Raw genomic sequence first — 115,343 nt, 5'->3', positions numbered from 1 at the left:
TTCGTCAGGGGCGGCTCCATCGTGCCGATGTGGCCGAAGGGCACGACGTCCTGGCGGACCCGGGACCGGAGCGAGCTGGACTACGACCTGTACCCGCAGGGCACGAGCACGTACACCCTGTACGAGGACGACGGCGTGACCCGGAAGTTCACCGAGGGCGCCTCGGCCACGCAACACGTACGCGTGCAGGCACCCGCCGACGGAGGGGCGAGCACCCTCATCAAGGTCGGTGCGAGCATCGGAAGTTACGAGGGGAAGCCGGCCACCCGGGCGTACCGGTTCACCGTGCACGGCAAGGACGCACCGTCGCAGGTGGTCATGAACGACGGCCGTCTCCAGCGACTGAACTCCGCGACGGCGCTCGCCTCGGCCGAGTCCGGCTGGTACACGGACCCGGCGACCGGGATCACGGAGATCAAGACGCGGTCCGTCTCCACGGACCACGGATTCACGGTCGAACTGCGTAAGTAGCAAGGAGCAATCACAAGACAGTGTCAGGGGCCGTCTCCGGACGGCCCCTGACACATGTCACGAGCCAGGGACTCCTGACGTGTCCTGGAGCCGGGGCCCACGTACGGCAGGCCCGCTGTCCGCCGCGAGGCAACCCGCAATCATTGCCGCTCGCTGTTGTCCGACGCGGCTGCAGTACCGCCTGCCGCGGCTCACCCCGTGTCCGCGACAAGGCGGTGAGACCTTGCCGCCCTCTCCCGTCGCGGTCGCCAGTGATCAACACGATCGCTACGATCCCGCGTTGCCCAGCCAGAATCAGACGGCCGTGGCGCGGTGCCAGAACGGCGGCAGGCGACTGCCGACGGTCGCCGAACTGGTGTTCATTTGAGGCCGGAGTGGGACAGGCCTTCGACGAAGTGGCGCTGGGCCAGGACGAAGACGATCAGCATCGGCACGACGGTCATGGTGGCAGCGGCGAGTTGAGTGTTCCACATCTGGCCGCCGTAGGCGTCGGTGAAGCGGGTCAGGGCCTGCGGCAACGTGAACAGCTCTGGTGACGTGAGGTACACCGTGGGTTCCAGGTAGAGGTTCCAAGAGGCGAGGAACGTCAGGATCGCCACCGCCGACAGGGCCGGTTTGGCCAGCGGCAGACAGATCCGCCACCAGATCGCAGGCCGGCCGAGGCCGTCGAGGCGGGCAGCCTCCTCCAGCTCGACCGGGAGAGCGATGAAGAACTGCCGCATGATGAACGTGGCCAGCACACACGGTGCGGCCAGTGCGGTCACCAGGATCAGCGGCCAGTGCGTGTTGATCAGGCCGGCCGATTTGAACAGCTGGAACAGCGGCACGATCGTCACTTCGCTCGGCACCAGCATCCCGGTCAGCACCACCAGGAACAGCGCATTCGCCCCGGGAAACCGGATCCGGGCGAAGGCGTAGCCGGCCAGACTGGACACCGACAGGGTGATCAGTGTGACCAGTGCGGCGATGTAGACACTGTTCAGATACTGCCGGGCAAAGGGCTGAAAGCTGAATGCCTCGGCGTATGCGGACAGTGTCGGCGAGTCGGTCCACAGCGACGGCGGGGCGTCGAAGATTTCCGCCAGTGGTTTGACCGACGCGGCGACCATCCAGATCGTCGGCACCACGAACGGGATCGCCAGCACGCCCAGAGCGATCACCAGCAGTACCGACCGGACCCTGTCAGTCCTCATAGAACACCCACTTACGACGCAGCTGCCATTGCAGCAAGGTGAGCAGCATGACGAAGGACAGCAGCATCAGGGCCAGCGTCGAGCCGTAGCCGATGTCGTTGAACTCGAAGGCCTGCTGGAACACGTAGTACACGAGGACCGTGGTGGACAGCTCCGGCCCGCCACCGGTCAGGACGGCGATCTGGGCGAAGGACTGCAACGCCCCGACCACTGTGACGATGACGGTCAGCAGCACCGTCGGTGAGATCATCGGCAACGTGATCCGGGCGAAGACCGTGCGGCTGTTCGCACCGTCGATCCGGGCGGCCTCGTACAACTCCCGCGGCACGCCCTGCAAGGCGGCCAGGAACAGCACCATGTTGACCCCGACGCTGCGCACCACCTGTGTGAGGATCACCGACACCATCGCGGTGTCGCCTTCCTGCAGCCAGTTCGGCCCGTCGATCCCGACCGTGCCCAGCAGGCCGTTGATGCCGCCGTTGTCCTGCAGCAGGAAGCCCCAGACCAGGGTCCAGGCGACCACGGAGACCACCACCGGGGAGAAGAACAGCATCCGGAACACCGTGACACCGCGGAACTTGCGGTTCAGCAGTACGGCGATCAGGAGCCCGAGCGTGATGTTGACGACCACCACCCCGCCGGAGAAGAGCACCGTTGCCAGCAGCACCTTGGGCAGCTGCGGATCGTCGGCCAGGGCCGCGTAGTTCTCGCCGCCGACGAAGGTCTGCTTGCCGGTGAAGACGTTCCAGTCGTTCAGGCTGTACCAGATCGCCATGCCGACCGGCAGCAGGACGAACACCGCCACCCCGACGAGCTGCGGCAGGATGAACAGGTAGCCGGTCAGCACGTCCCGCCGGCGGGTCGTCCAGAAGGTCGGCCCGGATGCGCGTGCGGCCTTGGCGGCGGCCGGCGCAGCCGCCTGCCCGGCGGCCTGCGGGATGGCCCGCTCAGCGGCCCGTGTCCTGGTCACTTGGCCAGAATCGGATCGATCGCGGCGCAGACCGAGCGCAGGACGTCCGGGATGTCGGCATCCGGGCGCCACATCGCATCAAGCGCTGTCTTGCCCTTCTGCGCCATCTCCGCCGGGCTGGTGTGGTTGGGCAGCGTGACGGCGTCCGGCAGCTGGTCGACCACCGCGTCCTGCAGCTGGGCGGCGTTAAGGACCTTGTTGTTCGCGGCGAGCTTGTCCCCGGTCAGCAACGACTTCCGCGGCGGCGGGAAGTACTGGGCCAGCTTGGCGGCGTTCTCCGGATTGGTCAGGTACGCGAGGAAGTCCGCCGCCTGGTCCGGATGCTTGCTGGAGGCCAGTACGCCCACCCCGGCCTGGCCGAGGACGGAGTACTTCCCGCGGGGGCCCGCGGGCAGCGGGTAGAGCCCGAAGTCGAACGTGCCGGTCAGCAGCGAGGCGCGGGAGACCTGCGCGATGGTGAAGGCGGCATCGCCGGCGAAGAAGTCGGCGGTGGTGCCCGGGCCGGGCATCGCCTGGGTCTTGAACGCCGCGTCGTGCAGGAAGGTGAAGGCCTGCTGCATCTCGGGGCTGGCGAAGGTGCAGGTCTTGCCGTCCGGACTCCACGCTGACGCGCCCCAGCCGGTCCACAGTGTGGCCAGCATGTTCCACGCCTTGTAGTCGAAGTCGCGGACGACGAAGCCGGCCTTGCCGGTCTCGGCGTGGACGGCCGCTCCGGCGGCTGCGACTTGATCCCAGGTCAGTGTGGCCGGATTGATCTTCTGTCCGGCTTTGGCGAGCAGGTCGGTGTTCACGTAGAGGGCGTACGGCGAGTTGGAGAACGGGTAGGCGTACAGCGTGCCGTCGCGGCTGAACTCCGCTGTCACGCTGTCGAGCAGGTCGTCGTACTTCCAGCCCGGGGTGGCCTTGAGCTCGTCGGTCAGACCGACGAGTGCGTCGGAGGCGATGAGATCCCGCGACAGGTCGCCCATCCAGGCGAGATCCGGGGCGTTGCCGCCGGCGATCTGCGTGGTGAGCGTCGTGTTGTAGTCGGCGAATGGCAGGCTCTCGAAGGTGATCTTCGCAACGTCGGGATGGTCGGCCCGGTAGGCGTCGCCGATGCTGTCGAGTAGCTTCAGCTGAGCTTCGTCCGAGGTCCAGACCGTCATCCGCAGCTCTGCTGCCTTGTCCGGGGTGTCGGCCGCCGGCCCGGCGCAGGCCGCGCTGAGTGCAAGGGCCGTCGTCAAGGCGACAGCGCTCAGCGCCTTTCTGGTTCTGATCATGGGTGGGTTCCCTTCGACGTGCTGGTTGGCCGGTCCGGCTCAGTAGCCAGCGACTTCGGGCAGTGCAGTTCGACGTGATCTGTCCGGCTCAGTAGCCGACGACCTCGGGCCAGTGGAGTTCGACGCCGGCCTCGACCAGGCGACGTTGAAGCTGATCGACGAGTGCGGGTTCGGCGGCGACCTGCTGCGGGCTCAGTCCGCGGTCGAGGCAGAACGCGGTGAGCTCGCCCGCGGACTCACCGACGTTCCATTCGACCGGGTGGAGTCGGTAGGCGCCGTTGGTGATGTGGGTGGTGCCGATGTTCTTGGCGGCGGGGATCAGGTTCTGGGTCCGGACCGGGACCAGGGCGCCCAGCGGGATCTCGAACGGCGCCGACTCGACGTCGATGTAGTTGTCGCCGCCGGTCGAGGGGTGCAGGTCGATCCGGTACATCCCCACCCCGACGGATGCGTCGAACCGGGCCGGCCCGCCGGACCCGCGGGATTTGATCGAGATGTCCTGTTCGCGGACGGTGGTCAGCGCCTTGATCCGGCGGGATTCCCGGATGTACGGAGCCTGCGCGAAGCCGTCGCTGGTTCCCACCAGATCCCCGCGCAGCCGCAGTCCCGGCCACCCGCGGCCACCGTCGGGCCGGGGCGCCTCGGTCTGCAGCCAGTAGACGTAGGCCCGGGACTGCGCCTTCGCCGCGGCCAAGTGCTGCAATCGTTCGACGGTGTCGATGATCGAGCCGCCGACGTAGTCCAGCTGGGGCCAGTTGGCCAGCACGATGTCGCTGTCGTACAGGCTGTCGGTGAAGGTCTGCCGGGCGGCAATCCGCCGGAACTGCCACAGGTCCTGATCGCCGGCGTCGAACCGCGGATCACCGGAGACGTCCTGCTCCGGATTTACGATCATGGTGCGCTGCTCCGGCACCAGGGTGCGCGGATTGGGCGCGGTGAACGACAGCATCGGCGCGCCCCAGTAGGGCAGCTCGAATGAGCGCCAGTCGTCGTAGTCGTCGGGCCGGGAGATCGTGTGATCCCCGGCGGCATGGTCGAAGACGAAACACCACGCGATCGACTGCACGTTGGCCGGGTCGGCGACGTCGGGAGCGCTCGGCTCACCGGTGTCGGACCGCGCCTCGGTACCGACGACGTACTCGGTGCCGGTCAGCGGCAGCAGGTCACCGGTCTCGGTGCCGTCCAACACGAACTCCGCCGTGATCACGCTCTGCGCCCCGGTCTGCGGATCCGCGACCGTAACCGTGCGGACCACCCCGTCCACGACCTCGGCCCCGACCGGAACCGCGGGCTGCAGGACGGTCAGCCGGCCGCTCGACCGATACGGCGCGAGGAGAGCGTCGATCACCGCGAGCGCCACCCGCGGCTCGTGGCACAGCCGGCTCACCCGGCCGCGCCCTGGGTTGAGCTCACGGTCCCCGCGGGCCGCCGCCGACAGCGGATAGTGGTCCCGGTAGTAGCGACGGATGTTCTCCCGCAGCCTCCGGTAGCGGGCGGTTACGCCGAACTGCTCCACCCAGATGTGCTCATCCGGTGGCACCGCCTGCGACGTCAGCTGGCCACCCAGCCACGGATACTCCTCGGTCATCACCACCCGGTGTCCGCGCTGCAGCAGCGCGAGAGCGGCTGCCACCGATCCGAGACCGCCGCCTATGACCGCAACCTCTGTGGCGATCTTGTTCACGACAGCCCTGCCGACCGGGCGACAATGGTGTCGCCCGCTTCGACCTCGGCCACCAGGAGCCGCTGGGTGTCCAGATCGGCCCACTCCTGCGGGTCGGTGTTGACCAGCTGCTGCAGCAGCTCGAGCGCTTCGGCAGCGACCTGTTTGCGTGGCACGCGAAAGCCCGTCAGCGCCCGTCCGTCGGTGCGATGACCGCGGACCTCACCGAACGCGGCGACCGAGATCTCGCCAGGCACGTCCACCCCGGCACCGACGAGCGAGAGGATGACATCCTCGGTGAGGAAGGCGTCCTCGGCGATGATCAGCGTGGCCTCCGTGGCCCGGGCCAGTCGGGGCAGCTCGGCGACGCGCTCCTCACCCACCAGCATGAACGCCATGCGGCCCGCCGCCGAGGCGGCCTCGACCGCGCCGCGCCGGTCCCGCGCAGTGGCGGTGTCGCGGCCGCGGTGCACATACAAGGCCTGGCGGTGTCCGCTGTTCGCAGCCAGGTCGATCACGGCGTCCGCCGGAGTGACGTAGTCGATGCCGACGTACGGCACGGCCGCGGCCGTCTCGTCCCTGCGGCCGACCGCGACGAACGGGAACTGCTCGGCGACCAGCCGTTCCAGCTCGGACCCGACCATCTGCTGGCCGAGCAGGATGCAGCCGTCGGTGAGCCGCAGGCGGGTCTTGCGATGGAACAGACTGCGGGTGCCGTTCTCAACCGGCGAGGACGTGAAGAACAGCAGGTCCCAGCCGATCGCCTCGGCCGCACGTTCGATCCCGTTCAGCAGCGGGCCGTAGAAATCCAGGCTCTCCGGCGACAGGGCTTCCTCGTAGGTGAAGACGCCGATGATCTGGTTGTCCAGACCGGCCAGCCGGCGGGCCGCCGGATCGGCGACGTAGGTGGCCTGCTCAAGCGCCCGCTTGACCCGCGCCCGCGTCTCTTCCGGGATACGCACGTTCGTGCCGTCACGGTCGTTCAGCACCACCGAGACGGTGGTCTGGCTGACCCCCGCGATCTCGGCGATTTCGCGCTGGGTGACCCGGCGCGGCTTCGTTGGCATCGATCCTCCGGTGATAATGCGTAACTTCATCAGACGTCGGCGACATTAAACCGCTGGAAACAAGAGCGCAATACCCCTTGACCAACGGGCTGCCCGGTTGAGACCGTCCGTGTCACGACGATGAAGATAGGCATTATCACAACGGTGCGCGGCCAGACAGGAGCAGACGATGACAACCCCACATGCCGAAGGCGCCCACCTCAGCCGTCGCGGTCTTCTCGGCGCGGCGCTCGCGGCCGGCGTCGTACTGGTCGCCGAGCCCACCCCCGTGACGGCCCACGCCGCGAACGGCGATGTCACCCTGGCCGCCGGCGGGATCAGCCTGCTGGCCGGCATCGGCGGCCGGCTCGCCATACGCGACGCGGCCGGTGTCACCCGTACCGCCGGGTCGAAGTTCCAGATCAAGGACCAGCTCACCGGCATCCACCTGTCGACCGGCGGCACCCCCGCACTGGCCACCCTGCAGGACGGAACACCGGCGATCCGGATGGACTACGCCTTCGACGCGGCCCCCGGGCCGGCCACCGTCACCGGCTGGTTCAGCGTCACCACCGAGCACGCCCGGCTGGAGTGGCGGATCACCGGCGCGGACACCCTGGTGCCGGACGGCTTCCTGTTCAGCCGGGCGATCCAGGCGCCGACCGAGCCCGACGACTACATCGCGATCACCGAATGGGTCCGCGACGCCGGCGGCGGCATCCCCTACGAGGAAACCGTCGGCGTCGCACACACCTCGACCTGGGGCAGCCGGCACGGACTGTTCCTGCTGGACCGCTCACGCCAGGCCTGGACGAACGCGACCTGGGTCCACGCACCAGGAACGGCCGACCCGGCCGGCGGGTGGACCAGCCGGGCGGACTTCTTCTTCTCCGACACCAGGCCGTCGGCCACAGCCACCATCGGCCGCGGCCACGAACTCGGCCTCGAGCTGACCACCGACCGCGACTTCAACCTCTACCAGGTCCCCGGCGAGCCGATGCAGCTCACCGCCCTGGTCGCCAACGGCGGCACCGCACGCCCGGCCGAACTGCAGCTGTCCGTGCGCGACTTCGACGGCGCGCAACTGGCCGCCACCACCATGACCGGCAGCATCGCCGCGGCGGGCACCTGGCAGCACACCTTCACCGTGCCCGCGCCGGCCGCCGGCATCGCGCTCGCCGAGGTCGTCGTACGGTCCGCAGACGACGAGGCCTTCGCCCGGACCAACCTCGCGACCCTGCCACCGTTCACCTACCAGGCCCGCGCGGACAGCATGTTCGGGATCGCCAACTACCCGTGGCTGCAGCGGCCGAGCGCCGACGCCGTACTCGACCTCTGGCAGCGGGTCGGCATCGCACTGGTCCGCATCGCCTACGACGGCGGCCCGGGCTTGCCGCCCTCAGCGTTCGACGCACGTGGCATCCGCCACAACATCGAACTGCAACCGTCACTCGACGCGACCGACACCGAGGCTGCAGCCTGGGCAGCCGACAAACTGACCGTGGCGCAAGGGGCCGGAGCCGGCTACTTCGAGGTCGGCAACGAACTGAACCGGCCGTTCAACACCGGAGCAGCCGCCCAGACCTACCTGGACAAGGCGCTGCGCCCGGTCTTCGACCGACGGGCTGCGACCGGCGCCGCCGTCAAGCTGATGAACAACGGACTCGCCGGGATGGACAAACCCTGGGTGGAGACCTTCATCGCCGCCGGCGGCTGGGACCTGATCGACGCGTTCGCCTATCACCCCGGCCGCGGCAACTTCACCCCGGACTACATACCTCCGGGCGACGACTGGAGCACCGGCCCCGAAGGCACGTACTGGAACTTCTACGGCGGACTGAAGCAACTGAAGACGCTGATGGCGCAGCACGGCGAGAAGGAGGTCTGGCTGACCGAGGCCTACGCGCCGACCAAGCCGAACAGCTGGTGGCACGACACCTACCGGCACGCCGCCGAGAACGTCCTGCTCAGCCTGGCACTGGCGAAAGCCGAAGGCATCACCTGCGTGTGCTGGTACCAGTTCCACGACAGCGTGCTGGGCATGCCGCAGGTCGCCGATCCGGACAACGTCGAATACCACTACGGGCTGATGAACCGCGATCTCAGCCCGAAGCCGTCGCTCCTGGCGTACGCGACCGCGGCCCGCGTACTCGATCAGGCCACCTTCCAGGGCTGGCTGACCTTCCCCGACCCACAGACCTTCGGCCTGTGGTTCGACACACCCGACGGCCCGGCGGTCGTCCTGTGGAACCGGGCCGACGGCTACTTGCTGAACACCTCCGGCCAGCGCACCGACTGGCACTTCCCCGCCCCCGAGGTCTGGGTCGACCCCTGGCCGACCAAGACCCTCCTCACGGTCACGGCCGGCAACGCCGTACGCCAGCTGGACGCCATCGGCCGCAGCCGGCAACTGTCATCGGCCCCGGGCCAGGTGACACTCACGCTCGACGGCTCACCACGCATCTTCTACGGCCTGACACCACTGGCCAAGCCCGGCGCCAATACGCTGGCGGGCTGCCGGCGGCGGAGGCCCGGCGAACAACCCAGCGACCGGCCGTTGCAGCCGCCCGGACCATCCGAGAGACATTCCGCAAGGTGATCATCCCGCTCGCCGCACCGGGCATCTTCACCACCGCGATCATCACCTTCGCCGCGGCCTGGAACGGGTTTCTCATCGCTCTGTCGATGCCGAACCAGCCCGGCATGCGGACAGCGCCGGCCGCCATCTCCACGTTCGCCGGCGCCGCCCAGTTCGAGCCCCCTCCGGCAGCCAGATGACGGCAGGGGTCCTGGTCACCATCCCCCTACTGTTCATGGTGCTGCTCTTCCAGCGCCGCGTCGTCGCCGTACTGACCGCCGGCGCGGCGAAGCAGCCGCCCAACTCCCCCGCGTCCAAGGAGCAATCAGCCGCATGTCCGTTCCCGGTACCCCACCGTGGTGGCGCAGCGCCGTCATCTACCAGGTCTACATCCGCAGTTTCGCCGACCGCAACGGCGACGGCGTCGGCGACATCGTCGGCATCCGCTCCCGCCTGCCGTATCTCAAGTCGCTCGGCGTGGACGCCATCTGGATCAACCCCTGGTACAAGTCGCCGATGGCCGACCACGGTTACGACGTAGCCGACTACCGCGCGATCGATGAACTGTTCGGCACCGTGGCCGAGGCCGAGCAGCTCATCGCGGAGGCACACCGGCACGGGATCCGCGTCATCCCCGACATCGTCCCGAACCACACCTCCGACCAGCACGCCTGGTTCCAGGCAGCCCTGGCCTCGGGCCCCGGCAGCCCGGAGCGGGAGCGATACATCTTCCGGCCCGGCCGCGGCCACGACGGCACCCAGCCGCCCAACAACTGGGTCTCCGAATTCGGCGGCCCGGCCTGGACCCGGCTGCCCGACGGCGACTGGTACCTACACCTGTTCGCCCCCGAGCAGCCCGACCTCAACTGGAACCACCCCGACGTCCACGCCGAGTTCGAAGCCGTCCTGCGGTTCTGGTTCAGCCGGGGCGTGGACGGCTTCCGCATCGACGTCGCCCACGGCCTCGTCAAAGACCCCGAACTGCCCGATCTGCAACCCCGCCCCGACCCGGACCGCCAGCAGCCCCGGCAGCACACCGGCCACCCGCACTGGGACCGCGACGACGTCCACGACATCTTCCGCACCTGGCGCAAGGTCGCCGACGAGTTCGAGGGTGACCGGTGCTTCGTCGCCGAAGCCTGGGCGGACACCCCGGAGCGCCTCGCCGCCTACGTCCGCAAGGACGCCCTGCACACCGCCTTCAACTTCGACTTCCTCATGGCCGGCTGGGACCCGAAGGACCTGCGCACGGTCATCGACGACTCCCTCGCCATGCTCGGCGCCGTCGGCGCACCCGCCACCTGGGTGCTCTCCAACCACGACGTCATGCGCCACCCCAGCCGCTACGGCCGAAACGCCGCCAAACGCTGGGTCGCGGGCGAGCGCTACGAACCCGACGGCCCCCTCGACCTGGACCTGGGCACACGCCGCGCCCGCGCCGCCGCCCTCCTCACCCTCGCCCTCCCCGGCGGCGCCTACATCTACCAGGGCGAGGAACTCGGCCTCCCCGAAGTCGAAGACCTGCCCAAGGACGTCCTGCAGGACCCCATCTGGGAACGCTCCGGACACACCGACACCGGCCGCGACGGCTGCCGGGTGCCCATCCCCTGGTCCGGGCAGCACCCGCCGTTCGGCTTCAGCCCCGACAACGCCACCGCCCTACCCTGGCTGCCCCAGCCCGCCAATTGGAACGAGCTCACTGTCGAGGCACAGACCGGCGACCAGACCTCCGTTCTGGAGCTGTACCGCACCGCCCTGCGCCTGCGCCGCGAACACCCCGCCCTCGGCGACGGCACCATGACCTGGCTGGACGCGCCACCCGGCGTCCTTGCCTTCCGCCGCGACCCCGGCTTCGTCTGCGTGGTCAACCTCTCCGCCGCCCCGTACCCACTCCCCGACCACTCCTCCGTCCTCCTCGGCAGCGCCTCTGTCGAGGACGGTGTGCTGGCAACGGATCACGCGGTCTGGCTCGAAGTCTAGGATGTACACAATTGGCCACATGACAATCACTGCGGGCGCGCCGCCCACATACAACACTCCCGCCAACCTCGCCCTGGGATTCCTGACGGGTGGTGTGATCGGTGCGTCGCTGACCGCCTTCATCAGCGGGTGCGTCGTCGAGAAGGCGTCGTTGATTGTTCTGGGGCTCGTTCTGCCTGCGGCCTACGGTCTGCTCTTCTTCCCCTGCACCCTGCCGCGCCGCGCCCGGGAGGCGGCCGTCGTGCCGCGCACGGCGCTCGCGGTGATCGAGAGTCTGGAGGCCGTCGGGGGTGAGACCAGCGACGTGCCGGTGCGGTTCGATCTGTCGGTCGCGCCGGATGACGCGCCCGCGTTCCGTGTCGAGATACGGCAGGACGTCAACCTTGTCGAGCTGCCCGACTACCGGCCGCGCGGGGTCGTGGTGGTGGAGTATCCGCCGGACCGGCCGTGGAAGACGCGGATCGTGAAGCGGCCGACGCCGCAGTGGGAGGAGCGGGCGGCCGTGGCCCAGGTGGACTCGGTGCCCGGTCCGGCCATGAAGAGCGAGACCCCGGGGGGCTGTTTCAACGCCCTCCTCACTCTCCTCGGCCTGCTGCTCGGCGCGGCCGCCGTGCTCCTGCTGTTCCGTGCCGACTTGTTCGACTCCCACGAGGGCGACAGCGGCGCCCCCAAGCCGTCCGTCTCCTCCTCGTCGTCCACGACCACCGTGACGTCGGCAACCGGCACGGTCACCCTGGGGCCTGGCCAGTCGATGCTCGACGAGGGCGAACTGCGCAAGGCCGTCGAGTCGTTGACGCAGGGCGGGGACAAGCGCCAGGCGCTCACCGTCGTCGTGCAGGGCCGCTTGCTGACGGTCGTCTTCTCCCCCATCGGCGTGAAGACCGCCGGGTTCGACCCGCGTTCCCTGCCCTACGAGCGCGTCTCCGCGCTGGTCGAGGAGGCCAGGACAACCCTCGGCGTCGACTCTCCGCGGAGCTGGCAGCTGACCGCCGACGGCGTCACCGGCTCGCTCACGCTCAGGGTCGTGGTGACCGGGGACGGGGGCACGGGAACGCTGGAAGCGGACGGGCAGGGCAAAGTGCTGCGGCGCAGCGGCAGTTGACCGGATCGGCAGGAGGAGGGCGCATGGGGTGGGACGAGTTTCTGGTGCTGTGGTGTGCGGTGTGGGGTGTGGTGGCGCTGGTCGGGTACGGCATGTCGCTGACCGGTGTGACCAAGGCGCAGCGGACGGTCCGGCTCACAGGGCGGATCCAGCGGGTGCGGGAGCCCCGGCACGGCGGGTCCCGGAAGGGCGGGATATCGGTGGTCGTCTCCTACCGCGACCCGACCTCCGGGCAGGAGGTCACCGTGACGAACGACGGCGAGCGGGGCGAGACGATCATCACCTGTGCGTGGGAGGGCCGGGAGATCGGGGTCAGCCACCCGCGAGGCAGACCGCACGCCTACTGGTTCTCCAACACACCGGAGGAGCCCGGTCGTGGGCTGGGCTGGCCGAGTTTCGCGGTCTTCCTGGTCTACGTCGGGCTGGTGGTCCTCGCAGCGGTCGGCTGGGGGTGGCCGTGGGCGCTGATCGGCTTCGGCGGGCCGTGGGCGGTCTCCGGCGCCGTTCTTCTGCCCGGGGCAGTACGCGCCAAGAACCGCCGCATCGAGCAGCTGGCCGCGATGGACACCGTGCGGGGACGAGTCGTCGCGGTCCTGAAGGACGTCAGCGTCGACGACGACGGGTACACCTCGACCACCATCACCCCGGTCGTGTCGTTCACCACCCGTGAGGGCACGGCCGTCACGGCCTACTGCACGTCCAACCTGCCGGACCCCGCCGGCGCGTACGGCCGTGACGTCACGGTTCACTACACGCCGGCCGGCCCGGCCGAGTTCACGCTGGACCGTGCGGCCGAACACCGCTCGGAGGAGCGGGAAGTGACGTTCCACGTCCTGGCGATCGTCGTGCTCGTGGCGACGGCCGTGGCGGGAGCGGTGATGCTCTGAGGCCCAGGAGAGGTTCTCTGGTGAGGCCCAAGAGGGGTTCTGGGCCAGGTGGTTACCTTCTTCCCCTCGATCCGCTCACGTTCGACTACGAGAACCTTCATCTGCGTATGGACCGAGGAGTGTTCGAGCCGTTGACCCTGGACAGCTCCGCGCGCGCGTTCCGCGTCCCGCTGCGCTGGCTCGGGGCGTCGTTGTACTACAAGAAGCCGGACCCGGCCCGGCACGCTGTACTTCGGCGTCGTCCGCGACCCGCAGGCCGCCCTCTACAACACCGACCGGCTCGTCTTCCGGTACTCGACCTCGCCCGCGTTCCAGGTGCCGCCCGGCGACGAGCCGTTGTTCCGCGCCTACTTCACCGAGGTGGCCCGGCTCGCCGACCGGTCGGTGGCCTGACGTGGAGCCGGTGGTCTTCGAGCACGGCACCGTGCACCTGCGGGTCGACCACGGAGTCTTCGAGGTGTTCCGGCGGGGCGGCATCATCGGCTCGTACCGGGCCCCCTCCTGGCGATGTGTCTGTTTCCCGAGGTCGGCTACCGGCTGGTCTGGGACAAGTTGACCGCCGGCCTGTCGGGGATGCCGATCGTCTGCCCGAGCACGAAAGCGCCACGTGATCTGCGCCGCAGACTCGGCAGCGCGCCGGTGCGGGCGTTGTTCGAGATGCTGGCCGGGCCGCTGGCCCAGCCGACCACGCCAGGGGGTACGGTTCGGCCCGTATCGGACGGTGTCGTTCGACGGCTGCAGCTCGATCAAGGTGCCTGACAGCGAGCGCAACCGGGGCTGGCTGGGGCGGTGCCCGCACGGCGGCTATCCCCAAGGGTACGGACTGCGGCCGTCGTCAACGACGAGGACAACTTCGGCCTCGTCTTCGACAATGTCTTTGCGGACAAAATGGCCGACCACATCGACACCATCACGGGCATGGGCCGTCAGTACTTCGGCCCCGACAAGGGTTTCAAGTCCAGCCTGGACCGCAGCGCCCGCAAGGCCGCCTGGCGGATGATCCGCCGCGAAGAGGGCCTGGACGAGTAGTCCTCGGACTGATGGGAGGGCCCCTGCCGCACGCCGAACCGGCGTGCGGCAGGGGCCCTCCTCAGTTGGCGACGAGACTTACGAACCCGGCCCACGCTTCAGGTCCAACGGTCAGCACGGGGCCGTTGACCTGCTTCGAGTCCCGGATGTTCACGTGGGTGGCGGCAGATGCGAACTCCACGCACTGGCCGCCTTCAGCCCCGCTGTAGCTGCTCGCACGCCAGGCGACTTCCAAACACTCCCCGCCGTTGCCAGTGCTGTAACTGCTCTTGAACCACGCCAAATCGAGTACCGCCGGCCTGGTGCGGTGAACGGTCATGTCTCTCCCAGAAGCTTCTCAATGAACTCCGAAGTCTCACGCGGCGTGAGCGCCTGCGATCGGATAATGCCATAGCGGGCCTCAAGCTCACGGACCGTCGTCTGGCCCGGTTAGAGACGGCTGTCACCCTGGACTTCGGCGTACGCGATGCGCTGCCCCTGAGCATTGTCAATCAGCGTGAACGGCCCTCCGAGTGCTGCGTGGTCCTCCCTGTCCAAAGGCATCACCTGCACCTCGACGTTACGCTTCTGTCAGATGCGTTGCATCTGCTCCAACTGGTCGTACAGCGCTGACCGTCCACCGATCGGCCTGCGGAGTACGGCCTCGTCGACGATGAAGCTCAACAACGGGGCGGGGCGTCGGTCGTAGATCTCCTGCCTGGCCAGTCGAGCAGAGACCCCTTGTTCAATGACCTCGTCGTCGAGTAGCGGCCGTTCCTGCTGAAAACCCGCTCGTGCATAGGCTGCCGTCTGTAACAACCCCGGAACTGCGTACAGGCCGTACACACAGATGGCAGCGGCCTTGGCTTCCAACCGCGCGGCATCCCGGAAGAACGCCGGATACTGCGCCCGCGCGACCTCTTCCTTCAACGCCTTGAGCACGCCACCGGCATCCAGCACCTCATCCGCCCGGTCGATGAACCTCGGTGGCGGGATACGCCGCCCCTGCTCGAAGGACGCGACCGACTGCCCCGCGTAGCCCACGCGCTTCCCGAACTCGGACCGCTCCAGCCCGGCCCGCATCCTCAGCAGCTTCAACTGCCGCCCGAACGCAGTCACCACACCCGAGCCCGACTCGTCCTCCGGCCGCTTCCCCGACTCCGCCGCAACCGCCTCGTCCTGCGTCATCGCCACCGCCTGTCCCACGTACGTACACGCCGCACGGCCGCCGCGTACAAACACCCCGCGACGGCGCGTCACCCCTGGTCACGCTACGCCACCAAGCCGCAACGTGGAGGCATGAACAGCGATCTGTCACCCCTCCCTGTACGTCCCGCTCGCCCCACCCAACCCCGCTTCCCCTGGCACCACTTCACCATGCGCTTCAGTTCCACTCCACGCGGCGCCCGTCTCGCCCGCCGCCTGGCCGGGGAACGCCTCGACGCCTGGGGCATCCCTTACGGAAGCGACGCCCACGACGTGCTGACGCTGATCGTCGCGGAGCTCAGCGCGAACGCCGTACGTCACGGGCGCGTACCCGGCCGCGACTTCCGCCTCCGGCTATCCGCCGAGGGCGCGACCCTGCGCGTGGAGGTCACCGACTCACGCGGCGAGAGCACCCCCGCCCTCACAAAACCGTCGGACGACCTGGATGCGGGACGCGGCCTCCTCCTGGTGGCCGCACTCACCGACCGCTGGGGCTGGTATCCGTGCGTCGACGAGCCCGGCAAAACGGTGTGGGCCGTTCTGGACGTAGGACTGGCGTAAACGCTCATCCGCTCACGTAGCCGGCCCGGCATCGTCCACAGCCCCGCCTGCGGCTGGTCGCCGTCAACCGGGATGTGGGCACCGTCCGCAACCGGAAGTGCCAGCGCATCAAGAAACCGATCAAAAACACCTTCGAGGTCAGGAAACGGGACCAGCCCCGCACTCCGAGTAACGTCCACTACACACTCAAAGTCACTCGATACCCCACCCGACCTGCGGAAACGCGGTAAGTCACCGGCATTGCAGGTCAGCGGCACTTTCGCTTTCCCGCTCAAGACCCGGACATCGCCGCAAGTGAAACGCAGGGGCTACCGGGGGCGCTCTTCACCTGGGGGATGAGGTTTTCGGCAAGCTCAGGGTGCCCCGGGCTTCACGTCCTCCAGCTGCGGGAGCACCTCATTCGCGATGAGTTCCAGGTGATCGAGGTCAGTTAAGTCGGTCAGTCGCAGATGGATCCGACTCGCGCCGATCTCAGCGAACTCGCCGAGCCGCTCGACGAGCTGGGCCGGGGATCCGACCACCGGATCCTCCGGCGGCAGCGCGCTCTTGACGTGCAGCGGGGCGGCCCGTCGCTGCGCCTCCGCGTCGGTACGGCCGATCGCGACCACGACACCGGCCGAGAGCACCAGCGGTGGCCGACCGGCGTCGGCCCGGCCGGTCCGGTCGCATGCCTCAGCCACCCGCTGGTACGCCTGCGCCGTCTCTGCCACCGACTTGAAGGGCATGTTGAACTCGTCGGCGTACCGGGCGGCCAGCGCCGGGGTGCGCTTGGGGCCGCGGCCCCCGACGATGATCGGCGGCCCCGGCACCTGCACCGGTTTCGGCAGGGCGGGCGCGTCGACCAGCCGGTAGTGGTCGCCGCGGTAGCTGAAACTCTCGCCGACCGGTGTCCGCCACAGGCCGGTGATCACGGCCAGCTGCTCCTCCAGTTGGTCGAAGCGCTCGCCGACGGCCGGGAACGGGATGCCGTACGAGGCGTGTTCCCGTTCGTACCAGCCGGCGCCGATGCCCAGCTCTACCCGCCCGCCGCTCATCCGGTCGACCTGCGCCACCATCACGGCCAGCGGGCCGGGCAGCCGGAAGGTGGCCGACGTGACCAGGGTGCCCAGCCGGATCCGGGAGGTCTCCCGGGCGAGCGCGCTCAGCGTCAGCCACGCGTCGGTAGGGCCGGGCAGCCCGGGATCGGCGCCCATCGCCTGGTAGTGGTCGGCCCGGAAGAAGCCCTCGAACCCGCCGGCCTCGACAAGTCGTACGAAGCGCAGCTGATCGTCGTAGTCGGCGCCGCGGTGCGGCTCGGTGAAGACGCAGATCCGCACGGTCATCGCCCTTCCGTTCCGGTCGGCGCCGACATGTCCCGTTCCATCAGCAGCTCGTGCAGGTCGGCGCTGCACCGGGCCACTTCGCCGAGATGCGCGGTACGGCCCAGCGTCCTCGGCCGGGGGATGTCGACGTCGACCACCTTGCGGATCCGGCCCGGGCGCGGGCTGAGCACCACCACACGGTCAGCGAGCAGCACGGCCTCGTCTATCGAGTGGGTGACAAAGACGACGGTGGCGGAGTTCTCCATGTGGACCCGCTGCAGCTCCACCGCGAGTTCCGCGCGGGTGAGTGCGTCGAGCGCGGAAAACGGCTCGTCCATGAGCAGTACGCGGGGCTCGCCGATCAGTGACCGGCACAGCGAGACACGCTGCTGCATACCGCCGGAGAGCTCGTGCGGCCGGTGCTTCTCGAAGCCGCCCAGGCCGGCCGTTTCCAGTAACCGGTGCGCCCGGGCGAGGTGCTCGGCCTTGCTCAAGCCGAAAATCTCCACGGGCAGCAGGACGTTGTCGAGAACGGACCGCCAGGGCAGCAGGGCCGGCCGCTGGAACAGCATGGCGACGTCCCGCCGGGCTCCGGTGACTCGATCGCCGCCGATGGTGATCTCACCCTCGGTGGCCGGCAGAAGTCCGGCCATCAGCCGGAGCAGTGTGGACTTGCCGCATCCGGACCGGCCCACCACCGCCACGAACTCGCCCTCGGCAATGTGGAGATCGACGCCCTGGAGCGCCACCGTCGTACCGGACCGGCTGGTGAAGGTCCGGGACGCACCGGTGAGTCTGATCATCCGGCGGTCTCCCCCATCCACTGGCGATGAACAATGCGGCCGGTTCATAACTCCCGGTCAGATTAGCCGGACCCGGCGGCTCAGCGGTACCTGTCGTCCCGTCAGAAAATTCTTCGCACCAGGTGTCACACGGGCGGGGTTCTCGTACGCTGTTACCCGCGCGAAGTGTCATGTACTCCGGCGGTTCCGTTACGCCGTTCTGTCTCGACGACCTCCTCCGCCGACGCAGGTCCGCGGTCGGAAAGGACAATACGGTGCACATGAACAGACTCGCCCGTACGGTCGCCGCGGTGGCCCTGGCCACGGCGCTGGGGCTGGCGTCGGGATGCGGCGGATCGGACTCCGACACGGCTGGCGATGCAGACGGCACGGGGTTGGAGAAGGTGACCTACCTGACCTCGTTCGGCAACTTCGGCCGGGACGCGTACGCCTGGGTCGCGAAGGACAAGGGGTTCTTCAAGGAGGCCGGCTTCGACGTGGAGATCAAGCCGGGCCAGGGCACCGGCGGCGTGATTCCGGCCGTCGTGAGCGGCCAGGCGCAGTTCGGCCCGATCGACCTGACGGGTGGTCTGCTGCAGATGGGCAGCGGCCAGGCGAAGGACTTCGTCGCGGTGGCCGCCATCCAGCAGCGCACCATGGCCGCGATCGCCACCACCGAGGGCAAGGGCATCGCCGTCTCGAAGGACCTCGAGGGCAAGCGCCTCGCCGACACACCCGGCTCCGTCGTACGCAACCTCTTCCCGACGTACGCCCGACTGGCCGGGATGGACGCCGACAAGGTGACCTGGGTCAACGGCGACGCGCAGACCCTGATGGGCACGCTCGCCAGCGGCTCGGTGGACGGCATCGGCCAGTTCGTGGTGGGCAAGCCGACCATCGAGGCGGTGACCAAGAAGAAGGCCGTCCTGCTGCCGTACAGCGACGTGATGCCCGATCTCTACGGAAACGTACTGATCACCTCGACGAAGATCGCCGAGCAGAAGCCGGAGATGGTGAAGCGGTTCACCACCGCGCTGCTCAAGGGCCTGGAGTACAGCCTGGCCAACTCGAAGGAGGCCGCCGAGATCCTGAAGCACAACGTGGACGCCACGAACCCGGCTGCTGCGGCAGCCGAGTTGGACCTGATGGCCGCGTACGTCACGCCTGGCGGTTCCGGCACCGCGATCGGGACGCTGAACTCCGGACGGGTCGCGAGAAGCATCGCGATCCTGCAGGACGCGGGTGCGCTGCCGCGGGGCATGACCCCTGAGCAGATCATCGACTTCGACCTCGTACCGAAAACCTGATCACACTGGTTGGCCGAACGTGTGTTCCCTGCCGGCGGACGGCGGGGAACACCGGCACCACCGCCTCGACTCCGCGCTGAGCGGCCCGAGCAAAAGGAGGGCCGGAGCGGCCCGAGGAGGATGGGATGACCGAACTCTCGCCGCCGCAGCAGACCTCAGCAGCGGGCCCGGAGACGGTGCCGGTGCGGCGATCCGGCCTGCACCGCGGGGCGGCGGCCCGCGCCGTGCTGCTGCCCTCGGCCGGACTGCTGGTCGCCCTCGGGGTGTGGTGGCTGCTCACGTCGGTGCTGGAGGTGGTCCACCCGGTGGTGCTGCCCCCGCCCGGTGCCGTGCTCTCGGCGTTCACAGCGGCCCCGGCCCGGTTCCTGGAGCACACCGGCGACACCACGGTGGAGACGCTTGCAGGCTTCGTGCTCTCCACCGCCTGCGGAGTGCTGATCGGACTGTCACTGGCCGGCTCGCCATTGCTGGAGCGGATGTTCACGCCGCTGCTGGTCGCCGTCAACGCAGTTCCGAAGATCGCACTCGGGCCGCTGCTCGTGGGGGCGCTCGGCTGGGGACAGAAGCCGATCCTGACCATGGTCTTTCTGCTCTGCTTCTTCCCGATCGTGCTCTCCACCGCGACCGGCCTCACGTCGACCCCGGCGGACCTGGCCGAGCTGGCGCGCTCGCTGAACGCCTCGCGCTGGCAGGCGTTCCGGAAGGTACGGCTGCCGGCCGCGCTGCCGCAGATCTTCGTCGGGCTGAAGGTGGCCATGCCGCTCGCCGCGATCGGCGCGGTCATCGGCGAGTTCCAGGCCGGTGAGAGCGGGCTGGGCTATCTGATCGTGCAGGCCGGCGGGGTCGGCGACACCGCCACTGCCTGGGCGGCGATCATCCTGATCGGGCTCATGAGCATACTGCTCTACTTCGCATTGGTGCTGACGGAGCGGTTCGCGCTGCCCTGGGTCCGGGAAACCACCTCACGCGGCTGACTCGGGCATGCCCGACGGATCGACCCGCTATGTCGGCGGTGCCACCGGCAATGCCTACACCAAGACCGTCACCGCTTACGACACCCTCGGTCGCACCACCAGCACCGACCTGACGCTGCCCAGCGACGATTCGCTCGTCACCTCGGGCGCCGTCATCGCGTTCCAAGGCGCGGGCAAGCCGCATGACATGGAAGTGACTTTTAGGACGGTGATCTATAGAAATGGTTACGATGGCCTCGGGGGCTGACTGACCATCGCCTTGGCGGGTCTTATTGAATGGGTTTCACCTATTTGGTAATGGTGGAATCCCGGGGCTCTGGACGTCGCGCATCTCGGAGGCGTTCGCAGCTGATGCGGCTTGCGGTTGCGGTTGCGGGGGTAAGTAGACGTGCTTGCTCGCCAAGTTGGGTAGCATTCGGTGGTTGCCAGGTCCGGACATTAAAAGAATTCAGAAGGTTTCAATATGTTCGGTGGGATCGTAATTGCAACGTTCCTCTTGATTTTCGTGGTTGCAGTCGCACTGATCGCGGTAGGGATCCATGCGCTTCTCCTCGGGCGAGTGCCCGGAAGATGACTGAAGCCTGGTGTGCGACGTCCTCGCGTGTGGGGGTAAGGGTGATTCTCCTGGTGGTCACCTGATACTCGCATTCCCCATCCGTTTTCGTAGGAGGAATTTGCCTGATAGCCATCGGATACGCGCCGAAAACGAAGTATTGATTTCGTGTGCCTGATCCAAGGAGCTCGTAGCGCAATCGTGTTTGACCTCGATTCTTCAGCAGGGGCTCGTTGCTGAAGAATCGAGGTCAACAGACATCATGATCGATTGAACTACGGCTTCTCACCGCTGCACCGTGTGGCGCTGCGGTGCAGAAAAATACAGCTGCCGGCCCGCCAGATCTCGATGGAGCGTCAACTGGTTGCGGCCGTGGCGGCTTGCTTCAGTGACCTGATGTCAGTTTTGAATTTCTCGGATGACACTGACTTACTCCGAGCATCTCCAGTCAGCAGAGTCCGGACGTTTGAAGACCGTGCCGTAGCGGTCTCGGTCACTGGGTCCACATCAAAAAGTCCCTGCTCTCCGCCGACCGGCATCCAGATGTCGTCGTTGATGGTCGTGATGCCAGGGTGATCTGCTGCAGATAGCTCGTTGCCGTACACGACGACGTAGCTGCCCGGTACGAGTGGTGACGCGCCTTCCAGGTCGACCTTTTCCGTGTCGACGTTGCCGATGATGAGTTCGCCCAGTGGCACCGGCTCGATGCCGCGGGCCGCGGGCCCCTGGTAGATGATGGTTTCGATGGTGGCCTTGTAGAAGACCATTGGCAGACAGTCGGAGTAGGTGGATTCCCCGCCGGCGATTCCACTCGGTGTGGGACTGGCAGCACTGGGGGTCGGGGACGCGTCCTCCGGGTCGGAGTCTTCCGGGCCGGGGGTGGGCTCCCCTCCATGCCCCGATGAGTCGCCGCCGTCGTCGCATTCGCGTGACACGACATCGCCGACCTTGACCTCATAGGCAGCGGTCGAAGCCGACGTCAAGTCCTCCACGCTGGAGTAGACCTCATAGTCCGCTTCCCCGTTGAGCTTCTCTTCGGAGTTGCCGGATGAGCAGGCTGTCATGCTCAATGACGCTAGGGTGAGGAGGGAGGCAAGGATCAAGGACTTCTTCATCTATCCACCTGGTTGCGAGTTTGGTAGGGGCTAATCTTTTCAGGGTGTGTATTTAGCCCTGGCGCCCTTGATGTCGTCATACCAGGGACCGTCACCGCTGCACGAGAACTTCGCCGTTCCCTGCCGCATGAGAGATGGCCCGGGGGAAGAGCAGCCGTATGAATTATGGCCAAGCCCGTAAGCATGACCTATTTCGTGCTCGGCGACCATCTTCTTCTGGCGAGTCGTCAGGCCGCTCATAGTTCGCGAGTTGAAGGCCACGTAGACCTCGTTATACAACCAGTCACCGAAAATGCATCCTTGCCACGAGGTTCGCGCCCATGAATCCCAGGCGTAGGAGCCGTCCCGCACTTCCACCATCGGGTCCCCGTTGGTTTGCTGCTTACTGAAGTAGCCCGGCGAGTTCGGTGATGTGGTGTCCCATCTTTCCTGTGCGTTGCCAAACGCGCTCTGGTACGTCGATGTGATGCTGTAGTAGCGATACGAGATGGCACCCCCCTCGCCGATTCCGTAAAACTGGCCACAATTGTGCGTGTAGGCATGTGCCGGAGTGGCAGTGAACAAGCCTCCCGCTGCTACGACCACACAAGCCGTCAGCACTCGCAGTAGCCTGCCCGCAAAACCCCTTCTTGAACTCTTCGGCCAGGTGAAACGTCTCAGTCTCACAGTGTCCCCCTTGGGTGCGCGTTGAAGCCGTGATCAATTGAACGGGGAGTGTATTTGGTCAGTGGCATATGCGCAAGATCGCTCGTGAAAGTGGAACTGGAATCGATCGTTCCGACTCGGGTAAAATTCGGAATGCCAAATTCCGATGTGAGGGAGATGAGTGAGTTTCTGCCGGTTATTGATCAGAAACTCATTAAACCCCTCTCGGTAACGTCTCGTGACGGTTCGTGATCTTCGTCAGGTGGTGCGGCCGTGTTCGAACTGGAGCAGGACGAGGACCGCGCGGGCGATCCGGGTGGTGGCGGCGGGGTCGAGGCTGACCCGGCGCAGGGCCTTGAACGTGACCTTGAGCAGGGCGTTGGCGCGTTCGGCGACGCCGTAGATGCCCCGGATGACTTTGTTGAACGCCTGCTGGTGCTTGGTGACTTCGCCGCCCTGGGGCTTCTTGACCGGGTGGCGGAAGCCGTCGCCGACGTTCTCGTAGCCGAGGTCGGTCAGGGTGGGGATGCCCAGGGTGGCGGCGAGCTGGTTGAGGGCGTCGACCAGGCCGTGGGCGCGGGCGCAGGTGGTGTCGTGCTCGCGACCCGGGCGGACCGGCGAGACCCACAGCGGCCAGCCGTCTGCAGCGGCGATGACCTGCACGTTCCCGCCATGGTGCTTATGTTTCCCGGACCACCACAGGTCGGCTTTGTTGGGGCCGGCCGCGGCCACCCGCCGGTTCCCGACTGGGGAGATGCAGCACCCGCTCGAGGAGGTCCACGCTTCCTTCGGCTCCTCGCTCACCGACTGGCTGCGGGACCACGGCATCGAGGGCACCGCCCCGAAGGCCTGATAGCCCTCCGCGTGCATATCTGGGCTGAATTGACGAGGGTGCTGAACAGGCGTTGGATCTCGTCGCAGGACGCGGGATGAGCCCGTCCGGTGCGGGTTAGTGGTGTTCGTCGGCGCGGACCACAGCCAGGAAAGCGTGGGCGAGCATCGCGAGAGTGCCCCAGCGGATCCAGGAGGGGTAGCGGCGGACCTGGTGCTCATCGAGGTCGGCCAGCCCATTCTCACTCTGGAAAGTCTCCACACCCGCCATCTGGATCCAGCAACCTCCACCAAGTTGGTCAGCGGCACCGATTCGGTGAGTAACAGCGGTAGTAGGCGCCGAGGTGGCCCGGGATAGGTCATGCAGCCCCGCTATAACGGGGTATTGCCGGTGTGCTTCTCGGGGGCGATCGGATTTCCCCAGGGTGGCGACCAGGCAGGTCATGCCGGCGGCCCAGGTAGCTGATCATTCCGAGCGAGAAGCCGGTTGCCTCGGCGAGTTCGCGGCAAGTGCGTCCAGCGGCGCGTTGGTCGCGGAGCCAGTCGAGATCGATCTGGCGCCAGCGGGTCGCTTTGCCCCGGCGGCCCGCGCGACGGCCCGGATCCCGCCGTGCCCCAGGACGCGGGCCTCGGCTCCCATCAGCAGACGTTGCTGCCGCTCGTCCAGGTGGAACAACACCCCGAACTTCGCTGCCAGTTGACCTCGAACCTCTTGCGGTATGCCCATACCACGTCAACGAGCCACATCACCGGAAGCAAACACGTTGATTCTTTACGGGCCCTAAGCAGCATGCTCGTCCACGTCCAGGCAGCGGACCGCCAGTCATACGTGGCCCCGAATGTGCCGGCACGACTGGCGGAACAGGTGCCTTAACCCTCCTTGGTGCCGCTCGTGGACCACTCGTTAGCGAAGTGCTCCATCTGCTTCAGGACCAGGTTGATGGCCTCGACTTTCTGGTCCGGCGGGTACGGCAGATTTTCTCGCATCGAGCCGCGGCGGCGGATGCGGGGCTACGTGTGCGGCCTGCTGGGCCCGGTCGGCCGCAAGAACGGCTGGCAAACAATGAACACGCCGACTCTTCTCTCGCGCTCCCCCGGCTGGGACTCCTCCCGATCCTGCACCGTAATCAGTCACTCCGTACCGCCTTCGCCTTCCCCCTCATACCCGAACAGTTCGCGATTGAGCGGGACCGCGTTCAGGAACCGTGTCCGCAGTTCCATGTCGCCGATGCCCTCCGCCTTGCGCAGGACCTCTCGACGAGCCCTGTCCAGCAGTTGGGTGGCCTCGCTGCCGTTGCCGGAGGCGGTCAGGGCAGTGGCAGCGTCGTACAGGACCTCTTCGGTGCGCAGGGCAGGCAAGTCGCCGTGCTCAGCCAGCAAGGTAAGTGCGTGACGGACGTCGCGGACTGCGAGGTCGGTGTCGCCAGTGGCGAGCCGGATCCGACCACGCAGGCAGTATCCGGCGATTTCGCTGCGTACCATCCCCGTCTCCCGGGTCTCGGCAAGCGTGTCATCAGCAAGCCGGCGGGCGAGTTCCGGGTCCTCCCGTAGTCGCAGCAGCACCTCGATGTAGAGGTTGCGGACGATCGGCATGAGACTCGCCAGCCGGGTGCGCTCAGTCTCGTGCCAGGCGTCCCGGATCCGTTGCGCTGCCTCGTCCCGACGGGCCGGGTCGTGGGTGGCGCGCAGGGCGAGGAGTGCGCTGTTATACGCGTGCCAGCCGCTGTCGCCGCCACGACGTTCCTCGAATTCGAGCGCCTCCCGCAGAACGGTTTCCGCATCCTCGTACGCGCCCATCGCGAGGTGCAGCTGGGAGAGATAGTTGAGGGCGATGGGGAGTTCCGCGCGGAGTCTTTCACCACGCAGACGGTCCGTGCAGCGCAGTAGTCGGCGCCGGGCCTCTCCGAGATGACCCGCATCGAAGAGGTTGACGCCGATCTGCATCTCATTGAGGTTGCGTGCGTGCTGCAGCACGGGATTTCCAGCCTCCTCGAGGCTCGGGTCGGAGGCGTAGAACTCCTCGGCCTCAATAAGAACCCTCAGGCCTGCCTGAAGGTCTCGTTTCGGCAGCTGGCGGCCATACTCGACCATGGCGACGAACAGCGCGGCCGCCCCACCCGCCCCCTCACACCCCCGGGCGTGCTGGACCGCCTCCTCAAGCTTGGCCAGGGAGGGGCGCAGGCCTTGCACGGCCATCAAAGTCTTGCCGCGCTGCAAAGTGGTGCGCGCTATGAGCAGGCGGTCCCCGAGCCGGTGGGCGGCCTGCTCGGCCTCGGCCGCGAGGGTGTCGATGCCGCCGCTGTTCTGCTCGCTCTCGACGCCTTTCCACCGGACCTCGGTGAGGCACAGCAGCAATTCGACGGCCTCCACGAGCCGCAAGTCCCGTTCTGGGGTTTCCTGCGGCAGCAGCCGTGCTGACTCGATGGCGGTACGGCAGTGCTGTTCCGCCTGCGCGAAGGAGAGGTCGTCCACGGCGACGGACCGGGCGAGTTCATAATGGGCCGCCGAACTCTGACCTGCGCAGGCGGGCCCGGCCTGACAGAGCTGGTCGGCGATGAGCGCGCGCAGTTCCCGGGGCGCACGCTCGGACGGGGCGTGCGGCAACTGCCGAAGAGCCTCGGCAAGGCGGGCGTGGCGGCCGAGCCGGGCCCCCTGGGACTGTCGACCCCGGATGCCGTGCTGCAGAATACGGTGCTCGAAGTCGTACCAGTCAGTGTTCAAGCAGCCTGCCCATGCCGGAAGGCCCTCGCATCGCTCGCGGATCAAGCCATGCTCGTGCGCGACCCGCCGCAGCAGGTCCTGGACCTGGGAGTGCGGTACTCCGGCCACCTCGGCCACCGTATGTGAAAAGAAGAACTCGCCCATGGTGGCGCCGATGACGAGTAACTCTCGGCACCGGTCATCGAGCAGGTCTATTCGGTCGTCGACAGCCGCAGGAAGGTCTCGGGGCAGCGGAACCCGAGCCCCGTACGCAGGCTGCCAGAGTTGCAGGCACTGCTCCACGAAGATCGGGCGCCCTGCCGTCGCGTGGGCCAGCTGGAGGGCGAAGTCCGCAGGGACGCCCTGGCCGTGCAGTCTGGCGTCGACGAGCTGACGGACCGCCCAGTCCGGCAGCGGTGGCAACATGTGCCCAGACATCAGCTCCCGGTGAGACCCTCGCCACGCCTCCAGCAGAGTCTTGACTGCCGGGCCGTTACCCAGGGTGGAGGTGTACGAGCTGACGCCGAGGACCAGCCCCAGCGGCTCGCCCGCCAGCCTCGGAAGCAGAAGATGCAGGAGCTCCAGCGTCGTCACATCGCAGAGCTGCAGATCGTCGATGATGAGCAGCAGGGGATCGTCGGCACGAGCCTGCTCCAGTAGGACCTCGATGACCTGCTGGGTCACGGTGGTCTGTACCGGCAGAAGGCTGTCACCAGGGATGGAACCCGTGGACACTGCTGCATCAGTGAACTCCCGCCCTGCCGCGAACAGCATGCCGAGCCCCGGCACGGCGGCCGACAGCAGATCCGGCGCCGCTGCCATCGCGCCCCGGCCCAGGGCTCGGCCCCACCAGGAGGAGCGTCGCATCGGCTTGGAAGATCGCCGTTGCAGTTCGTGAAGGGCGTCAAGAATGGGGCCGTACGGCCGATGCGTGCCGATCCCTGGCGTGGAACACACCAGCACCACCCGACACGATGTGGTTCCCGCATCAGTCGTACGCTCGACGAACTCGCGCAGCAGGGTTGACTTGCCCATCCCCGATTCACCTTCGATCACGAGGACGCTGCTGCGGCCATCCGCCAGCGCGTCCGCCACGCTCGCGAGCGCGTTCAGGCTCTCCGTACGGTCGACGAAAACCGCGGTCACACTGCCCCCACCGTTGCACTCCAAAGGCTCAGCGCAGAGCCAACAATGTGTGGGTGCAGACTATTTGACGTGCCGACATGTGACCGAGCAGCCCGCCACCTTGGCTGAATCCAGCCTGCCAGTACGTATGAGCGCCCCGACTCAGGAGGTCATCTCATACTCCGGGGGCAGAAGTTGTTTCGTTGCGGAGCCGTTCAGCAGCGGGGAAGCCCCCCGGGGCACCGGCCTGGTCTTGCCGAACGTCAAGTCCGGCCGGAACGCCGGACGCCGTCTTCCCACAGCGATCCAGTCAGTCCCCCGTCGGAGCCGTGGGCCGCTTCCGGTCATGGGCCTCCAGCGCCTCGCGGGCCCCGTGGACCACTTCGCCGTGACGGCCTTGGGCCTGCCCCAGCGCCAGGTCGATCGCCAGCCGCACCTGGGGTGCCTCCTCGTAGGCATAAGCAATGCCGGAGGTCTTCTGCCGGTTGCTCACCACGATCAGCGTCCGGGACGTGCCCTCATGATGCTCGTGGTGGAACCACTTGCCGTAGGCCCACTCCCGTCGGCCGGCCACACCCGCGAAGAGGACGCGCTTGTCGGTGACGGCGATCTCGCCCACCCACGTGTTCTCCGTGTGGCTCACGCCCTGTCGCGTGCGGACCTCGACCAGCGACGCGGACGCGATGAGGAACACGCGCTCGTCCCGCTTGCGCGCACCCCAGCGGAAGTCCGCCGCGCTGTACTCCGTACCCCGTAGTTGACGTACGAAGTCGTGGTCGGCCGCGAGCCTGTCCCGGGTTCGCTGCCAGTCGGCCAGTTCGCGCTCGTATGCCTGCTGAGCACGCCGGAGCGCTTCCCTGCGACCGCGCGCAGCGGCCTCCTGACGTGCCGCGCGGACACGGGCCGCACGCTGCTCGGCGGCCATCCGTGCGTTCTCCCGCCGACGGGCCCACCACGCGATGACCGCTCTGCGCCGCTGCCACAGCAGAAGTCCGCCGAGAACCAGGACCAGCACGACGCCGGCCGTCCACAGCAGGGCGTTGCGGATCCGTGCGGCGGTCCAGTCGTCCGAGACGTGGACGGTGAGATCCGTGCGGTTGATGTTGCCGTGGGCGTCGATGAGTCGGGCGATCAGTCTGTGGTTACCGGGCGCCGCGTGCCAGCGGAACGTCCGGCGCTCCGCACCCAGGGTGACGGTCCGCTTCTCGCCCGCGCCGGACAGCGCCAGGCGGGCACCCCGCTCGCCGGTCACGGTGAGGACCACGTCGCCGTACTTGGCACGTTCGGTGTCGTACACAAGCTTCAGTGCTGGTGGAATGGTGTCCACTGTGAAGGTGCCGGAGCTCCCGGTGCCCGCGCGTCCGAAGGCGTCATTCAGGCTCACCAGCACACGGTGGGAACCGTCGTCGACCGAAAGGGACACCGCGGCGCGCCCGTCGCTGTCGAGCCGCACGGGCTCGGACTGGCCTTCGGTGGAAACGATGCCTGCCGCACCGGGCGGCCCAGTGACCTCGACCTGCGTCGTTCCTCCGCCGACCGGAGGCCGGACACGCACCTGGGGCCGGAGCTTGTCCAGCGACACGGCGGCGGTGGTCTCGGTACGCGTCTGGTTGCCCACCTCGTCCCGCACCACGGCAGTGAGCCGGTACGAACCGTTGGGGAGCCAGAGCGAGCCCCGCACCATGCCGTCGTCACCGACCGTGCCGCTGAGCTGTTCCTCGCGGCCCTCGACACTCACTTCGTACCGTGCGCCCGCTTCGGCCTCGAAGGAGACCTGGACCGCACCCGTCACCGCGTCGGCCGCGGTCACGACCGGCTTGCCCGCCTCGGGTCGGCTCGCGTCGACGGTTACGGAGAACTCCTCGCTCGCCTCGCTCGCATTGTCGGCCGAATCGACGGCCACGACGGAGTAGGTGTGGTCACCGTCCTTCGCTGTGAAAGTGACCGTCTGCGCGGAGCCGGTGGCCGTGCCTCTGCTCACGACGGAGTCCTCGGCATCCCGCACCTCGATCCGCGAGCCCTTCTCGGCGCTCACGGTGACAGTGACGCGGCCACCGGCGACGGCCTTCGCACTCTTGGCCCTCGGCCGGTCCGGCGCCTCGATGTCGTCGGCTTCTTCGTCCTCGGAGCCGGAGCCGGAGCTCGGCAGAGAGCTGTAGCCGCAATAGGTGAAGTGCCCAAGGTCCCCACAGACGTAGGACCCGGTGTCGGACGGACAGGAGTGCCAGCGGTGGCACCCGTCCCGGTGCGCGGCCGCGGGCGGCGCACCGACCCAGAGGGCGGCCGACGCGATGAGGAGCGCGAGTACGGCGTTAAGGGCACGACGAAGGCAGGTATGTATCTGCACGTGGCTGGTCCCCCCAGCTCAGCGACGGCTCAATGCACGCCGGATGCGGGATCGTGTCAGATGATGTGAAGGAATTGCAAGTTACCTGTGGAGAAGGCCGGCCGGCTGATCCGGGCATGTCGGCGGCGGCGTTCGATGTGCCAACCACGCCGCAAAAGCGAGGCGAAGCCACAGGACCATCGGACCTAACTCGGTCTGGATAACTGAGAGTTGTTCCCCCTCATCAGTGAGACCTGGATCGACGAATGAAACGACCTCGTCAACACCTGCACCGCTGTGACCCGAACGACGCGCAGCGCGGTTTCGCCCGGCCAAGGGCCTCCGGTCCTCCCTCAACCGCAGCGCCCGGCGCGCCGTGCGGCGGGTGCTCCGCCGTGACGAGGGAGGGGACGACGCGGCCTGACGTTCTGGGGCCAGACATACGCGTGGGACCTGCCGCGGCGGTGCGCGACAGATCCCACGGGGTTGCGCAGTACTCAGGCCGACCGGTCGGCGGCCAATTCGACGAACCCGGCCCACGCGTGGGGGGAGACGGTCAGAACCGGTCCGGCGTCGACCCTTGAGTCCCGGATGTGTACGGCTCCGGTGGCGGTGGCCACCTCTACGCACTCCCCGCCCTCACCACTGCTATAGCTGCTCTTGAACCAGGCCGACTCCGACACAGTCGGCACAGACTTCGGGTTGGTCATCTCTCTCCCAGCAGTTTCTCGACGAAGGTCAGCGATTCACGCGGAGTCAGCGCCTGGGCTCGAAGGATTCCGTACTGCTCCTCGATCTCCCTGACCGCCGACCTGTCGGTGTGAAGGCTGCTGTCCCGCTGAACCTCAACGTAGGCCATCCTCCGCCCGTCGCGGCTCTCGATCAAGGTGAACGGACCCGCCAGACCGCAGTGCTCCGTGCGTTCGTTGGGCATGATCTGGATCTCCACATTGCGTCGATGCCCGTGCAGTAGGACCTGCTCAATCTGCCCTTGGAATACCGGCCAACCACCGATGGGACGTCGAAGCACCGACTCCTCAATCACGAAACTCAGGGTCTGCATCGGCCTGCGGGAGAAGATCTCCTGCCGAGCCAGTCGGGCCGCCACTCGCTGCTCGACCGTGTCCTCGTCGAGTAGCGGGCGCCGCATGCCGAACACAGCGCGTGCGTACTCCTCGGTTTGCAACAGGCCGGGGACCGCCTGGGCTGCGTACACGTGGAGCGCGACCGCTTCAGACTCCAACCGTGCCATGTCCCGGAAGAAGGCCGGGTACTGTGCCCGCCCCACCTCCTCCTTCAGCGCCTTGAGAACGCCCCCGGCATCCAGTACCTCGTCCGCCCGGTCGATGAACCTCGGCGGCGGGATACGCCTCCCCTGCTCGAAGGACGCGACCGACTGTCCCGCGTAGCCCACGCGCTTCCCGAACTCGGGCCGCTCCAGCCCGGCCCTCATCCGCAGCAGCTTCAACTGCCGACCGAACGCCGTCACCACACCCGACCCCGGCTCGTCCTCCGGCCGGGGCCCGGCGTCATCCCGCACGCCCCGCTCGCCCGGCTCACCCTGCTCCACCCGTTCCGAAGTGTCCATCGGCCCCACCACCTCACCGGCCCAACGCCGCGCCCCGAACATCGTCACGCCACGTGCCACGTACACACCGCACGCCGTCGCGTACAACGAACACCCGACGGCGCGTCACCACTAGTCACGCTACGCCACCGAGCGTCACCGTGAAGACATGACAAGCAAGCCACCACTCCCCGTACGCCCCATCCCCACCGCCCAACCCTTTTTCCCCTGGCATCACTTCACAATGCGCTGCGGCTCCACCCCACGCGGTGCCCGTCTCGCCCGACGCCTGGCTGGCGAACGCCTCGACACGTGGGGCATCCCGTACGGAAGCGATACCCACGACGTGCTGACGCTGATCGTCGCGGAGCTCAGCACCAACGCCGTACGCCACGGGCGTGTACCCGGCCGCGACTTCCGTCTCCGGCTCTCCGCCGAGAGCGCGACCCTGCGCGTGGAAGTCACTGACTCGCGCGGTGAAAGCATCCCCGCCCTCACGGAACCGTCGGACGACCTGGACGGAGGCCGTGGCCTCCTCCTGGTGGCCGCGCTCACCGACCGCTGGGGCTGTTATCCGTGCGTCGACGGACTGGGCAAAACGGTGTGGGCCGCCCTGGACGTAGGCCTGTCGCAGGCGCTCATCCACTGAGGCTCCGCCAAGCTCGTTTCCGCAGTTCAGTGGCTCTGGTGTGATGTGCCGGTGAGGTCCTCACGCTGACAGACGGCGTGATCGTCAGCACGAGATCGTCTGGCGTGGGCGTTCTCGCGGGTTCTGGAGTGAAGTTCGGGGGCTGCCGCGTGGTTCTGCGCCGGGAGGGATGTTCATGACGGACGTGCTGACGTGGACGATCGGGCGGAGATCGTGGCCGGGGCGGAGGGTCCGGTGGTGGCCAAGGACGTCGCCCTTGAGCTGAGCCGGAAGGCAACCCCGGCGAAGATCGAGCCGGTCCGGGGCCAGCTGCGCAAACTCGCCGACCGGGGCTGGCTCTCACGCACCGCATCAGGCCGCTACCGGCCACGCTGGCCAGCGACGCCAACAGCCGGACGAGCCAATTCCTGCCGTAACACGAGGGCCCCCGGCGGGAGTTGGTAAGTGTGTGACCAAAAACCAGCCCGCCGAGGGCGCTCACGATGTTGTCTACCAGGTCCGCCTCCCGCTGTCGAAGCCGGCCCGATCGCGCGTCACCAGTCCAACCTGTGAGGGAACCACGGGAGCTTTGAGGTTTGTCATCTGGCGATCGAGCCTCCTCCTCCCCTACGCTCTGTGCTTGCACCACCGGACCCTTGGCTGCCTGCCGACAACGGGTTGGGTAGGAGCCGCTGATCTCGGGGGAGAGCCGGCATGAGGCGTACGTGGCAAAGATCGGTCGTTGGGGTGGCTGCGGCAGCGATGACCCTTTCATTATTCGGAATTCCGGCTTCCGGGGTGGAGGGTGAGCCGCCGCCCAGGCCGGAGCCGGAAAGCTATGCGGACTTCCAGCCGGGGCTCAGGCTCCTCCTGGAGGACGTACGGTCCGGGCGGCTGCAGGAGGAGGCGTTCGTCAACCATGCGTACGCCAAACTCGGATACCAGGGCGGGGTTCCGAAGCGCTACCAGGACGAGAGCGTGCCGCCGCAGCAGGAGACGATCTTGGCCATGGCGCTCGGGCGAGAGTTGGGAAAGCTCCCGCATCCGGTCCGCCGTAGTGTTCAGAACCGGCTCGGTGGAGCCGCTGAGCTGGCGCCCGTCATCGCCCGCGATCCCCAGGAGCCGCAGCCTGCGGCCGGGGACGTGAAGGCTGCGCTGCAGGGGCAGGGCGCCGAGTGTGGCACAGCGTTCCCCTCGGGCCAGCGCTGCACGTACAACACCGCCAACTTCAGTCTCATCTACAACCTCGGCGGCGAGAACGACACCAACCCCTACGACGGCGCGGGGAACTCCACGGTCGGCGATGTGCAGGGCAACGGGGTGCCGAACTACGTGGACCGGATGGGCCGTTCCTTCGAGGTGGCCTATGCGAAGTACGACTCCCTGGGCTACGAACCGAGGGATGCCGGCGAGAAGCGGGTCGCCGTCTTCATCGGTTCGGAGCACGCACCCCCTGGCACTGGGGCCGTACAGCCCTATGAGGTGGCCGACGCGAATGTCATCCACATCGGGTCCAAATGGAGCGCGGGGCAGGAGGCGGACGAGTACTACTTGCCGCGGCACGAGCTCTTTCACTCCATGCAGTACAAGTACATCGGGGTGAGCCTGCTATTCAATATGAAGAGCCTCAACTCCTGGATGGAGGCGACCGCGGAATGGGGTGCCCACCAGGCGATCAAGGATGACTCGGCGATGCCGGCCAGGGAGCGCGACGACTACGCGAAGAACCTGGACGTTTTCTTCCAGCGGCCGGACGAGGCGCTGACCGCCTGGGACGGGTGGGGCGAGGGACGGCAGTACGGAGCCTTCATCTTCGCCGAGTTCATGGAGGAGCGGCTCGGGACGGAGTCCATTCGCAAGTCTTGGGAGCGGATCGGTGACGCCCATTTCCCGGACGGGCAGACGGAGATCCGGGACATGATGAGGGACGAGTACGACGCGGATCTCGCCGAGGAGTTCCGGGCCTTCGGGGTCGCCAACTACCAGCTGTGTGGCAACGGTTCGGCGTCCGAATTCGGGTCGTACTGGCACTACCGGGATCCCGATGTGTCCGACTGGTGCAATGCGCTGGCCGGCACCGGCTCGGACAGCACTTTCCCCGTCGCCCGCCCCGGGCACGACACGGTGACGCTGGATCCGGACAGCGGCAAGGCATCGGGGAAGGCCACCGTCAAGGACGGCGGCGTGCACTACGTCGACCTCATCGGCAGCAACAAGCCCTCCGACCTGTGGAACATGGCTGTACGCACCACGCAGGACGATGACGAGAGGTTGACCTTCACCGTTGTCAACTGGGAGACCATCCCACGACGTTGTTTCGCCGAGGACAAGAGCGCGCGGCAGCAGGACGAGACGCTGGACACCCGCATCGGCGGGAAATGCCATGTCGTGACGTTGATGATCAGTCATGGCGGGTTGGACGAGGACGAAGAGGAGGGGCGCTGGGAGACCCAGTACACCTCACGCTTCGGCGGGGTGGTCGGCAACAGCGGGATCGAGATCGGCGTGCAGCCCGGAGGGAATCTCATCTCACCCGGGAGTCCTCCCAGCGCTGGGTCGAAGACCACCAACCTCGGAATCAGGCACAAGGCGACCAACTTCGAAGGCGTCGCCGCGAGAGGCTGTCACTGCGAGGGCTGGGGTATCGAGGTGACCCCGCCCGGCGGGGTCGGCCAGTGGAGCGGCTACGCACACGGGTTGAAGGGCCTCTCACCCAACGCGAAAGTCACGCAGTTCGTCACCACGGACTACCAGGTGGTCTCGATCGTACGGCTGACCGGTACGGACTATCCGGTGACCGTGACCCACGAGTTCAGGCCCTCGTCACGCAGTTCGCTCTACGACGTGAAGGTCACCATCACCTCGGAGGCGCCCCCGGGCGAAGTCCCGCACATCACCTACCGGCGGGTCGTCGACTGGGGTGTGGAACCAACCCCGTTCAACGAGTTCATCACGGTCAAGGCCGACCACGAGCAGGTCGAGTTCTCCAGTGACGACGGGCGGGGTGACCCCGACCCGGCGTCCGGACGCACCAAGAACCACAAGGAGGGCTCCTTCACTGACGAGGGCCCCTACGACGGTGGCACCATGCTGGACGTGAATGTCCCCATGAAGCCGGCGACGGGCTTGCCGGGTGTCGGACTGAAGGGTGAATTCGACCTCTTCTACGGGGCGGCGGACAGTGCCGACAAGGCGCGGGAAGCGCTGAGCGCCGTCGGTGCTTCCGTCTACGCCCTCGCCAAACCGAACGAGCCCGGGAATCCGGGTTCGGGCCAGCCGGTGACGTTCATGTTGGGCTACAAGCCCGGCAGCTGAGGCCGGACCGTGTGCCGTGCCGCCTGCGCCGTGCCGGTTGATGCCGGTACGGCCCAGGCGGGCCGCCTCAAGATGTGTGGGGGGCAAGGCAGACAAACGCCGGCAGACTGATGGCTCATCGCCGTTCCCAGGTCGCACGCGGCCCATGCGGTTGTGCCGGGACCGCCGTCCACGGCTGTGGCAGAGGACATCCGCGCTGACCTCGGCAACGATCAGAGTGACGGGAAGTGAGTTTCTCGGACCCGTGCGCATCGGCGAACAAGGCGGTGCTCCGAGTCCCGAAGGTGCCCAGCGCGACTTCGGCATGGAGGGTCTCGATGTCTTCCCGGGTTCCTGGGAGTGACTGGTCCGTCCACTGAGGCTCCGCCAAGCTCGTTTCCGCAGTTCAATGGCTCTGGTGTGATGTGCCGGTATGGCCAAGGACGTCGCCCTTGAGCTGAGCCGGGAGGCGACCCCGGCGAAGATCGAGCCGGTCCGGGGCCAGCTGCGCAAACTCGCCGACCGGGGCTGGCTCTCACGCACCGCATCAGGCCGCTACCGGCCACGCTGGCCAGCGACGCCAACAGCCGGACGAGCCAATTCCTGCCGTAACACGAGGGCCCCGGCGGGAGTTGGTAACGCCCGCCACAACAAGATCACCGAACACCTGAGGGAAGCCGGCCTCGGGGCCCTGGCCGACCTCGGCTTCGTCGGGCTCGACGACAAACCCGACGACGACCCGGTGATCATCACCGGCCGCAGGGCCACCCGCAACCACAAGCTGACCGCCGCCGAGAAGGAAGCGAACCGCCTGGTCAGCCGCGAACGCACCGCCAACGAACACGGCTTCGCGAACCTCAAATCGTGGCGGATCCTGACCAAGCTCCGCACGGACACCCGGCAGGCAACCACGCTCCTGCGGGCCCCGAACCAGGGCTGACGGTGTTGACCCGGATTCCGTACGGGGCGAGGTCCTGACACAGGGCACCCGCGAGGTAGATCTCAGACGCCTTGGCCGCCCCGTACTGTGCCGGGAAGCGAGGCTTCCAGCCGGAGATGGAGGCGACGATCACCACGGAGCTGCCGGGACGCAGACTGTCCGGCGCCGACCGCACGGTGCGCACCGCGTGGCCGCCGTTCAGGTCCCAGGTCGCCTGCCAGTCCTCGCGGGTCGAGTCGAGGAGGCCGCCACCCCGCTTGCCTCCGATGTTGGCGACCAGGCCGTCAAGGCCGCCGAGTACGCTCCCGGCGTGCCGAGTGAAGTCCTCCAGTTCATCCGGTGCCAGGACGTCCACAGATCCAGCCACAACCTGGGCGGACAGACATCGGCATGCGACCGCACCTGACCATGTATCGACCGAACGCCAGAGCCTGCGACCGGCCTGGCAAAGAGCCACCCGGCTGACCGGAAAGAGACGCCTCAGCCCCCACCACCGCGCCCGCGCTGGACTGGAGATCGTAGTATCCGAACCCGGCGCCTGGCCACGCCTCCGCCTCGTTCTGGACGAGGCGGTCTGCTGGCGTCGGCCGTCGGCGTACCGGATGCCGACGACGCCACCGAGTACGCGGTACGCGTGCAGCACGGCACGATCGTCATCCGAGCCCAAGGACCCAATGCCGCTCATGGAGCGGCCGCCTTCGATCTCACGACCGCAGATGTCTCCCACACCACACCTGATGGGGCCGCGCCATGACCCAGCCTGTTTCGTCCCACGCGACCAGCACCGACCTGCTGGTGCTTCACACCCTCCGCTGCATCGGCTTCTCCGGCCTCTCCGGGGTGGCCAGGGCGTCGGGACTCCCCGAGTCCGACGTCGAATCGGAACTGATCGACCTCGCCGTGGCCGGACTCGTCACCCATGCCGCGGGCGACTTCGGCGGATGGGGCCTTACGGAGGAGGGCCGAGCCGCGGACGCCGAGCGGATCGCCGACGAGTTGGAGGAAGCCGGAGCCCGCGCCCGACTGACCGCGGCGTTCGACCGGTTCCTGGTGCTCAACCCCGAGTTGCTCGATCTCTGCACGGCGTGGCAGACCCGCACCGCAGACGGCTCCGTGACGATGAACGACCACAGCGACCCCTCCTACGACGCGCGGGTGCTCGACCGGTTCACGGAGTTCCACCAGCGTGCCGAGCCCCTCTGCGCCGAGCTGTCCGCGGCGCTGCTCCGCTTCCAGCGCTACCCCGTCCGGCTCGCCGACGCGCTCGCCCGGGCGAGGGCCGGCGCTCTGGAGTACGTGACGGACAGCACGTCCTCGTATCACACCGTGTGGTTCCAGCTGCACGAGGACCTGCTGGCCACCCTCGGCATCCCGCGCCGTTGAATCCGCCGCGCGCCACCCCGCGCATGGCGCAGGACCCGCAGCCGAACCAGCAAAGGCGACGCAGAGATGACCACGCGATGACCTGGATTCACCCGATTTCGGCCGAGGTCGAGGAGACGGCGGAAGTCCTCGGCGGCAAGGCACTCGGTCTCGTCGTGCTCCGCCGTCTGGGACTGCCCGTGCCGCCGGGCTTCGTCATCAGCACGGAGGCGTGCCGCGCCTTCCTCCGTACCGGACGGCTGCCCAGCGGCCTCGACGCCGAACTGGCGGCCGCCGTCGACGGCCTCGAAGCCGCCACGCACCGCAGGCTCGGCGGTCCACAGCGGCCGCTTGCGGTGTCCGTCCGCTCCGGCGGCAGCGTGTCGATGCCCGGCATGATGAGCACCGTTCTCAACCTCGGGCTCACCACCGCGGCGACCACCACCCTGGCCGACGAGACGGGCGACCTGCGGTTCGCACTCGACTCGCGGCTGAGGTTTCTGACCGGCTTCGCCTCCGAGGTCGCCGGCGTGGGCCCGGAGAGCCTGGCGGGCATCGGCCGTGCGCTCGCCGGACAGGACACCGACACGAGCCGCCTCGCCGAGGCGATCCAGGACGTCGAGCAGCTCATCGCAGAACGCAGCGGCGACAGCGTGCCCGAGGACGCCGCCCGCCAGTTGGAGCTCGCCGTCGAGGCCGTGTTCTCGTCGTGGAACACACCGCGCGCGAAGACCTACCGCGAACTGCACGGCATCCCGCACGACCTCGGCACCGCCGTGACCGTACAGGCGATGGTGTTCGGCAATCGTGACCAACGCAGCGGAACGGGCGTCGCGTTCAGCCGTGATCCCAACACCGGCGAGCATGTCACGTTCGGTGAGGCCCTGTTCGGCCGCCAAGGCGAGGACGTCGTCTCGGGCTCGTCACTGACCGAGCCCCTGAGCGAACTGGCCGACCGGGAACCCGAGGTGTGGAACCGCCTGCTGTCCGCCCTGACCCGGCTCGATGAGCACTACCGCGACGCGTGTTACGTCGAGTTCACCTTCGAGGCGGGCGAACTGTGGATCCTGCAGGTGCGCCGCGGGCGGTTCGTCGGGCGCGCCGCAGTCCGGGTCGCGGTCGACCTGGCCGACGCGGGAACGATCGGGCGCGACGAGGCGCTGCTCCGCGTTTCACCGCAGCACCTCACCCACGTACGTACGCCTCGGATCACGGCGATCGAACCCCGCGACCTGTTCACCCGAGGGCTGGGCGCCTCCCCGGGAGTCGCTGTCGGCCAGGTGGCGACCACCGCCGACAGCGCGGTCCGGCTCGCCGCGGGAGGGCCGGTCGTCCTGCTGCGCCCCGAAACCTCCCCGCTCGACATGCACGGCCTGGCCGCCGCCGTCGGGGTGGTCACCGCTCGCGGCGGCCCGACGAGTCATGCGGCCGTGGTGGCGCGGTCGATGGGAAAGCCCGCCGTCGTGGGTGCCGCGAACCTCACCGTCGACGCCGCCGACGGCTGCGTCCGGGCAGGCGGACGCAGCCTGCCCGAAGGCACCCTCATCGCCGTTGACGGAACGGGCGGAGAGGTCGTCGTCGGCGAGCCCCGCATCGCCGCGTCCTCGACCGACCCACAGCTGCACCGGCTGCTGGGCTGGGCCGACGACGTCGCGGGCGACAGGACCACGGGCCGCAACGAATCCGAACGCCTCACCTCGGCACAGGCCGCCCTCCGGCGGACCGGCGACGGACCGGAGTGCTGACGGCGTTCATGCGGGGCGCGCGAGACTCGGTCGGCGTGAACGCCCTTCACCACCATCGCGACCACCAGCAGGCCGATGGCGGGCACGGATGCCTGCTGGATGACCTTCAGTAGCCACGGGGCGTCATTGACGTTGGTGGCGTAGTTGGTGACGATGCCGAGGCCGGACCGGCCGGGGTACCCGACCCGACGGGCCTGTTCCGCCACCCGTACGCGCCCCGCGCCCGAGCCCAGGCGTCGCCGGCCGGAGGTGCTGCGCCCGTTGTCCCCGCCCCGCACGCCCAGCCGGTGCCTGTCCCTGCCCAGCTGCGCCAGGACATCAAGGAGGCGTACGACCATTCCGACGCCCTCCTGGAAGAGGAACGCTTCGCGCAGGCGGCCGAAGTGCTCAGCGAGGTCATCGAGCCCGCCGCCCTCGCCCTCGGCTCCGAGAGCAAGCAGGTGCTGGGACTGCGCCGTCGGCGCGCGGCGGTCCGTCTCCTCGGTGGCGACTACCGGGCCGCTCTGCCCGAGTTCGACAGCCTCGCCGACGCCTACGCCCGCATCAACGGCCCCACCGGCGAGCAGACGGGGTCCTGCCGTGCCCAGGCCGCCCGCTGCCGCGCCGAAGAAGTGCCCGAGGTGGCACCGCATCTGCGCAGCGCCATGGTGGTCATGCGCGGGTACCAGGACGCGGACGGCGGCCAAGGGGTGGGGCTGGCCGACGCGATGAACGTGGTGCTCGCCGCCGCATTCCAGACCGCTGACCTGTTCACCACCGACCGCCACTTCCGGATGATGCGGCCGCTCACCGCCCATGGAGCGTTCCGGCTCCTGCCCGACGACCTCTGAGGGCGGGCCCGAAGAAGCGGCCGAACCTGCTCCGCCAGCCAGGCAGGCAGGCAGGCGGAACTCTTCGCCCGTCACGTAGCGCTCCGCTCACTCTCCTCGCGCAGATCGCGCTCCACGGCCCGGTGGTACGCGGAGTCCAGCGCCCCCGCCCCGCTGCCGGGCCGCCCCACCCGCAGCAGGTCCCGCCACCGCTCCTGACTCCAGTCGGCCGGGGCCGTGGTGCGCACGAAGTCCTCGACCAGGGCGCGGAAGCGTGCGGGGTCGCTGTGGAAGGGGAAGTGGCCCGCGCCCTCGAAGATCTCCAGGCGGCTGCCGGGCATCGCCGCGTGCGCGCCGTACGCGTGCCGGACCGGCACCACGCTGTCGCGCGATCCCCACAGCAGCAGCGTGGGCATGCCCTCCGCCAGATAGCAGCGGTCGAGCATGGTCACCACCTGGCCCTGCCAGTCGACCACCGACCGCAGGGTGCTGATGAACGCGCTGCGCGACGTGGAGTCGGGGAGGGCGTCCACGACGTTGAGCAGCTCTGCGGCGTCCTGCCCCAGGTCGGTGTCGAGCAGCTTGACCAGCCGGCTGAAGAGGCCGACCTGGCTGCGCATGCCGGGCAGTCGCAGCGTGGACAGCATCAGGTCCGCGCCCGGCAGCGACACCGCTCGCAGGACAGGGTTGATCTCGCGCCCCACGCCGCCCGTGCTCACCAGGATCAGGCGGTCGGTGCGCTCGGGGAACTGGTACGCGAACTGCATGGCCACGCCACCGCCGAGCGAGTGACCGACCAGGGTGGCACGCTCGATGTCCAGCACCCCCAGCAGGTCACGCATGCCGTTCGCGTAGGCCGCCACCGAGTAGTCGGCCCTCGGCTTGTCGGAGGCCCCGTGGCCCAGGAGGTCGGGGGCGATGACCGTGTGGCTGCGGGCCAGGTCGGGGATCAGATCCGCCCAGGTCGCGGAGGAGTCGCCGATGCCGTGGATGAGCAGGATCGCCGGACCGTCCCCGGCGATCCGGTACGCGCGGCGGTAGCCGTGCACCACGTGGTGGCGCAGCGGCACGTCCTGCCCGGACACCGAGCGCAGGCGGCCCGCTCGGGGCGGGCGTGGTTCAGGTTCTGGGGCGCCGACCACAGGCTCGTCTCCCGTCTGCTTCTCCCCGTTTCCTCGCTTCCTCCTCGAGCGTAGAACCTCCGGCGCACAGGTGATTTCCGGGACGTTTCAGGCAGTGCGCCACTGCTCGGCGAATTCGACCGGGCGGAAAGTGGAAGGACTCCCGTCGAATCGGCATGCAACCACGTGCCCGCGAATTCCGTAACACGGACGTAGCAGTCGGGTGGCTCTGCGCGCCCTATGATCACCCCAGCACACCCGTCGCCGGCTTCCCTTCACCTGTCACCTGCCGCGGTTTGTGCGCCTCCCTCTCCCTGACCGGGCACGGCCCTGCCCTGCCGTGCCCGCGACCCCTGGAAGGCGGCCTGAATGGTCTCTCCCGTACGCGTCTGGCTCAACCGCACGTACGCGGAGAACGTGTTCTTCATGGATCAGCTGCGGGACAATCCCCAGCAGCGCCCCGTGGAGATCCATGCCACGCACGGCGACCCCGACTCCCCCGTCCTCGCCGCCGCCGACACCGCGGCGCTCGAACCGGAGGGCCTGTCCTCGGCCGCGTACCTCGAATACGCGCTGGCGCAGTGCGCCCGGCACGCCATCGACGTGTTCGTCCCGGTCCTCCATCAGGCGACCGTGGCCGCGCACCGCGAGGAGTTCGCCGCGCTGGGTACGGCCCTGCTCACACCGCCCGCGGAGGCCGTCGCCACGTTCCAGGACAAGGCGCGTGCGTACGAGAAGGTGCAGGAGATCGGTGTGGCGGTGCCGCCGTGGTGGCGGGTGCGCACCGAGGATCAACTCCTCACCGCTGTCGACGCGTTGGAGGAAGCAGGCCACAAAGCTTGCTTCAAACCGGCTGCGGGAGCGGGCGGTGTCGGCTTCCGCATCATCACGCGGACCCCGTTCTCGCTGCTCCACCTCGGCGGCTTCCCGAGCCCGTACGTCCCTCTCCAGCTGGTCGTCGACACCCTGCGCCGCACCGAACGCCGCGTCGACTGGCTCGTCATGCCGCGCCTGGACGAGCCGGAGGTCTCCGTCGACTGCCTCACCGGTCCGGACGGACGGGTCAGGATGGCCGTGGGGCGCACGAAGAACGGACGCCGGCGCGGCTTCACGCTCGACCCTTCATGGACCGGACCGGCCCGCCGTATCGCGGAGACGTTCGGACTCCATCACCTGACGAACATTCAGTTCAGGCTGTACGACGGTGAACCGGTCCTGCTCGACGTCAACACCCGCCCCGCGGGTGGCCTCCACCAGCTCTCCCAGTGCGGCCTGAACGCCCCCTGGGCCGCCGTGCGACTCGCCCTCGGTGAGGAACCGGGCGACCTGGAACCGCGGTTCCTCGGTCCGGACTACGCGGTCGTGGCGGGACCGCGTCCGCTCCAGCCGAGAGCACTGCCGCAGCAGCGGACCGACTCCCCGGTGCTGCAGCCCACAGGCCCGACCACGCCCACTCCCTCGCCGGCGACCTCGCCCACCGTCGCGCCCTCCGAGCCCGAGCGTGCCGACGCGGCGCTACCGATCAGCTGAGGGCCTCTTGACCAGTGGGAATGAGGATTGCTGTGGTCCTTGTTCCCGCTCCCACCGGAGGCACGTGCCAGGTGGAGAAGCGCATCGGGTCCGACCCGCGTATGCGCGTCGAGCCCCGATCCTTCGTGACGGTGCGGGAGCGGGCCGACGGTCTCGGCCCGCCCCGCGAGGTCAGTCGCCGACCGGAGTACCCGTCACCTTCAGGTGACGGACGCGGCCCGCGTTGTCGAAGGATCCGAAGCCCACCCGGCCCGATGCGAAGACCGGGTCGGTGGCCGTGATCAGCGGGTTGCTGCTGCCGTCCAGGTAGACGGCGGTCTCACCGGTGTCGGCGCAGTGGGTGAGGCGCACCTTGTGCCATCCGTCGTCCTTGATCGCCGGAGGTGCGCCGAAGGTACCGTTCCACTGGTCGTCGATGCGCAGCCGGTCGGCGTCGTTGACCGTGAACACACCGTTGTGCGGGTAGATGGTGTTGTCGCTCGACAGGTGCGCGTACTGGAATCGGGTGTCGGACTGGTAGTCCCAGATGAGAATGACGTCACGGTTGGTGATCTCGACGGGGGTGTCGATCCGTACCTCCGCCTCGACGGTGACGGAGGAGTAGCGCGGGCCCGCGGTCAGGACGGCGTACTCGAAGGGGCGGCGCGGTCCCGGGCGGGAGACGCCCGGCTCGGTCAGGATCGTCTCGCGTTCGGTGTATGCCCACTTGCCCGGGGTGACCGGCGCCCAGTTGTCGGGCCCGGTGGTGTGGGTGGTGGGGGTGTTGCCGATCTCGCAATCGGCGAAGGTGCGGGTCCCGGTCACCTTCCAGACCTTGCCGTTGGCCTTCGAGACGATGTACAGGCCGCCGCTCCGGTCGGAGCCGAAGCGCAGGTCGACCCGTTGGTCTCCGGCGAGGTCGCGCATGGTGACCGTCTTCCCGGTGGACTTGTCGAAGAGCATCAGTTGCTCGAGCGGCGCGAGGTCTGCGCCGCGGCGCATGTCGCGGGTGTCCGCGGCCAGGATGCGGCCGTCCACGAGGTCGCCGAAGATGTACTTCCCGCGCAGCGCCGGCGCGTCCTTGCCGCGGTAGACAGAGCCGCCGGCGATGGCGCGGCCCACGTCGGACCGGCAGTTCCAGCCGGGTCCCGGGTCGTGGTCGTAGGCGGCGACCGGGTAGGTGTAGCCGTACTGGGCGTCGTCGGCGGGAAGGGGGAGGATGCGGGCGCACGGGTCGGTGGTCTTCTTGTCGAATGCGAAGGGACCCTCGCGCTCGCTCCAGCCGAAGTCGTCCCCGGCCTTGACCTCGTACACCGACTCGATGGCGTGCTCGCCTATGTGGCCGAGATACATCCGGTGGCCGCCGCCCGCATCCCAGCTGAAGCGGTGCGGGTCCCGCATGCCTATGGCGTAGATCTCCCCGAGGGCACCGGGCTCACCGACGAACGGGTTGGACGCGGGGATGCCGTACCGGCCATTGGCGCTGTCACGGCCCGCGGGGTCGATCCGCAGAAGTTTGCCGTGCGGGAGCGCCAGGTTCCGCGGCTCGCTGTTGCCGACGCCCTGTCCTCCGTCGCCCACCGCGAGGTAGAGAAGGCCGTAGTCCTCGTCGTGAGGCTTGGCCGTCGGATTGAAGTCGATCTGCTGAATGCCGTGGACCTGGCCGGAGAAGGCGATACGCAGCACCTCGCGATGGGTGCCGTGGAAGACGGCCGCGGCGGGGTCGTCGGCGGTCCACTCGGTGATGATGCCGTGATAGGTGGGCGTGCCGGCCTGCTGGTAATCGGGGGTCTCGGCCGCCTGCGAGGCAAGCTCGGTGTGGATGGTGTAGAAGCGCCCGTTCGTGCCGAACTCCGGGTGGAACGCGGCGTACCCGAAGCCCTGACCGAGACCGCGGCCCGAGAAGAAGTGCGGGAATGCCGCCTTGACGTCCAGGTAGGGGTGCGGGGTGCCGCCGGAGGTACTGGTCGCGGTGCCGGGGTCGGTGAGGTACAGGGTGCCGTTGAGGTCGGGGGTCGCCATCCGGCCGGAGCCGTCGGGGAGTTCATTGATGGTGTTGATCCGGGCATGGCGCACCAGGCGCGGATCCGTCGGCGCCGGAACCGGTTCCGACTTGGGGAACTGCGCGAACTCCTCCAGGACGAGACCCGTCCTCGACTGAACGGGCTTCTGCGGAATCGGGTCGGACAGGGCGGCTGTCGCCGCGGCAGGCTCGTCGGCATGGGAAGGCGCGGCGAGACCTCCCAGGGCGAGGGCCGCGCTGACGGCCACGGCCGCCCAGTGCCTTCGGTATGTACGTCGTGACGCCATGCGGTCCCTTCGGGCTGGCGTGACAAGCAGGGTAAGGACGATCCGGGGACGCGAAAGTTCAGTGGCCCCGCGTCATGCGCTGGTACTCCGCCGCCACCGCTCCGGCGGGAACCGGGCGGTCCAGGAACAGGAGGTCGTCCATGCGGCAGTCGCAGGCGTTGTTCTCCCGGGTGTTCTGGGGGAAGCTGCCGCCGATCTTGATGCCGCGGGGATCGGTGGGCGAGGCGCGGTGGGGCGCCGGCGTGGTGGCGAGTTCCCAGGGGTCGCCCGGCGTGACGTAGAAGCCGTCCAGGGGCTTGCCGTCGCGGTAGAGGGCGAGGGTGCCGTCGCGGAAGTCGAACGTCGCGGCCAGGTGCACCCATTCGCCGCGGGGCAGCAGTTCTTCCCAGGGAACGTCGGCAGCGAAGGTCTGGGAGGCGCCGCTGTCCAGGCGTCTCCCCAGCGCGACCAGCTTCAACTCACCGTTCACCTGGATGAGTTCGAGCAGCGCACGCACCGCGTGACCGTCGGAGGTTCCGGACAGTACGCCGGCCAGCCCGATCGCGTTGTAACGGTCGCTCGGGTTGGCCGTGTTGGAGTTGAGGGCGGGATTGTCGCCCGTCATCTTGAACCAGCCCATGACGGTGGCACCCCGGGAACTGCGGAAGGCGTCGAGGGACGACAGGCCCTCGGCGTCCCAGGCCCCGGCCTTCCAGTCGTCGTTGCCCGCGGTGGCCGGGTTCTGCTGACGTACCTGCAGGGCGGGCGAAGCACCCGGGTACGCCTCGTCGGCCACGCGCATCGCGGAGCCGCCGTTGATCAGGCTGAGCGTGGTGCCGGAGCGTCCGATGTCCTGCTCGCGACCGGGGTCGGCGGGGTCCGGGTGCCCGAAGTCGTACGCCGCCACAGCTTGGGCCCGTAGCGGAGTGTGGGCGGCCCCGGGGCGGGCCGCCTGGGCCGGAAACGTGGCGGCGGCAAGCGAGGCGGTCGCGGCGAGCGCGGCGACGGCGAGTGAGTAGCGTCTGGTGCGGGGCGGTGTCATACAGCCTCCCGTCGGCAGCGAAGGGGCCGTCGACCGGGGTCTCCCGGTCGACAGAAAGCGCTTTCGTCCGTGTGCAGGGACCATGTAACCGCTTCGCCGCGACCCTGACAATGGGCGTGTACTCGCCAATTTCTTGGGCGCCCTTCGGCGGCGGCGCCGACCTCCTCGCGGACAAGGACGCAGACCGCGAGCGGCCCATCGGGGCGCAGACGGCGCCGGCTCACAGCGGTTGACGAGCGGCTCGCTCCGAGTCCGGGCGGGCGCGGCGGGTGGATGAAGCGGTCCGGTGGGCGACCGTGCGGGTGCCGGTTCACCGCCGGACTGCATCACTCCCGGCCGCACGTCGGCGCGGAAATACGCCAGTTGCCCACGGTCCCTTCGTGGCCTTGACCACGCCCCGGGTCGGCTCCGTGGACTCGGCCGCGGCGATGGTGACGGCCTCCGCGGCGACCGGTGCCGCCGACCGGTGCGAACCACTGAGCGCGTCTGCCGGGCCTGCGACTCCTTACGCCCGCCTCCGCCATGTCCGGCTCAGGGGCACGGCGGCTGGTCTGCCGGGGGCAGGGACGCTGGCCGTGCGCGTGGGACCTATGGGCGGTAAGTATGGAGAGGGGCACATCGCTGCGCAAGGAGGCTGTCATGAAGCGATCGGCACCGCAGCGGGCTCCCGAGATCCAGGTGGAGACCCAGGGGCAGATGCCGCCCGACGTCATCGAGTACGCGCAGGAGAAGGTGCGGGCGCTCACCGGCCGGACGCGGGAGCCGGTCCTGTTCGCCCGGGTCAAGTTGACCCACATGGCCAACCCGGCCATGCAACGACCGGCGATCGCCCAGGCCAACCTGGACGTCAACGGGCATCCTGCCCGCGCACACGTCGCCGCCACGACCGTGACCGAGGCCGTTGACCTGCTGCAGGACCGGCTCGCCGCACGGCTGGAGCGCCTGGAAGAGCACTGGGAGACCCGCCGCGGCAAGATGTCCGTGCCGAGCCCCCACGAGTGGCGGCACGGCAGCGAGCCCACCCATCGCCCCGACCACTTCCCCCGCCCCGCCGAGGAGCGGCAGGTCGTGCGGCACAAATCGTTCTCCCTGGCCCGTGAGTCACCCGACGAGGCGGCCTTCGAGCTGGAGACGATGGACTACGATTTCCATCTGTTCACCGACAACGGCACCGGCGAGGACAGCGTGCTGTACCGGTCCGGCCCTACCGGCTACCGCCTCGCCCAAGTGCACCCCCGCCCCGACCCGGTTGGCCCGGTGGCTGTGCCGCTCACCGTCAGCGAACTGCCCGCCCCCCGGATGAACGTGGCCGAGGCGAAGCAGCGGCTGGACATCGCCGGAATGCCGTTCGTGTTCTTCGCCGACGACACCACCGGACGGGGAAACGTCCTGTACCACCGTTACGACGGACATTACGGCCTGATCGCCCCCGCCGAGTAGCGGCCCAGCCCGCCACCGCCTCGCAAGGGAGCACGACATGACACAGCATCATTCTCCCTGAACCCGATGCCTCGTCCGGGCCGGAAGTCCGGCTGAGCCGGCTGGAAGCACAGGTCGTGACCCGGTCCAAGGCCGCGGGTGCCGGCTCGTGGCCTGGAGAACGTGCGTAGTGGTCGGGGCCGGGTTGCAGCGATGGCCGGGTCAGCTGTCGAGCCAGTCGGCGATGGAGTCGGTGTGCTCGCCCAGCCGGGGCGGGCGCCGTGGGTAGTGGACCGGGGTACGGGACAGCCCGATGGGGTTGGCCACGAGGTCCATCGGACCGTCGTGCCCACCCTCGGCCTCGACGCCCGCGTCGTCCGGGGTGACGCGCGGCGCAAGCCCCAACTGTTCCGCCAGGTCGAAGGCCCCGGCGAGGTCGTTCACCGGACCGCACGGCACGCCGAGCGGAGTGAGGAGCTCGAACCATTCGTCCGCCGCGCGCCGCCGGAGCCGTACGGACAGCTCTTCGGCGAGCGCGTCGACGTGGGCGACCCGGTCGGTGTTGGTGGCGAACCGCGGATCCACGGCCAGACCGGCCGCGTCCAGGCCCTGGCACAGCGCGGCGAACTGCCGGTCGTTGCCGACGGCGACGACGAGTGGCCGGTCCGCCGTCTCGTAGACCTCGTACGGGGCGATCGACGGGTGGCGGTTGCCGAGGATGCCCGGCACCTGTCCGGCCAGTGTGTAGCCGGCGGACTGGTTGACCATGCCGGACAGCAGCGACGACAGCAGGTTGACCTCGACATGCTGACCCTCACCGGTCGCATCCCGATGCCGCAGGGCGGCCATGACCCCCATCGCGGCATGCAGGCCGGTGAGTACGTCGACCAGCGCGACGCCCGTCTTGACCGGTTGCCCGGGGGCCGGTCCGGTGACACTCATCAGTCCGCCGACGGCCTGGATCAGCAGGTCGTAGCCGGGCAGCGCCGCCCCCTTGCCCGCTCCGAAGCCGGTCACCGAGCAGTAGACGAGGCCGGGGTTGAGTTCGCGGACCCGCTCGTAGGAGAGCCCGTACTTGTCCATGGTGCCGGGGCGGAAGTTCTCGAACACCACGTCCGCTCGACGGATCAGCTCCGTCGCCCTGCGGCGGCCCGTCGGGTCGCGCAGATCCACGGCGAAGGATCGCTTGTTGCGGTTGACGGAGAGGAAATAGGTGGCCTCACCCTGTGCCTGTGGCGGGCCCCAGGCCCGGGTGTCGTCACCGGTCCCCGGCTGCTCCACCTTGATCACATCCGCACCGAGGTCGGCGAGGAGCATGGTCGCGTACGGTGCCGCGAGCACCCGGCCGAAGTCGGCCACCAGCACGCCGGACAGCGGCAGTCGAGACGTGTCGGTCATCGGGTTCCTGCCCGGGAGGCGCGCAGATAGACCGTGGTGGTCGTGGTGAAGAAGTCGCGGGCGGCACGGCCCTGCTCCTTGGGGCCGAAGCCGCTCGCCTTCGCCCCGCCGAAGGGCACGTGCGGATCGGCGCCTGCGGTCTCGGAGTTGATGTGCAGCACCCCGACGTCGAGGCGCTGCACGGCCGCGGTCACTGCCCGCAGGTCGTCGGTGAACACCGCTGCGGCCAGACCGAATTCGCTGTCGCCGACGAGATCGAGCGCGGTCTCGTCGTCGGGTGCACGGCGTACCACGACGACGGGACCGAACAGTTCCTCACGCCACAGCGGGTCGTCCCCGGCGAGTTCCACGACGGTGGGCGGCAGAAAGGCGCCGACGGAGCGCTCGTCGTCGTAGGGCCGGCCACCGGTCAGAATCCTCACGCCCGCACGGGCGGCACCTTCGTCCAGGGCACGCTGGATCGTGTCGCGTGCCCGGTGCGAGATCACCGGTCCCATCCGGACTCCTTCGTCGAGGGGGTCTCCCACCTGACCAGTTCCTCGCCCGCACCGGTGCGCCACTCCCCCGCCACCAGGTGGCGCAGGCGCGGGACTCCCTCCGGCGGAGCGGCGGCCTCCGGGGCGCGGTCACTGCCTGCGTGCTGCTGCATCGACGTTCCCTTTCCGTATGCGTCCGTACGCACCGGCCTGGAGCGCATCGGGATCACGAGGCCGCCATTCTCCGCATGCCGCAGCCCCTCACGCAGCGGACAGAATGTCCCGCCTGCCGGGCCTCTTGCACTCCAATACGTCCATGGCCACCGATTCCCGGGGCGCGGTTGGCTCGGCGGTCCATCCCCATGCATCCAGGAGGGGATCCCATGCCTGCCACTCCCGGTCCGGTCGGCGGCCCTCGGCTCCCACAGGAACGCCGGATCGTCACCGAGATCCCCGGCCCCCGCTCACGGGACCTCCTCGCCCGCCGGCGCGGACTCGTCCCGGCCGGTGTGGGCTCCACGCCGCCGGTCTTCGTGGAGGCCGCGGGCGGTGGCGTGATCACGGACGCGGACGGCAACTCCCTCATCGATTTCGGCAGTGGCATCGCCGTGACCACGGTGGGCAATGCCGCCCCCGGGTCGTCGCACGGGCCGTCGCACAACTGGAGCGCTTCACCCATACCTGCTTCCTGGTGAATCCCTACCGCTCCTACCTCGACGTCTGCGAGACCCTGAACCGGCTCGCCCCGGTCCCCGGCGAGAAGCGCACCCTGCTCGTCAGCTCCGGTGCCGAGGCGGTGGAGAACGCGGTCAAGATCGCCCACGCGGTCACCGGCCGGCCGGCCGTCGTCGTCTTCGACCACGCCTTCCACGGCCGCACCCTGCTCACCATGTCACTGACCGCGAAGAACCGCCCGTACCGGCAGGGGTTCGGCCCGTTCGCCCCCGAGGTGTACCGCGCCCCGATGGCCTGTCCGTACCGTTGGCCGTCGGGTCCGGAACGCTGCGCCGAGGAGGCCGCCGCGGCGCTCGCAGACCTACTGGACCGGCAGGTGGACGCGGAGAACGTGGCCGCCGTGCTGGTGGAAGGCGCGCCCAGCGCTCCGGCTCGTCCGGCGCGCCCAGCGCATGCATCGCGCTCGGCGCGTCCGGCCAGGTGCTCGCCGCCCCGCGGACCAGTGACGGGCCGGCCCCGGTCACTGGTCCGCGATGCCCTCCCAGGCGGCCAGCGCGAGCAGCATCTCGGCGCGTACGTGCGCGGAGTCGAGATCCACGCCCAGCAGTGTCTGGATCCGCTCCATCCGGCTGCGCAGTGTGTGCCGGTGGACCTCCAGGGCTGCGGATGCGGCACCCCACTGCCCGTGATGTTCCAGGAACGCGCGGAGAGAAGCGAGCAGTTCCGTGCCGTTGTCCCGGTCGTGCGCGGCCAGCGGCGCGAGTCGTTCGGCGGCCACCCGGCGCAGGACCTCTCGGGTCTCCGGGGCGCTGACGAGCACGTGTCCGGCCAGCGACTCGAAGGCGACGAGCCCCGGTCGGCCGCGCGCCTCGGCGACCGCGGCCGCGTTGGTCGCCTCCTGGAGCGCCTGCGGCCCGGCGTCGGGCTCGTGCACAGGGCTGAGCCCGGCCCAGAGGCGCGGCCCGAACCGTGCGACCGCATCGTCGACAAGACCCCGGGCGATACCGATACCCGTGGCGCCGCCGCGCCCGTCGCTCTCCGCGGGACCGTCGTCCCCACCCGGTCGCATCCCCGCGCGGGGGCCGTCCCCGGGCAGCAGGAGCACGGCACGCCCCTCACGTACGGCACCGAAGCGCGGCAGCCCGGTCTCGGCGAGGCGGGGGCCCGCCGCGTCAAGGGCCTGCCGCGGGCTCGGACCGCTCAGCACGAGTACGCGGATGCCGTTGCGGGCCGGGAAGCCGGCCTCCGTCAGGTGGTCGTGGGCGGTTCGCGAGGGGAGTGCCCCGTCCAGGACCATGCGCAGGAAGAGGCTGTTGATCCGGTGCTGTTCGTCCCGCAGGCGCAGTGGCTTCTCCGCCTGGAGCGCGATCAGCGACGCCGCGTGTCCGAGCAACAGGTGGTCGACGGCGGTCAGTTCCCGGTCGGCAGCCAGCACGAGTCTGCCGTGGGCGCGCGGGCCCACGCGGACCTGTTGGGCGACGACCACCCCGTGCGGTCCGGCGCTCAGCACCTCCGTCGCCCGGTCGCTCCCGCCGGCGCTCCTCAGCTCGGCGAGCACACGGGGGTCGACGCCTGCCGAACCGGACGGATGGGTGGCACGCACCGCACCGGCGTCGTCCAGGTACAGCACCGTGGTGTGCGTCGAGACGGCCAGTTCCCGTACGACGGCCCTGGCGCCGTCGCGCAGCGCGGCCCGTGTCATCCGGGGCTGGACGCGGGAGGCCCGTACGACTCCCTCGTACTGCAGCTCGGCCAGACGTTCCATCACGGCCTTGGTGATCGCGACGAACGGCGTGGGCAGCGGCACTTCGAGCAGGGGCAGTCCCACCTTGTCGGCCGCGTCCGCAACGGCCGCGGGAACACGCCGGTGCGAGAGTCCCGTCCCGAAGCCGACAGCGGCCACACCGGCATCCGCCAACCGCTGGATGTACGCCCGCTGCCCGGCCTCCGCTTCCGGCAACCGCAGTCCGGTGGTGAGCAACAGCTCGCCGCCGCTCAGCCAGGGAACGGGGTCGGCCAGATCGATGCTGTGGGCCCAGACGGCCTCCCGGTCGAGCCCGTCCCGCCCGGCCAGCACCGTCAGCCGCAGCTCGGGGCGGCCGATCAGCCAGTGGAGGGGTACGCCCAAGGTTTCCACCGCCGCCCTGCCCGCGCCGCGGGATCGTACCCGGGCCTCTCGTTCGATCGGGCAAAGCTAGCAGGTCGGCCGGAATCCGCCTCGGCCGCTGCGGGAGCGTTCGCCGCTCCCTTCACCGCGCACAGGGTCGCGCCACCCCCGCCGGCTTCTGCGGGTCAACGGCTACGCCGACCCGCCGTGCACGGCAGCCCGTCGGCGAGAGGCGTCTCCGCCGACGGCTTGAGACCACGTCCGGTGCGATCAAGCAGGAGCAGGGCCAGAACCTCACCGCGGATGGCTCGCCGGGCCGCGGCAACGGCTGACCCCGCGGTGGCGCCGCCCGTCATGGGCGGCGCCACCGCCCGTCTCGGCCCCTCCTGTCCCCTGCTCTGGAGCCCGCATGTCCCCTGTGCACAACTCACCCCGGCGATCCGCCGCGCTGGCGGCTGTCGCCTGTCTCACCCTCGCCCTCGTCTCCGGCTGCACGTCCCACGCCGCGGAGTCACCACCCCCCACCCACCCCCCGCCTCTCTCAAGGGGGAACAGCCCGCTTCTCGCACCCAGGTGGCGATCCCCTCGATCGGAGTGACCAGTCCCCTGATGCCGCTCGGCAATGACGTGGTCGTCCTCCAAACAGATCGACGCCTTCCTCGACGCCAAGAACATCCCGCGTCCGAACAGGTCATCGTGGCAGGCGACATGAACGTCGACTCCCACTCCCTTGAGTACGCGTCGATGCCCGCCGACGCCGGACCGACCGGAGCCGACACCCGGACCGGGCACCCGTACTCCTTCGACACCCAGGACAACTCGATCGCCGCCGACCGCTACCCCGACGACCCCCGCGAGGACCTCGACCACGTCCTGCACCACGCCGGGCACGCGAAGCCGGCCGGCTGGACGAGGTGGTCAAGGAGCAGAGCGCGTCCTGGACCGTCTCCAGCTGGGGCACGGACCACACGTACACGAACCTCTCCGACCACTACCCACTGATCGCTTCCGCCCGATAGCGGATCCGAGCCCCGCAGGTCCGTCACCCCCGTCGCCCCACTCGAACACCATCGGTAGATAATCGGATATGACGAGGCGGAGTGCCGCAAGCCCGGCACTCCGCCTCGTCGATGTACCCAGCGACGATCCGCCCCGAAGGAACCCTCCATGGTCCACGCGCACCAGCCGTTCCGCCTTCTGCCCGGCGGGATCGACTCACCGGTCCTGCTGCATGTTCCGCACTCGGCCCGCCACATCCCCGAGCAGGTGGGCACCGGAATCGAGCTGGACGACAAGGCACTGGAGCTGGAGCTCGACCACATCACGGACTCCCACACGGCCGAGTTGGCCGCCGAGGCCGCTCTGGCTGCTCCCGTCACGCCCTGGCGATTCGTCAACGGCCTGTCGCGGCTCGTCGTCGATCCCGAACGGTTCCCCGACGACCGCGAGGAGATGCTGGCGGTCGGCATGGGCGCGGTCTATACGCAGACCACGCATCGCGAACAGCTCCGCTCACCGGACGTGGATCCGGAGCCCCTGATCGACCGCTACTTCCACCCCTACGCCGAAGCCATGACCAGCGCCGTCGACGAACGACTGGCCGCCACCGGCCGCGCCGTCATCATCGATGTCCACTCCTACCCGACGACCCCGCTCCCCTACGAACTCCACGGCTCCGGACCTCGCCCACCGATCTGCCTGGGTACCGACGCCTTCCACACCCCGCCGGAACTCCTCGCCCAGGCCGAGAAGGCGTTCGCCGGCTTCGGGGGCACCGGCATCAACAGCCCCTTCGCCGGTACATACGTACCGCTGAAGCACTACGGCAGGGACCCGCGCGTCAGCGCCCTGATGATCGAGATCCGTCGCGATGTGTACATGTCCGAGCCAGGTGGACCTGCCGGCCCCGGCCTGACCGCGCTGGCTTCGGCACTGGCCACCCTGGTCGCCGCGCTGTCCGGGGCGGACATGCGAGCATGACCCCTCGCTTCGCCACGGGACGATTCCACGTCCGGTCCGGTCCGGACGCACTGTTCACGCGGGTGCGACACGTCATGGGGGCGCCTGTGTCACTACGAACCGGCCGACACGCGCTTGAGCGACTGGCAGGACGGCACGCGCCGACCGACCGGCTCGTCGAGTTCGATCCGGATACCTGGGAACTGGTCTCCGCCGACGTACGGACCGACACCGGCAAGTGGGTCAAGTCCACCTGGAGCGTGGACGCCGACGGTCGGCGGTGGTGGGTGGTCATCGGCCTGGGGAGCACCGTCGTGACCGTGATCGACGTGGCTCCGGAGCCTGTGGGGCTGGGGAACGGGATCATCACGAAGGGGCCACTGTACGAGTTCGTCGCGGGCGTGAACGCGAAGCTGATGGGCTGATCGATCACGCTCGAGATGCAGAGTGGCCGGTCGTGCGAGGCAGGTCGCACAACGTCCGCCGACAGGTTGAGGTGCTGCCGTACACCCCCAGGCCGCTGCGCACAGCTGTTACATCGGCGGATCCGGCCATGCCCGCATCGGTCCTCGGCCGACTTCTGGCCTTGCTGGCCGGCTCCGCTCTGATCGGTGCCGATGGAGCCTCATCAGTGAGGGTTCCGGAATCGGACGGTGCGCTGACCGAGCGGCTGATTGGTGAGAGCCCGCACTGGATCGGAGTCATCGGGACCGCATCTGGGACCATGGTGACCGTCAAGTTGTCGGCCCTGTCCCAGCGGTGGCGTCTCGGCCAGGAGCTGCCGGAGCGGGCCGACCATGTGGCGACGCTCAACCTGGACCACGGCGTGTGGCATCTCGCCCCCGCCGATTCATATGGGTATGCCTTCGGCCTCGCCAGTGTCGTCGAGCGACGATTCGAAGCACTGGCCGAGGCGACTCAGATCACCCGCTCACAGGCTCACACGCATGCGCGTCTGCTGCGCGAACGCGCCGACGAGCTCGCCGCCCACGCCCCTGGCCCGGTCGGCAAACGCCTGCACGCCAACGCGAAACGGCTCCGGGCGACGGCCGACGCCCACGACGCCGCCGCCCATCCCGCCGAGGTTCTGACATGAACGAGCAGCACCAGGACGAGCGCGTCCGCATCCGCGAGGCCATGGACCGACTCCTGTCGGGACAGGCCACCGTCTCCAACGGCAGCCATACCGTCCTCGCCCTTGCCACGGAGGCCGGCATCCACCGCGTGGCCCTCTTCAAGCGACACGTCGATCTGAAGAACGAGTTCAACGAACGTGTCCGCAAAGAGACCCATCAGGTCCCGGAATCCGAGAAGAGACTCCGGGAGACCGTCACCAAGCTGAAGAAGACCATCGCCAATCAGGAGGCCGAGATCGAGGACCTTCGCCAGCAGGTGACCAGGCTCGCCCTAGCCAGCGCAGTCCTCACTCAGGAAAGCGACAGGCAAGCAGACTGCGCACGTGCCTCCGACAACGTCATCCCGCTCCCCCGACCGATGATCTGATCACAACTGCATGCCGCCGCTCGCGGCAGCCCGAAGAAAGGCCAAGAATTTGACTGATTGATTCAGCTCGTAGGAGCGGGCTTCGGGCCGTTCTCTAGCGAGTTCGAGGCGGATCCCCACGGCTTCGCTGATCGCGGCCAGTGCCTCATCCCGCCGCCCGGAAGCATTCAGGCATACGGAGAGGTTGTGCAAATTCTTGGCGAGACTGGGCCGGAACGCGGAGGGCAGCGCGGTCACCAGCTCGCGTTCGATCTCCACGGCCTCGCTGGCCGCTGCCAGTGCCTCGTCCCACCGGCCGAAGTCAGCCAAGGCACCGGTGAGGTTGGTCAGGCTGGACGCGAGCCCGGGACGATGCGCATCAGGCTGCGCCGCCGCCAGCTTCCGGTGCATCTCCACGGCCTCCCTGGCCGCTGCCAGTGCCTCGTCCTGCCGGCCAAAGAGGGCCAAGTTGCTGGAGAGATTGACAAGGCAAACGGCGAGCTCGTGCCTGAAAGCGTCGGGCAGTGCCGCAACCAACTCCCGGAAGATATCGACCGCTTCGCTGATCGCAGCTAGCGCATCCTGCCACCTCCCCCGGCGCTGCAGAACGGCGCCCAGGTTGTTCAGACTTCCGGCGAGGTTTCCCCGGAACTGGTCGGGCCGTTTTGCGACCAACTCGCGGTAGATATCCACCGCTTCGCCGATCTCCGCGAGCCCTTTCTCCCAGCGCCCGACGGCCGCCAGGTCTCCGCCATGGTTGTCCAGGCTCGTGGCGAGGTGGCACAGCACGATGTCATCGGGCTGCTGTGCGGTGACTCTCCGCTGGATTTCCAGTGCCTCGCTGGCCACGACCAGTGCTTCTTTGGTCTGCCCATGGTGGTTCAGCAGAACAGACAGGTTGTTCAGACTTGAGGAGAGGTCCGGCAGGAACGTGTCGGGTTGTTTCGCGGCCAGTTTTCGGCGGATCCCCACCGCTTCCCGCAAGGCGGCCAGGGCCTTGTCCCACTGTCCTAGCCTCTCCAGCCGGCTGGACAGATCGTGTAGAGCGTCGGCCAGGGCGGGCCGGGCTTCGGGGTCACCGTGGCTGCGGGCTCGGTGGTGGTCAGTGATGAGCTGGCCGACGTGGGTGGACCATGCGCCGAGGCTGTAGCTGGTGGCGGGCAGCCGCCGGGCGAGCAGTTCCAAGTCCTCGAACGTGGTGCGGGATGAGTCGGTGATCTGTTCGAGGGCCTCCAAGAGGGGGCGGGGTGCTTCGGACTGGGTCGCGACGTCGACGGCTGGGCCGGCGAGCACGGCGGAGTGCCGCACGCAGAGCGCGGTCAGGCGCTGGTCGAGCTGGTGGTCGAAGACGGGGTGGGCGGCGGCCCGGGTATAGACGGTGAGTAAATGGGTGGCCTGGCGGTCGGTGGCGCCGGGAACGACGTGGTCGGCCAGGCCGGGGCCGTCCAGCAGATGCCGGCCGAGGAATCGCTCAGCCAGCCGGTCCGGCTGCGGGCTGCCCCAGGGCGCGCCGGGTGCCGGGGGGTAAAGGGCGGCGATCCAACCGAGTACGGCACCCAGTCGGTCGACTGGCTGGTCGGCCAGTCCGGGGACGCGGCGCAGGAGTCCCTCACCCTGACGGTGCGTTTCCGCGCCGAGGGAAAATGCGGCGGCCAGGGCGTCGGTGAGGGTGGCCATGGTCAAGTTCGGGTGCAGTCCGCGTGCAGTGGCGGCGTTGGTCCAGTAGCGGCGCTCGTGGGCCAGCAGCCGGTCCTCCACACCCCGCCCGTCGGGCGCCGGAGCCCCGTTCTGCGGGCCGTCGGCCCGCATTTGGCCGGCAGCGTCCAGGAGGTCGGCTAGCGCGGCCATGTGCAGGGTCAGCGCGATCTCCATGCCGGGGCCATCCGGAACCGACGGCTGGCCATCCGGGTCGGCTCCGCCTGCGGTGAGGCGGGCGGCCAAGTTCGACCAGTCGTGGTCCTGCCAGCCGTGCACCCGAGGCAGCTGTCCCGCGTAGCTGCGCACGGCTTCCTGGTAAGCCTCAGTGCGGGAGGCTCCGGGCTTGGCTTCCAGCGCGGGCAGTGGCACCGCCGCGGCGCCGTCCAGCAGTTCCTCGGCGACTGGGCTGGCTGCCTGCAGTGCTTGCCACCAGTCACCGGCGGTGCGTGCCAGCAGAAGCAGCTTGAACGGTTTGCCTCCCCTGTACCGGGCGGCGGCTTCCACCAGCGCGGTCAACTGTGCCGTACGGGTTTCGGCGTAGTCGACTACGATCAGGAGCGGCACGGCAGCGGCCGCCAGTGCGGCTAGGGATCCGCCGTCCGCGTCGGCACGTAGCCACAGTGTGGTCCAGCCTTCGGCGGCCAGCACGTCGGCCAAGTGCTGGGCCAGCCGGGTCTTGCCCTGCCCGCCGGGGCCATGCAGCAGCCGGGCGCCGAAACCCGCATCGTCGCAGAAGGCGCGTAGATCTCCCAGCACGGCGGTTCGACCATGGAAAGGCACTACCCGGCGGCGGGCCCGCAGGAGGGCAGTCGGCGAAGCGAGCAGCTCTTGGGCTGCCGGTTCTGACGGCTCCGCCAGCTGTTGCCACTCCACCGGTTCCAGCATCACGCCGGTCTCCGGGCCGTACTCCGCCAGGACAGTCCGAAAGGCCGCGTCCCGCATCAGCACCCACGCTGGTACCGCCTCCAGGTGGGCGTGGTCACGGTCGGCTGGGTCGCAGGCGATGACACCAGCCAGCAGATCACCGCAGAACAGCGCAGCGCCCGACATCCCGGCCCACGGCGAGCCCTCGTCCCCGGCTGAGGCCGGGGGATGCTGGCTCAGGCTCATCACGTACCTGTTCCCGACGTAGCGGTCTCCAGGGCTGAGCGTGCCCGAGGGTTGAAGCGTGTCCACGGCGCGGCCGGTTCGCTGCACCACCTCCGGTATTCCCCATGCCTCACACGGGGTGGCGGGCCGGTGGGTGACCAGACGGCCCCAACGATCCCACGCTCCCGCTGGGGGCACCCAGGACGGGTCATCGATACGCACCAGAGCTGCGTCGTCGCGTCCGCGCGGGGTACCACGCCAGACAACGGTCCCGCGCCAGGACGTCTCCTTGCCCGGCCGGAACAGCGATACGGCGCCGTTGCACTCGGGCGTCACATGAGCGGACGTCAGCACCAGACGCGGCCCGACCACATACCCCGAGCCGCGACTTCCGCCGTGTTCGACCGCTACCACCCGCATCCGGTCCATCCAGCGTCCCCCTGGTATCTGTGCCGCAGTTGTGCTCAGTCCTCAAGGTGCGCGGAAACGTCCCCCGGCCCCGGCTCGCGGCCGACACCGCCGTGGACGAACAAGTCGCCACCGTCAGGCCGCTGCGGGGTGAGCGTGACCATCACCCGGTGCGTGCGGCCCCGTGCCACCGCCGCTTCTGCCTCGCCGCTCAGCACCCACGCCTTGAAACCCGCCTTCGCTTTGGCATCAGCCCGCAACTCCACTGCGAATTCCAGTTCCACCGGCCCTACAAGGAACGCCAGATCCGCACCCGCCCCGCGCGCCGCAGCAGCCATCAGTTCGTCCCGCACTGCCGCCACCGCATCCGCCAGTTCGATCTCTTTCACGCCCCGCCCCTTTGCTCCCGCGTCTTGGCACCCTGCGCACGCCTTCCGGGCTGGGATGCCCTCGCAACTCACCGTACCCACATGGAACTTGGTCCGGCTTCCGGTGTCACGATTCCCAACACGGGCACTTCCATGGATACGAGTACCCCGTCCAGTTGCGTGGCCATTGGCTACAACTCATTTGCGTGCATGCGGCGTTCCCGAATTCCGCCAGGACCACCTCCAGTGGGGACACTGTCAGGATCGTCATCCCACGGCTCAAGGTCACACCCGTCGCCAAGAGTCGGCCGCATGCGCCACAACCTAGCCAGGGGTGGGACCCGTGGAGACGATGAAAGACCCCGCCTCTACGATGGGCCGATGGCATCGATCAAGCAGATTCAAGTCACCTTCGACTGCGCAGAACCTGAGCGCGTCGCTCGTTTCTGGTGCGAGGTGTTGGGGTACGTCGTACCGCCGCCACCGGAGGGGTTTACTACTTGGGACGATTTCGATCGCGCACTGCCGGCTGAGCGTCAGGGTTCAGCGTTCGCATGCATGGATCCCTCCGGTGTGGGCCCGCGACTGTTCTTCCAGCGCGTTCCCGAAGGCAAGGTCGTCAAGAATCGGGTGCACCTTGACGTGCGGGTCGGCACCGGGCTCGTGGGTGAAGAGCGCCTGGCGGCACTTGAGGCCGAATGCGCTCGACTGGTCGCGCTCGGCGCGGTACGCGTGCGACTACTGCTTGCCGATGACGACAACGAGTCGTGCCTCGTGATGCAGGACATCGAGGGCAACGAGTTCTGTCTCGACTGAGTGGCCGCGAACGTGGCACCTTCGTGAGTCGACTGGTGCAGTTCGCCATCACGAGGGTCGCCGTCCCGCGGCGCGCCAACGGTCCTGATCCGGAACCACCCTTCGGTGTCCATGAGCAGGGACCGGTGCGGGGTGGGCGCCGACCGCGTCAACGACATCAACGACGACCAACTGAGGGTGATCCGGACACTGCTGGGCACCCTGCTGGCGGCGCCGGGCGGCACGGTCGACAGGGAGTCCAGCACCGCTCGCCGGCCTACGCTCAGCATCCCGTACAGGGTGTCCCACAGCCGCTGGTTCGCCGCCTCGCGAAACCGGAACGCTGCAGCGCCAGGGCTGCCAGCGCGGCCGGGGCGCCCTTCGGCCCGCGGATGCCCGGGAAGGCGTTGATGTCGACGACCACGGGCGTTCCTTCGCGGTCCAGCAGGTCGACACCGTAGACGTCCAGGCCGAAGACCTCGCCCATGTGAAGGGCTGTTGCCGTCCAGTCCTGCGGCAGGTCACGGACCAGTGCCGCCGGCAGCGCACCGTCCGGCGGGGCGCCCACCGGTGCGGGGCGCACCCCCGTGAACACCTCTCCCGCGATCACCCACAGCTTGTGGTCCCAGCCGCTGTTCGCGACGAACTCCTGCAGGACGACAGGCTCGTCGGGCCACTTTGCGGCAAGGTCCCGGAGCTCGGCCGGGCCGTCCACGCGGGCGACCAGGTCCGCGCGCCGGCTGTGGCGGCTCTTCACCATGAGCGGATAGCCGTTCTCCGGCCGCTCCGCTCCGGGGAGGGCTTCGGACAGCGCGTCCAGGGTCCTGGTCCGGGGCATCGGCAGGCCGGCGCCTTCGGCCACGGCGGCGATCCGGCTCCTGTCCTGGCACAGCTCCGTCGCAGCGGCGGAGTTCACCACCCGGGCACCATGTGCTTCGAGGAAACGGGCAAGCTCCAGTGCCCGGGCGTTATGGGCCTTGAGCAGGTAGACGTCCGCGAGATCGTCCGGGATCACCAGTTCCGACGGGGATCCGGTCCCGGTGTCCGGGTTCAGGAACGTCACCTGGTGCTCCGCCTCGATCAGTGCGGAAGAGGCTGCGGCAAGCAGCGGATGATCCGGCTTGTCGGTCAGCAGACACACCCTCATATCTGGGCGACTCCCGGTACAGCCGCCAGCATGTCCGCTTCGGGGTGCGGGTGAGGCTGTCCGTAGGGGATCAGCGGCTGGGAGGGAATGCGCGGAGCCGGGGCGAGTACGCCCGTCCGGGCGCTGCCACCCGCCCTTGCCAGATCGAGGACGGCGCCGGCCAACCTGGATACGGCGTCCGGGACCTGACGGAAGCTCGGAAAGTCATTGATGTCGACGATCACGGGGCCGTCGGGGCCGAGCACCACGTCGATGCCGTACAGGTCGAGTCCGAAGACCGCTCCCACCCTCGCCGCCGCCGCGGCCACCTCGGCGGGCAGGGGGACGACTCCCTCCTCGACCGGCCCGTCCGGGTGAAGCGGGGAACGTCGCAAGGTCGCGTGGAACTCGCCCGCGAGACAGTAGACCTTCAGGTCGGAACCGGGGTTGGGCACGTAGGGCTGTGCGATCAGCTGGCCCTCCCCCGCCTGCTCCGCCTCCGCCAGGCGCCCGGGGTCCGGCACGAACCGCACCCCCCGCCCCGAGCTGCCATCGGCGGGCTTGACCACCAGGGGGAAGAGCTCGTCGGGGACATCCGCGAACAGTGTGGCCCTGGGTGCCGAATAGGTCACCGGAACCGGTAGCCCGTGCTGCCGCGCGATGACCGATGTGAGGACCTTGTCGCGCACGGCACGGATCGACCGCGCATCGTTCACCGTAGTCAGGCCCACGGCCGCCGCGGCCTCCAGAAGGGTGAGCCCGGGGCCGCCGGACACGGTCTTGAGCACCCAGGCGTCATGGGTCCCCGCCCGCACCTCTTCCGAAATCCGCAGCAGCGAGCTGCCGGGGCGCACCACGTCCACCTGGTGTCCCCACGACGACAGTCGTCGGGCAACGTCAAGCGGCATGCCGTCATGCCGGTACAGCTCTTCGACGAGGAAGCAGAGCTTCATCCCAATACCCCTCGGTACCCCCATGACTGATGAGGGCACAACGATGCCTCGCGATGCTCCTCCGAACACCGCCAAAAGGGCAACGCTACGTCACCCTCGCCCCTAAGCAACATCGGCCGGGTGTTACTGATGATGCGTTCCCTCATCCAAACAGATCTTCGTAGGGCGCGGCCATGGAGTGGATGGCGTCGCACCGGCCGAGTCCACTATCGGGTCACGGAGTACGGACGTGCGGAAGTACGGGTCCCTTCCTGGGCAGACATCGTGACGCGCACGCGTCGAACAGCGAAAACGCCCGGGGTCACGAGCGCTCGCGACGAGCTGTCGTGTCGGGGAGGCCCCGAACCATCTCGCTGGTGACACGGGGGCCCCGACTGCTGACGCCACACCCGGCGTCCCGGATCGCACCGAATACGTTACGCACACCCCGCCGGGCATACCCGCAGCTCGTCACACCGTTCACCGCATCGTGTCCATGTTCGCCACAACGATGTGCTTGCTCAGCAGTTGTGAACCCCTCGTACGTGACGACCAGCCGCCCCCATCGCGAGCAGCAGGCGGTGCCCCTCACTGGCCACGATCAGGCCGCCGACGAACCGGCCTGTCACCGGAGGCGGAGCGCCATTCCGGCCCGCACCTGCGACGCCGGTCAGCCGAGGAGGACGACTTTGCCGACCAGCAAGGGTTCACTGCAGGAAGCCGATACCGGCGAGCGGTGCCTGCCGATGGTGTTCCTTGGCCGGTCCGGCCCCGAGGATGACCGCCCGGCAGGCGGGCCGGATCGCAGAAGGGCGCGGGTTCATCGGCCCGGCCCCTTCTGTCGTCGGCTGTCCGCCGAAGCCGCCGTCAGCGGGAACAGCGCCGTTTGTGCTCCCTGGCAACGTCCTTACCAGCGGGCCCAATTGACCCTTGCTCCATGATTGACGAGCACATGCCGCACTAGTTGACTGTCGCCATCACGCGTTCTGTACTTTCCCTTCCCGCACATCCGCAGGTCAGGACGGACCGGCGGCGACAGAAGAATCCCCTCGAGGTGAAGATGCGGCCACGAACAGCACTTCTACTGGCGGCCACCGGTGCCCTTATGTCCGGTGCGCTCAGTGTTCCCGCCAACGCACAGCCCGACCGCGAGGTCCGCGCCGAACTGCCGCGCCTGACTGAGCTGTCGGAGACGACCCGTCTGGCCGACCGGCGCGCGGTCACCATCGGCGACCGGTTCTATTCCATGGGTACCGAGGACGGTCTCTACCCCGCTGCCGGCTGGCACATCCGCGGAGAGATGGGCGGCATGTGGACCCAGCCGATCAAGTTGCTCGACGGCATGTGGTTCGGCCTGAACGGCTCATGGCTGGGTGACGGGGCCAAGGCCGACAAGTTCACCAGCGGCTGGGGCTACACCCGGATCGACTACGCGGCGACCGGCGGCGTCAGGGCGAGCCGTACGGACTTCGCACCGGACGGCCTGCGCGCCGGGCTGGTGGGGCTGACGCTCACCGCGGAGCGGAACTCCAAGGTGACGCTCGCCGTCGACGCCCACTCGGAGCTGATGAACTCCTACCCCTGGGGCTGGACGAACCCGGACCAGCTCAAGTTCAACCTCCGCGACAAGGGCTCCTACTCCGGCAACTCGCTCCTCTTCCGCGAGAAGGGCACCCCGGACGTCCCCAACGCCGACGCGCACGACTACGCGGCCGTCGTCGGCAGCAGGCTGACACCGAAGTCCCACCAACTGGGCCCGGACTACCGCGGTCCGCAGAGCAACCCGGTGATCTGCCCCGCCACCGGTGACGCGCCGAGGAAGTGCGACGACACCGAGGCCGGCAAGGGCACCGGCGGCCGGTTGAACTACAGCGTCGAGCTGAAGGCCGGTGCGCCGACGACGCTGTGGTTCGCGGTCGCCGGCTCGGACGAGGGTCCGGAGAAGGCCCGCGCCCAGTACGACCGGGCACTGGCCGACCCGGAGAAGCTGCTGGAGAAGAAGATCGCCGAGCGCCGGGCGGTGGCCGCCCGCACGTCGGTCGAGCTGCCGGGCGACGAGCTGCTCCAGCGCAGCGTGGAGTGGTCAAAGCAGAACCTGGCCGACTCCGCGCAGGAGTCCCACGGCCTGCGACTGCGCCTCGTCGACGAAGGCAGGCAGTACCCGGCACCAGCCGGCGAGCTGGCGTCCGCCCGTTGGCTGGGGGCCGGCTGGCCGGACTACCCGTGGCTGTTCGGAACCGACGGCGAGTACACCGCGTTCGCCGCCGTGGCCATGGGCGAGTTCGACAACATCAAGGCCCACCTGCGGGCACTGGAGGACGTCAGCGAGACCGTCAACAGGCGCAGCGGCAAGGTCGTGCACGAGGTGACGCCGGACGGCTCGGTCTACTACGGCGCCAACGACAACCCCGGCAACACCGACGAGACCGCGAAGTTCCCGAGCGCCGTCGCGCTGGTGTGGCGCTGGACGGGGGACGACGCGTTCCGCGACGAGCTGTACGACTTCACCGTGCGGAACATGAAGTTCATCTACCGCACGCTCGACAAGGACGGCGACGGATGGCCTGAGGGCCTGGGCAACGTCGAGCGCGCCGGCATGGGCGAGGAGAAGCTCGACAACGCGGTCTACACCGCCCGTGGCCTCCGCGACCTCGCGGACATGGCGCGCAGCAAGCACGACTCCGCGACGGCCGCATGGGCGACGGAGCGCGCAGAGGAGCTGGAGCGGCGGTTCGAGAAGACCTGGTGGGCCGGTGGCGACACCGACCAGTACGGCGACTCGCTGAACGATGCGGACAACAGCCCGATCGTGCAGCGCCACTGGATCGGCGTGACCCCGATGGACGCGGAGATGGTCCGTCCGGGCCGGCCCACGCTCCCGCTGGCCTCGTCCGAGCACGGCCGGGCCGCGTTGGAGAAGCGGCAGGAGGACTGCTACTCCGGGGAGTTCGGGCTCTACCACACCGGAACCGGCCCGACCTCGGCGGAGGGCGGCAACAAGGGCCCGTCCTGCGACAGCGCGGTGTCCGCCGTGCAGAGCGAGCGCGCCATCTACTCCCTCAACACCGCGATCATGGCGGTCGCAGAGGGGAACTACGGCCGGCTGGGCCGCGACGAACAGCAGCGCTACACGACGGCGAACGCCCGGATCCAGCTGGACCCCTCGGCCTGGGAGATGCCCGGTGCGATGCCGGAGATCGCGCCGAGCCCGGACGCGCCGGCGAACATCGAGCGTCCCCTCACGGAGCGTTCGATGGCGCTGCAGGCCTGGGGCGCGTACGGCGTGCTGTGGCCGGTGGTGCACCAGCAGCTCGGGGTCTCGCCCGACCTGGGCCGCGGCCGGCTCTCGGTGGTCCCGCAGGTGCCGAGCGGCCAGGAGCGGATCGCCGGCAGCAACATCCGGCTGGCGAACGGGTCGGTCGACGTCCGCGCACAGCACGCGGGGAAGACCTTCACCACCGAGGTCGCCCGGGATCTGGACGCCGAGCTCTCCATCGGCCACGTGGTGCCGAAGGGCTCCCGGATCGGTTCGGTGACGCTCGACGGGCACCCCGTGGCGTACCGGACCGTCACGACCCCGCGGGGCCAGGAGGTCATCGTCTCCGCGCCGAGCGGTGAGGGCCCCACCACCCTGGTGGTCACGCTCAAGTGACCGGCCGGGCCCGGGAAGCCGGGTCCGGCACACGGCCCCTGTCGGCCGCTCGGCCGACAGGGGCCGCCGCGTTCCCCTCCGGGACGGGGCCGCTTTCGGCTCCCATCGGCCCCATCAGGGCATCGCGAACGGTCGCCCGCTGCACCTATTGCCCACGCCGATCGCCGATCCTGACGAGACGACTCGCCTCGGCATACGCCGGCACCATCACGCACCGCGCCTGATGCGTCGCGGTGCGAGCGGAACAACCGTCGAGGACGGGGTGGGCGGCACCCTGGAGGAAGAGAGGGTGTGAAGGTGGGAGAGGAGGCGTGATGCGAACCAGCGACGAGATCTATAACCGGGTCCGCTGGGACCCGCGGTTCGACCCGGCCCGGTTCGTGCTGGGGGTCAGCCAGCGCGGGGATGCCGTCAAACGCATCCCGCTGCCTTCCTTCGTGCCCGGGGGCGACATCCCGTGGCACCGGGTGGTGTTCATCGAGGCGGACGGCGAGGTGGTCTGGGACCGGGCCACGGGCGTGGATCGCATCGACGCGTCGGGTGCCGGCCGGGTGCGGGACCCGCAAGCGGACCTGAGCTTCGACACGAGCTCCGGCAGGAGCGAGCCCGTCGGCGTCCTCGACGTGTCCCCGACGGCCCGCACGGCGGTGGCCTGGATCCCGCCTGCGGAGCTGTGGCCGCCGATCCAGGACATCCGCCGGGATCACGATCCGCAGATCCACCGGTGGCCGCCGCACGTCAATGTGCTCTTCGGCTTCGTGCCGGAATCCGACTTCGAGCGGGCTGCCCCGCTGCTCGCCGCCGCGACGGCCGAGACGCCGGTCTTCACCGCCCGGCTGGACGGGGTGCGCACCTTCCGGCACAGGGCGTACTTCACCGTGTGGCTCGACCCGACGGCAGCCGGCAAGGCGCCGTGGGCGGACCTGCACCGCGTACTGCAGCAGCGGTTCCCGCGCTGTCGTGGACCCGCCAAGAACTTCACCCCGCATCTGTCCCTGGGCCGGACCCGGGATCCGCGGCGAGTCACCGCCGACTGCGCCATCCGGCTCGACGCCATGACGGCGACAGTCTGGGAACTCGTCCTGCTCTCCCGCAGGGGCGACGGGCCGATGCGGCCACGGGCCACGGTCGCCCTGCGAACGGGCGAGGTCCGCCGGCTGCCCGCGCCCGGCCTCGAAGCACCGGGCCCGGAGGACACGGCATGGCTCTCCGAGATCACCGACAGGTGAGGCCAAGGCCAGGTGGAGCAAAGCACCGCCTGGTCCGGCGCCGACGTACGCCGTCGGCTGCGGCGGCCCTACTCCTTCACCGCGCCCGTCAGCATGCCCTCGATGAAGCGGCGCTGCAGCGCCACGTACACGACCACCACCGGCAGCGCGATGAGCACCGACGCCGCCGCCAGCAGCGACGTGTCCGCCGTGTGCTGGCCCTGGAAGAAGGCCAGGCCCAGTGGGACCGTGCGCAGGGACTCGTTGCTGATCATCACCAGGGCCATGAGGAACTCGTTCCACGTCCACATGAAGGTGATGACGATCATGGTGGTGATGGCGGGCCGGCCCATCGGCACCAGGATCCGCCACAGCGTGGTCCAGGTGGAGGCGCCGTCCATCCGGGCCGCCTCGATGACGGAGCGGGCGCTGCCGCGGAAGTAGGAGCGCAGCCAGAAGACGCCGAAGGCCAGCGACTGGGCGGTCTGCGGCAGGATCAGCGCCCAGTACGTGTCCGTCAGCTCCACGTACCGCAGGTCGAAGTAGAGCGGGACGACCAGCGACTCCTGCGGCAGCGTGAGGCCGAGGACGAACAGGTAGAACAGCAGCGTCGAGCCGGGGAAGCGCATCACGCCGAAGGCGTAGCCGGCCAGGATCGCCAGCACCGCCGTCGCCGCCACCACGACCGCGGTCACCAGCAACGAGTTGCCCAGGTACGTACCGAAGTGGCCACGGGTCCAGGCGTCGGCGAAGTTGCCCCAGTGCAGGCCGCCTTCGGGCAGTGAGAAACCGGTGCCCAGCGCGCCCTGGCGGCCGAAGGCGGTGGAGAGGATGCCGATGACCGGGGTGAGCGAGATGACGGCGAAGACCGTCAGGATCGCGTACGTGGCGCCGCGTTCGGTGCGCGAGATCACGACCGCCGCCCTTCGACGAGCCGGGAGACCGTGACGGTCAGTGCGAAGATCAGGACGGTGAGGGCGACGCCGACGGCAGCCGCGGAGCCGACTTGATTGGTCTCGAAGGCCCGGTGGTAGACCTCGTACGCCGGCACCGAGGTGGAGTTGCCCGGACCGCCGCTGGTGGTGATGTAGATCAGGTCGAAGTTGCGCAGCCCCGCCACAATGGTGAGGGTCAGCGCCACCGCGATCACCGCCCGCAGGCCGGGCAGGGTGACGCTGAGGAACTCGCGTACCGCGCCCGCCCCGTCGATCCGCGCCGCCTCGTACAGCTCGCGCGGGATGCGCTGGGCGCCGGCGAGGAAGAGCACCATGCACAGCCCGGTCCCCACCCAGGTGCCGACGGCGCCGACCGCGGGCAGCGCCCAGTCGTAGTCGCCCAGCCAGGCCCGGGTCAGCGAGCCGAGGCCGACGGCCTTCAGAGTGTCGTTGAGCAGGCCGTCGGGGGCGAGGATGGAACGCCAGGCGACGCCGACCACGACCATGGCGAGGACCTGCGGCAGGAACAGCACGGTGCGGAAGAAGGTCATGCCCCGCACCCGGATCCGCGACATCACGGCGGCCAGCAGCAGGCCGATGGCCACCGGCAGGGCGGCGTAGAACAGCAGCAGGACGAGGGCGTGGACGAACGACGCGCGCAGGTTCGGATCGGTGAAGAGATCGGTGTAGTTGCCGAATCCGGCCCAGGTGGCCTGTGTCAGCCCGTCCCAGTGCAGCAGCGACAGCCACACCGACTGGCCGAAGGGGTACAGCAGGAAGGCGCCGTACAGGGCGAGCGCCGGCAGCACGTAGAGGTAGCCGACGGCGCGCGGCTCGCCGGGGGCGCGGCGGCGGTAGCGGTCGCGGAGAGGGGTCACTTCGACCCCGCCGTGTTGCCGCCGCGCTGCTTCTTCATGAAGCTGCCGTAGTCCTTCTGCAGCGACGCCGCGAACTTCTCGGGGTCGCTGTGGCCGGCGATGAGGTCCTGCAGCGCCTTGGACGTGGTGTCGTAGAAGCTCGGCGTGGCGTAGTCGAGGTACGGCACCAGGCCGTCGCCGGCGGTCAGCCGCCGCCAGCCGGCGATCATCTGCCCCTCGCTGCTCTCCGGGTCGATCCGGGCCGCGGCCCGGCCCGGCAGCGCGGGCAGTACGCCGTGCTCGGTCATGACGTCCGCCGCGTGCGTGCTGGTGATGAAGCCGAGGTAGGCGGCGGCGACTTCGGGGTGCTTGGAGCGCGAGGAGATCGACCAGGCCAGCCCTTGGCCGCCAGTGGTCATCGGGGTGGTGCCGGCCTTGGCGGGCGGCGGCGGGATGAGGCCCAGCCTGCCGTCCATCGCCTTCTTCAGGTCGGCCTGCAGCCAGGTGCCGGTGATCAGGTACGCGCCGTCGCCGCCGGCGAACTTCTTGGCGGCGTCGTCGTAGCCGAGCCCGTTGGCGCCCTTGGGCAGGTAGCCCTTCTTGACCCAGTCGGCCAGGGTGGCGGCGGCGTCCTTGGTGTACGCGTTGTCGAAGCCCCGGCCGCGGCCGAGGACCGTGTCGCGCGCCTGCGCCCCGCCGAGCTGGTCCTGCAGCACACCGAAGGTGTGGATCGCCGGGTACTTGTCCAGGTTGCCGAACTGGACGGGCAGTTCGCCCTTCTTCTTCAGCGTGCCGAGGCTCGCGGTGAATTCCCCCCAGGTCTCCGGTGGCTTCACGCCGGCCTTCGCCAGGACGTCCTTGTTGTAGTAGACGCCGACGAACTCGCCGGTCTGGGATATCCCGTAGAGCCGGCCGGTGCCGAAGCGGCGGCCGTCGGTCGAGACCCGGTTGAGGTTGAGCAGCGTGGTGGGGTAGCGGGTGTTCCAGTCGTAGATGCCCGCGTAGGTGTCCAGCGGGGCGAGCAGCCCGGCCTGGACGAAGGACACCATGTCCGGATAGCCCTGGTTCGCCTGCACCACGTCCGGCGGGTTGTTGCCGGATATCGCAAGCTTCAGGGTGGTCTTGAGGTCGGAGAAGCTCCGCGAGACCCGATTGATGCGGACGTTCGGGTACTTCTTCTCGAACTCCTTGTTGAGCTGCTCGATCTCGCCGTTCGTGCCGCCGCGGGTCTCCTGGTCCCACACGGTGAGCGTGACGTTGCCGGCGCGCGCCGGATCCGGCACGGCCGTGCTCCCGGCCCCGGCCGCCGGGCCGGCCTGCGACCCGTCGGTGCCGGGTACGCACCCGGCGGCCAGCAGCGTCAGGCCGGCGACGAGGGTGGCCGGCAGCACGCTCCGTCTGTCGCGTCGTGTGCCGGTACGCGGTCGCATCGCGCGAACTCCTCGCATTCCCACTCCTCGTCTCACTGGGGTCTCGCTGGACGTCTCTCCGGACGTCTCTCCGGACGTCTTATCGGGCTCACTCGTCCCGGAAGCCGATGGTCGGCACCGCGCGCAGCCGCGGCCCGGCGGCCGGCCCCGCGGGCGCCAGCTCGTCCAGGAAGGCGTAGCGCCGGGCCAGTTCCCCCGAGCCGTGCAGCCGGCGCACCGTCTGCCACCAGGCGGCCACCTCCGGCCGGCCCGGCGCCGCCAGCGAGCCGCCGAAGTGCTCCACGGACAGGGCGGCGGTGAGGTTGGCGAAGGCCAGCCGGTCGGCCAGCGGCCATCCGGCGAGCATTCCCGTCATGAAGCCTGCGAGGAAGACGTCGCCCGCGCCCGTCGGGTCCATGGCCCGCACCGGCACCCCGGGTACCTCCGCCGTGCGTGCCGCGTTGAACGTGCTGGGCCGCAGACCTCAGCGCCATGAGTCGTTCAGCCTGAACCTTGATCACCGTCGCCACGCGATACGCCATGCTGCCCAGCAACCGCATAGGCCGGTGCCGGGCAGCCGCTAGGTCATCCGTTCTTTGAGATGCTCAGCGGGAAGGTGGGGGTGCCGACATTGTTCAGCGTGGTGGTGTTCGCCCTCACGTACGTGTCCAGGTACGGCGAGCGGTCACCCTGGGTCGGCGAGTCGAACCGCGGGTCCTGCACCTCGAGGGCGAGCCGCGCGTCGGAGACCGTGACCGTCTCACCCGAGGGAACGCTCCGCCAGCCGTTTGAGGTGATGGTTCCGATCTGGACCCCCAGCTGGTGCCCTTGCTCGAAGGTCCAGTCCGTCGCCTTCAGGGCGAAGGAGGTTGTTCCGCTGCTTTCCAGCAGTGCGACGTTCTCGTTGAACATCGTCGCCTTGCCGTCCGGAGCGACGTCCCACAGCCGTGCCCAAACGTTGCCCTGCCCCCTGGTCTTCAGCGTGATCTCCGGGCTGCCCGTGATCCGCACCTGCTCAGCGGCGGGCGTGGCCCAGGTCCAGTAACTGTTGGCAGGTGCGTCGGCACTGAGCGCACTCGTCTGGTCAGTCGTCAGCGAGCCGGCCTCCGGCGCGTACTCGATGTCCCAGCCCTGAGACTCCGGCGCCGTCATCGACAGGGCGGCCTTCTGCACCTTGCCGCCGTCGTCGACGTACTGCCCGGGCGCCAGCCGCACCTTGTACGAGTCGTTGGTCACCGGCCAGGTCGGCTGGGCGCGCCAGTGACCGAGGCTGTCCTCGAGGGAGAACGCTGGGTCGGTCACCGACGGTTCGATGCCGCGGAGGTACTGGTCGTAGAACCGCATCACCTCGTCGAACCAGCCCGCCCGTCCCATCTTGAGCTGGCCCCTGGCATTGGTCTCGTTACCGCGCACGTGTTCCCACTGGCCGATCCAACCGCGTTGCGGACCCTGATGGTTGGCCAGGTACTTCTGCATCTGCTCGGGCTTGGTGTTGTCCTCGATGAAGCCCGACGTGACGAACAGCGGCGTCTGGGATCCGGCGGCGCGGGAGGCGAAATCGCGGGCACGCCAGAACGGCGACTTCGGGTCGGGGTTCTGGGTGTTGGTGAGGTTGTCACTCTCGCACTCGGGATGGTTCTTCTCGTACCCCGCGTTCGCCAGGTAGTGGTCGCTGTCATCGGCCAGCGGCGCCATCGTCGCGATCGAGTAGTAACCCCGCGGGGTGCTGGTCACGTTGGAACGCGGCACCCCGTTGCTGTACAGGTAGTTGTACCTGTTCCACGTCGGTTCTTGGGAAACGATCGCCCGCAGAGGCTTGAGCTTGAGGGTATTGGCCGCCAGCCCGGTGTTGGCGTCGTAAGACTTGCCGTACATGCCGACCTTGCCGGTCGACCACGGCTGGCTCGCTGCCCACTCGACGGCCGCCTTGATGTCAGCCTGTTCCCCCGGGCCGAGAAAGTCCAGGCACCCGGTACTGCCGCCGAAGCCGCGCAGGTCCACCATCACGAAGGTGTATCCACGCTCCATGAGCCGCGCGCCGTCGATGAAATCCTGAAAGCGCGCCGATGGCCCGACCCGGTCCCACCCCGCGGGAGAACTCTCCCCCGCGTGGGAGAAGTACGGGCCCACCGACAGGATCACCGGCGTCTTCGCATCCGCCGGCAGGTCTGCCGGGCGCAGCACGTCGGCGTGCAACTCGACCCCGCTGCCGTCCGAGGAAGGGAAGTAGTGCTCCGTCCAGAGCGAGCCCTCCGGGACGCGGTCGTTCTCCTCGTGCGTGACGGGGTCGGTCGCGGTGGCCACCACCTCCGAGCGGACCTGCGCTGCGGTGGCGGACCCGGATGTCGCGCCGGGCGCTGCGGCGGCGGATCCGGCGAGCGTGCCGGTCAACGCGAAGGTGGTGATGACGGCTGAGGCGGCCCAGGCGGCCGCGCAACGTCTTCTCACTTGCTCCTCCTGGAGTTGTCGGTACGGGGCGGTGCAGGTGGCGCTGTCGGGCAGCGACCCCGGACCCGCCGTCGATGGGTCGACGAGGGGCGGCCGCGCGCAGACGGACGGAATCCGGATTCCGGGTGCGCGCCGGAGCCGACGGCGAGGCAGCCTATGATCACCATTGGCACGCGTCAACAGAGCGGTATGAGCGACGTGTTGCTGGTGTGGCCGCAGATGTCCCGACCGGGGCTGATCACGGCGACTCACGGGAGCGCGTAGAGTGACGGAGCCCGGGCGCGCCCGAGGGCAGGGTCGTCGCATGTGATCGGTGTCCGACCGGCGTTCGGCCGTCCGGCGCGCCCTCCCCCACAGCACGGCCGACGCTTGCCCGACACGGCACTCGTAGCAACCGACGCGGGAGCGGCTTGTGCCGCCGGGAGTAAACCGCCCGCAGTGAGGCTCGTGATGATGGCCGCCCTGATCGAGCCCGCCGGGGCCCAGATCGTCACCGAATACTTCGACATCGGCCACAGCCGCTCCCTGCCGTGGCAGCGCCGCCCCCGCGCCAACGCACTCCTACAGGCACTCCGCGACCCGAACCGCGGATTCGACGACATCGACGACGTCACCCTCGGCCACACAACCCGCATGACCCACAACCCTGCCGAGCGAGCGACGACTTGCCCACTATCAAGCAGCCCCCGAAGCCGGAGCCGACCCCACCGTCGTCGGATCAACGAGGCGCAGAGAGACAAGGAGGCGGCGCGGAATACAACTGGTTACCTCAAGGGAACTGCTCGGAGAAGCTGCTGGCCGCCTGGCGGGTGCGGGTGATCAAGATGTCCCGCAAGCCCTCACCGGCGGTGGACGCTGACGGCATAGCCGCCGCCGTCGTAGGGGTCGGCGTCCCAGGTGGCGAAGCGGTCAACGAGGGTGAGGCCGGCTGCGGCGCAGCAGTCGTCGTACTGTGACAGCGTGATGCTGGGCGGCACGGGCAGGTGGGCGTCGTCCAGGCCGAAGCCGGCGACCATCAGACCGCCCGGACGCAGGGCCGCGGCCAGGCACTTGACCACCGTGGCCTCGGTGCCGGCAGCGAGCAACGGGAAAACGTTGCCTGCAGCGACCACGAGATCGAAGTCCGCTGCGATGCCGAGCAGGTCCGGCTCGAACCCGGCCAGATCGAGCTGGAACCAGGGCAGTCCCGGAGCCTGCTTCTGCGCCTCTGCCAGCATCGACGCATCAAGATCCACCCCGACGCAGTCGTACCCGAGCTCCGCAAGCCGGATCATGACCCGTCCGGTACCGCACCCGGCGTCCAGCACCCGCGCTCCGGCAGGCACGAGAGCTGCGCAGAACCGCGCCTCAGCGTGCACATCCTTCCCGCTACGGGCCAGGGCCGCGAACCGTGCTGCGTAGTCCTCCCCGGACGTCTCTCCGGTCAACTCCCTCCATCGGCTCATGAGGCCAACTATAGGTCGACCGTGTGCCACTCGAAGAAGCGACCGAGCTCGCGGCGCTGAAGGCCGTCGCGGAGAAGGGCGGGGAGATCAGCAGCCGTCGGCGCGGCGACGTCATAGGTGCCGAGCTTGCGCGCCTCGAGGTTGTAGGCGCCGGCGAACTGGCTGTAGTCCAGCGGGCCCTCGGTGACACCGGTGAGCTCGTCGCCCACGTTCGCCATCGGGAACGGGTCCGTGGTGTTGATCGCCTGGACCTGGAGACGAGCCGGGTTCGGGTCGTCGTACGACGGGTAGCAGACGCCGCCGCGCTTGGTCTTGTTGTGGCCGGGGTCGGCCGTGACCCAGCTCGTGGTAGACGTCCGTGGCACCCCAGCGGGACTCCAGTACCTGGGTCGGCTTCCTGCGCTCTCATGAACCAGGAACCCGACCTCAAACACGGCCTGGGGCTGGCCGGTCCGCCCCTCGGCACGTTGACAGACATCTGCCGACATGCTGCTATGAGGCGCTGCTCAGCCGGACCTGTGCCTTGTCGCATGCCGCTCGGGCACCACATCGACGGCCACTTGACCGGGGACGGTGCCCCCGAACCCGGAGCGAGGACCCATGCCGCAGCGCGCCGCGACCATAGTCGGCGGTGGGATCGGCGGCCTTGCGGCGGCCATCGCCCTGCACCGCCGGGGCTGGCACGTCGAGGTGCTGGAACGGGCCCCGGAGTTCACTGAGATCGGCGCCGGCATCTCCCTGTGGCCGAACGCGCTGCGTGCGCTCGAGGTGCTCGGCCTGGCCGGCGCCGTCCGGGCACTCGGCGCCGTCGAGACCACGGGCGGCGTACGCGACCGCCGGGGCCGCTGGCTGTCCCGTACGGACAACGCGGAGGTGGCTCGCCGCTTCGGTCATCCCCTGGTGGTTCTGCACCGCGCGGACCTGTTGCGAGTGCTCACCGAGGCGCTGCCCGCCGGTAGTCTGCGGTCGGGCAGCGAGGTGTCCGCGGTGCGCGACGACGACCACTGCGTGGTCGTCGATGACCGGAGTGGCCAGTCCCGGTCCGACCTCGTGGTCGGCGCCGACGGGCTGCGCAGCACGGTCCGCCGTGCGCTGTGGCCCGACGTGGCCGGCCCCCGGTACGCCGGTTACACCGCCTGGCGCATGGTCACCGAGCCTTTCGCCGAGCCGCCCTCCGAGGGCGCGGCAACCTGGGGCCGCGGGGCGAGATTCGGCTACACGGCGCTGCCGGGCGGGCGGATGTACTGCTTCGCGACCGCGTCGCTGCCGGAGGGAGCGGTCTCCGGCTCGTCCGAGCACGCCGAAATGCTGCGCCTGTTCGGGTCCTGGCCGGATCCCATCCCCGCCCTGCTGGCCGCCGTCCCCGCGGACGCGGTGCTGCGACACGACCTGTACGATTTGCCGCCGCTGCCCTCCTTCATCCGAGGCCGGGTCGCGCTGCTGGGCGACGCGGCCCATGCCATGACCCCCAATCTGGGCCAGGGCGCCTGCCAGGCACTGGAGGACGCGGTCACCCTCGCCCACTGTCTCGACGGCACCCCGGACCTGGCCGCCGCGCTCCGCTCGTACGACTTGCTGCGTCGCCCGCGAACCCAGGCCATCACGCGCCGCTCCGCCCGGCTCGGCGCAGTCGGCCAGCTGTCGTGGCCGCCCGCGGTGCTGCTGCGTGACACGGCCGCCCGACTGACGCCGACACGGGCGACGCTGCGTTCCATGACGCCGGTGCTCGGCTGGACCGCGCCCGGTGACCGGGTGAGCGCGACGGAGAGCGAGAACCTCTGATGCCGGACTGGACGTATCACCCGCTGCGAGGCTTGGCCGCTGCCGTCCTCGGCCGCCGCCGTTCACAGCGAACCGCACTGCGGCTGCTGGCCTCGATCGGCTCCCGTCCCGCCGGCGCTCGGCTGATCGCCCGGGGGTTCGGCCACCGCCATCCGCCGAAGCGGCTCGCCGGCGAGATCGCCGGTGTGCCCGTGACCGTCCGCCTCGGCCTGTCCGTCCCGCCCTCGCTCGCCCGCGAAGCGGTACGCGCCATGCCACCGCTCGGGGCTGGTCTCGTCGAGGTGGCGCCCGTCTCGGCAGCCGACGCGGAGACCGTACGCGACGCCGCTGCCGGCCGCTCGATACCGCTGGTCGTCCGCGCCTGCGACCCGGAGACCGAGGCCGCCCTCAAGCCCCATGTCGACGGGTTCACAAGCGGCGACGACCCGCACGTGGTCCACGTGTCCGACCCGTCGGTCACCGCCGCGGCCGCCGCGCTCGAGGAGCCGGACGCCGTTGTGCTCGCCCGGCCCGGGGTGCTCGTCGAGGCCGGACCCGGTTGGTTCGCACGGGTCACCGAGGCAGCCACGCCCACAGCGCCCGCTCCGGTGCTACAAGACGTCGGCCGCGATCCCCGCCGCTGGCCCGCCTGGTGGTGGGGGCTGCTCGTCGGGCTCGGTATGACGGGCGCCGGACTGGGAGCCGCGGCGATCACGCTCGGTCCGGTGCTGCTCTGGTACGACCGCGACTACCTCGGCATGACGCTGCACGAACTGCATGGCGCCAACCATCACCTCGTGCACTTCCTCCAGCACGACCGGATCACCATGGCCGGCACGATGGTGGCGATCGGCGCCCTCTACACCGGTCTCGCCGTGGGCGGGATCAGACGCGGCTGGCCCTGGGCCCGCGAGGTGTATCTGCTCTCCGGGGCGATCGGCTTCCCCACCTTGTTCTACTTCCTGGCCACCGGCTTCGTGGAACCCCTGCACACGGCCACCGCCATCGTGCTCTTCCCGATGTTCGTGGCCGCGGTCCGCCGGCCCCCGCACGCGCCGCGGTGGCGCCTGGCGCCCGAGGGGCCGGAGCCGGAGCGCCGACGGGCGCTGGTCGGCCAGTTGCTGCTGATCGTCACGGGAGCGGGGCTGTTCGTCGGCGGAGCGGTGATCTCGGTGGTCGGTCTGACCGGTGTCTTCGTGCCGACCGACCTGGCCTTCCTGGGCACCGACACGCAGACACTGGAAGCTGTGAATCCCCGTCTTGTGCCGTTCGTCGCGCACGATCGCGCGGGGTTCGGCGGCGCCCTGATGGCCGCGGCGGTGGCGATCATTCTGCTCAGCGCGTGGGGCTGGCGGCGAGGTGAGACCTGGGTGTTCTGGACCCTCACCGCGGCGGCGGCCGCCGGCTTCCTGCCAGCTGTCGTGGTGCACGGCGCGATCCACTACACGGACCTCATCCACCTTGCGCCGGTCTACTTCGGCATCGCCGTGACCGGCACCGGTCTGCTGCTCGCACGCCCGTACCTCTGCGCCAAGGCGCCGACAAGGCCGAAGGACTGACGGACCACCTTGGACCACGCGGCCGGCGACGCCCTCATGACGGCGGCACCCGGCTCTGTTGGGGATCCTTGCGTGCCGGCTGTCGTCCGCCAGGAGGACCCGCGGAGCCCTTACGCCCAGGCTCAAGCACGCCAGGCGATCAAGGACTGCGAGCGACGACTTGCCCGCTACCAAGCAGCCCTCGAAGCCGGAGCCGACCCCACCGTCGTCACCCAATGGATCAACGAGGCGCAGAGACAAGGAGGCGGCGCGGAAGAGACTCGACGCGCTCCCCGCCGTCACTCGGAAGAAGGATTCCCCACTCGACGCCCAGCAGATCCAAGAGATCACTGAGAGGCTCGGAAACATCGCCCGGACTGCCGCCAACGGCACCAGCTGGGTGCGGTACGGCAGGTCGGCGGCATGGACGATGCACTGCGAGAACAGGAATTCGCCGACCCATGCGAAGGCGTCCTTCATCCTCGCCGTCCAGCCCGATCAGGTCGTACGTGCCGAGGAGATCGCGGAGGTGCTGTGGCCGGGGCAGGCCCCGCCCAGCCACGCGAGTCTGGTCCACACCTACGTCGCCCGGTTGCGGCGGACGGTCGGGCCCGCGTCCGGTCACCGCCGCATCGCAACGGTACGGGGCGGCTACCGCCTGGTCAGCGACGGCGTGCACCTCGACCTCCGCCGCTTCGACGAGGACGTCGAACGGGCCTGCCGCGCGGCGGACTCCGACCTGTGGGGCGCCTTCGAGCTGTACGGGCGCGCGCTGGACGGGCGGCGGGGGCAGCTCTTGCAGGACGTGCCCCAACTGCAACAGCATCCCGCGGTCGTCCGGACCGCGCAGTGGCACATCGATGTCGCCATCGAGTTCGCCGATCTCGCGCTGCGGCTCGACCGCCCGGGCGCGGCCGTGGACAGGCTGACGGCCTTCGCATACCAGGAGCCGCTGCACGAGGCGCTCCAGGCGCGCATGATGCCGGCCCTGGCCGGGGTGGGCCGCCGGGCCGCCGCGCTGCGTCTCTTCGACGAACTGCGGGCCTCGCTGCGGTCGGAACTCGGCGTCTGCCCGAGCGAGGACGTCCGGCGTGCCCGCGACACGATCCTGGCGTGGGAGCGCGGCAGAGCGGCCGCTCCACGGACGCGGGTCCGCTCTACGGGATCCACGCGCTACGAGGACGAGCCCCGGGGCCGTACGGCTCCGCGCACCTCCTCGACCGCCGTCCGGCAGCCGCCGCGCCCTGTCACCTTCTCCGCTCAATTCCCGCTCGTGGCACCGCCGTTCATCGGACGCACAGCCGAACTGAAGCTGCTCGACGACCTGTTGGAGAGCAGACGTGCCAGGGAGGGCTCGGTGGGCATGGTGAACCTGCACGGTGCGCACGAGGTCGGCAAGTCGGCACTCGCGGTGCGCTGGGCCCACCGCAGGCGGGAGGAGTTTCCGGACGGCCAGCTCTTCGCCGACCCGCGGGGCAGCACCGCGCACCCGGTCGGCCCGGGAGAGGTGCTCGCGAACTTCCTGCGCTCCCTCGGCATGACCGACGGATGGCTGCCCGAAGCCCAGGAAGAGCGCTCCGCCCTGCTGCGCAGCCTGGTGGCCGGCCGCCGCTTCCTCCTGGTGCTCGATGATGCCGCCACCGCCGCACAGGTCCGTCCGCTGCTTCCGGGCACCCCGGGCAATCTGGTCCTGGTCACCAGCCGGGATCCGCTCCTCGACCTGGTGACCCGGGCCGGGGCGGTTCCGCTCGCGCTCGACGTGCTGCCGGCCCCGGACGCGTACGAGCTCATCAGGACGTGTCTGGGCCGGGAGCGCACCGATGCGGAGCCCGGGGCCGCCTCCGCGCTCGCGGCGGTGTGCCGGCATTCCCCACTGGCCCTGCGCACGGCTGCGGCCAGGCTCGCGGCGGCGCCCCACCTCTCCCTCCGGGTGCTCGTCACGGAACTCGCCCGCGGCACGCGCAAGCTCCCCGACCGGGCGTCGCCCTGACGGTGCCCCGGAAGCGATGCCCCCGCCCGCCGTTCCGCGAGGCTCCGGTCAACCGGCGGGCGTCACCACGTCCACCAGTTCAGCGAGAGCTCCGCGTCGCCCGCACGTCCGTCCGCACCGTCGAGGGAGCGCATGATGGCCCGCATCCGCTCGTTGTCCGCCCGCATGTCCGCGTGCAGGCCGGCGAATCCCAGGGCCGCGGCCTGCTCGACCACGATGCGGGTCAGGGCGCTTCCCAGGCCGCGCCCCTGCCAGGCGTCCTCTATCAGCACGCTGATGTCGCCGACGTCGCGGTCCTCCGGCGTCACCATGAGGTGTGCGAGCGCGACGATGTGCTCCCCGTCGCGCACGGCGACGGATCTGCCGTACGCCGGATCGGCCAGGCGCCGGAACATGGCACCGGACAGCCGCACCAGCGGCATGAAGTAGCGCCGCTCCAGCGTGGCCGGCGTGCACCGCCGGTGCAGTGCGTCGACGGCCGCCCGGTCGGACGGCACCAGGGGGCTCATCCCGAGGACCGTGCCGTCGGCCAGCGCCATCGTCCCCGTGTCAGCGGACATCGCCCGCGCCCTGCCCCTGCTCGGTGCGCACCCGTGGCGCGTGCGGACGCCGCCTGCCCCGGTACAGGTTCCCGACCAGCGCCCGGCCCACGTGGCCGCCGATCCACACGGCGTGCCTGGCCTCCGCCACGACCCGCTCCCGCATCGCGTCCGCCTCGGGCAGCGTCGCTGCGGCGCCGGACGGCGCGAGGACGCCGTGGGTGCGCAGGACGTCCCTGGCGAACTCGGCGATGTAGCGGTGGCCCCGGCGGTTGGGGTGGAGCCGGTCGATGCTGAGCATGCCGGACCTGTCCAGGGCCTCGGCCTTGCGGGCATCGATCACCCAGGCGCCGTGGTGCACGGAGACGCGCTCGACGACGGCATTGGCGGCGTCGATGCGCCGCCGCAGTTCGGCGCGCGTGGCCCGGCGCAACGGAATCCCCGCGGTGAAGTCGTGCAGGGTCATAGTGACCACCCCGACGGTCGCCGCCCCTGCCAGTGCGGCCACGAGAGCGCCGTACTCCTCCTCGAACCGTGCGGCGTCGAAACCGCCGGAGAGGACGTCGTTCACACCGATGGCACACAGGGCCACGGCCGGACTGAGGGCGACGGCCCGGTCCAGCTGGCGGCGGCGCACCTGCGCGACGGTGGCACCGCTGCGCGCGAGGTTCGCGCTGAGCCTCAGCTCGTCGGCCTCCGATGTCAGGTAGTGGACCCAGCCCCTCAGCCCGTGGCGTCCCGGGTCTCCGACACCTTCGGTGACGCTGTCACCGAGCGCCACGACGTCCCACTTATTCATGGTCATGACTATGAATGTAGATGACTATGTGAGGCCCGGATAGGGTGCCACCATGACTCTCCGGCACGCGGTCCTGGCGGCTCTGATTCACGGCGAGGCCAGTGGCTACGAGCTCGCCAAGCGCTTCGACGGCGGGGTCGCGAACTTCTGGCAGACCAAGCCGCAGCAGCTGTACGTGGAACTCGCCCGCCTGCACCAGGAGGGCCTGGTGGGCGCCACCGAGGTCGCCCAGCAGTCCCGGCCGACGAAGCGGGTCTACGCCCTGACCATGCTCGGCACGGCGGCCCTGACGGAATTCGCCGCCGACTCGATGAGGCCGACCACGCTGCGCGACGACCTGACGGTCGCGGTGCAGTGCGCGGACGTCGTGGAGCCCGCCGTGCTCGTCCGGCACCTGAACCGGCGGGCCGACGAGGCGCGGACCAAGCTCGACCGGCTGCGGCGCACCGAGAAGGAGATCCTGGCCGGCCGGACGGAAGCGGAGTTCGTCCGCGTGACCGGGCACCTCGGTCCGTACCTCACCTGCCGCCGGGGAATCCAGCACGAGGCCGATACGGCACGGTGGTGCGAATGGGCCGTGGAACTCCTGCGCGCACGGGGTGCGCACGGTGCCGGCGCCGGCCGACCCGGTCCGGGCGACTGACCTGAGAAGGCTTCCGCATACCGCTCGGTGGGCTTGATCAGTCGAACTGGGTTCTGGATCGGGTGCTCGTGGCGATGCTGGGGCATGAAGGAGGGGCCCCTCGGTAGCACGGAAAGCGGCTCTCTACGCCGATTTCGGCATCCAACTCGTCTACAACGCAAAAACGCGGGCTGTGACCGTAGAGTCACAACCCGCGCCCACTATGTGCGTAATCGCGTGTCCGAGGGGGGACTTGAACCCCCACGCCCGATAAAGGGCACTAGCACCTCAAGCTAGCGCGTCTGCCATTCCGCCACCCGGACCAGGTGGTCGACCCCGGTTTCCCGCGGCGACATGGAAAACAATACCAGGGGTTCAGGGTGGCTCTCACCTGCGTTTCCGGTGGTCAGTGCGGTGCGGTGGACGTCCTCGGCACGATCCGGCGACCTTCCCCCCCTGCCGCGCGTACGGTCCGTCACGGCACGCGTACGCACGATGCCGGCCGGTCGTCACGGCATCTGGCGATGGTCCGGGAAGTTGCCCGGCAGCCGCTCCCCCGCCGGGCCGTCCGTCATCGCGCGTATCAGCAGGATCGAAGCCGCCGAATCGAATCACAGAACCGGGAGACCGTACGAACGTTGCTCGACTCCGATCTCCGGGCTGGTGGGTTCCGGTACGGGCAGCATGGTGGTGGGGGCATGGGACCACAAGGGCGCGTTGATCATCGCCGGTCGGGGAGAACGACCGGCGGGTTCCCGACCGGCCCCGGCGTCGGCCGCGCAGTTCGGGGTGCCGGTCAGGCACCGTACGCTCCGGGTGAGGGCCGTGGAGAGCACGGTGCCTGACGCGTCACCGGGCGGGCGTTTGCGCCGTTCCCGGGCGTCAGGGAGATCGCGGCACGGCGCGGACGCCCCCTCCGCTGCCGCCGATGGTTCTACTTGCGCAGCGCCGCCAAGTTGTCGTAACCGATCCGCGCATGGTTCAGGGACTGCGCGGGGACGGTCGAGCTCGGTGCGTTGTCCTGCTCGACCATCGGGTTGTGGTAGTTCTTCGCCCCGACGCGGCGGAAGAACGTCCGGTAGTCGATGGCCCCGGTACCGAAGGGGACCATGTCGTAGCCGTTGCCGCTGTTGGTGTTGACGACGCCGTCCTTGGCGTGGAACAGCGGGTAGCGCTTGGTGTTGCCGCGGACCAGCGCCGCCGGGTCGAAGATGTTCTCCTGCTGCGACCCGTCGTGCGCGGTGTAGGTGTGGAACTTGTACTGAGCGACGTGCGCCCAGAAGATGTCCATCTCCAGCCATACGGACTTCGGGTCGGTGACCTGAAGGAAGTACTCGAGCTTGCGGATGCCGGAGCTGCGCGTGGGGCGGCCCTGTGCGTCCAGCGGACCGCCGTCGAGCAGGAAGCCGTAGGCCGCGTCGTGGTTGTGGGTGTACAGCTTGATGCCCGCACCCTGAGCGATCTGTCCGAGCGTGTTCCACTTGTCGGCGGCCACGTCCCAGTCGGCACGGTAGGCACTGCCGGTGGGGTCGCCACCGGTGCCCATGTGTTCCATGCCGAGGATGTTCGCTATCTCGAGGTGAAGCTTGAACCGGTCCAGGTCGCTCTGGTTCAGCGGCCAGGACGACGGGATGAAGCCGTGGTTGCCCTGGGCGCGCAGACCGTACTCGTCCAGCCACGAGCGCAGCAGCTTCGCGCCTTCCACCGATTCGAGGTTGCTTCCACCGGGTGCGTTGGCGTGCTGGCCGTACCCGGCGAACTCGACCTGCTGGTAGCCGTAGCGTGCCAGCTCCCCGAAGACCTCACGGAAGCCCGAGGGAAGGTCGGTGGTGAGCGGATCCCGGCCCGTGGCGTCGCGCACGGTGTACAGGATGATTCCTCGTCTGTCCGCCGGGACCAGAGCCAGGCCGACGCCCTGCCCCTGGTCGGGGGCGGGCTCGGCGAGGGCCGGCGACGCGCCGAAGGCGGGCGCGGCGATCGCCGCTGCCGCAGCGGCCGTGCAGGTGCTCAGGAAGCGGCGGCGGCTGACGCCGAGGCTGCGGCGCAGGGCGCCGTCCGTTCCGGATTCGTCGTTGTACACGGTCACGGTCTCTCTCTTTCTCGAAGATGCTCGAAACGCTGTGCGCGGGCCGGTCATGCGAGGCCGGCAAGCGTGAGGAGCAAGGACTTCACCTCGGTGGCCCGGACGGGGCCGGTGAACGCGTGGGGGGTGGAGCACAGGATGAGCGGACCCTCTTCGTCGCTCATGGGGAGGCGGCCGTGGCTGCCGCGAATGGGTGAGGGGTCCAGCGGCACGACCGCCATGCGGTAGCGCATGCCGAGCTTCTTGCGGGCCACGGCGGTGGCCGCCTTGACCCGGACGTACGGGTCCTGGGGGTCCAGGAAGAGTTCGACCGGGTCGTATCCGGGTTTGCGATGGATCTCGACGAGCTGCGCGAAGTCGGGGGCGCGCGCGTCGTCGAGCCAGTAGTAGTACGTGAACCAGGCATCCGGGTCGGCGACGGCGACGAGCTCCCCGGAGCGCGGGTGGTCGAGGCCGTGGGCCTTCTTGCCCTCGTCGTCGAGGAGCTGTTCGATGCCCTGGACGTCCTGGAGCGCTTCACGGGTCGCATCGAGATCCTCGGGACGGCGTACGTAGATGTGGGCGAGCTGGTGGTCGGCGACGGCGAAGGCACGGGAGGCCATCGGGTCCAGGTACTCCATGCCGTCCTGGGTGTGGACCTCCAGCAGGCCGGCGCGGCGCAGTGCCCGGTTGATGTCGACCGGGCGGTCGACGCGGGTGATGCCGTACTCGGACAGCGCGACGACGGTGCGCCCCTCGCGGCGGGCGTCGTCGAGCAGCGGGGCCACGGCCCGGTCGAGTTCGGCCGCCGCCCGGTACGCGCGGGGGTCGTCGGGTCCGTAGCGCTGCAGGTCGTAGTCGAGGTGCGGCAGGTAGCACAGGGCCAGGTCGGGGTGGCGGGTGTCCAGGATGTGCCGGGTCGCGTCGATGATCCATTTCGAGGAGACGAGGTCGGCGCCGGGTCCCCAGAAGTGGAAGAGGGGGAAGGTGCCGAGCTTCTCGGTGAGTTCGTCGTGGAGGGCGGGCGGCCGGGTGTAGCAGTCGGGTTCCTTGCGGCCGTCGGCGTAGTAGACGGGGCGTGGGGTCACCGTGATGTCGGTGTCGGCGCCCATCGCGTACCACCAGCAGATGTTGGCGACGGTGTAACCGGGGTGGGCGCGGCGGGCGGCGTCCCAGAGTTTGTCCCCGGCGACGAGGCCGTTGTGCTGGCGCCAGAGGAGGACGTCGCCGAGCTCGCGGAAGTACCAGCCGTTGGCGACGATGCCGTGTTCGGCGGGGGTGGTGCCGGTGAGGAAGGTGGACTGGGCGGCGCAGGTGACGGCGGGCAGCACGGTGCCGAGGGGGGCGTGGGTGCCGGACTGTGCCAACGCCTTGAGGTGCGGCATGTGGTCGAGAAGCCGTGGAGTGAGGCCGACGACATCGAGGACGAGGAGGGGGGTGGGCGTGGTGGCCTGCTCGGCTGCGGTCACGGGAGCTCCTTGAGGCCGAGGTCGACCAGGAGGTCGCGGGCGAGGGTGAGTTCGGCGGCGATGCCGTCGGCGAGCTGGGGCCGGCTGCGGGGGCGCAGCGCGGCGGGGAGCGCCTGCCAGGTGTACGTCTCGACCTCCAGGTGACGGGTCAGCGGCCGGGCTCCGCCGACCAGCCGGGTCAGCGTGGACTGGAGCACCGGGAGGGTTGAGGTGAGCGGTGGGGCGGGGGGTGCGTGCAGCGGGACGTGGAAGTGGGCGCGCCACGGGGTGCCGTCGGGCAGTGCCTGGCCGGTGACCGCCTCGTCGAGGTCGTCGGTGCCGCGCAGTCCGTGCGTGGTGCGGGTGCGGGTCTGGTGGAGGAAGCGGGGTTCAGCGAAGGCCGCGAGCGCGGTGCGTACCTCGGGGAGGTGCGGGTGTTCGGCGTGGAGCGCGGCGGAGAGCTGGGACTTGGCGACCTGAATGCCGGCTGCGGCGAGGGTGTCGAGGGCGGTGTCCGGATCCTCGAAGGAGGTGGCCAGATGGCAGGTGTCGATGCAGATGCCGATGCGGTCGTGTCCGACGGCGGTGAGCGGTGCGATGGCGTCGGCGGTGGTCTCGACGGTGCAGCCCGGTTCGGGCTCGAGACCGATCCGGATGGACTTGCCGGTCAGCTCGGCGAGGGCGTCGAGTCGTTCGGCGAGGGTGGCGAGCGCGGTGAGCGCGGTGCGGGCGGCTTCCGGGTCGCCGGTGTAGGGGGTACGCCAGGCGATCGGGAGGGTGGAGATGGTGCCTTCGGTGACGTCGTCGGGGAGCAGGGTGGCGAGAAGCCGGGCGAGATCGGTGGTGTGGGCGAGGCGTTCGGGATCTGTCCAGTCCGGCTTGTACACCCGGTACTTGACCTCTTCGGCGCCGAACCCTTCGTACGGGAAGCCGTTCAGGGTGACGACTTCGAGGCCGCGGCGGTCGAGTTCGGCACGCAGGGAGCGCAACTGGGCGGGGTCGTTGATCAGGGTGTTCGCGGCGTCCCTGGCGAGCCAGAGGCCGATGCCGAGGCGGTCGCGGCCGAGGCGTCTGCGGACGGGTTCGCAGTGTTCGCGCAGCTGGGCGCGGACCCCGTCCAGGGTCTCGGCGGGGTGGACGTTGGTGCAGTAGGCGAGGTGGACGGTGGAGCCGTCGGGGTGGCGGAAGCGCATCGGGTCACTCCCCGCCGCGGAGGATGGAGTTCCCCTCGTGGAGTGGATCGGGGGTGGCGAGGTCGAGTTGGAGGCGGCCGCTCTGGCCGTAGAAGGCGACGGGGTTGCGCCAGAGCACCTGGTCGACGTCGTCGTCGCTGAACCCGGCGGCGAGCATGGCGTCGCCGACCTTCCGGGTCTTGAGGGGGTCGCTCCTGCCCCAGTCGGCGGCCGAGTTGACCAGGATCCTCTCGGTGCCGTGGGTCCTGAGGATCGCGATCATGCGGTCCTCGTCCATCTTGGTGTCGGGGTAGATGGAGAAACCGGCCCAGCAGCCGCTGTCCGCGGCGTCCTTCACGGTCGTCTCGTTGAGGTGATCGAGCAGGACCCGCTCCGGGGGGAGGTGGGATTCGCGGATCACGTCGATGGTGCGGCGCAGACCGGCGAGCTTGTCGCGGTGCGGGGTGTGGACGAGGGCGGGCAGCCCGTGGTCGGCGGCGAGCTGCAACTGGGCGGCGAGGGCGGTGTCCTCGGCGGGGGTCATGGAGTCGTAGCCGATCTCGCCGACGGCGACGACGGAGTCCTTGACGAGGTAGCGGGGCAGGGCGTCCAGGACGGGGGTGCAGCGGGGGTCGTTCGCCTCTTTGGGGTTGAGGGCGAGTGTGCAGTGGTGGGCGATGCCGTACTGGGCGGCGCGGAAGGGTTCCCAGCCGAGCAGGGCGTCGAAGTAGTCGAAGAAGCTGGCGGGCGAGGTGCGGGGCTGGCCGAGCCAGAAGGAGGGTTCGACGAGAGCGCGGACACCTGCGTCGTACATCGCCTGGTAGTCGTCCGTGGTGCGGGAGGTCATGTGGATGTGGGGGTCGAAGATGCGCATCAGGAATCCTCCGTGGGGGCGGGGGTCGTGAGGGTGAGGACGCGGCGCAGGTCGCCGGGGACGGTGCGACCGGCGGCAGTGCGCTCGGCTGCGAAGTCGCCCAGCATGCGGGCGAGTTCGACGTCGCCGCGGGCGCGGCGGGCCAGTCCGTCGACGGCCTCGACGGGGACTCCGGTGAAGAGGCACTTGAGGATGGCGTGGCGCCAGTTGTGCGTGTCGAGATGGGCGGCGGCGTAAGGACCGACGGCGGCGGCGACCAGCCGGGTGTCGTTGGTGCGCAGGGCGTCCTCGACGAGGTGGAGGGCGGTGGGGCCGAGGTCCAGCCGGTGGAGAGTGAGGAGGACGGCGCGCCGCTCGGCGGCGGTGCCCTGATCGTAGAGCCTGGTCACAGCGGGGAGGGCGGCGCCGGCTTCGAGGAGCAGCAGGGCGCGTACGGAGTCGGCGTACTCCAGTCCGCAGTGCCGGCCCGCGGCGGCGAACCGCAGCTCCCACGGGGGTACGGCGTACGGGCCGCCGGGTGCGGTGTCCTCGTCGGCGGCGGCGTGCGCGGCCTCGGCGAGCGCCTCGTCGAGCCAGGCGCGTGCGGCGCCCCCGAGTCGGGCGTCGAGCTGCCCGCGGGTCAGCAGCGGGGGCGTCTGCGGCGACGTCGGCGGGGTCATCGGCATGGCGTTGCTCCCTTCAGGGCGCCCCTCGGGGCTTTCGACGGGATGCGGGAGCGGAGGAAGTCGAGGGAGGTACGGGCGAGTTCGGGACCGGCGTGGGAGTGGCGGGGCAGTTCGACCACGGTGAGGCCGCGGTATCCGGTGTCGCCGAGCGTGTCGAGCGCTTCGAGTACGGGCGGGAAGTCGATCTCGCCGTCGCCGAACGGCAGATGCTCATGGATGCCCCGGCGCATGTCCTCGATCTGGACGTGACGCAGCCAGGGGGCGGCGTCCCGGACGCAGTCCGCGGGTGAGGACGGCTCCAGGCACTGGCAGTGGCCGATGTCGAGGGTGAGTCCGAGCGGTTCGGGGTCGCCGCTGAGGATGCGCAGGTGGTGGAAGTCGGAGAGATCGGCGAGGAGATGCCCGGGTTCGGGCTCGATGGCGAGCGGGACGCCGGTGCGGTCGGCGGCCACGAGTACCGGGGCCAGGGCTTCGGTCAGCCGCTGCCAGGCCGTATCGGGCGTGGTGTGGCGAGGGGTGATGCCGCTGAAGCAGTGCACGGCGTGGGCGCCCAGGTCGGCGGCGACTTCGACGGCCCGGACCAGGAGCCGGGTGCGGGCGGCGCGGGCCTCCGGGTCCGGGTCGAGGAGGGACGGGCCGTGTTTGCGGCGCGGGTCGAGGACATAGCGGGCACCGGTCTCGACGGTGACACCCAGCCCGAGCTGTTCGAGTCTGTGCGCCACGTGGCGGGTGCGGGCGGCGAGGTCCGGGGCGAGGGGGTCGAGGTGCATGTGGTCGAGGGTGAGGCCGACGCCGTCGTACCCGAGGCCCGCGAGGAGCGCGAGGGCGTCGTCGAGGCGGAGGTCGGTGAGCCCGTTGGTGCCGTAGCCGAGGCGGATGGTCATGTGGGGCTCACCTTCCGGGCGAGTGTGCGGGCGAGAGGGACGAGCCCCATGACGGCGAGCCCGGTGCCGGCCGCTCCGGCGCGGACGGCGAGCGCGGCCTGGAGCGGGATCATCGCCCGGATGCCGCTGCCCACGGCGCGCTGGGTCAGCGGCGGGGACGGGTTGAGGGCGGCGTGGAGGAGCGGCTCGGCGGCGGTTTGGAGGTAGGCGCCGGTGAGTGCGGTGAGCAGGAGGCGGGGCGGGGTGCCGGTGGGGGTGGCCGCGGGAGCGGGTGCTCCGGGGGCGGGGCGGTGGCCGTTTCCCGACGCGCCGCTTCCCGGGACCGGGGGTACGTCCCCGTGCCCCCGCTGCTCGCGCGCCGCCGTGACGGCAAGCGCGATGACCGCGGCGAGCGCGGAGACGGGCGCGACGGTGGATCCGCCCTGCGCCTCGTGGCGCGAGACGGCGGTGACGGCGTAGGTGTGCGCCCCGAGCAGGGCGGCGGCGGGGAGTGCGGCGCGCAGCGGGAGGGCTGCCTGCCGGGACCGCTCCCCTTGGCGCGGCCGCGTATCACCGGCCGCTTTCACCATGGCGCGGCCACCCCTGCCGACGAGCCGGGCGATCGGCCCGCGGCGCCACTTCCCCGCGGGTGCCCGGACGAGGCCTGTCGCCGGGCCGGGCGCGGTGACCGTGCGCGTGCCGGAATGCCGCGGCTTCGCGCCCGCACCCCATGTCGCGGTGGCGCCCAGCAGCAGGTCCAGGGCGCGTGCCGTGGCCATCGCGGCCGGGCCCGCCTGGGTGTGTTTCAGGCGGAGGTCGTAGGCCCAGACCGTTGCGGCCAGGCCGGTGGCCACCGTCAGTGCCGGACGGCCGGCGCGGGCGGCGAGGGTCAGGCCCGCGGCCGTCAGCGCGCCTGCTGCCGTGAGGGCCGCGCCCGGGGTGATCCGGCCCGAAGGGATCGGTCGGTGCGGGCGGTCGACGGCGTCCTCGTCACGGTCGGACCAGTCGTTGAGGGCCATGCCCGCCTCGTACAGGCAGAGGGAGGCGCCGACGGCCAGCGCGGTGCCGCGGTCGGGGCGCCGTCCGATGGCGGCCGCCCCGGCGAGTGCGTCCCCGGGGACGGTGAACAGCGCCGAGATCCGCAGCAGCTCCGCCCAGGCGCGTACCGTGGCCGTCACTTCTCCCCCCGCAGCCGCTCGGCGAAGGCCAGCAGCGCCATGTACTGCTCGGACAGTGCGGCGGGGCCGCCGTCCGGGTCCTTGAAGTAGAAGCCGAGTTCGGGCCGCGGTCCGGTCAGGCCCACTCCCTGGGCGCGGGCGAGCAGCCGCGCCAGGTCGAGGACCAGCGGGGCGGCCAGCGCCGAGTCGCAGCCCTGCCAGGTCGTCTGGAGGATCATGCGTGCGCCGAGGAATCCGTCGAACGCGATGTGGTCCCAGGCCGTCTTCCAGTCGCCGAGCGCGGGCACGTCGTCGATGTGCACCTCCCCCTCGGGCGCGGCGCCGAGCGTGTCGGCGAGGACGCGCTCCTTGCCCGCGTTCTTGGCCGCTGCCGCGCCGGGGTCGGCCAGCGCTGCTCCGTCCCCGCCGCCCAGCAGGTTCGTGCCGGACCAGGCCCGTACGGGCAGGGCGCGTTGCACGAACATCGGGGCGAGTACGGAGCGGAGCAGCGTCTGGCCCGTCTTGCCGTCGCGGCCTGCGTGAGGAAGTCCGCAGGCCGCGACGGCGTCCTGGAGCGCGGGAGCGCGCAGTCCGGTCGACGGGGTGAAGTTGATGTAGGGGCAGCCGGCCCGGAGCGCGGCCGCGGCGTAGAGCGAGCTGGCGGGCAGCCGGTTCTCGCCGGGTTCCGGGACGGGCTCCGTCGACGCGACGTTGACGACGACCGTGCGGGTCAGGTCGCCCCGGCGGCCGAAGTCGGTGAGGTCCGCGGCGAACGCGGCGATGAGTTCCTCGTCGGTGCGGGTGTCACCGGGCAGCGGGCCACCCGGGCGTATCTCGGCGTCGGCTGCCGCGAGTTCGGTCCGTACGGCGGAGGGCAGCCCGTGCGGGAGCACTCCCCCGGCGGCCAGCGCCTCCGCCCGCTTGGGGAGCGGACAGCCGACGGTGTCGTGTCCGCCGAAGACCAGGGAGGTCAGCGCCGGCAGCCCGCTGTCGGCGAACGGCGCGGTCTCGGTGACCATGCCTGCCGCCGGGTGGAGCCCCGCCGCGACGGCCGCGCAGCCCGCCATGGCGGTGGTGGCGACGGAGCCGCGTGCTCCGATGAACCAGACTCCGGTACGAACGGCATGTGCTGACACGGGCTGCCTCCCTGACTGGGGATCCTGGCTGGGCAGTGCAAAAAGAGCGGCACTGATCGAATCGAGGCGGACACGGGTGGGGGTGACGGCGGGCGAGGTAGGGCCTTTGCCCCGCCCGCCGTCGGACTGCGGCTGTACCTACCCGGTGGGCAGCTCCTTCAACTCGATGTTGCGGAAGGACACCTGGTCGTCGGCTCCGTGGTTCTGGAGGCCGATGTAGCCGGTCTTCAGGCTGCGGACGGGATCGGTGTTGGTGAAGTCGTTGATCTTGACTCCGTTGAGGAAGACCTGGAGCCGTTCGCCCTGGACCTTGATCTCGTAGCTGTTCCACTGGCCGGGCGGCCGCAGGACCTCGTCACGGGCCTTGATGTTCGCCGCCTTGAAGGTGTAGATGGAGCCCGTGGTGCGGTCGGGGGCGTCGGTGGCGTCGATCTGGACCTCGTAGCCGTTGTTCACCGCGGACCAGGGGTCGTCGGACTCCGGGAATCCGACGAAGACACCGGAGTTGTCGTCGCCCGCCAGCTTCCAGTCGAGCTTCAGCGAGTACGACCCCAGCTCCTTGGCCTGGTAGGTGAGCAGGCCCATACCGCCCTCGGTACGGAGTTCACCGTCGACGACGTTGAACTTCCCCGGGCCCGCCTGCTTCCAGCCTTCGAGCGTCTTGCCGTTGAAGATCGACCGGTAGCCGGTGTCCGGCTTGCAGTCGGCATTCACCTGTCCGGCCGCGTAGCGGACGCCACCGAGGAGCAGCTGGCGGAAGGCGGGTTCGGCGTACGACGCCTTGGTGTGGCCGAGGCCGGTGTAGAAGGAGCGGCCGCCCTGGTAGGCCTGGCACCAGGTGATCGGGTGATCGCCCTTCATCGTGCCGCCGGTGTAGGTTGTCTCGTCGAGCGTGGCGAGGACCTTCACCTTGTCGCGCGGGTTGGTGCGGTAGTTGTACAGCTCGTCGGTCCGGTTCCAGGCGTCGTCGAGGTGGGCGGTCGCCGGGTGCTTGTGGTCCTCGACGCGGACGGTGACGGGCTGGATCGCGGGATGTCCGGCGAAGTACGCGCCGACGAGTCCGCCGTAGAACGACCAGTCGTACTCGGTGTCCGCGGCGGCGTGCACGCCCATGTAGCCGCCACCGGTGGCGATGTAGTTCTCGAACGCCTTCTGCTGGTCGGCGTTGAGGACGTCACCGGTCGTGGAGAGGAAGACGACGGCGTCGTAGCGGGCCAGGTTGCTGGTCGTGAACTGGCCTGCTGCCTCGGTCGCGTCGACGGTGATGTTGCTGGTCGCGCCGAGTTCCTTGAGCGCGGCGATGCCCTCGGGGATCGCGTCGTGGCGGAAGCCGGCCGTCTTCGAGAAGACCAGGACCCGCTTGGCGGTCCGGTCGGGGGCGCTGTTGGAGAGCTCGAAGTCGTCGACGTCGTAGAGCGCCCCGTCGCCGCCCTTGAAGACCAGGAAGAGTTCGGTGGCCTTCGCCGGGACGCCGCGCAGCGGTACGTCGATGTCCTGGAAGTTCTCCCAGCCACCGGTCACCGGCACCGGTGCGGAGCCGAGGATCTTGCCGGTCGCGGAGCCGGACCGTACTTCGAGGAAGCCGCCTGCGCCGCCGGACGAGATCCGGGCGGTGAGCTTGGTGGAGTCACCGAGGATGTACGGCTTGAAGGCGATCCAGTCGCCGTTGTCGATGTCGCCGACCGTCTTGCCGCCGTGCGCGGCCGCCTTGTCGTACGTCCGGATGCCGGACGACGCGGTGAAGTGCTCGGCCTGGCGGTGGCGGGGCTGAAGCTGCGACTGGTCGTGGCCGGAGAGCGCGGCCTGGCCGCCGCCCCCGCCGTCGGTGTACGAGGCGTCGATGACTCCGAAGATGTTGGCGTTCGGGTCGTGTCCGCCGTCGATCTGGGTGCTGATGGTGCCGGTGCAGCCGTTGGCCGTCGTGATCGGGTGGCCGTGGCTGTCATGGCCGAGCACGAAGCGGACCTCGACCTTGGAGCAGTCGATCGTGCCGTCCTCGGGGTCGGTGACGGTCACCTTGAACGGGATCTTGTCCCCGAAGCTGAACAGCTGCCCGTCACCCGGGAGTTCCAGCTTCACCGTGGGTGCCGTGTTGCCGACGGTCACATGGACGCTCGCCAATCCGGTGCGTCCGGTGGGGTCCTTGGCGGTGACGGTCGCGGTGTAGGTGCCGTTCTTCCGGTACGTGTACGTGGGATTCGCGGCGGTCGACGTGCCGCCGTCGCCGAAGTCCCAGGCGTACGTGAGTGCGTCGCCGTCGGAGTCCGTGGTGCCGGCCGAGGAGAACTGCACCTTCAGCGGTGTGGTGCCGGACGTCTTGTCGGAGGCGGCTTCGGCTACGGGCGAGTGGCCGCCGGTGGCGTTCTCGATGCGATAGAGCGCGGAGTGCTCGTCGCCGCCGAACCAGGAGATGCCGTAGTCCAGGACGTACAGCGCCCCGTCCGGGCCGAAGGCCATGTCCATCACCTGGGTCCCGGACCACGGGATGTTGTTGATGGACTGGACGGTGCCGTCGCCGTCCTGCTCGATGCGCTTGATCCAGCGTCGGCCGAACTCACCGGCGAAGAAGTCACCGTCGTACGACTCGGGAAACTTCACAGGCGAGTCGAGGTTCGGGTCGTAGTGGTAGACGGGGCCGCCCATCGGCGACTCGGATCCGGTGCCGAACTCGGGCACGGAACCGCCGTCGTACGGGATCCAGGCAGGCTGCGCCGGGGGCAGGTCGACCAGGCCGGTGTTGTGCGGCGAGGTGTTCTTCGGTGCGGCGCAGTCGAAGGTCGCGCCGGACGTCTTCGTCGCGAAGTCGTAGTCGACGAAGGGGTCGTTCTTCCCGGTGCAGAACGGCCAGCCGAAGTTGCCCGCCTCGGTCACCCGGGCGAACTCGACCTGTCCGCCCGGTCCGCGCTTCGGGTCGGCCGCGCCCGCGTCGGGACCGTAGTCACCGACGTACGCGATGCCGGTGGCCTTGTCGACGCTGAAGCGGAACGGGTTGCGGAAGCCCATCGCGTAGATCTCGGGCCGGGTCTTGTCCGTGCCCGGGGCGAAGAGGTTGCCCTCGGGGATGGTGTACGAGCCGTCGTCGGCGACCTTGATCCGGAGGAGCTTGCCGCGCAGGTCGTTGGTGTTGCCCGAGGTGCGCCGGGCGTCGAACGCCGGGTTGCGGTCCGGGCGTTCGTCGATGGGCGTGTAGCCGTCGGAGGCGAACGGGTTGGAGTCGTCGCCGGTCGACAGATACAGGTTGCCCTGCGCGTCGAAGTCGATGTCGCCGCCGACGTGGCAGCAGATGCCGCGTGACGCCTTGACGTCGAGAACCTTCTTCTCGCTGCTCAGGTCGAGGGTGCCGTCCTCCTTGAGGACGAAGCGGGAGAGCCGGTTGACGCCGTCGAACTTGGCGAAGTCGGCGGCGGTGCCGTTCTCCGGGGCGTCGCCGGACGGAGTGTCCAGCGGCGGCGCGTAGTAGAGGTAGATCGCCCGGTTCTTGTCGAAGTCCGGGTCGACACCGATGCCCTGGAGGCCTTCTTCGTCGTGCGAGTAGACGGGAATGACGCCGGAGATCCTGGTGTTGCCGGCGCTGTCGGTGATCCGCAGCTCGCCGTTGCGCGAGGTGTGCAGGACGCTGCGGTCGGGGAGCACGGCCAAGGACATGGGTTCGCCGGTCTCGGCGGCGCCCTTGGCGAGGGTGACCTGCTGGAAGTCCTCGGTCGCCGCCGCGTCGGACGCGGCCGGCGAAGTCGGACCCGACGCGGCCGCACCGGGCGGGGCACCCAGGGCGAGGGTGGCCGCGGTGAGCAGGCCACCGGTGAGCAGGGCAAGGGATGTACGGAATCGGGGCCGGGTTCTGGTTCTGTGCACGAGTGTCCTCCGGAGAGTGCCGGTTGTACGGGCGGGTGCTGCTGTGCCGTTCCGCGCGGGGACTGCCGCGCAGGTCACCGAAAGCCTGGTGGGGATCCGGTGACGCGAGTCATGTCGTGAACACCAAGGGGACGGTAGACGGGTTCGTCCGCGGTGGAAAGCCCTTGTGCAGGAGCTGAGTTGAACTTTTTCCTGCATCAGGACAAAGGGGGTTCTGGGCAGCCTGGACCGTCCCGACGGCGCATGGGCCACCGGGCTGCGCGGACCTGCCCCCTACCCGCCTCGCCTCGCCTGGGCTCCGCCCCGGACCCCGGTACCCACCCGCCGGACGTGCTTGAAGAGTGCGAGTGAGGAGCGGGGATCCGGGGGCGGAGCCCCCGCGAGGAACCGTCAGTCGCCGCCCCCGAATGCCGCGTCGAACGACGCAGCCGGCGGGTCGAAGTCGTACCGCTTCAGCGTGGCAAGCGCTTCCGGTGCGCCCGCCAGCCGGTCCATCCCGGCGTCCTCCCACTCCACCGAGATCGGGCCTTCGTAGTCGATCGAGCGGAGCATCCGGAACACGTCCTCCCAGGGCACGTCACCGTGCCCGGCGGAGACGAAGTCCCAGCCGCGCCGCGGATCGCCCCAGGGAAGATGCGAGCCCAGACGGCCGTTGCGCCCGTCGAGACGCTTGCGGGCCTCCTTGCAGTCCACGTGGTAGATCCGGTCCCGGAAGTCGTAGAGGAAGCCGACCGGATCGAGGTCCTGCCAGACGAAATGGCTCGGGTCGAAGTTCAGCCCGAACGCGGCCCGGTGGCCGACGGCCTCCAGGGCCCGGTGCGTGGTCCAGTAGTCGTACGCGATCTCGCTGGGGTGCACCTCGTGGGCGAACCGCACGCCCTCCGCGTCGAACACGTCGAGGATCGGGTTCCAGCGCTCGGCGAAGTCCTCGTAACCGCGCTCGATCATCCGCGGCGGCACCGGCGGGAACATCGCCACCAGGTGCCAGATCGACGAGCCGGTGAAGCCGATGACGGTACGGACCCCGAAGGCGGCGGCCGCGCGGGCGGTGTTCTTGATCTCCTCGGCGGCCCGCTGCCGTACCTCTTCGGGCTTGCCGTCGCCCCAGATCCGGGCGGGCAGGATTCCCTGGTGCCGTTCGTCGATCGGGTTGTCGCAGACCGCCTGCCCGACGAGGTGGTTGGAGATCGCCCAGCACTTCAGCCCGTACTTGTCGAGCAGCTGCCGCCGCCCGTCGAGATAGCCGGGGTCGGCGAGGGCCTTGTCGACCTCGAAGTGATCGCCCCAGCAGGCGAGTTCGAGCCCGTCGTAACCGAAGTCCCGGGCGAGCCGGCAGACCTCCTCCAGCGGCAGGTCGGCCCACTGACCGGTGAAGAGCGTGAAGGGACGGGGCATGCGCGAAACCTCCTAGGACGGTACGGGGGTGTGTACGGAGCTCTTCTGGGCGCTTTCCTCCACCGCCGCGAGAACCCGCTGCACCTGAAGTCCGTCCGCGAACGACGGCACGGGGTCCGTCCCTTCGGCGATCGTCAGGACCAGGTCGCGGGCCTGGTGGATGAAGGTGTGCTCGTAGCCGAGTGCGTGGCCCGGCGGCCACCACGCCTCCAGGTACGGGTGCTCGGGCTCGGTGACGAGGATGCGGCGGAACCCGGCGGCGGTGGCCGGTTCGGTGTGGTCGTGGAAGGACAGTTCGTTGAGGCGTTCCAGATCGAAGGCGAGCGAGCCGCGCTCGCCGTTGATCTCCAGTCGCAGCGCGTTCTTGCGGCCCGCCGCCATCCGGGTCGCCTCGAACGAGGCCAGCGCTCCGGAGGCGAGCCTGCCGGTGAACAGGGCCGCGTCGTCGACGGTGACCGCCCCGCGCGCCCCGCCGTCCGCGGTGCCCGAGAGACCCGCCGACGCTCCGGCGAGCAGCGGCCGTTCCCGTACGAAGGTCTCGGCGACCGCCGACACTCCCACCAGGAGCTCCCCCGCCAGATACTGGGCGAGGTCGACGATGTGCGCCCCGAGGTCGCCGAGCGCACCGGATCCCGCGTGCTCGCGCTTGAGGCGCCAGGTGAGCGGCGAGTCGGGGTCGACCAGCCAGTCCTGGAGGTAGGTGGCCCGTACGTGCCGCAGGGCGCCGAGCCTGCCGTCGGCGATCAGCGTCCGTGCGTACGCGATCGCGGGCACCTTGCGGTAGTTGAAGCCGACCATGGCCACCTGTCCGCGGGCCCTGGCCCGTGCCGCGGCCTCCGTCATGGCTTCCGCCTCGGCGACCGTGTTGGCGAGCGGCTTCTCGCACAGCACGTGCTTGCCGGCCTCCAGGGCGGCGATGGCGATCTCCGCGTGGCTGTCGCCGGGCGTGCAGATGTCGACGAGCTGGACGTCGTCCCGGGCGATCAGGGCGCGCCAGTCGGTCTCCGCCGCCGCCCAGCCGTGCCGTTCGGCGGCGGCGGAGACCGCCGTACGTTCGCGTCCGCAGATCGCGGCGAGAGCCGGCTGCATCGGCAGGTCGAAGACGTGTCCAGCGGTGCGCCACCCCTGTGAGTGGGCGGCGCCCATGAACGCGTATCCGACCATGCCGACCCCGAGCGTCGCCTTCGGCACGGTCGTCGGCGGCGCTGCGGCCTCCTGCTCCGTCTCTTCCCTACGGGCCATACGGGCTTCCTCCTCGTCGGTCGTTCGGTGGGCGCACGGCAGGAGGGTCAGCACCCTCCTGGACGGCGGATCAGCTGAAGCCCGTCGGCAGGTACTGGTCGATGTTGTCCTTGGTGACGACGGCCGAATAGAGGGTGAGGCTGGTCGGGATCTCCAGTTCGGAGAGCCCGCCGATGCCCTTGCCCTGCCCCAGGGCGCGCGCCAGGTCGATGGCGGACGCGGCCATCGTCGGCGGGTAGAGAACCGTGGCCTTCAGGACGCTGTTGTCGGCCTTGATGGCGTCCATCGCGGACTTCGCGCCCGCGCCCCCGACCATCAGGAACTCGTCCCGGCCGGCCTGCTGGATGGCGCGCAGCGCGCCGACCCCCTGGTCGTCGTCGTGGTTCCACAGGGCGTCGAACTTCTTCTGCGCCTGCAGGAGTTGAGCCATCTTCGCCTGGCCCGACTCGACGGTGAAATCGGCGGCCTGCCGGGCCACCAGCTTGATGTTGGAGTAATTCTTGAGGGCGTCGGCGAAGCCCTGGCTGCGCTGCTTGGTGAGCTCCAGGTTGTCGATGCCCGCGAGCTCGACCACCTTGGCGTTCGGCTTGTCCTTGAGCTGTTCGCCGATGTAGGTGCCGGCATTGAGTCCCATGCCGTAGTTGTCGCCGCCGACCCAGCAGCGGTAGGCCTGCGGTGAGGCGAAGATGCGGTCCAGGTTGATGACGGGGATGCCCGCCTTCATCGCCTCCAGACCGACCTGGGTGAGCGCCTTGCCGTCGGCGGGGAGAATGACGAGGACGTCGACCTTCTTGTTGATGAGGGTCTTGACCTGGCCGATCTGGATGGCGGTGTCGTTGGAGCCCTCGGTGATCTGCAGGGTCACCTCGGAGTACTTTTCCGCCCGCGACTTGGCGTTCTCGTTGATGGCGTTGAGCCATCCATGGTCGGCCTGGGGTCCGGCGAAGCCGATGGTGACGGGCTTCCCGGGCTTGTCGTCGGCGGCCGGCTGGTTGCTCTGCGCGGTCTGCGACTTCTTCGGCTCATTGCTGGTGCAAGCGGTGAGGAGAGCGCCCGCGGAGACGGCCGCGGTGCCGAAGAGCAGTCCTCTGCGGCTGGTTTCTGGCATGGCTGTGGAACCCTTCATCCGGTGCGTGGGTGGCATGCGGAACTGCGGGTGAGACGGGGTGGGGTGGAGTGGGGAGAACCCGGGGACTCAGGTCTCCCCGTGGGCCGAGGTTCGGCGCTGGACCAGGACGGCGGCAACGATGATCGCGCCCTTGGCGATCTCCTGGACATCGCTCTGCAGGTTGTTGAGCGCGAAGATATTGGTGATGGTGGTGAAGACGAGGACACCGAGGACGGAGCCGACGATCGTGCCGCGTCCGCCGCTGAGCAGGGTGCCGCCGATGATCGCGGCGGCGATGGCGTCGAGCTCGTACAGGTTGCCGTTGGTGTTCTGTCCCGAGCCGGACAGGATGATCAGCATGAAGGCGGCGATGCCGCAGCAGAGACCGGAGAGCAGATACAGGTAGAGCCGCTGCCTCGTCACGTCGATACCGGCGAGGCGGGCCGCTTCCGCGTTGCCGCCGACCGCGACCGTGCGGCGTCCGAACGTCGTCCGGTTCAGCACCAGCCAGCCGATGACGGTGACCGCGGCGAAGACCATGACCAGCGGCGGGATGCCGAGGACGTACGAGTCGGGCAGACCCAGGTCGAGGACCGACTGGACGGTGACGATCTGTGTCTTGCCGTCGGTGATCTGCAGGGCGAGGCCGCGGGCCGAGGCGAGCATGGCCAGCGTCGCGATGAACGGCACCATCCTCCCGTACGCGATCAGCAGCCCGTTGACGAGTCCGGCACCGAGGCCCACGAGCACGGCGGTGAAGAGGATCCCCGCGAAGCCGTACTCCTGGGTGGCGAGCGTGGTCGCCCAGACCGAGGCGAGTGCCACCATCGCGCCGACCGACAGATCGATGCCGCCGCTGGTGATGACGAACGTCATGCCGACGGTGACGACGCCGATGACGGACGACTGGGTCAGGATCAGCTGCAGGTTCCCGGTGTCCAGGAAGGCGTCGGGCTCGGTGAACCCGCCGACGGCGATCAGTACGGCGAGGACGCCGAGCAGCGACAGGTTGCGGACGTCCGCGCGCACCCCGAGGGCGCGCAGTCCGCCGCCCTTCGAGGGCGGCAACGCGGCGGGGGCGGGCGGGGCCGCCTTGTCCGGCCCACCGTGCTGCGCCGAGGAGACGGGCTGAGTCATGACGTCGGGCTTCCTTCCATCACGAGGTCGAGTACGCGGTGCTCGTCGAGCTCCCGGGCGTCCGCCGTATGCACGACGCGGCCCTCGCGGAGCACAAGCACCCGGTCGGCGAGGCCCAGCACTTCGGGCACTTCGCTGGAGACCAGCAGAACGGCGAGGCCTTCGTCGGCCAGCCGGCGGATCACGGCGTAGAGCTCGGCGCGGGCGCCGACGTCGACACCGCGGGTCGGTTCGTCGAGCAGCAGCACCCGGCAGCCGCGCAGCAGCCAGCGGGCCAGGACGGCCTTCTGCTGGTTGCCGCCGGACAGGGTGCGGACGGGAGTGTCCGGGTTGTCCGGGCGCAGCGAGAGTTCGCGGGTGGCGGCGCGGGCCGCCCGGCGTTCGGCTCCGCGGTCGAGCCAACCGGCCCGGGAAAAACGGGACATGGAGGAGACGGAGACATTACGGGTGACGGATTCGAGCATCAGCAGGGCCTGCGCCTTGCGTTCCTCGGGGGCGAGTCCGATGCCCGCGGCGACGGCGGCGCGGACGCTGCCTGGGCGCAGCGGCCGCCCGCCGACGAGGACCCGGCCCGCGCTCGGCCTGCGGGCTCCGTAGATCGTCTCCAGGATCTCGGAGCGCCCGGATCCGACGAGTCCGGCGAGCCCGACGATCTCGCCGGGCCGCAGTTCCAGGTCGACGGGGGCGAACTCGCCTGCCCTCGCAAGCCCTTCGACGGTGAGCACGGGGTCCTGCCGGACCTCCTCCGCGGGAGCCTCGGGGCGCTGCGGAAAAACGTACTCGACATTGCGGCCGGTCATCATCGCAACGATGTCGCGCGTAGGGGTGGACTCGGCGGGCAGCCCGACGGCGACGGCCCGCCCGTCCTTGAGTACGGTCACCCGGTCGCCGATCCGGCGGATCTCCTCCAGGCGGTGGGAGATGTAGACGACGGCGACCCCCTCGGCGGTGAGCCCGGCGACGATACGGAAGAGGTTGGCGACCTCGTCGGGGTCGAGGGCGGCGGACGGCTCGTCCATGACGATGAGCCGTACGTCGTGCGAGAGCGCCCGCGCCATGGAGACGATCTGCTGCTGGGCGGCGGAGAGCGCGCCGACGGGGCGGGCGGGATCGATCTCGGGGTGGCCGAGGCGCTTCAGCAGTGCGGCGGCGGCCGTGCGTCCTTCGCGGGTGCGAACGACGAAGCGGGCGGTGGTGGGTTCGTGGCCGAGGAAGATGTTCTCGGCGACCGAGAGGCCCTCGACCAGGTCGAGTTCCTGGTAGATGGTGGCGATGCCGAGACGCATGGCGGCGATCGGCGACTTGAGCGAGACGGGTGCGCCGCGCCAGGTGATCTCGCCGCCGTCGGGCTGGTGGGCCCCGGCGAGCACCTTGATGAGGGTGGACTTGCCGGCGCCGTTCTGCCCGAGCAGACAGTGGACTTCGCCGGCCTGGACCTCCAGGTCCACGCCGTCGAGGGCGCGCACACCGGGGAACGACTTGGTGATGCCGGACATGGTGAGAAGGGGTGGTTCTGGAGCCATGACAATTCCCCTCGGCGAATGGGGTCTCCCCTGCTCGAGCGAAGCCGAGAGCTTGGGGAAGGGCCGGTGAGCGGGCAGGGAGCAGTGCTGTCCCGGGGGTCACCCCCCGGCCCCCCTGCCGGAAGAGGCGGGAGGCGGTTCGATGGTGCCTACCGGTCGAGGATCAGGCCGGTGAGAACAGGTGGTCGCTGATGAGCCGGGCGGCGCCGATCACTCCGGCGGCCGGCCCCAACTCACCCAGCACGATGGGGAGATTGCCGGTGGCCAGCGGCAGGGACTGCCGGTAGACCTGGGTCCGGACGCTGGCGAGGAGCGTGTGGCCGAGACCGGTCACGCCGCCGCCGATCACCACCAGTCCGGGGTTGAAGAAGCTGACGAGTCCGGCGATGACCTGGCCGACCCGGTTGCCGCCCTCGCGGATCAGGTCGAGCGAGGTGGCGTCACCGGCGGCCGCGGCGGCGGCCACATCGGCGGCGGTGAGCTTCCCGGCCGCCTCCAGCCGGGCGGCGAGCTCCTGCGACTGTCGCGCGCGCGCCGCGTCCTCGGCGTCGCGGGCCAGCGCGGCGCCGCTGAAGTGGGCTTCCAGGCAGCCCCGGTTGCCGCAGGCGCAGGCGCGGCCGTCGGGTTCGACCTGGATGTGGCCGATGTCGCCGGCGCTGCCCGTCGTACCGCGGTAGACGTTGCCGCCGACGACGATGCCGCAGCCGATACCGGTACCGATCTTGACGCAGAGGAAGTCGCCCACGGAGCGCGCGACGCCCGCGTGCTGTTCCCCCATCGCCATCAGATTCACGTCGTTGTCGACCATGACCGGGCAGCCCAGTTCCTGGCTGAGTGCCTCGCGGACCGGGAAGCCGTCCCAGCCGGGCATGATCGGGGGTGCGACCGGTACGCCTTCGGGGAAGCGGACCGGTCCGGGTACGCCGATGCCCGCGCCGTCGAAGCCTTCGGCGAGTCCGGAGGCCCGGAGCTTGGCCGCCATGGACAGCACCTTTTCGAAGATCGCGACAGGTCCTTCGCGTACGTCCATGGGGTGGTTGAGGTGGCCCAGAACCTCCAACTCCGCGTTGGTGACCGCCACATCGATCGATGTGGCACCGATGTCGACGCCGAGGAAGCGCAGTGCGGGAGCAAGCCGGATGTTGTGCGAGCGACGCCCGCCGCGGGAGGCGGCGAGTCCGTCGGCCACGACAAGTCCGGTCTCCAGCAGCCGGTCCACCTCGACGGCGAGCTTGGAGCGGGAGAGATCGATCTGATCCCCCAGCTGTGCCCGGGAGTTGGGCCCGCCGTCGCGCAACAGCCGGAGCAGTCGCGCCTGATGCGCATTCGCGGGTCGTGCCGTCATACGTCTCACGCGCCCCTCCCCGCCACATCGGCCTGTCCGTCGGGCTTTCGAGTGGAACGTAGCAGCGGTTGCCGGGACTGGGAAGAAGTTGCGCAGGAATCCGCTACAACTTTCTCCACATCGAGGACAAAGACGTGCGGTCGGCTGGGCGGCCGGCGGTCGGCGCGGAGGTATTTCGAGGCCCGCGCCGTGGCAGGGCGGGCAATCAGGAGTGCCGGTACGGGCCGTCCAGGGCCGCCCATTGCAGCAGCATGATGGTCTTGGCGTCGGCGATGGCGCCGCTGCGGACCATCGCGAGCGCCTCCGCGAAGGGGAGTTCCACCGTCGTGATGTCCTCACCCTCGGCCGCGATCCCGTACCCGTCGGCGGCGGAGACCTGCGGACGGTAAGGGGCAGCGAAGAAGTGCAGGCGTTCGGTGACCGAGCCGGGGCTCATGTACACCTCGAAGACGCGCTCGGGGGTGCCGATGGTGTGTCCGGTCTCCTCGGCGGCTTCCCGGTGGATGGCTTCCTCGGGGCTGTCGCCGTCGAGGAGCCCGGCAGCGGTCTCGATCAGCATGCCGTCGGGGTGCCCGTTGACGTAGGCGGGCAGACGGAACTGGCGAGTCAGCAGAACAGTGCGGCGATCGGTGTTGTAGAGCAGGATCGTGGCGCCGTCGCCCCGGTCGTAGGTCTCCCGCTGCTCCCGGCTCCAATGGCCGTCCCTGTGCCGGTAGTCGAAGGTCGTCCGGCGCAGGACGTACCAGTCGCAGGACAGCACTTCCACGTCTTCGATACGCACCCGCGGGTTGCCGGTCAGGTCGCGGCCGTGCCGGTCCAGGCCGGTACGGCCGCGACGGTCGGGGGTGTCCAGGCCGGCCGTCACCGGGCGGACGGGACGTCGTCGATACGGGTGTAGATGTCCAGCCCCTGGTCCCGGGCCCTCGCGACCATCCGGTCCGCGCCGTCCGAGGGGCCGCCGATGCGCAGCACCGCGTCGCAGCGCGCCAGCAGCAGTTCGGCGACGGGGTGGAAGATCTCCTGGAATGCCGCGTCGCCCGGGCCGGTGCTTCCCGCGGTCTCCAGCAGGGGAAGGGCCAGAGCCTCGCCGGTGACCGGCAGGTGGCCGGAGCGAAAGAGCACCAGTGCGGCCTGATTCATCGCCCGCACATGGGCGTCGAGCTTGACCGGATCGTCCCCGGTGCCCGACCGATACGGGCCGGCGACCAGGATCATCAGCGGTCGTGGGACAGCGGTCATGATGCGCTCCTCGAAGCAAACGGTGGTCAGGCCAAGGCCGTGCTGACGCCCGCATCACGCAGGGCCGTCAGGGTCAGCGGGCCATTGGGGTGCGTGGCGGCATCCTGGGCCGCGGCGTCGGTGACGAAGGCGTCCACCGCCCCCAGCGCGGCGACCTGGCTGAACGCGCGCACCCCGAGCTTGGTCGCGTCCGCCACGGCGATCGTGCGCGCCGCCTGCGCAAGGGCGGCCTGTTTGACGGCCGCGTCGTCCAGCGAGAACTCCGACCACCCGTACTCGGCGTGCACACCGCCGATGGACAGCACAAAGCAGTCGAAGGCCAGGGCCTCAAGTGTGCGCAGGGCAAGCGGGCCGACCAGCGACTGCTCCCCGGAACGGGACCGGCCGCCGACGACCAGCAGTTCGATGCCGGGCCGGTCCGCCAGGCAAACCGCCGCATGCAGACTGAGCACCGCGACCGTCAACGGGGCGCGTTCGACCAGATGCTTCGCGACGTGCACGGTGGTGGTGCCCGCGTCCAGCAGCACGCGAGATCCCGGCTCGACCATCGCGGCCACGGCCGCACCGAGACGGTCCTTCGTCGCGGCCTGCCACGGCTCACGGGCCGCGAAGCCCGCTCCCTCCTCACGCGAACGTGTGGCGACGGCGCCGCCGTGCACCCGGCGCACCAGCCCCTGTCGCTCCAGCGCGTCCAGGTCCCTGCGAACGGTCATTTCGGAGACCCCCAGGCGATGGGAGAGCTCCGACACGGAAACCCGGTCGGAGCTCTGCACCAGTCGCAGGGTCAGGTCCAGACGATTGGCGACACCCATGACTCATTTCTACCACAGTCGTGTTTGTTTGCACATCGCGATGTGAGATGTCGGGCTGCTCGACGATCGGGTAAAGCGTTCGGGGCAGCAGAAAGGCCGGGGCGAGCCGCCCCGGCCTCTGCGTGTCGACCGTCCACTAACCCTGTTCGCGCCGGTGGTACGTCTTGCGTGTGTGCTCCGTGTGCGCCCGCATGAGCACCACATTGCCCGCCGGCTCCATGACCTCTACCGAGCACTCATGGGGGTCAGGGGCACCGGATCACCTGACCCGCGTACGAGAGGTTCCCGCCGAACCCGAACAGCAGTGCCGGAGCGCCGCTGTCGACCTCGCCGCGCTCCACCAGTTTCGACAGGGCCATGGGGATCGAAGCGGCGGACGTATTGCCGGAATCCACGACATCCCGGGCGATGACCGCGTTGACCGCACCGATCTTCCTGGCGACCGGTTCGATGATCCGCAGATTGGCCTGATGCAGTACCACTGCGGCGAGTTCCTCGGGGGCGACTCCTGCCTTTTCGCACACTTTGCGCGCGATGGGCGGCAGTTGAGTGGTGGCCCAGCGGTAGACGGACTGTCCCTCCTGGGCGAAGCGCGGCGGCGTCCCCTCGATCCGGACCGCGCGGCCCATCTCCGGCACCGAACCCCAGAGCACGGGGCCGATGCCGGGCGCGGCGTCCGAGCCGCCCTGCGGGTCCGCGACCACGACCGCGGCGCCCGCACCGTCGCCGAGCAGGACGCAGGTGGAGCGGTCGGTCCAGTCGGCGATGTCTGCCATTTTGTCGGCGCCGATCACCAGCGCACGGGTCGCGGCGCCGGCCCGGATCGCGTGGTCGGCGGTGGCGAGGGCATGGGTGAAGCCGGAGCAGACCACGTTGATGTCCATGACGGCGGGCGAACCCATACCGAGGCGGGCGGCCACGCGCGCGGACATGCTGGGCGACCGGTCGATCGCGGTGGAGGTCGCGACGAGGACCAGGTCGATGTCGGCGGGGTCCAGACCGGCCGCGGCGAGCGCCTTGGCAGCCGCGTGCGCGGCCATCTCGTCCACCGGCTCGTCGGGGCCTCCCACATGGCGGGTCTTGATCCCGACGCGACTGGTGATCCACTCGTCGCTGGTGTCGACCATGGCCGCCAGGTCGTCATTGGTGAGTACCTTGGCGGGCTGATAGTGGCCGAGCGCCACGACACGTGAGCCGGTCATGTACAGGTTCCCCTCGCTACGTATGGCAGGAACTATCCAGTCTTGGTGGCTACCGCCCGGTACAGGGGCACGTGATCCCACAGGATTAGCGGCCGAGGCTTGGAGGCTTGACAACACCGTTCAGCGTCGAACGCATACTGTAGTCAAAATTCTGACTTGACATCATCTCCTGTCCTCGCTCGGTCCCTCACCGAACGGAGAGCCCCGCACCGCCCTGATCGCCACTCTCTGCGCCTACTGCGGCGCCGGCTGCAACGTCACACTCCATGTGCAGGACAATGAGATCGTCAAGGTCACCTCTCCGCACGACAACCCGGTGACCCACGGCAACCTCTGCATCAAGGGCCGCTTCGGCTTCCAAACACGTACAGAATCGGGTTCAACCGCCATGGGACGGGTCACCGAGCGCCGCCGCACCATCCGCATCCGGGACGGGGCGGTCTCCACACGCCCCGACACCCTCGTCGCCGAGGAGCCCCTGGAGATCCGGCTGAACGGCAGGCCGCTTGCCATCACGATGCGCACGCCGGGCGACGACTTCGCGCTGGCGGCGGGCTTCCTGGTCAGCGAGGGCGTGATCGGTGACGGCTCCGAGGTGCAGTCGATCGTGTACTGCGCGGGGGCGACGGCGGACGGCGTGAACACGTACAACGTGGTGGATGTGAAGCTCGCGCCCGGCGTGCAGGTCCCCGACATCACGCTCGAACGCAACGTCTACACGACCTCGTCCTGCGGGCTGTGCGGCAAGGCGAGCCTCGACGCGGTCCGCACCACCACCCGGCATCCGATCGCCGACACTCCCCCGGTCCGGGTCGAGCCCGCGCTGCTCTCGGCCCTCCCCGACCGGCTGCGCGAGTCGCAGCGGGTCTTCGACCGGACCGGGGGTCTGCACGCGGCGGCGCTGTTCTCCGAGACGGGGGAACTCCTCGACATCCGTGAGGACGTCGGCCGGCACAACGCGGTCGACAAGCTCGTCGGCCGGGCTCTGACCGACGACCGGCTGCCGCTGTCCCGGGCGATTCTGCTGGTCTCGGGGCGTGCCTCGTTCGAGCTGGCGCAGAAGGCGGTGATGGCCGGGATCCCGATGCTCGCCGCGGTCTCGGCGCCGTCGTCACTCGCCGTGGATCTGGCGGCGGAGACCGGACTGACCCTGGTCGGATTCCTCCGGGGTCCGTCCATGAACGTGTACGCGGGCGAGCACCGCATCGCCCTGGAGGCGACGGTCGGCCAGGGCTGAGATGCCCGGCCCATGACACGGGTCAGGGGTCCGGCCGGCGGGGAGCACCCCCTGCGCCGGCCGGTCCCGCCCCCGTGGCGTGCGCCATCGGCGCCTTCGGGTTCGGGCCTGCGCGTCAGCCCACCGGGACGGGCGCCTCCGCCACCGCACCGCCCGCCGGAGTCCCCGGGCACTCCCGGAGTTCGTCCTGCGGATCCCGCGAGCGCCGCTTCGCGATCACCGCGCACACCATCAGCTGCATCTGGTGGAAGAGCATCAGGGGCAGCACGGCAAGGCTCGCGTGCGCCCCGAAGAGCACGCTGGCCATCGGCAGCCCGGACGCCAGACTCTTCTTCGAGCCGGCGAACTGGATGGCGATCCGGTCCCCCCGGTCGAAGCCGAACCGCTTCGCCCCGTACCAGGTCAGCGCGAGCATCAGCGCGAGCAGCACCGCTTCGGCGGCCAGCAGCGCACCGAGCCTCGCCGGGGTGACCTGGTGCCAGATGCCGGCGACCATGCCCTCGCTGAACGCCGCATGGACGACCAGCAGGATCGAGCCCCGGTCGACGTAGCCGAGGACCTTCTTGTGACGGGTGAGGAAGCCGCCGATCCAGCGGCGCAGCAGCTGCCCGGCGATGAACGGGAGCAGCAGCTGGACCCCGATCCTCAGCAGCGCGTCGGCCGAGAATCCGCCGCCGCTGTTGCCGAGCAGCGCTGCGGCGAGCAGCGGGGTGAGGAAGATCCCGGCGATCGAGGAGAAGGAGCCCGCACAGATCGCCGCGGGTACGTTGCCGCGGGCGACCGAGGTGAAGGCGATCGACGACTGGATGGTCGACGGGACGAGGCAGAGGAAGAGGAAGCCGCTGTAGAGCTGCGGGGTCAGGATGTACGGAACCAGCCCCCTGCCCGCCAGTCCCAGCAGCGGGAACGCGACGAACGTGCAGATCAGGACGGTGAGGTGGAGCCGCCAGTGCCTGAGACCGTCGAGCGCCTCGGCGGTCGAGAGGCGGGCGCCGTACAGGAAGAAGAGGAGGGCGACCGCTCCGGTCGACGCACCGTCCGCGACCTCCGCGGCGCTCCCCGACGCGGGCAGCAGCGCCGCGAGCACGACCGTGCCGATCAGCGCCAGGATGTACGGGTCGATCGGCAGCCAGGACGGCGGCTTGAAGGTGCGGCGGCTCATGTGCTCCACGTGTCTCTCGTTCAGGTCGCGCCCTCTCCATCCTGCTCTTGATCAGCGCAATCGGGAATCCGGCATACCGCTCTCACTGTCATCATGATTCACGATAGCCTGGGCGTTATGTACGACCCTGCACAGCTCCGTACCTTTCTTGCCGTCGCCCAGACACTGAGCTTCACCCAGGCCGCCCGCCGGCTGGGCGTGCGGCAGTCCACGGTGAGTCAGCATGTGCGGCGGCTGGAGGACGCGACGGGGAGGCAGCTGTTCACCCGGGACACGCACCGCGTCGATCTCACCGTGGACGGAGAGGCGATGCTCGGCTTCGCCCGGACGATCCTGCAGACCCACGAGCGGGCCGCCTCGTTCTTCACCGGGACGCGGCTGCGCGGGCGGCTGCGGTTCGGGGCCTCCGAGGACTTCGTGCAGACCCGGCTGCCGGAAATCCTGGAGTCGTTCCGACGCGACCATCCGGAGGTCGAGCTGGAGCTGACGGTGGAGCTGTCCGGGACGCTGCACCGGCAGCTGGAGGCCGGACGGCTCGATCTCGTCCTCGCCAAGCGGCGGACCGGTGACACGCACGGCGAACTGGTCTGGCAGGACGCGCTGACCTGGATCGGCGCACCGCAGGTGCGGATCGACCCGGACCGCCCGGTGCCGCTGATCCTCTTCCCGCCGCCGGGCCTCACCCGGGCCCGCGCCCTGGAGGTGCTGGAGGAGCACGGCCGGTCCTGGCGGGTCGCCTGTACGAGTACGAGCCTCAGTGGACTCGTCGCGGCGGCCCATGCCGGTCTCGGCGTGATGGCGCACACCCGCGGGCTCATCCCGCCGGGGCTGACTCCCGTACCGGCCAGGGCGGGGCTGCCGGAACTCGGCGACGTGGATTTCGTCCTGCTGCACGGCCGCCGCCGGGACGCGGCACAGGAGGCGGCGGACGCGCTCGCGGCGGCGATCCTGGCGGGCGGGGACCGGCTGATCCGTGGCATCGGCGGGGTCACCGCGATCAGCGGGCGCGACGGCGCATGACCGCCCGCGCGCGCGGGGAGAAATGGACAGCACGCACAGGCCGCGCCCGACCCGGACGGGCGCGGGCGGGCCCGGCAGGTGCGGACCAACGCCCCGTACCCGTCCGGAAGGGAGTGGCCGAGGCGTACAGATTCGGTGGAGGTTCCGGCGCGAGCTGCTTACTCCGCCGTCAGAAGCATGCCCGAGCCTTGCCCATCTGGCCGGATATCCGTGGCTGACCTGTGCAGACGGCACGCTTTCCGGTCGTTCCGGGCCCTCCCACCGCGCCACCCGGTGGGGTAGCGTCACGGCGCTGTGCGGAGCGCCACAAGGAGCAGGTCATTGCGCGAGTTCACTGTCCCCCCCATGGCGGTCGCGCCCCAGGTAGGCGGGCTGGCCGATGCCGTCTTCGACTATGCGGAGGAGGATCCGCACCGCGTCGCACTGGGCCGGAAGGAAGCGGACGGACGCTGGCGTGATGTCACCGCGGCGACGTTCCGCGACGAGGTGCTCGCGCTCGCCAAGGGGCTGATCGCCCACGGTGTCCGGTTCGGCGACCGGGTCGCCCTGATGGCGCGTACCCGTTACGAGTGGACGCTCTTCGACTTCGCGCTGTGGACGGTCGGCGCCCAGTCCGTGCCGGTCTATCCGACGTCCTCCGCCGAGCAGGTCTTCTGGATGCTGCACGACGGCGAGGTGTCCGCGATCATGGTCGAGCACGAGGACCATGCGATGACGATCGCCTCGGTGATCGACCGGCTTCCCCAGCTGAAGCGGCTCTGGCAGCTGGACTCGGACGCGGTGACCGAGCTGGTCGAGGCGGGCGGGCGTGTCGAGGACGAGGTGGTGCACCGGCACCGGCGGGCGGTGACGCCCGATTCGGTGGCGACCGTCATCTACACGTCCGGCACCACGGGCCGCCCCAAGGGCTGCGTGATCACGCATGCCAACTTCATGTTCGAGACGGACACGATGGCGTCGCGCTGGAAGTCGGTCTTCCACTCCAAGCCGGGCGACGAGGCCGCCACGCTCCTCTTCCTGCCGCTGGCGCACGTCTTCGGCCGGATGGTCGAGATCGCGGCGGTCCGCGGCCGGGTGAAGCTGGGCCATCAGCCGGAGCTGTCCGCGAAGGCCCTCATGCCGGACCTGGTGTCGTTCCGGCCGACATTCATCCTGGCGGTTCCGTACATCTTCGAGAAGGTCTTCAACGGCGCCCGGCGCAAGGCCGAGGCGGAGGGCAGGACCGGGCCGTTCGACAAGGCCGTGGACGTAGCGGTGAAGTACGCGGAGGCGATGGAGCACCGGGCGTTCGGGACCGGCCCCGGCCCTTCCGCGGGGCTGCGGATGCAGCACCAGTTCTTCGACAAGGTCGTGTACAAGAAGGTCCGCGACGCGATGGGTGGCCGGGTCCGGCACGCCATGTCCGGCGGTTCGGGGATGGAGCGGCAGCTCGGTCTGTTCTTCGAGGGCGCGGGCGTCACGGTGTACGAGGGGTACGGGCTGACCGAGTCGACGGCGGCGGCCACCGCCAATCCGCCGGAGCGCACCCGGTACGGCACGGTCGGGCAGCCGATCCCAGGCACCGCCGTGCACATCGCCGACGACGGCGAGGTGTGGGTGCACGGCGCCCATGTCTTCGGCGGCTATCTGGGCAACCCGAAGGCCACCGCCGCGGTGCTGCACGACGGCTGGCTGGCCACCGGCGACCTGGGTGCGCTCGACGAGGACGGCTATCTGACGATCACCGGGCGGAAGAAGGAGATCCTGGTGACGTCGGGCGGCAAGAGTGTGTCGCCGGCCGGTCTGGAGGAGCGGGTGCGCGCGCATCCGCTGGTGGCGCAGTGCATCGCGGTCGGCAACGACCGGCCGTACATCGCGGCGCTGGTGACCGTGGACCAGGAGTCCGTGGACCACTGGCTCACCATGCAGGGGCGTCCGCCGATGAACGCGGCGGACCTGGTGCGGGACCCGGATCTGGAGATGGAGGTCAGGCGGGCGGTGGTGGCCGCCAACACGGCGGTGTCGCAGGCCGAGTCGATCCGAACCTTCCGGATCCTTGCGCATCCGTTCACCGAGGCGCACGGTCTGCTGACCCCGTCGCTGAAGCTGAAGCGGAAGGCGATCGAGACGGCGTACGCGGTCGAGGTGGACGCGCTGTACCGATGAGAAGGGGCCGTGCCGCCCCGCCGGAGGTGAACTCGCACCGGCAGGACGGCACATGGGCAGAGCCCGCTACGTGATCGAGATGCGGAACAGCTTGTCCGCACCGTCCGGTTCGTCTCCGTTGTTGTCGCAGTTGGTGGTGGAGAGCCAGAGCCGGCCCCGGCCCGGCACCTTGGTGACCGTGCACAGCCGGCCGTACGTTCCGATGTGGTACGCGGTCGGTGTGCCGAGATTCTCGGTGCCACCGGTGATCGGGGCCCGCCGGAGCCGCTCGCCCTGTCGAAGGAACACGCTCTACGCGGACTCGCCGGTGAAGCACGCGGCGGAAGTATGCGCCCGGAGTGAGCCCGGTGATGCGCCGGATGACCTCACCGATGAGGAAGCCGAAGACGTGGCCGTGGTACTCGTACGCCGTGTCCGGCTCCCATAGCGGCTCTTGCTCTTCGATGGCCCGGGTCACCGGTGTCCAGGCGGCGATCTCCTCGAAGCTGAGTACCCGGTCGAGGGCGGGAAGTCCCGCCCGATGTCCGAGGACCATGCGGCAGGTGACGGACTCCTTGCCGTGCTGCGCGAACCCGGGCCAGTACCGGCTCACCGGGGCGTCGAGGTCGAGATGTCCCTCCTGCGCGAGGAGGGGGGCGCACAGGCTCACGATGCCTTTGGCGACGGAGAAGACCGGTAGGACGGTGTCCTGGTCCCACGGTCGGCCGGTCCGTTGGTCCGCGACCCCGCCCCACAGATCCGCGACCTTGTGTCCGTCGGCAAACACCGTGACGGCTGCGCCGAGTTCGGGGAATCGTCGAAATTTTGCGAGAACGCGTCGGCGACGGCTCCGAAGCGCTCGTCAACCCATCCGCTGTACTGCCCCACCGTGTCTCGTCCTCCGCGTGATCATGGCTCCGCATGGGGCCGCCAAGGACAGTGCCCGTGCGCCCCGCGGTCGTCGACCGGTCACCGTACGGCGGTGTGCGGTCCCGGCACGAACGATGTGACCGCCCCGGTCTCGCCGAGGTGGGGCAGGGAGGAATGGGGGTACGGCAGGGAATGCACGGCGCCTCCTGATCGTTGACCATGCGAATACCAACCGACGACGTAAAGGATCGACCGCTCGTGAGCCAGGTCCCCTCCCTCACTCTCAACAACGGCGTCGAGATGCCGCAGCTCGGTTTCGGTGTCTGGCAGGTGCCGGACGACGAGGCCGCGAAGGCGGTCGCGACGGCCATCGAGTCCGGGTACCGGAGCATCGACACCGCCGCGATCTACGGGAACGAGGTGGGCACCGGCAAGGCCGTCGCCGCCTCCGGCGTCCCCCGCGAGGAGCTCTTCGTCACCACCAAGCTGTGGAACGGCGACCAGGGCTACGAGTCGGCCATGCGTGCCTTCGACGCCTCGCTGGACAAGCTGGGCCTCGACTACGTCGACCTGTACCTGATCCACTGGCCGGTGCCCGCCAAGGACGCGTACATCGACACGTACAAGGCGTTCGAGAAGATCTACGCCGACGGCCGCGCGAAGGCCATCGGCGTCTCCAACTTCCTGCCGGAGCACCTGGAGCGCCTGCTCGGCGAGACCTCCGTGGTCCCGGTGATCAACCAGATCGAGCTGCACCCGCAGCTCCAGCAGGCCGAGTCGCGCGCCTTCCACGCGCGGCACGGCATCGCCACCGAGGCCTGGTCCCCGCTGGGACAGGGCAAGGGCCTCCTGGAGGTCCCGACGGTCATCGCGATCGCCCAGAAGCACGGCCGCACACCCGCGCAGGCGGTGCTCCGCTGGCACCTGCAGACGGGCAACGTGGTGATCCCGAAGTCCGTGACGCCGTCGCGGATCGCGGAGAACATCGATGTGTTCGGCTTCGAGTTGGACGCCGACGACCTGGCCGCGTTCGCCGCGCTGGACGAGGGCAAGCGCCTCGGTCCGAACCCGGGCGAGTTCAACCTGGGCGCCTGAGCCCAGCCGCTGAAGACCGAATCACGCACCGACCGCCGTCCGGCTCCCCGCCGGGCGGCGGTCTGCTGCGGGTGAACCCGGAGGAGACACCGTCATGAGCACGGACGCCGCACCCGTCGTCGCACCGGGTCTGTACCGGCTGCGCAATGTGGGCAGCAAACTGCTGCTGGAGGTGTACGGCTCCGCCAGGGGCAGCGGCGCCAAGGTGCAGCAGGGCCCGGAGAAGCTGGAGGGGGCGAGCGGCCAGTACTGGCAGCTCTCCCCCGTGCACGACGGCGCCGCGCTGTACCACCTGACCAATGCGCACAGCGGCAAGCGGCTGGACGTCGCCAATGCCTCCACGGAGAACGGCGCCAACATCCAGCAGTGGAAGGCCAACAACTACGGCGCCCAGGAGTGGCTGATCGAACAGCACCTGGATGCGCCGGGCACCGTGACGCTGGTCAGTTTCATCAGCGGACTCGTCCTGGAAGTGGCCGACGGCTCCACGGCGGACGGCGCCGATGTGCAGCAATGGGAGGACACCGACTCGCCCGGCCAGTGGTGGCAGTTGGAGCCGGTGCCGAGCATCCCTTAGGCGCGTCGGGCCAGGTGGACCGTGCGCGCCGTCAGCAGGAAGACGTCGGGGCGGTGGTGCAGTCCGGCCGGGTCCTCGGGGTCGAGCAGCCGGTCGAGTGTGGCGACGTCGTCGTCGGCGAGTTCCTCGGCGAACATCTCGCGGCGGCGGGCGAATTCGGCGATGACATGGTCGCGCGCCTGGCCGGAGAGGGGTGCGGGCAGGTCGAGCAGGAAACTGCGGGTGCCCTGCGGGGCCAGCCCCACCGCGGTGAACAGAGCACTCCAGTCCTCGATCTCCTGCTTGACGTCCGGGAGCGCCGCTCGCATCTCCTCGAACCACTCGGCGGTGATCGCGTCGAGTCTGGCCTCCAGACCGGGCCGGCCGATACCGATGTCGCGCGGAAGCTGACGGGGCGGCAGCCCGCCCTCGACGAGGGCGACGGTCCCGCCGGGGCGCAGCAGTCCGGCGAAGCCGGCGAGGACGGCGCGCTGGTCTCCCATGTGATGCAGGGCGTTGCCCGCCCAGACCAGGTCCGCCTCTCCCAACTTGGCCAGCTCGTCGGGAATTTCGGCGTGCAGGGTACGGACGCGATCACCGAGTCCGAGGCGTTCGGCGCGGGCCCGGGTGCGCTCCAGGAGAGCCGGGGTGCCGTCCACGGCGACGACTTCTGCCTCGGGGAACTCCTCGGCGAGCAGGCAGGAGATCACGCCGGGTCCGCTGCCGATGTCGAGGACCCTGCGTACCTGCGGGGCGGTGGGCAGCCCGGCGATCCAGTGGGCCGCCGCCGCGTACTGGGGGCTGCTGAGCTCGCCGTTCCACTCCAGCAGCGGACCCATGACGTCCCAGTCGAAGTCGGTGGTGTCGTGGCGGTGACGGTTCCCGGTACGGTCGTGCCGGCCGTGGGTGCTGTCGTGATGAGGGCCGTGATCGGCGTGCTTCGTCATGCGGACAAGCCTCTCCGGACGTCAGGCATGTGGCGAACTTTGTTGCCGGTTCGGCAAGCCGCGGCCGCTCCCGTATTCCTGGGGGCTGACGCCGCGGCCGCGCTTGAAGGCGGCGCTGAAGACGAAGGACAAGGCCCTGTGGCCCCCTCCCACCTGCGACGCAGCCCCGAGACTCCCCGATTCCGCCGGCTTCAGCCCCTGCGCCGGAACGCCAGCAGCCTGTACTCCGGCTCACGGCGCGGCCGGTCCGGTTCGGGCAGCGCGAGCAGTGCCGCCGCCAGCTCGTCGGCCGCCGCCCCCGGCAGCTCCAGACGCGAGACGAAGTAGCCCGCACGCACACCACGCGCCGCGCTCTGCGGTGTCCACCCCTGCCCATGTCCGACGAACCGGTTCTCCCCGGCCACATCGAGCCCGGCCTCCGCCCCGTACGCGACGACCAGTTCCTCGGGGTCGGACGGGCTCGGACGCAGGTACGGGGCGAACAGCTCGTCGATGTCGCTGCCCACGTCGTGCGCGGCGTCCTTGTCGACCGTGGTCACGAACACTCCGCCGGGCCGCAGCACCCGTGCCGCCTCGGACACCACCGTCCGCACGTCACCCGCACCCCGCAGCAGATGCAGCAGCCAGACGGTGCCCACGGCGTCGACCGCGGCGGCGGGCAGTGGCAGCCTTCGTGCGTCGGCCAGCGCCACCGCGCCGATCCGCTGCCGGGCGACCCGCGCCATGCCGTACGAGGCATCGGTGCCCAGTACCCGCAGAGCGGGCCGGGCCAGCGCCATCCGCTCGGTGACCAGCCCCGTACCGCAGCCGATGTCCAGCAGTGTGCGGGCGGACTCCGGGACCAGTCCGAGCAGTGCGCGTGCCGCCGCCTCGGCCCGGGGTACGCCGCCGCGCGTCGCGTCGTATGCAGCTGCCTCAGCGTTGTAATCCAGCATGAGGGCGACTGTAGGACAACCGCCCGGCATCGCTGAACAGAAAAGGGGCTCCCCTGTCGCTTCCGTGGGTGTGTTCATGTGGCTTGACGGCCTGGTAGGTGGGGCCGGTGGCCGCCGAGGTTCAGCATGGCGAGGGCGATG

General features: G+C 69.6%; 89 protein-coding genes, 1 tRNA gene and 10 pseudogenes (1 of these 100 running past the window's edge). 38 read left to right on the top strand and 62 right to left on the bottom strand.

Annotated elements, in window-relative coordinates:
• Window positions 1-471 carry the 3' end of a glycoside hydrolase family 31 protein gene (locus tag AB0I23_RS11295; RefSeq protein WP_359108988.1) on the top strand. Its footprint begins 2,202 nt before the window's first position, so 471 of the gene's 2,673 nt are visible here — the last part of the coding sequence; its start codon lies beyond the left edge, outside the window; it ends in the stop codon at window positions 469-471.
• A 359-nt stretch (window positions 472-830) separates the two neighbouring features.
• On the opposite strand, the gene AB0I23_RS11290 is transcribed toward AB0I23_RS11295, so the two are convergent.
• The 5 genes from AB0I23_RS11290 to AB0I23_RS11270 all read right to left on the bottom strand — a co-directional run bounded on the left by AB0I23_RS11290 (window position 831) and on the right by AB0I23_RS11270 (window position 6,623).
• On the bottom strand, window positions 831-1,664 hold the full coding sequence (locus AB0I23_RS11290; RefSeq protein WP_359108987.1) for a carbohydrate ABC transporter permease: 834 nt from the start codon (window positions 1,662-1,664) through the stop codon (window positions 831-833).
• Entirely contained in the window at window positions 1,654-2,634 is a 981-nt protein-coding gene (locus AB0I23_RS11285; protein WP_359108986.1) for a carbohydrate ABC transporter permease, read from the bottom strand. Before AB0I23_RS11285 ends, AB0I23_RS11290 begins: the two co-directional genes overlap by 11 nt.
• A complete protein-coding gene (locus AB0I23_RS11280; protein WP_359108985.1) occupies window positions 2,631-3,893 on the bottom strand; it encodes an ABC transporter substrate-binding protein in 1,263 nt (420 codons plus the stop codon). The genes AB0I23_RS11285 and AB0I23_RS11280 overlap by 4 nt, the downstream gene beginning before the upstream one ends.
• 88 nt (window positions 3,894-3,981) lie before the next feature.
• Window positions 3,982-5,568 carry an FAD-dependent oxidoreductase gene (locus AB0I23_RS11275; protein WP_359109097.1) on the bottom strand — a complete coding sequence of 529 codons (1,587 nt, stop codon included), beginning with the start codon at window positions 5,566-5,568 and terminating at the stop codon, window positions 3,982-3,984.
• Between the two features lie 5 nt (window positions 5,569-5,573).
• Window positions 5,574-6,623, bottom strand: coding sequence for a LacI family DNA-binding transcriptional regulator (locus AB0I23_RS11270; RefSeq protein WP_359108984.1), 1,050 nt, complete (start codon window positions 6,621-6,623; stop codon window positions 5,574-5,576).
• Window positions 6,624-6,792: 169 nt separating this feature from the next.
• Between AB0I23_RS11270 and AB0I23_RS11265 the strand changes: the two genes are divergently transcribed.
• From AB0I23_RS11265 to AB0I23_RS11235, 7 genes and pseudogenes are all read left to right on the top strand, one after another.
• On the top strand, window positions 6,793-9,201 hold the full coding sequence (locus AB0I23_RS11265) for a hypothetical protein (protein WP_359108983.1): 2,409 nt from the start codon (window positions 6,793-6,795) through the stop codon (window positions 9,199-9,201).
• Entirely contained in the window at window positions 9,198-9,380 is a 183-nt protein-coding gene (locus AB0I23_RS11260; protein WP_359108982.1) for a hypothetical protein, read from the top strand. The genes AB0I23_RS11265 and AB0I23_RS11260 overlap by 4 nt, the downstream gene beginning before the upstream one ends.
• Before the next feature lie 133 nt (window positions 9,381-9,513).
• Complete coding sequence (locus tag AB0I23_RS11255) at window positions 9,514-11,160, top strand: glycoside hydrolase family 13 protein (RefSeq protein WP_359108981.1); 1,647 nt, start codon at window positions 9,514-9,516, stop codon at window positions 11,158-11,160.
• Window positions 11,161-11,179: 19 nt separating this feature from the next.
• Window positions 11,180-12,262 carry a hypothetical protein gene (locus AB0I23_RS11250; protein WP_359108980.1) on the top strand — a complete coding sequence of 361 codons (1,083 nt, stop codon included), beginning with the start codon at window positions 11,180-11,182 and terminating at the stop codon, window positions 12,260-12,262.
• Between the two features lie 23 nt (window positions 12,263-12,285).
• Window positions 12,286-13,149 carry a DUF3592 domain-containing protein gene (locus tag AB0I23_RS11245; protein WP_359108979.1) on the top strand — a complete coding sequence of 288 codons (864 nt, stop codon included), beginning with the start codon at window positions 12,286-12,288 and terminating at the stop codon, window positions 13,147-13,149.
• A 468-nt stretch (window positions 13,150-13,617) separates the two neighbouring features.
• A pseudogene (locus AB0I23_RS11240) lies at window positions 13,618-13,960 on the top strand (transposase domain-containing protein); the annotation flags it as partial.
• Window positions 13,960-14,178 (top strand): annotated as a pseudogene (locus AB0I23_RS11235) (hypothetical protein); the annotation flags it as partial. The pseudogenes AB0I23_RS11240 and AB0I23_RS11235, both read left to right, overlap by 1 nt.
• A gap of 61 nt (window positions 14,179-14,239) precedes the next feature.
• On the opposite strand, the gene AB0I23_RS11230 reads toward AB0I23_RS11235, so the two are convergent.
• Complete coding sequence (locus AB0I23_RS11230) at window positions 14,240-14,497, bottom strand: DUF397 domain-containing protein (protein WP_359108978.1); 258 nt, start codon at window positions 14,495-14,497, stop codon at window positions 14,240-14,242.
• Window positions 14,494-15,345 (bottom strand): annotated as a pseudogene (locus tag AB0I23_RS11225) (helix-turn-helix domain-containing protein). The gene AB0I23_RS11230 and the pseudogene AB0I23_RS11225 overlap by 4 nt, the downstream one beginning before the upstream one ends.
• Before the next feature lie 111 nt (window positions 15,346-15,456).
• On the opposite strand from AB0I23_RS11225, the gene AB0I23_RS11220 reads away from it, so the two are divergent.
• A complete protein-coding gene (locus AB0I23_RS11220; protein WP_436846921.1) occupies window positions 15,457-15,924 on the top strand; it encodes an ATP-binding protein in 468 nt (155 codons plus the stop codon).
• 353 nt (window positions 15,925-16,277) lie between these two features.
• Here the strand turns inward: AB0I23_RS11220 and AB0I23_RS11215 are convergent, their stop codons facing one another.
• Together AB0I23_RS11215 and AB0I23_RS11210 are read right to left on the bottom strand one after the other, a co-directional pair.
• Window positions 16,278-17,246: an LLM class F420-dependent oxidoreductase gene (locus AB0I23_RS11215; RefSeq protein WP_359108976.1), complete on the bottom strand. Its 969-nt coding sequence runs from the start codon at window positions 17,244-17,246 to the stop codon at window positions 16,278-16,280.
• Window positions 17,243-18,028: an ABC transporter ATP-binding protein gene (locus AB0I23_RS11210; protein ID WP_359108975.1), complete on the bottom strand. Its 786-nt coding sequence runs from the start codon at window positions 18,026-18,028 to the stop codon at window positions 17,243-17,245. Before AB0I23_RS11210 ends, AB0I23_RS11215 begins: the two co-directional genes overlap by 4 nt.
• Before the next feature lie 260 nt (window positions 18,029-18,288).
• Here AB0I23_RS11210 and AB0I23_RS11205 point away from each other — a divergent pair, with 260 nt between their 5' ends.
• The 3 genes from AB0I23_RS11205 (at window position 18,289) to AB0I23_RS11195 (ending at window position 20,535) form a co-directional block, all read left to right on the top strand.
• A complete protein-coding gene (locus AB0I23_RS11205; protein ID WP_359109096.1) occupies window positions 18,289-19,314 on the top strand; it encodes an ABC transporter substrate-binding protein in 1,026 nt (341 codons plus the stop codon).
• 125 nt (window positions 19,315-19,439) lie between these two features.
• Window positions 19,440-20,288, top strand: coding sequence for an ABC transporter permease (locus AB0I23_RS11200; RefSeq protein WP_359108974.1), 849 nt, complete (start codon window positions 19,440-19,442; stop codon window positions 20,286-20,288).
• Window positions 20,289-20,295: 7 nt separating this feature from the next.
• Window positions 20,296-20,535 carry a hypothetical protein gene (locus tag AB0I23_RS11195; protein ID WP_359108973.1) on the top strand — a complete coding sequence of 80 codons (240 nt, stop codon included), beginning with the start codon at window positions 20,296-20,298 and terminating at the stop codon, window positions 20,533-20,535.
• Between the two features lie 662 nt (window positions 20,536-21,197).
• Here AB0I23_RS11195 and AB0I23_RS11190 read toward each other — a convergent pair.
• The 8 genes and pseudogenes from AB0I23_RS11190 to AB0I23_RS11155 form a co-directional block, all read right to left on the bottom strand.
• Window positions 21,198-21,956, bottom strand: coding sequence for a hypothetical protein (locus AB0I23_RS11190; protein WP_359108972.1), 759 nt, complete (start codon window positions 21,954-21,956; stop codon window positions 21,198-21,200).
• Between the two features lie 39 nt (window positions 21,957-21,995).
• Entirely contained in the window at window positions 21,996-22,520 is a 525-nt protein-coding gene (locus AB0I23_RS11185; protein ID WP_359108970.1) for a hypothetical protein, read from the bottom strand.
• 339 nt (window positions 22,521-22,859) lie between these two features.
• Window positions 22,860-23,336 (bottom strand): annotated as a pseudogene (locus AB0I23_RS11180) (HARBI1 family protein); the annotation flags it as partial.
• A gap of 149 nt (window positions 23,337-23,485) precedes the next feature.
• Window positions 23,486-23,770 (bottom strand): annotated as a pseudogene (locus AB0I23_RS11175) (IS701 family transposase); the annotation flags it as partial.
• 793 nt (window positions 23,771-24,563) lie between these two features.
• Window positions 24,564-27,278 carry an AAA family ATPase gene (locus AB0I23_RS11170; protein ID WP_359108968.1) on the bottom strand — a complete coding sequence of 905 codons (2,715 nt, stop codon included), beginning with the start codon at window positions 27,276-27,278 and terminating at the stop codon, window positions 24,564-24,566.
• A gap of 289 nt (window positions 27,279-27,567) precedes the next feature.
• Window positions 27,568-29,604 (bottom strand): hypothetical protein, encoded by a 2,037-nt coding sequence (locus AB0I23_RS11165; protein WP_359108967.1) that lies wholly within the window; start codon window positions 29,602-29,604, stop codon window positions 27,568-27,570.
• A gap of 476 nt (window positions 29,605-30,080) precedes the next feature.
• Window positions 30,081-30,293 carry a DUF397 domain-containing protein gene (locus AB0I23_RS11160; RefSeq protein WP_359108966.1) on the bottom strand — a complete coding sequence of 71 codons (213 nt, stop codon included), beginning with the start codon at window positions 30,291-30,293 and terminating at the stop codon, window positions 30,081-30,083.
• Complete coding sequence (locus AB0I23_RS11155) at window positions 30,290-31,171, bottom strand: helix-turn-helix domain-containing protein (protein ID WP_359108965.1); 882 nt, start codon at window positions 31,169-31,171, stop codon at window positions 30,290-30,292. Before AB0I23_RS11155 ends, AB0I23_RS11160 begins: the two co-directional genes overlap by 4 nt.
• A gap of 148 nt (window positions 31,172-31,319) precedes the next feature.
• On the opposite strand from AB0I23_RS11155, the gene AB0I23_RS11150 reads away from it, so the two are divergent.
• The 3 genes from AB0I23_RS11150 (at window position 31,320) to AB0I23_RS11140 (ending at window position 36,012) form a co-directional block, all read left to right on the top strand.
• Window positions 31,320-31,799 carry an ATP-binding protein gene (locus AB0I23_RS11150; protein ID WP_359108963.1) on the top strand — a complete coding sequence of 160 codons (480 nt, stop codon included), beginning with the start codon at window positions 31,320-31,322 and terminating at the stop codon, window positions 31,797-31,799.
• Between the two features lie 741 nt (window positions 31,800-32,540).
• Complete coding sequence (locus AB0I23_RS11145; protein WP_359108961.1) at window positions 32,541-35,093, top strand: hypothetical protein; 2,553 nt, start codon at window positions 32,541-32,543, stop codon at window positions 35,091-35,093.
• 412 nt (window positions 35,094-35,505) lie between these two features.
• The gene (locus AB0I23_RS11140) at window positions 35,506-36,012 is read left to right on the top strand and encodes a transposase family protein (RefSeq protein ID WP_359108959.1); all 507 of its coding nucleotides are present in this window, start codon (window positions 35,506-35,508) and stop codon (window positions 36,010-36,012) included.
• Here the strand turns inward: AB0I23_RS11140 and AB0I23_RS11135 are convergent.
• Window positions 35,930-36,697, bottom strand: a complete 768-nt coding sequence (locus AB0I23_RS11135; RefSeq protein ID WP_359108957.1) for an SDR family oxidoreductase — start codon at window positions 36,695-36,697, stop codon at window positions 35,930-35,932. The two genes, AB0I23_RS11140 and AB0I23_RS11135, sit on opposite strands and share 83 nt — an antisense overlap.
• 65 nt (window positions 36,698-36,762) lie before the next feature.
• Here AB0I23_RS11135 and AB0I23_RS11130 point away from each other — a divergent pair, with 65 nt between their 5' ends.
• From AB0I23_RS11130 to AB0I23_RS11120, 3 genes are all read left to right on the top strand, one after another.
• On the top strand, window positions 36,763-37,395 hold the full coding sequence (locus AB0I23_RS11130) for a transcriptional regulator (protein WP_359108956.1): 633 nt from the start codon (window positions 36,763-36,765) through the stop codon (window positions 37,393-37,395).
• A 77-nt stretch (window positions 37,396-37,472) separates the two neighbouring features.
• A complete protein-coding gene (locus AB0I23_RS11125) occupies window positions 37,473-39,119 on the top strand; it encodes a pyruvate, phosphate dikinase (RefSeq protein ID WP_359108954.1) in 1,647 nt (548 codons plus the stop codon).
• Between the two features lie 287 nt (window positions 39,120-39,406).
• Window positions 39,407-39,949 carry a hypothetical protein gene (locus tag AB0I23_RS11120; protein ID WP_359108952.1) on the top strand — a complete coding sequence of 181 codons (543 nt, stop codon included), beginning with the start codon at window positions 39,407-39,409 and terminating at the stop codon, window positions 39,947-39,949.
• Between the two features lie 71 nt (window positions 39,950-40,020).
• Here AB0I23_RS11120 and AB0I23_RS11115 read toward each other — a convergent pair whose 3' ends face one another.
• Window positions 40,021-41,013 carry an alpha/beta fold hydrolase gene (locus AB0I23_RS11115; RefSeq protein WP_359108950.1) on the bottom strand — a complete coding sequence of 331 codons (993 nt, stop codon included), beginning with the start codon at window positions 41,011-41,013 and terminating at the stop codon, window positions 40,021-40,023.
• A 405-nt stretch (window positions 41,014-41,418) separates the two neighbouring features.
• Between AB0I23_RS11115 and AB0I23_RS11110 the strand changes: the two genes are divergently transcribed.
• Complete coding sequence (locus AB0I23_RS11110) at window positions 41,419-42,579, top strand: ATP-grasp domain-containing protein (protein WP_359108948.1); 1,161 nt, start codon at window positions 41,419-41,421, stop codon at window positions 42,577-42,579.
• A gap of 171 nt (window positions 42,580-42,750) precedes the next feature.
• Here the strand turns inward: AB0I23_RS11110 and AB0I23_RS11105 are convergent, their stop codons facing one another.
• Together AB0I23_RS11105 and AB0I23_RS11100 are read right to left on the bottom strand one after the other, a co-directional pair.
• The gene (locus AB0I23_RS11105; RefSeq protein ID WP_359108946.1) at window positions 42,751-44,829 is read right to left on the bottom strand and encodes a PQQ-dependent sugar dehydrogenase; all 2,079 of its coding nucleotides are present in this window, start codon (window positions 44,827-44,829) and stop codon (window positions 42,751-42,753) included.
• A gap of 97 nt (window positions 44,830-44,926) precedes the next feature.
• Window positions 44,927-45,889, bottom strand: coding sequence for a hypothetical protein (locus tag AB0I23_RS11100; protein WP_359108944.1), 963 nt, complete (start codon window positions 45,887-45,889; stop codon window positions 44,927-44,929).
• 639 nt (window positions 45,890-46,528) lie between these two features.
• Here AB0I23_RS11100 and AB0I23_RS11095 point away from each other — a divergent pair.
• Window positions 46,529-47,329 (top strand): ribosome hibernation promotion factor, encoded by an 801-nt coding sequence (locus tag AB0I23_RS11095; protein WP_359108942.1) that lies wholly within the window; start codon window positions 46,529-46,531, stop codon window positions 47,327-47,329.
• A gap of 201 nt (window positions 47,330-47,530) precedes the next feature.
• Here AB0I23_RS11095 and AB0I23_RS11090 read toward each other — a convergent pair whose 3' ends face one another.
• From AB0I23_RS11090 to AB0I23_RS11080, 3 genes are read right to left on the bottom strand one after another with little or no spacing between them, the layout of a single operon-like run.
• Entirely contained in the window at window positions 47,531-48,706 is a 1,176-nt protein-coding gene (locus AB0I23_RS11090; protein ID WP_359108940.1) for a CaiB/BaiF CoA transferase family protein, read from the bottom strand.
• Window positions 48,703-49,203, bottom strand: coding sequence for an aldehyde dehydrogenase family protein (locus AB0I23_RS11085; protein ID WP_359108938.1), 501 nt, complete (start codon window positions 49,201-49,203; stop codon window positions 48,703-48,705). The genes AB0I23_RS11090 and AB0I23_RS11085 overlap by 4 nt, the downstream gene beginning before the upstream one ends.
• On the bottom strand, window positions 49,191-49,355 hold the full coding sequence (locus AB0I23_RS11080; protein WP_359108936.1) for a hypothetical protein: 165 nt from the start codon (window positions 49,353-49,355) through the stop codon (window positions 49,191-49,193). Before AB0I23_RS11080 ends, AB0I23_RS11085 begins: the two co-directional genes overlap by 13 nt.
• Window positions 49,356-49,565: 210 nt before the next feature.
• On the opposite strand from AB0I23_RS11080, the pseudogene AB0I23_RS11075 reads away from it, so the two are divergent.
• Window positions 49,566-50,269: pseudogene (locus tag AB0I23_RS11075) on the top strand (aminotransferase class III-fold pyridoxal phosphate-dependent enzyme); the annotation flags it as partial.
• Window positions 50,270-50,377: 108 nt separating this feature from the next.
• Here AB0I23_RS11075 and AB0I23_RS11070 read toward each other — a convergent pair.
• Entirely contained in the window at window positions 50,378-51,994 is a 1,617-nt protein-coding gene (locus AB0I23_RS11070; protein ID WP_436846920.1) for a PucR family transcriptional regulator, read from the bottom strand.
• A gap of 610 nt (window positions 51,995-52,604) precedes the next feature.
• On the opposite strand from AB0I23_RS11070, the pseudogene AB0I23_RS11065 reads away from it, so the two are divergent.
• The 5 genes and pseudogenes from AB0I23_RS11065 to AB0I23_RS11045 all read left to right on the top strand — a co-directional run.
• Window positions 52,605-52,983 (top strand): annotated as a pseudogene (locus tag AB0I23_RS11065) (endonuclease/exonuclease/phosphatase family protein); the annotation flags it as partial.
• A 148-nt stretch (window positions 52,984-53,131) separates the two neighbouring features.
• A complete protein-coding gene (locus AB0I23_RS11060; RefSeq protein WP_359108933.1) occupies window positions 53,132-53,944 on the top strand; it encodes an N-formylglutamate amidohydrolase in 813 nt (270 codons plus the stop codon).
• Between the two features lie 86 nt (window positions 53,945-54,030).
• A complete protein-coding gene (locus AB0I23_RS11055; RefSeq protein ID WP_359108931.1) occupies window positions 54,031-54,348 on the top strand; it encodes a hypothetical protein in 318 nt (105 codons plus the stop codon).
• Between the two features lie 206 nt (window positions 54,349-54,554).
• On the top strand, window positions 54,555-55,019 hold the full coding sequence (locus AB0I23_RS11050) for a hypothetical protein (protein ID WP_359108929.1): 465 nt from the start codon (window positions 54,555-54,557) through the stop codon (window positions 55,017-55,019).
• The gene (locus tag AB0I23_RS11045) at window positions 55,016-55,426 is read left to right on the top strand and encodes a hypothetical protein (RefSeq protein ID WP_359108928.1); all 411 of its coding nucleotides are present in this window, start codon (window positions 55,016-55,018) and stop codon (window positions 55,424-55,426) included. Before AB0I23_RS11050 ends, AB0I23_RS11045 begins: the two co-directional genes overlap by 4 nt.
• Here AB0I23_RS11045 and AB0I23_RS11040 read toward each other — a convergent pair whose 3' ends face one another.
• Window positions 55,427-58,612, bottom strand: a complete 3,186-nt coding sequence (locus AB0I23_RS11040; protein ID WP_359109095.1) for a tetratricopeptide repeat protein — start codon at window positions 58,610-58,612, stop codon at window positions 55,427-55,429.
• A 44-nt stretch (window positions 58,613-58,656) separates the two neighbouring features.
• Complete coding sequence (locus tag AB0I23_RS11035; RefSeq protein WP_359108926.1) at window positions 58,657-58,989, bottom strand: trypco2 family protein; 333 nt, start codon at window positions 58,987-58,989, stop codon at window positions 58,657-58,659.
• Between the two features lie 360 nt (window positions 58,990-59,349).
• Between AB0I23_RS11035 and AB0I23_RS11030 the strand changes: the two genes are divergently transcribed.
• Window positions 59,350-59,784 carry a VOC family protein gene (locus AB0I23_RS11030; protein ID WP_359108924.1) on the top strand — a complete coding sequence of 145 codons (435 nt, stop codon included), beginning with the start codon at window positions 59,350-59,352 and terminating at the stop codon, window positions 59,782-59,784.
• Window positions 59,785-60,208: 424 nt separating this feature from the next.
• On the opposite strand, the pseudogene AB0I23_RS41660 reads toward AB0I23_RS11030, so the two are convergent.
• Both AB0I23_RS41660 and AB0I23_RS11020 read right to left on the bottom strand, forming a co-directional pair.
• Window positions 60,209-60,523: pseudogene (locus AB0I23_RS41660) on the bottom strand (ATP-grasp domain-containing protein); the annotation flags it as partial.
• Between the two features lie 383 nt (window positions 60,524-60,906).
• Window positions 60,907-61,842 (bottom strand): ATP-grasp domain-containing protein, encoded by a 936-nt coding sequence (locus AB0I23_RS11020; protein WP_359108920.1) that lies wholly within the window; start codon window positions 61,840-61,842, stop codon window positions 60,907-60,909.
• A gap of 1,084 nt (window positions 61,843-62,926) precedes the next feature.
• Here AB0I23_RS11020 and AB0I23_RS11015 point away from each other — a divergent pair.
• Window positions 62,927-65,473 (top strand): hypothetical protein, encoded by a 2,547-nt coding sequence (locus tag AB0I23_RS11015; protein WP_359108918.1) that lies wholly within the window; start codon window positions 62,927-62,929, stop codon window positions 65,471-65,473.
• Between the two features lie 314 nt (window positions 65,474-65,787).
• The gene (locus tag AB0I23_RS11010; RefSeq protein ID WP_359108916.1) at window positions 65,788-66,702 is read left to right on the top strand and encodes an RNA repair domain-containing protein; all 915 of its coding nucleotides are present in this window, start codon (window positions 65,788-65,790) and stop codon (window positions 66,700-66,702) included.
• Window positions 66,703-66,770: 68 nt separating this feature from the next.
• On the opposite strand, the gene AB0I23_RS11005 is transcribed toward AB0I23_RS11010, so the two are convergent.
• The 7 genes and pseudogenes from AB0I23_RS11005 to AB0I23_RS10975 all read right to left on the bottom strand — a co-directional run bounded on the left by AB0I23_RS11005 (window position 66,771) and on the right by AB0I23_RS10975 (window position 74,140).
• Entirely contained in the window at window positions 66,771-67,595 is an 825-nt protein-coding gene (locus AB0I23_RS11005; RefSeq protein WP_359108914.1) for a carbohydrate ABC transporter permease, read from the bottom strand.
• The gene (locus tag AB0I23_RS11000; protein ID WP_359108912.1) at window positions 67,592-68,494 is read right to left on the bottom strand and encodes a carbohydrate ABC transporter permease; all 903 of its coding nucleotides are present in this window, start codon (window positions 68,492-68,494) and stop codon (window positions 67,592-67,594) included. Before AB0I23_RS11000 ends, AB0I23_RS11005 begins: the two co-directional genes overlap by 4 nt.
• Window positions 68,491-69,903 (bottom strand): extracellular solute-binding protein, encoded by a 1,413-nt coding sequence (locus AB0I23_RS10995; RefSeq protein WP_359108910.1) that lies wholly within the window; start codon window positions 69,901-69,903, stop codon window positions 68,491-68,493. The genes AB0I23_RS11000 and AB0I23_RS10995 overlap by 4 nt, the downstream gene beginning before the upstream one ends.
• A gap of 88 nt (window positions 69,904-69,991) precedes the next feature.
• Window positions 69,992-70,333 (bottom strand): annotated as a pseudogene (locus AB0I23_RS10990) (carbohydrate kinase family protein); the annotation flags it as partial.
• Between the two features lie 134 nt (window positions 70,334-70,467).
• On the bottom strand, window positions 70,468-72,330 hold the full coding sequence (locus AB0I23_RS10985; RefSeq protein WP_359108908.1) for a CocE/NonD family hydrolase: 1,863 nt from the start codon (window positions 72,328-72,330) through the stop codon (window positions 70,468-70,470).
• 839 nt (window positions 72,331-73,169) lie between these two features.
• Complete coding sequence (locus tag AB0I23_RS10980; protein WP_359108906.1) at window positions 73,170-73,775, bottom strand: class I SAM-dependent methyltransferase; 606 nt, start codon at window positions 73,773-73,775, stop codon at window positions 73,170-73,172.
• Window positions 73,776-73,783: 8 nt separating this feature from the next.
• Entirely contained in the window at window positions 73,784-74,140 is a 357-nt protein-coding gene (locus AB0I23_RS10975) for a hypothetical protein (RefSeq protein ID WP_359108905.1), read from the bottom strand.
• A 235-nt stretch (window positions 74,141-74,375) separates the two neighbouring features.
• On the opposite strand from AB0I23_RS10975, the gene AB0I23_RS10970 reads away from it, so the two are divergent.
• The 3 genes from AB0I23_RS10970 (at window position 74,376) to AB0I23_RS10960 (ending at window position 79,064) form a co-directional block, all read left to right on the top strand.
• Complete coding sequence (locus AB0I23_RS10970; protein WP_359108903.1) at window positions 74,376-75,557, top strand: FAD-dependent monooxygenase; 1,182 nt, start codon at window positions 74,376-74,378, stop codon at window positions 75,555-75,557.
• Window positions 75,558-75,589: 32 nt separating this feature from the next.
• Window positions 75,590-77,095 (top strand): hypothetical protein, encoded by a 1,506-nt coding sequence (locus AB0I23_RS10965; protein WP_359108901.1) that lies wholly within the window; start codon window positions 75,590-75,592, stop codon window positions 77,093-77,095.
• Between the two features lie 160 nt (window positions 77,096-77,255).
• On the top strand, window positions 77,256-79,064 hold the full coding sequence (locus tag AB0I23_RS10960; RefSeq protein WP_359108899.1) for an AfsR/SARP family transcriptional regulator: 1,809 nt from the start codon (window positions 77,256-77,258) through the stop codon (window positions 79,062-79,064).
• Window positions 79,065-79,126: 62 nt separating this feature from the next.
• On the opposite strand, the gene AB0I23_RS10955 is transcribed toward AB0I23_RS10960, so the two are convergent.
• Together AB0I23_RS10955 and AB0I23_RS10950 are read right to left on the bottom strand one after the other, a co-directional pair.
• Window positions 79,127-79,624, bottom strand: coding sequence for a GNAT family N-acetyltransferase (locus tag AB0I23_RS10955; protein ID WP_359108897.1), 498 nt, complete (start codon window positions 79,622-79,624; stop codon window positions 79,127-79,129).
• Complete coding sequence (locus tag AB0I23_RS10950) at window positions 79,614-80,408, bottom strand: GDSL-type esterase/lipase family protein (protein ID WP_359108896.1); 795 nt, start codon at window positions 80,406-80,408, stop codon at window positions 79,614-79,616. Before AB0I23_RS10950 ends, AB0I23_RS10955 begins: the two co-directional genes overlap by 11 nt.
• Window positions 80,409-80,454: 46 nt before the next feature.
• Between AB0I23_RS10950 and AB0I23_RS10945 the strand changes: the two genes are divergently transcribed.
• Entirely contained in the window at window positions 80,455-81,045 is a 591-nt protein-coding gene (locus AB0I23_RS10945) for a PadR family transcriptional regulator (RefSeq protein WP_359108894.1), read from the top strand.
• 217 nt (window positions 81,046-81,262) lie between these two features.
• Here AB0I23_RS10945 and AB0I23_RS10940 read toward each other — a convergent pair.
• The 20 genes from AB0I23_RS10940 to AB0I23_RS10845 all read right to left on the bottom strand — a co-directional run bounded on the left by AB0I23_RS10940 (window position 81,263) and on the right by AB0I23_RS10845 (window position 105,256).
• A tRNA-Leu gene (locus AB0I23_RS10940) sits at window positions 81,263-81,347 on the bottom strand.
• 611 nt (window positions 81,348-81,958) lie between these two features.
• Complete coding sequence (locus tag AB0I23_RS10935) at window positions 81,959-83,110, bottom strand: sugar phosphate isomerase/epimerase family protein (protein ID WP_359108892.1); 1,152 nt, start codon at window positions 83,108-83,110, stop codon at window positions 81,959-81,961.
• Between the two features lie 47 nt (window positions 83,111-83,157).
• A complete protein-coding gene (locus AB0I23_RS10930; protein WP_359108890.1) occupies window positions 83,158-84,555 on the bottom strand; it encodes a nucleotide pyrophosphatase/phosphodiesterase family protein in 1,398 nt (465 codons plus the stop codon).
• Entirely contained in the window at window positions 84,552-85,727 is a 1,176-nt protein-coding gene (gene eboE / locus AB0I23_RS10925) for a metabolite traffic protein EboE (RefSeq protein ID WP_359108888.1), read from the bottom strand. Before eboE ends, AB0I23_RS10930 begins: the two co-directional genes overlap by 4 nt.
• 4 nt (window positions 85,728-85,731) lie before the next feature.
• Window positions 85,732-86,580, bottom strand: coding sequence for a TatD family hydrolase (locus AB0I23_RS10920; RefSeq protein WP_359108886.1), 849 nt, complete (start codon window positions 86,578-86,580; stop codon window positions 85,732-85,734).
• Complete coding sequence (locus tag AB0I23_RS10915; protein ID WP_436846919.1) at window positions 86,580-87,245, bottom strand: EboA domain-containing protein; 666 nt, start codon at window positions 87,243-87,245, stop codon at window positions 86,580-86,582. Before AB0I23_RS10915 ends, AB0I23_RS10920 begins: the two co-directional genes overlap by 1 nt.
• On the bottom strand, window positions 87,236-88,129 hold the full coding sequence (locus tag AB0I23_RS10910) for a sugar phosphate isomerase/epimerase family protein (protein WP_359108885.1): 894 nt from the start codon (window positions 88,127-88,129) through the stop codon (window positions 87,236-87,238). Before AB0I23_RS10910 ends, AB0I23_RS10915 begins: the two co-directional genes overlap by 10 nt.
• Window positions 88,126-89,286 (bottom strand): SCO3242 family prenyltransferase, encoded by a 1,161-nt coding sequence (locus tag AB0I23_RS10905; RefSeq protein ID WP_359108883.1) that lies wholly within the window; start codon window positions 89,284-89,286, stop codon window positions 88,126-88,128. Before AB0I23_RS10905 ends, AB0I23_RS10910 begins: the two co-directional genes overlap by 4 nt.
• Complete coding sequence (locus tag AB0I23_RS10900; protein ID WP_359108881.1) at window positions 89,283-90,401, bottom strand: inositol-3-phosphate synthase; 1,119 nt, start codon at window positions 90,399-90,401, stop codon at window positions 89,283-89,285. The genes AB0I23_RS10905 and AB0I23_RS10900 overlap by 4 nt, the downstream gene beginning before the upstream one ends.
• Window positions 90,402-90,539: 138 nt before the next feature.
• A complete protein-coding gene (locus AB0I23_RS10895; protein ID WP_359108879.1) occupies window positions 90,540-94,253 on the bottom strand; it encodes a ThuA domain-containing protein in 3,714 nt (1,237 codons plus the stop codon).
• A 390-nt stretch (window positions 94,254-94,643) separates the two neighbouring features.
• Window positions 94,644-95,648, bottom strand: a complete 1,005-nt coding sequence (locus AB0I23_RS10890) for a sugar phosphate isomerase/epimerase family protein (protein WP_359108878.1) — start codon at window positions 95,646-95,648, stop codon at window positions 94,644-94,646.
• Between the two features lie 12 nt (window positions 95,649-95,660).
• Window positions 95,661-96,890 carry a Gfo/Idh/MocA family protein gene (locus tag AB0I23_RS10885; protein WP_359108876.1) on the bottom strand — a complete coding sequence of 410 codons (1,230 nt, stop codon included), beginning with the start codon at window positions 96,888-96,890 and terminating at the stop codon, window positions 95,661-95,663.
• A gap of 70 nt (window positions 96,891-96,960) precedes the next feature.
• Window positions 96,961-97,998: a substrate-binding domain-containing protein gene (locus AB0I23_RS10880; protein WP_359108874.1), complete on the bottom strand. Its 1,038-nt coding sequence runs from the start codon at window positions 97,996-97,998 to the stop codon at window positions 96,961-96,963.
• An 87-nt stretch (window positions 97,999-98,085) separates the two neighbouring features.
• A complete protein-coding gene (locus tag AB0I23_RS10875) occupies window positions 98,086-99,135 on the bottom strand; it encodes an ABC transporter permease (protein WP_359108872.1) in 1,050 nt (349 codons plus the stop codon).
• Window positions 99,132-100,658 (bottom strand): sugar ABC transporter ATP-binding protein, encoded by a 1,527-nt coding sequence (locus tag AB0I23_RS10870; RefSeq protein ID WP_359108870.1) that lies wholly within the window; start codon window positions 100,656-100,658, stop codon window positions 99,132-99,134. The genes AB0I23_RS10875 and AB0I23_RS10870 overlap by 4 nt, the downstream gene beginning before the upstream one ends.
• 163 nt (window positions 100,659-100,821) lie before the next feature.
• Window positions 100,822-102,003 carry an ROK family transcriptional regulator gene (locus AB0I23_RS10865; RefSeq protein ID WP_359108868.1) on the bottom strand — a complete coding sequence of 394 codons (1,182 nt, stop codon included), beginning with the start codon at window positions 102,001-102,003 and terminating at the stop codon, window positions 100,822-100,824.
• Window positions 102,004-102,208: 205 nt separating this feature from the next.
• Complete coding sequence (locus AB0I23_RS10860) at window positions 102,209-102,868, bottom strand: NUDIX domain-containing protein (RefSeq protein ID WP_359108866.1); 660 nt, start codon at window positions 102,866-102,868, stop codon at window positions 102,209-102,211.
• Window positions 102,865-103,242: a DUF4406 domain-containing protein gene (locus AB0I23_RS10855; RefSeq protein WP_266979435.1), complete on the bottom strand. Its 378-nt coding sequence runs from the start codon at window positions 103,240-103,242 to the stop codon at window positions 102,865-102,867. Before AB0I23_RS10855 ends, AB0I23_RS10860 begins: the two co-directional genes overlap by 4 nt.
• A gap of 26 nt (window positions 103,243-103,268) precedes the next feature.
• The gene (locus AB0I23_RS10850) at window positions 103,269-104,054 is read right to left on the bottom strand and encodes a DeoR/GlpR family DNA-binding transcription regulator (RefSeq protein ID WP_359108864.1); all 786 of its coding nucleotides are present in this window, start codon (window positions 104,052-104,054) and stop codon (window positions 103,269-103,271) included.
• A 245-nt stretch (window positions 104,055-104,299) separates the two neighbouring features.
• Window positions 104,300-105,256, bottom strand: a complete 957-nt coding sequence (locus AB0I23_RS10845; RefSeq protein ID WP_359108861.1) for a beta-ketoacyl-ACP synthase III — start codon at window positions 105,254-105,256, stop codon at window positions 104,300-104,302.
• A 169-nt stretch (window positions 105,257-105,425) separates the two neighbouring features.
• On the opposite strand from AB0I23_RS10845, the gene fdhD reads away from it, so the two are divergent.
• Window positions 105,426-106,493 carry a formate dehydrogenase accessory sulfurtransferase FdhD gene (gene fdhD / locus AB0I23_RS10840; protein ID WP_359109093.1) on the top strand — a complete coding sequence of 356 codons (1,068 nt, stop codon included), beginning with the start codon at window positions 105,426-105,428 and terminating at the stop codon, window positions 106,491-106,493.
• A 115-nt stretch (window positions 106,494-106,608) separates the two neighbouring features.
• Here the strand turns inward: fdhD and AB0I23_RS10835 are convergent, their stop codons facing one another.
• On the bottom strand, window positions 106,609-107,655 hold the full coding sequence (locus AB0I23_RS10835) for a bile acid:sodium symporter family protein (RefSeq protein WP_359108859.1): 1,047 nt from the start codon (window positions 107,653-107,655) through the stop codon (window positions 106,609-106,611).
• Between the two features lie 117 nt (window positions 107,656-107,772).
• On the opposite strand from AB0I23_RS10835, the gene AB0I23_RS10830 reads away from it, so the two are divergent.
• Window positions 107,773-108,675, top strand: a complete 903-nt coding sequence (locus AB0I23_RS10830; protein ID WP_359108857.1) for a LysR substrate-binding domain-containing protein — start codon at window positions 107,773-107,775, stop codon at window positions 108,673-108,675.
• Between the two features lie 345 nt (window positions 108,676-109,020).
• Window positions 109,021-110,820 (top strand): AMP-dependent synthetase/ligase, encoded by a 1,800-nt coding sequence (locus AB0I23_RS10825; protein ID WP_359108856.1) that lies wholly within the window; start codon window positions 109,021-109,023, stop codon window positions 110,818-110,820.
• Here AB0I23_RS10825 and AB0I23_RS10820 read toward each other — a convergent pair.
• A pseudogene (locus AB0I23_RS10820) lies at window positions 110,723-111,687 on the bottom strand (serine hydrolase domain-containing protein). The gene AB0I23_RS10825 and the pseudogene AB0I23_RS10820 overlap by 98 nt on opposite strands.
• Window positions 111,688-111,927: 240 nt before the next feature.
• Here AB0I23_RS10820 and AB0I23_RS10815 point away from each other — a divergent pair.
• Both AB0I23_RS10815 and AB0I23_RS10810 read left to right on the top strand, forming a co-directional pair.
• Window positions 111,928-112,764, top strand: a complete 837-nt coding sequence (locus AB0I23_RS10815; RefSeq protein ID WP_359108854.1) for an aldo/keto reductase — start codon at window positions 111,928-111,930, stop codon at window positions 112,762-112,764.
• A 94-nt stretch (window positions 112,765-112,858) separates the two neighbouring features.
• Window positions 112,859-113,341, top strand: a complete 483-nt coding sequence (locus AB0I23_RS10810) for an RICIN domain-containing protein (protein WP_359108852.1) — start codon at window positions 112,859-112,861, stop codon at window positions 113,339-113,341.
• Here AB0I23_RS10810 and AB0I23_RS10805 read toward each other — a convergent pair.
• Both AB0I23_RS10805 and AB0I23_RS10800 read right to left on the bottom strand, forming a co-directional pair.
• A complete protein-coding gene (locus AB0I23_RS10805) occupies window positions 113,338-114,267 on the bottom strand; it encodes a class I SAM-dependent methyltransferase (RefSeq protein WP_359108850.1) in 930 nt (309 codons plus the stop codon). The two genes, AB0I23_RS10810 and AB0I23_RS10805, sit on opposite strands and share 4 nt — an antisense overlap.
• 191 nt (window positions 114,268-114,458) lie before the next feature.
• Complete coding sequence (locus AB0I23_RS10800; RefSeq protein ID WP_359108848.1) at window positions 114,459-115,202, bottom strand: class I SAM-dependent methyltransferase; 744 nt, start codon at window positions 115,200-115,202, stop codon at window positions 114,459-114,461.
• Between the last annotated feature and the right edge of the window lie 141 nt (window positions 115,203-115,343).

Source organism: Streptomyces atratus (assembly GCF_040655115.1).
Lineage (GTDB): Bacteria > Actinomycetota > Actinomycetes > Streptomycetales > Streptomycetaceae > Streptomyces > Streptomyces atratus_D.
Note: the sequence above shows the minus strand (reverse complement) of the source record. Positions and strands in the feature narration are given on the sequence as shown.

What these genes read in the sequence shown, in the direction of transcription:
- AB0I23_RS11110 (WP_359108948.1), top strand. Translation starts at nt 41,419, where the DNA reads ATGGTCTCTCCCGTACGCGTCTGGCTCAACCGCACGTACGCGGAGAAC.
- AB0I23_RS11125 (WP_359108954.1), top strand. Translation starts at nt 37,473, where the DNA reads ATGACCTGGATTCACCCGATTTCGGCCGAGGTCGAGGAGACGGCGGAA.
- AB0I23_RS10980 (WP_359108906.1), bottom strand. Translation starts at nt 73,775, where the DNA reads ATGAGCCGATGGAGGGAGTTGACCGGAGAGACGTCCGGGGAGGACTAC.
- AB0I23_RS11090 (WP_359108940.1), bottom strand. Translation starts at nt 48,706, where the DNA reads ATGACCGACACGTCTCGACTGCCGCTGTCCGGCGTGCTGGTGGCCGAC.
- AB0I23_RS11080 (WP_359108936.1), bottom strand. Translation starts at nt 49,355, where the DNA reads ATGCAGCAGCACGCAGGCAGTGACCGCGCCCCGGAGGCCGCCGCTCCG.
- AB0I23_RS11255 (WP_359108981.1), top strand. Translation starts at nt 9,514, where the DNA reads ATGTCCGTTCCCGGTACCCCACCGTGGTGGCGCAGCGCCGTCATCTAC.
- AB0I23_RS11245 (WP_359108979.1), top strand. Translation starts at nt 12,286, where the DNA reads ATGGGGTGGGACGAGTTTCTGGTGCTGTGGTGTGCGGTGTGGGGTGTG.
- AB0I23_RS10855 (WP_266979435.1), bottom strand. Translation starts at nt 103,242, where the DNA reads ATGACCGCTGTCCCACGACCGCTGATGATCCTGGTCGCCGGCCCGTAT.
- AB0I23_RS10830 (WP_359108857.1), top strand. Translation starts at nt 107,773, where the DNA reads ATGTACGACCCTGCACAGCTCCGTACCTTTCTTGCCGTCGCCCAGACA.
- AB0I23_RS11215 (WP_359108976.1), bottom strand. Translation starts at nt 17,246, where the DNA reads ATGACCGTGCGGATCTGCGTCTTCACCGAGCCGCACCGCGGCGCCGAC.
- AB0I23_RS11210 (WP_359108975.1), bottom strand. Translation starts at nt 18,028, where the DNA reads ATGATCAGACTCACCGGTGCGTCCCGGACCTTCACCAGCCGGTCCGGT.
- AB0I23_RS11060 (WP_359108933.1), top strand. Translation starts at nt 53,132, where the DNA reads ATGGTCCACGCGCACCAGCCGTTCCGCCTTCTGCCCGGCGGGATCGAC.
- AB0I23_RS11085 (WP_359108938.1), bottom strand. Translation starts at nt 49,203, where the DNA reads ATGGGACCGGTGATCTCGCACCGGGCACGCGACACGATCCAGCGTGCC.
- AB0I23_RS10825 (WP_359108856.1), top strand. Translation starts at nt 109,021, where the DNA reads ATGGCGGTCGCGCCCCAGGTAGGCGGGCTGGCCGATGCCGTCTTCGAC.
- AB0I23_RS11150 (WP_359108963.1), top strand. Translation starts at nt 31,320, where the DNA reads ATGACAAGCAAGCCACCACTCCCCGTACGCCCCATCCCCACCGCCCAA.
- AB0I23_RS11140 (WP_359108959.1), top strand. Translation starts at nt 35,506, where the DNA reads ATGGCCAAGGACGTCGCCCTTGAGCTGAGCCGGGAGGCGACCCCGGCG.
- AB0I23_RS11135 (WP_359108957.1), bottom strand. Translation starts at nt 36,697, where the DNA reads ATGAGCGGCATTGGGTCCTTGGGCTCGGATGACGATCGTGCCGTGCTG.
- AB0I23_RS11250 (WP_359108980.1), top strand. Translation starts at nt 11,180, where the DNA reads ATGACAATCACTGCGGGCGCGCCGCCCACATACAACACTCCCGCCAAC.
- AB0I23_RS11230 (WP_359108978.1), bottom strand. Translation starts at nt 14,497, where the DNA reads ATGACCGTTCACCGCACCAGGCCGGCGGTACTCGATTTGGCGTGGTTC.
- AB0I23_RS10810 (WP_359108852.1), top strand. Translation starts at nt 112,859, where the DNA reads ATGAGCACGGACGCCGCACCCGTCGTCGCACCGGGTCTGTACCGGCTG.
- AB0I23_RS11100 (WP_359108944.1), bottom strand. Translation starts at nt 45,889, where the DNA reads ATGACACCGCCCCGCACCAGACGCTACTCACTCGCCGTCGCCGCGCTC.
- AB0I23_RS11010 (WP_359108916.1), top strand. Translation starts at nt 65,788, where the DNA reads ATGCGAACCAGCGACGAGATCTATAACCGGGTCCGCTGGGACCCGCGG.
- AB0I23_RS11015 (WP_359108918.1), top strand. Translation starts at nt 62,927, where the DNA reads ATGTCCGGTGCGCTCAGTGTTCCCGCCAACGCACAGCCCGACCGCGAG.
- AB0I23_RS11045 (WP_359108928.1), top strand. Translation starts at nt 55,016, where the DNA reads ATGAACGAGCAGCACCAGGACGAGCGCGTCCGCATCCGCGAGGCCATG.
- AB0I23_RS10800 (WP_359108848.1), bottom strand. Translation starts at nt 115,202, where the DNA reads ATGCTGGATTACAACGCTGAGGCAGCTGCATACGACGCGACGCGCGGC.
- AB0I23_RS11030 (WP_359108924.1), top strand. Translation starts at nt 59,350, where the DNA reads ATGGCATCGATCAAGCAGATTCAAGTCACCTTCGACTGCGCAGAACCT.
- AB0I23_RS10885 (WP_359108876.1), bottom strand. Translation starts at nt 96,890, where the DNA reads ATGGCCCGTAGGGAAGAGACGGAGCAGGAGGCCGCAGCGCCGCCGACG.
- AB0I23_RS11290 (WP_359108987.1), bottom strand. Translation starts at nt 1,664, where the DNA reads ATGAGGACTGACAGGGTCCGGTCGGTACTGCTGGTGATCGCTCTGGGC.
- AB0I23_RS11270 (WP_359108984.1), bottom strand. Translation starts at nt 6,623, where the DNA reads ATGCCAACGAAGCCGCGCCGGGTCACCCAGCGCGAAATCGCCGAGATC.
- AB0I23_RS11265 (WP_359108983.1), top strand. Translation starts at nt 6,793, where the DNA reads ATGACAACCCCACATGCCGAAGGCGCCCACCTCAGCCGTCGCGGTCTT.
- AB0I23_RS11020 (WP_359108920.1), bottom strand. Translation starts at nt 61,842, where the DNA reads ATGAAGCTCTGCTTCCTCGTCGAAGAGCTGTACCGGCATGACGGCATG.
- AB0I23_RS10970 (WP_359108903.1), top strand. Translation starts at nt 74,376, where the DNA reads ATGCCGCAGCGCGCCGCGACCATAGTCGGCGGTGGGATCGGCGGCCTT.
- AB0I23_RS10805 (WP_359108850.1), bottom strand. Translation starts at nt 114,267, where the DNA reads ATGACGAAGCACGCCGATCACGGCCCTCATCACGACAGCACCCACGGC.
- AB0I23_RS11160 (WP_359108966.1), bottom strand. Translation starts at nt 30,293, where the DNA reads ATGACCAACCCGAAGTCTGTGCCGACTGTGTCGGAGTCGGCCTGGTTC.
- AB0I23_RS11205 (WP_359109096.1), top strand. Translation starts at nt 18,289, where the DNA reads ATGAACAGACTCGCCCGTACGGTCGCCGCGGTGGCCCTGGCCACGGCG.
- AB0I23_RS10865 (WP_359108868.1), bottom strand. Translation starts at nt 102,003, where the DNA reads ATGACGGCACGACCCGCGAATGCGCATCAGGCGCGACTGCTCCGGCTG.
- AB0I23_RS11280 (WP_359108985.1), bottom strand. Translation starts at nt 3,893, where the DNA reads ATGATCAGAACCAGAAAGGCGCTGAGCGCTGTCGCCTTGACGACGGCC.
- AB0I23_RS11145 (WP_359108961.1), top strand. Translation starts at nt 32,541, where the DNA reads ATGACCCTTTCATTATTCGGAATTCCGGCTTCCGGGGTGGAGGGTGAG.
- AB0I23_RS10915 (WP_436846919.1), bottom strand. Translation starts at nt 87,245, where the DNA reads ATGCCGATGACCCCGCCGACGTCGCCGCAGACGCCCCCGCTGCTGACC.
- AB0I23_RS11200 (WP_359108974.1), top strand. Translation starts at nt 19,440, where the DNA reads ATGACCGAACTCTCGCCGCCGCAGCAGACCTCAGCAGCGGGCCCGGAG.
- AB0I23_RS11190 (WP_359108972.1), bottom strand. Translation starts at nt 21,956, where the DNA reads ATGAAGAAGTCCTTGATCCTTGCCTCCCTCCTCACCCTAGCGTCATTG.
- AB0I23_RS11040 (WP_359109095.1), bottom strand. Translation starts at nt 58,612, where the DNA reads ATGCGGGTGGTAGCGGTCGAACACGGCGGAAGTCGCGGCTCGGGGTAT.
- AB0I23_RS10835 (WP_359108859.1), bottom strand. Translation starts at nt 107,655, where the DNA reads ATGAGCCGCCGCACCTTCAAGCCGCCGTCCTGGCTGCCGATCGACCCG.
- AB0I23_RS10880 (WP_359108874.1), bottom strand. Translation starts at nt 97,998, where the DNA reads ATGCCAGAAACCAGCCGCAGAGGACTGCTCTTCGGCACCGCGGCCGTC.
- AB0I23_RS10910 (WP_359108885.1), bottom strand. Translation starts at nt 88,129, where the DNA reads ATGACCATCCGCCTCGGCTACGGCACCAACGGGCTCACCGACCTCCGC.
- AB0I23_RS11220 (WP_436846921.1), top strand. Translation starts at nt 15,457, where the DNA reads ATGAACAGCGATCTGTCACCCCTCCCTGTACGTCCCGCTCGCCCCACC.
- AB0I23_RS11095 (WP_359108942.1), top strand. Translation starts at nt 46,529, where the DNA reads ATGAAGCGATCGGCACCGCAGCGGGCTCCCGAGATCCAGGTGGAGACC.
- AB0I23_RS10955 (WP_359108897.1), bottom strand. Translation starts at nt 79,624, where the DNA reads ATGTCCGCTGACACGGGGACGATGGCGCTGGCCGACGGCACGGTCCTC.
- AB0I23_RS10845 (WP_359108861.1), bottom strand. Translation starts at nt 105,256, where the DNA reads ATGACCGGCTCACGTGTCGTGGCGCTCGGCCACTATCAGCCCGCCAAG.
- AB0I23_RS10950 (WP_359108896.1), bottom strand. Translation starts at nt 80,408, where the DNA reads ATGACCATGAATAAGTGGGACGTCGTGGCGCTCGGTGACAGCGTCACC.
- AB0I23_RS11195 (WP_359108973.1), top strand. Translation starts at nt 20,296, where the DNA reads ATGCCCGACGGATCGACCCGCTATGTCGGCGGTGCCACCGGCAATGCC.
- AB0I23_RS10870 (WP_359108870.1), bottom strand. Translation starts at nt 100,658, where the DNA reads ATGGCTCCAGAACCACCCCTTCTCACCATGTCCGGCATCACCAAGTCG.
- AB0I23_RS10920 (WP_359108886.1), bottom strand. Translation starts at nt 86,580, where the DNA reads ATGCGCATCTTCGACCCCCACATCCACATGACCTCCCGCACCACGGAC.
- AB0I23_RS10945 (WP_359108894.1), top strand. Translation starts at nt 80,455, where the DNA reads ATGACTCTCCGGCACGCGGTCCTGGCGGCTCTGATTCACGGCGAGGCC.
- eboE (WP_359108888.1), bottom strand. Translation starts at nt 85,727, where the DNA reads ATGCGCTTCCGCCACCCCGACGGCTCCACCGTCCACCTCGCCTACTGC.
- AB0I23_RS10850 (WP_359108864.1), bottom strand. Translation starts at nt 104,054, where the DNA reads ATGGGTGTCGCCAATCGTCTGGACCTGACCCTGCGACTGGTGCAGAGC.
- AB0I23_RS10875 (WP_359108872.1), bottom strand. Translation starts at nt 99,135, where the DNA reads ATGACTCAGCCCGTCTCCTCGGCGCAGCACGGTGGGCCGGACAAGGCG.
- AB0I23_RS11155 (WP_359108965.1), bottom strand. Translation starts at nt 31,171, where the DNA reads ATGGACACTTCGGAACGGGTGGAGCAGGGTGAGCCGGGCGAGCGGGGC.
- AB0I23_RS11130 (WP_359108956.1), top strand. Translation starts at nt 36,763, where the DNA reads ATGACCCAGCCTGTTTCGTCCCACGCGACCAGCACCGACCTGCTGGTG.
- AB0I23_RS10995 (WP_359108910.1), bottom strand. Translation starts at nt 69,903, where the DNA reads ATGCGACCGCGTACCGGCACACGACGCGACAGACGGAGCGTGCTGCCG.
- AB0I23_RS10890 (WP_359108878.1), bottom strand. Translation starts at nt 95,648, where the DNA reads ATGCCCCGTCCCTTCACGCTCTTCACCGGTCAGTGGGCCGACCTGCCG.